At 54.4% G+C, this 115343-nt stretch carries 91 protein-coding genes, 1 tRNA gene and 1 pseudogene (1 of these 93 running past the window's edge); 57 read left to right on the forward strand and 36 right to left on the reverse strand.

Going from position 1 to position 115343, the window contains the following annotated elements; all coding sequences use genetic code 11:
- The coding region (locus KK078_RS04675; RefSeq protein ID WP_254089090.1) for an amidohydrolase family protein at window positions 1-335 on the forward strand (335 nt) is incomplete at its 5' end.
- A gap of 7 nt (window positions 336-342) precedes the next feature.
- Here KK078_RS04675 and corA read toward each other — a convergent pair.
- Together corA and KK078_RS04685 are read right to left on the reverse strand one after the other, a co-directional pair.
- Entirely contained in the window at window positions 343-1356 is a 1014-nt protein-coding gene (gene corA, locus KK078_RS04680; RefSeq protein WP_254089091.1) for a magnesium/cobalt transporter CorA, read from the reverse strand.
- Window positions 1353-2162, reverse strand: a complete 810-nt coding sequence (locus KK078_RS04685) for a mechanosensitive ion channel family protein (protein ID WP_254089092.1) — start codon at window positions 2160-2162, stop codon at window positions 1353-1355. Before KK078_RS04685 ends, corA begins: the two co-directional genes overlap by 4 nt.
- Window positions 2163-2319: 157 nt before the next feature.
- Between KK078_RS04685 and KK078_RS04690 the strand changes: the two genes are divergently transcribed.
- Window positions 2320-3294 carry a polyprenyl synthetase family protein gene (locus tag KK078_RS04690; protein ID WP_254089093.1) on the forward strand — a complete coding sequence of 325 codons (975 nt, stop codon included), beginning with the start codon at window positions 2320-2322 and terminating at the stop codon, window positions 3292-3294.
- 52 nt (window positions 3295-3346) lie between these two features.
- Here the strand turns inward: KK078_RS04690 and KK078_RS04695 are convergent, their stop codons facing one another.
- The 4 genes from KK078_RS04695 to KK078_RS04710 all read right to left on the reverse strand — a co-directional run bounded on the left by KK078_RS04695 (window position 3347) and on the right by KK078_RS04710 (window position 6206).
- Entirely contained in the window at window positions 3347-3502 is a 156-nt protein-coding gene (locus KK078_RS04695) for a hypothetical protein (protein WP_254089094.1), read from the reverse strand.
- A gap of 13 nt (window positions 3503-3515) precedes the next feature.
- Window positions 3516-3959, reverse strand: coding sequence for a DUF6934 family protein (locus tag KK078_RS04700; protein ID WP_254089095.1), 444 nt, complete (start codon window positions 3957-3959; stop codon window positions 3516-3518).
- 131 nt (window positions 3960-4090) lie between these two features.
- Window positions 4091-4558, reverse strand: a complete 468-nt coding sequence (locus tag KK078_RS04705) for a hypothetical protein (protein WP_254089096.1) — start codon at window positions 4556-4558, stop codon at window positions 4091-4093.
- 184 nt (window positions 4559-4742) lie between these two features.
- Window positions 4743-6206: a thioredoxin-like domain-containing protein gene (locus tag KK078_RS04710; RefSeq protein WP_254089097.1), complete on the reverse strand. Its 1464-nt coding sequence runs from the start codon at window positions 6204-6206 to the stop codon at window positions 4743-4745.
- Between the two features lie 285 nt (window positions 6207-6491).
- Here KK078_RS04710 and gldA point away from each other — a divergent pair, with 285 nt between their 5' ends.
- From gldA to KK078_RS04740, 6 genes are all read left to right on the forward strand, one after another.
- On the forward strand, window positions 6492-7427 hold the full coding sequence (gene gldA / locus KK078_RS04715; protein WP_254089098.1) for a gliding motility-associated ABC transporter ATP-binding subunit GldA: 936 nt from the start codon (window positions 6492-6494) through the stop codon (window positions 7425-7427).
- A gap of 25 nt (window positions 7428-7452) precedes the next feature.
- Entirely contained in the window at window positions 7453-8181 is a 729-nt protein-coding gene (gene gldF / locus KK078_RS04720; RefSeq protein WP_254089099.1) for a gliding motility-associated ABC transporter permease subunit GldF, read from the forward strand.
- Window positions 8175-9866 (forward strand): gliding motility-associated ABC transporter substrate-binding protein GldG, encoded by a 1692-nt coding sequence (gene gldG / locus KK078_RS04725; protein WP_254089100.1) that lies wholly within the window; start codon window positions 8175-8177, stop codon window positions 9864-9866. The genes gldF and gldG overlap by 7 nt, the downstream gene beginning before the upstream one ends.
- On the forward strand, window positions 9863-10831 hold the full coding sequence (locus tag KK078_RS04730) for a DUF4340 domain-containing protein (RefSeq protein ID WP_254089101.1): 969 nt from the start codon (window positions 9863-9865) through the stop codon (window positions 10829-10831). The genes gldG and KK078_RS04730 overlap by 4 nt, the downstream gene beginning before the upstream one ends.
- Before the next feature lie 107 nt (window positions 10832-10938).
- Entirely contained in the window at window positions 10939-12063 is a 1125-nt protein-coding gene (gene dnaN / locus KK078_RS04735) for a DNA polymerase III subunit beta (protein WP_254089102.1), read from the forward strand.
- Between the two features lie 46 nt (window positions 12064-12109).
- On the forward strand, window positions 12110-12625 hold the full coding sequence (locus tag KK078_RS04740) for a hypothetical protein (RefSeq protein ID WP_254089103.1): 516 nt from the start codon (window positions 12110-12112) through the stop codon (window positions 12623-12625).
- A 6-nt stretch (window positions 12626-12631) separates the two neighbouring features.
- On the opposite strand, the gene KK078_RS04745 is transcribed toward KK078_RS04740, so the two are convergent.
- Entirely contained in the window at window positions 12632-13147 is a 516-nt protein-coding gene (locus KK078_RS04745) for a metallophosphoesterase family protein (RefSeq protein ID WP_254089104.1), read from the reverse strand.
- 58 nt (window positions 13148-13205) lie between these two features.
- Between KK078_RS04745 and KK078_RS04750 the strand changes: the two genes are divergently transcribed.
- A complete protein-coding gene (locus KK078_RS04750; RefSeq protein WP_254089105.1) occupies window positions 13206-15182 on the forward strand; it encodes a DUF3857 domain-containing protein in 1977 nt (658 codons plus the stop codon).
- Window positions 15183-15191: 9 nt separating this feature from the next.
- On the opposite strand, the gene KK078_RS04755 is transcribed toward KK078_RS04750, so the two are convergent.
- A complete protein-coding gene (locus tag KK078_RS04755) occupies window positions 15192-15944 on the reverse strand; it encodes an ABC transporter ATP-binding protein (protein ID WP_254089106.1) in 753 nt (250 codons plus the stop codon).
- Complete coding sequence (locus KK078_RS04760) at window positions 15941-16675, reverse strand: MlaE family ABC transporter permease (protein ID WP_254089271.1); 735 nt, start codon at window positions 16673-16675, stop codon at window positions 15941-15943. Before KK078_RS04760 ends, KK078_RS04755 begins: the two co-directional genes overlap by 4 nt.
- 61 nt (window positions 16676-16736) lie before the next feature.
- Between KK078_RS04760 and KK078_RS04765 the strand changes: the two genes are divergently transcribed.
- The 5 genes from KK078_RS04765 to KK078_RS04785 all read left to right on the forward strand — a co-directional run bounded on the left by KK078_RS04765 (window position 16737) and on the right by KK078_RS04785 (window position 21152).
- Entirely contained in the window at window positions 16737-17444 is a 708-nt protein-coding gene (locus tag KK078_RS04765; protein ID WP_254089107.1) for an SDR family oxidoreductase, read from the forward strand.
- Between the two features lie 40 nt (window positions 17445-17484).
- A complete protein-coding gene (gene ispG, locus KK078_RS04770) occupies window positions 17485-19446 on the forward strand; it encodes a (E)-4-hydroxy-3-methylbut-2-enyl-diphosphate synthase (RefSeq protein WP_254089108.1) in 1962 nt (653 codons plus the stop codon).
- A 24-nt stretch (window positions 19447-19470) separates the two neighbouring features.
- On the forward strand, window positions 19471-19704 hold the full coding sequence (locus KK078_RS04775; protein ID WP_254089109.1) for a DUF6728 family protein: 234 nt from the start codon (window positions 19471-19473) through the stop codon (window positions 19702-19704).
- A gap of 1 nt (window position 19705) precedes the next feature.
- A complete protein-coding gene (locus KK078_RS04780) occupies window positions 19706-20059 on the forward strand; it encodes an MmcQ/YjbR family DNA-binding protein (RefSeq protein ID WP_254089110.1) in 354 nt (117 codons plus the stop codon).
- Between the two features lie 82 nt (window positions 20060-20141).
- Window positions 20142-21152, forward strand: a complete 1011-nt coding sequence (locus KK078_RS04785; RefSeq protein WP_254089111.1) for a hypothetical protein — start codon at window positions 20142-20144, stop codon at window positions 21150-21152.
- 376 nt (window positions 21153-21528) lie between these two features.
- On the opposite strand, the gene KK078_RS04790 is transcribed toward KK078_RS04785, so the two are convergent.
- The 5 genes from KK078_RS04790 to ald all read right to left on the reverse strand — a co-directional run bounded on the left by KK078_RS04790 (window position 21529) and on the right by ald (window position 25874).
- A complete protein-coding gene (locus KK078_RS04790) occupies window positions 21529-22227 on the reverse strand; it encodes an SOS response-associated peptidase (RefSeq protein WP_254089112.1) in 699 nt (232 codons plus the stop codon).
- A 27-nt stretch (window positions 22228-22254) separates the two neighbouring features.
- Entirely contained in the window at window positions 22255-23220 is a 966-nt protein-coding gene (locus KK078_RS04795; RefSeq protein ID WP_254089113.1) for a YheT family hydrolase, read from the reverse strand.
- A gap of 10 nt (window positions 23221-23230) precedes the next feature.
- Entirely contained in the window at window positions 23231-23758 is a 528-nt protein-coding gene (locus KK078_RS04800; RefSeq protein ID WP_254089114.1) for a YfiT family bacillithiol transferase, read from the reverse strand.
- On the reverse strand, window positions 23751-24503 hold the full coding sequence (locus KK078_RS04805) for a TerC family protein (RefSeq protein ID WP_254089115.1): 753 nt from the start codon (window positions 24501-24503) through the stop codon (window positions 23751-23753). The genes KK078_RS04800 and KK078_RS04805 overlap by 8 nt, the downstream gene beginning before the upstream one ends.
- Before the next feature lie 255 nt (window positions 24504-24758).
- The gene (ald, locus tag KK078_RS04810) at window positions 24759-25874 is read right to left on the reverse strand and encodes an alanine dehydrogenase (protein WP_254089116.1); all 1116 of its coding nucleotides are present in this window, start codon (window positions 25872-25874) and stop codon (window positions 24759-24761) included.
- A gap of 271 nt (window positions 25875-26145) precedes the next feature.
- On the opposite strand from ald, the gene KK078_RS04815 reads away from it, so the two are divergent.
- Complete coding sequence (locus KK078_RS04815; RefSeq protein ID WP_254089117.1) at window positions 26146-28560, forward strand: alpha-ketoacid dehydrogenase subunit alpha/beta; 2415 nt, start codon at window positions 26146-26148, stop codon at window positions 28558-28560.
- Between the two features lie 78 nt (window positions 28561-28638).
- On the opposite strand, the gene KK078_RS04820 is transcribed toward KK078_RS04815, so the two are convergent.
- Window positions 28639-29550: a hypothetical protein gene (locus KK078_RS04820; RefSeq protein ID WP_254089118.1), complete on the reverse strand. Its 912-nt coding sequence runs from the start codon at window positions 29548-29550 to the stop codon at window positions 28639-28641.
- Window positions 29551-29585: 35 nt separating this feature from the next.
- On the opposite strand from KK078_RS04820, the gene KK078_RS04825 reads away from it, so the two are divergent.
- On the forward strand, window positions 29586-30575 hold the full coding sequence (locus KK078_RS04825) for an acyl transferase (protein WP_254089119.1): 990 nt from the start codon (window positions 29586-29588) through the stop codon (window positions 30573-30575).
- 532 nt (window positions 30576-31107) lie between these two features.
- On the opposite strand, the pseudogene KK078_RS04830 reads toward KK078_RS04825, so the two are convergent.
- A pseudogene (locus KK078_RS04830) lies at window positions 31108-33756 on the reverse strand (valine--tRNA ligase).
- Between the two features lie 203 nt (window positions 33757-33959).
- Here KK078_RS04830 and KK078_RS04835 point away from each other — a divergent pair.
- Window positions 33960-35090, forward strand: a complete 1131-nt coding sequence (locus tag KK078_RS04835) for an MFS transporter (RefSeq protein ID WP_254089120.1) — start codon at window positions 33960-33962, stop codon at window positions 35088-35090.
- Window positions 35091-36706: 1616 nt separating this feature from the next.
- On the opposite strand, the gene KK078_RS04840 is transcribed toward KK078_RS04835, so the two are convergent.
- Together KK078_RS04840 and KK078_RS04845 are read right to left on the reverse strand one after the other, a co-directional pair.
- Window positions 36707-37057, reverse strand: coding sequence for a hypothetical protein (locus tag KK078_RS04840; protein WP_254089121.1), 351 nt, complete (start codon window positions 37055-37057; stop codon window positions 36707-36709).
- Between the two features lie 49 nt (window positions 37058-37106).
- The gene (locus KK078_RS04845) at window positions 37107-37976 is read right to left on the reverse strand and encodes a hypothetical protein (protein WP_254089122.1); all 870 of its coding nucleotides are present in this window, start codon (window positions 37974-37976) and stop codon (window positions 37107-37109) included.
- A gap of 227 nt (window positions 37977-38203) precedes the next feature.
- Between KK078_RS04845 and KK078_RS04850 the strand changes: the two genes are divergently transcribed.
- The 9 genes from KK078_RS04850 (at window position 38204) to KK078_RS04890 (ending at window position 57707) form a co-directional block, all read left to right on the forward strand.
- Window positions 38204-40021, forward strand: coding sequence for a class I mannose-6-phosphate isomerase (locus KK078_RS04850; protein ID WP_254089123.1), 1818 nt, complete (start codon window positions 38204-38206; stop codon window positions 40019-40021).
- A gap of 61 nt (window positions 40022-40082) precedes the next feature.
- Window positions 40083-41492 carry a sugar porter family MFS transporter gene (locus KK078_RS04855; RefSeq protein ID WP_254089124.1) on the forward strand — a complete coding sequence of 470 codons (1410 nt, stop codon included), beginning with the start codon at window positions 40083-40085 and terminating at the stop codon, window positions 41490-41492.
- A gap of 85 nt (window positions 41493-41577) precedes the next feature.
- Window positions 41578-44547 carry a SusC/RagA family TonB-linked outer membrane protein gene (locus KK078_RS04860; RefSeq protein WP_254089125.1) on the forward strand — a complete coding sequence of 990 codons (2970 nt, stop codon included), beginning with the start codon at window positions 41578-41580 and terminating at the stop codon, window positions 44545-44547.
- 12 nt (window positions 44548-44559) lie between these two features.
- Complete coding sequence (locus KK078_RS04865) at window positions 44560-46188, forward strand: RagB/SusD family nutrient uptake outer membrane protein (RefSeq protein ID WP_254089126.1); 1629 nt, start codon at window positions 44560-44562, stop codon at window positions 46186-46188.
- 29 nt (window positions 46189-46217) lie between these two features.
- The gene (locus KK078_RS04870) at window positions 46218-47147 is read left to right on the forward strand and encodes a LamG domain-containing protein (protein ID WP_254089127.1); all 930 of its coding nucleotides are present in this window, start codon (window positions 46218-46220) and stop codon (window positions 47145-47147) included.
- Between the two features lie 63 nt (window positions 47148-47210).
- On the forward strand, window positions 47211-50345 hold the full coding sequence (locus KK078_RS04875) for a GH92 family glycosyl hydrolase (protein WP_254089128.1): 3135 nt from the start codon (window positions 47211-47213) through the stop codon (window positions 50343-50345).
- Window positions 50346-50352: 7 nt separating this feature from the next.
- A complete protein-coding gene (locus tag KK078_RS04880) occupies window positions 50353-53820 on the forward strand; it encodes a glycoside hydrolase family 38 N-terminal domain-containing protein (protein WP_254089129.1) in 3468 nt (1155 codons plus the stop codon).
- Window positions 53805-55346 carry a sulfatase family protein gene (locus tag KK078_RS04885; RefSeq protein WP_254089130.1) on the forward strand — a complete coding sequence of 514 codons (1542 nt, stop codon included), beginning with the start codon at window positions 53805-53807 and terminating at the stop codon, window positions 55344-55346. The genes KK078_RS04880 and KK078_RS04885 overlap by 16 nt, the downstream gene beginning before the upstream one ends.
- A gap of 12 nt (window positions 55347-55358) precedes the next feature.
- The gene (locus tag KK078_RS04890; protein ID WP_254089131.1) at window positions 55359-57707 is read left to right on the forward strand and encodes a GH92 family glycosyl hydrolase; all 2349 of its coding nucleotides are present in this window, start codon (window positions 55359-55361) and stop codon (window positions 57705-57707) included.
- 324 nt (window positions 57708-58031) lie between these two features.
- Here the strand turns inward: KK078_RS04890 and KK078_RS04895 are convergent, their stop codons facing one another.
- Window positions 58032-58925 (reverse strand): NmrA family NAD(P)-binding protein, encoded by an 894-nt coding sequence (locus KK078_RS04895; protein ID WP_254089132.1) that lies wholly within the window; start codon window positions 58923-58925, stop codon window positions 58032-58034.
- Window positions 58926-59087: 162 nt separating this feature from the next.
- Here KK078_RS04895 and KK078_RS04900 point away from each other — a divergent pair, with 162 nt between their 5' ends.
- Window positions 59088-59438 carry a winged helix-turn-helix transcriptional regulator gene (locus tag KK078_RS04900; protein WP_254089133.1) on the forward strand — a complete coding sequence of 117 codons (351 nt, stop codon included), beginning with the start codon at window positions 59088-59090 and terminating at the stop codon, window positions 59436-59438.
- A 51-nt stretch (window positions 59439-59489) separates the two neighbouring features.
- The gene (locus KK078_RS04905; RefSeq protein WP_254089134.1) at window positions 59490-61529 is read left to right on the forward strand and encodes a HelD family protein; all 2040 of its coding nucleotides are present in this window, start codon (window positions 59490-59492) and stop codon (window positions 61527-61529) included.
- 102 nt (window positions 61530-61631) lie between these two features.
- On the opposite strand, the gene KK078_RS04910 is transcribed toward KK078_RS04905, so the two are convergent.
- Complete coding sequence (locus KK078_RS04910; RefSeq protein WP_254089135.1) at window positions 61632-62039, reverse strand: winged helix-turn-helix transcriptional regulator; 408 nt, start codon at window positions 62037-62039, stop codon at window positions 61632-61634.
- Between the two features lie 119 nt (window positions 62040-62158).
- Between KK078_RS04910 and KK078_RS04915 the strand changes: the two genes are divergently transcribed.
- From KK078_RS04915 to KK078_RS04935, 5 genes are all read left to right on the forward strand, one after another.
- Window positions 62159-62524: a DoxX family protein gene (locus KK078_RS04915; RefSeq protein ID WP_254089136.1), complete on the forward strand. Its 366-nt coding sequence runs from the start codon at window positions 62159-62161 to the stop codon at window positions 62522-62524.
- A 150-nt stretch (window positions 62525-62674) separates the two neighbouring features.
- Window positions 62675-63475 carry a hypothetical protein gene (locus KK078_RS04920; RefSeq protein WP_254089137.1) on the forward strand — a complete coding sequence of 267 codons (801 nt, stop codon included), beginning with the start codon at window positions 62675-62677 and terminating at the stop codon, window positions 63473-63475.
- A 204-nt stretch (window positions 63476-63679) separates the two neighbouring features.
- Entirely contained in the window at window positions 63680-66235 is a 2556-nt protein-coding gene (locus KK078_RS04925) for a discoidin domain-containing protein (RefSeq protein WP_254089138.1), read from the forward strand.
- Window positions 66236-66621: 386 nt separating this feature from the next.
- The gene (locus KK078_RS04930) at window positions 66622-69666 is read left to right on the forward strand and encodes a SusC/RagA family TonB-linked outer membrane protein (protein WP_254089139.1); all 3045 of its coding nucleotides are present in this window, start codon (window positions 66622-66624) and stop codon (window positions 69664-69666) included.
- 18 nt (window positions 69667-69684) lie between these two features.
- Entirely contained in the window at window positions 69685-71253 is a 1569-nt protein-coding gene (locus KK078_RS04935; protein WP_254089140.1) for a SusD/RagB family nutrient-binding outer membrane lipoprotein, read from the forward strand.
- A 66-nt stretch (window positions 71254-71319) separates the two neighbouring features.
- On the opposite strand, the gene KK078_RS04940 is transcribed toward KK078_RS04935, so the two are convergent.
- The 4 genes from KK078_RS04940 to KK078_RS04955 form a co-directional block, all read right to left on the reverse strand.
- Window positions 71320-72660 (reverse strand): DUF418 domain-containing protein, encoded by a 1341-nt coding sequence (locus KK078_RS04940; protein WP_254089141.1) that lies wholly within the window; start codon window positions 72658-72660, stop codon window positions 71320-71322.
- A 113-nt stretch (window positions 72661-72773) separates the two neighbouring features.
- Window positions 72774-76031 carry a VCBS repeat-containing protein gene (locus KK078_RS04945; RefSeq protein ID WP_254089142.1) on the reverse strand — a complete coding sequence of 1086 codons (3258 nt, stop codon included), beginning with the start codon at window positions 76029-76031 and terminating at the stop codon, window positions 72774-72776.
- Window positions 76032-76171: 140 nt separating this feature from the next.
- Entirely contained in the window at window positions 76172-77773 is a 1602-nt protein-coding gene (locus tag KK078_RS04950) for a SusD/RagB family nutrient-binding outer membrane lipoprotein (protein WP_254089143.1), read from the reverse strand.
- A gap of 19 nt (window positions 77774-77792) precedes the next feature.
- Window positions 77793-80945, reverse strand: coding sequence for a SusC/RagA family TonB-linked outer membrane protein (locus KK078_RS04955; protein ID WP_254089144.1), 3153 nt, complete (start codon window positions 80943-80945; stop codon window positions 77793-77795).
- A gap of 736 nt (window positions 80946-81681) precedes the next feature.
- On the opposite strand from KK078_RS04955, the gene KK078_RS04960 reads away from it, so the two are divergent.
- The 3 genes from KK078_RS04960 to KK078_RS04970 all read left to right on the forward strand — a co-directional run bounded on the left by KK078_RS04960 (window position 81682) and on the right by KK078_RS04970 (window position 85823).
- Window positions 81682-83166: a calcineurin-like phosphoesterase C-terminal domain-containing protein gene (locus tag KK078_RS04960; RefSeq protein WP_254089145.1), complete on the forward strand. Its 1485-nt coding sequence runs from the start codon at window positions 81682-81684 to the stop codon at window positions 83164-83166.
- 179 nt (window positions 83167-83345) lie between these two features.
- Window positions 83346-84575, forward strand: a complete 1230-nt coding sequence (locus KK078_RS04965; RefSeq protein ID WP_254089146.1) for an NlpC/P60 family protein — start codon at window positions 83346-83348, stop codon at window positions 84573-84575.
- A gap of 276 nt (window positions 84576-84851) precedes the next feature.
- Complete coding sequence (locus tag KK078_RS04970; RefSeq protein ID WP_254089147.1) at window positions 84852-85823, forward strand: alpha/beta hydrolase; 972 nt, start codon at window positions 84852-84854, stop codon at window positions 85821-85823.
- 7 nt (window positions 85824-85830) lie between these two features.
- On the opposite strand, the gene KK078_RS04975 is transcribed toward KK078_RS04970, so the two are convergent.
- The 3 genes from KK078_RS04975 to KK078_RS04985 are packed head-to-tail and all read right to left on the reverse strand — an operon-like array spanning window position 85831 to window position 87826.
- The gene (locus KK078_RS04975) at window positions 85831-86520 is read right to left on the reverse strand and encodes a hypothetical protein (RefSeq protein WP_254089148.1); all 690 of its coding nucleotides are present in this window, start codon (window positions 86518-86520) and stop codon (window positions 85831-85833) included.
- A gap of 24 nt (window positions 86521-86544) precedes the next feature.
- The gene (locus KK078_RS04980) at window positions 86545-87291 is read right to left on the reverse strand and encodes an LVIVD repeat-containing protein (RefSeq protein WP_254089149.1); all 747 of its coding nucleotides are present in this window, start codon (window positions 87289-87291) and stop codon (window positions 86545-86547) included.
- Window positions 87278-87826, reverse strand: a complete 549-nt coding sequence (locus tag KK078_RS04985) for a hypothetical protein (RefSeq protein WP_254089150.1) — start codon at window positions 87824-87826, stop codon at window positions 87278-87280. The genes KK078_RS04980 and KK078_RS04985 overlap by 14 nt, the downstream gene beginning before the upstream one ends.
- A gap of 155 nt (window positions 87827-87981) precedes the next feature.
- On the opposite strand from KK078_RS04985, the gene KK078_RS04990 reads away from it, so the two are divergent.
- The gene (locus KK078_RS04990; RefSeq protein ID WP_254089151.1) at window positions 87982-88821 is read left to right on the forward strand and encodes a universal stress protein; all 840 of its coding nucleotides are present in this window, start codon (window positions 87982-87984) and stop codon (window positions 88819-88821) included.
- Here the strand turns inward: KK078_RS04990 and KK078_RS04995 are convergent.
- A complete protein-coding gene (locus KK078_RS04995; RefSeq protein WP_254089152.1) occupies window positions 88818-89006 on the reverse strand; it encodes a hypothetical protein in 189 nt (62 codons plus the stop codon). The genes KK078_RS04990 and KK078_RS04995 overlap by 4 nt on opposite strands.
- A gap of 164 nt (window positions 89007-89170) precedes the next feature.
- Between KK078_RS04995 and KK078_RS05000 the strand changes: the two genes are divergently transcribed.
- Window positions 89171-89599: a putative quinol monooxygenase gene (locus tag KK078_RS05000; RefSeq protein WP_254089153.1), complete on the forward strand. Its 429-nt coding sequence runs from the start codon at window positions 89171-89173 to the stop codon at window positions 89597-89599.
- 9 nt (window positions 89600-89608) lie between these two features.
- On the opposite strand, the gene KK078_RS05005 is transcribed toward KK078_RS05000, so the two are convergent.
- Window positions 89609-90550 carry an NADP-dependent oxidoreductase gene (locus tag KK078_RS05005; protein WP_254089154.1) on the reverse strand — a complete coding sequence of 314 codons (942 nt, stop codon included), beginning with the start codon at window positions 90548-90550 and terminating at the stop codon, window positions 89609-89611.
- An 88-nt stretch (window positions 90551-90638) separates the two neighbouring features.
- Between KK078_RS05005 and KK078_RS05010 the strand changes: the two genes are divergently transcribed.
- The gene (locus tag KK078_RS05010; RefSeq protein WP_254089155.1) at window positions 90639-91484 is read left to right on the forward strand and encodes an AraC family transcriptional regulator; all 846 of its coding nucleotides are present in this window, start codon (window positions 90639-90641) and stop codon (window positions 91482-91484) included.
- A gap of 155 nt (window positions 91485-91639) precedes the next feature.
- Here the strand turns inward: KK078_RS05010 and KK078_RS05015 are convergent, their stop codons facing one another.
- On the reverse strand, window positions 91640-92182 hold the full coding sequence (locus KK078_RS05015) for an OmpA family protein (RefSeq protein ID WP_254089156.1): 543 nt from the start codon (window positions 92180-92182) through the stop codon (window positions 91640-91642).
- 116 nt (window positions 92183-92298) lie between these two features.
- Here KK078_RS05015 and KK078_RS05020 point away from each other — a divergent pair, with 116 nt between their 5' ends.
- The 7 genes from KK078_RS05020 to KK078_RS05050 all read left to right on the forward strand — a co-directional run bounded on the left by KK078_RS05020 (window position 92299) and on the right by KK078_RS05050 (window position 100632).
- Window positions 92299-94320: a caspase family protein gene (locus KK078_RS05020; protein WP_254089157.1), complete on the forward strand. Its 2022-nt coding sequence runs from the start codon at window positions 92299-92301 to the stop codon at window positions 94318-94320.
- Between the two features lie 522 nt (window positions 94321-94842).
- Entirely contained in the window at window positions 94843-95400 is a 558-nt protein-coding gene (locus tag KK078_RS05025) for an RNA polymerase sigma factor (RefSeq protein WP_254089158.1), read from the forward strand.
- Window positions 95393-97312 carry a PorT family protein gene (locus tag KK078_RS05030; protein WP_254089159.1) on the forward strand — a complete coding sequence of 640 codons (1920 nt, stop codon included), beginning with the start codon at window positions 95393-95395 and terminating at the stop codon, window positions 97310-97312. Before KK078_RS05025 ends, KK078_RS05030 begins: the two co-directional genes overlap by 8 nt.
- Window positions 97313-97331: 19 nt before the next feature.
- On the forward strand, window positions 97332-98147 hold the full coding sequence (locus KK078_RS05035) for a hypothetical protein (protein ID WP_254089160.1): 816 nt from the start codon (window positions 97332-97334) through the stop codon (window positions 98145-98147).
- A gap of 20 nt (window positions 98148-98167) precedes the next feature.
- Window positions 98168-98707, forward strand: a complete 540-nt coding sequence (locus tag KK078_RS05040; protein ID WP_254089161.1) for a YceI family protein — start codon at window positions 98168-98170, stop codon at window positions 98705-98707.
- A 9-nt stretch (window positions 98708-98716) separates the two neighbouring features.
- Window positions 98717-99619: a DUF5777 family beta-barrel protein gene (locus KK078_RS05045; RefSeq protein WP_254089162.1), complete on the forward strand. Its 903-nt coding sequence runs from the start codon at window positions 98717-98719 to the stop codon at window positions 99617-99619.
- A gap of 137 nt (window positions 99620-99756) precedes the next feature.
- Entirely contained in the window at window positions 99757-100632 is an 876-nt protein-coding gene (locus KK078_RS05050) for a hypothetical protein (RefSeq protein WP_254089163.1), read from the forward strand.
- Between the two features lie 105 nt (window positions 100633-100737).
- Here the strand turns inward: KK078_RS05050 and KK078_RS05055 are convergent, their stop codons facing one another.
- On the reverse strand, window positions 100738-101583 hold the full coding sequence (locus KK078_RS05055) for an aldo/keto reductase (protein WP_254089164.1): 846 nt from the start codon (window positions 101581-101583) through the stop codon (window positions 100738-100740).
- A 364-nt stretch (window positions 101584-101947) separates the two neighbouring features.
- On the opposite strand from KK078_RS05055, the gene KK078_RS05060 reads away from it, so the two are divergent.
- From KK078_RS05060 to KK078_RS05075, 4 genes are read left to right on the forward strand one after another with little or no spacing between them, the layout of a single operon-like run.
- The gene (locus KK078_RS05060; RefSeq protein WP_254089165.1) at window positions 101948-102490 is read left to right on the forward strand and encodes a nucleoid-structuring protein H-NS; all 543 of its coding nucleotides are present in this window, start codon (window positions 101948-101950) and stop codon (window positions 102488-102490) included.
- Between the two features lie 27 nt (window positions 102491-102517).
- Window positions 102518-103096, forward strand: coding sequence for a hypothetical protein (locus KK078_RS05065; RefSeq protein WP_254089166.1), 579 nt, complete (start codon window positions 102518-102520; stop codon window positions 103094-103096).
- On the forward strand, window positions 103093-103938 hold the full coding sequence (locus tag KK078_RS05070) for a hypothetical protein (RefSeq protein ID WP_254089167.1): 846 nt from the start codon (window positions 103093-103095) through the stop codon (window positions 103936-103938). The genes KK078_RS05065 and KK078_RS05070 overlap by 4 nt, the downstream gene beginning before the upstream one ends.
- The gene (locus KK078_RS05075; protein ID WP_254089168.1) at window positions 103925-106486 is read left to right on the forward strand and encodes a leucine-rich repeat domain-containing protein; all 2562 of its coding nucleotides are present in this window, start codon (window positions 103925-103927) and stop codon (window positions 106484-106486) included. The genes KK078_RS05070 and KK078_RS05075 overlap by 14 nt, the downstream gene beginning before the upstream one ends.
- A 13-nt stretch (window positions 106487-106499) precedes the next feature.
- Here the strand turns inward: KK078_RS05075 and KK078_RS05080 are convergent, their stop codons facing one another.
- Window positions 106500-106709 (reverse strand): hypothetical protein, encoded by a 210-nt coding sequence (locus KK078_RS05080; RefSeq protein ID WP_254089169.1) that lies wholly within the window; start codon window positions 106707-106709, stop codon window positions 106500-106502.
- A 116-nt stretch (window positions 106710-106825) separates the two neighbouring features.
- Here KK078_RS05080 and KK078_RS05085 point away from each other — a divergent pair, with 116 nt between their 5' ends.
- The 3 genes from KK078_RS05085 (at window position 106826) to KK078_RS05095 (ending at window position 108866) form a co-directional block, all read left to right on the forward strand.
- On the forward strand, window positions 106826-107767 hold the full coding sequence (locus tag KK078_RS05085; protein WP_254089170.1) for a glycoside hydrolase family 43 protein: 942 nt from the start codon (window positions 106826-106828) through the stop codon (window positions 107765-107767).
- 84 nt (window positions 107768-107851) lie between these two features.
- Window positions 107852-107924 (forward strand) — tRNA-Gly (locus KK078_RS05090).
- 102 nt (window positions 107925-108026) lie between these two features.
- Window positions 108027-108866 carry an RDD family protein gene (locus KK078_RS05095; RefSeq protein WP_254089171.1) on the forward strand — a complete coding sequence of 280 codons (840 nt, stop codon included), beginning with the start codon at window positions 108027-108029 and terminating at the stop codon, window positions 108864-108866.
- On the opposite strand, the gene KK078_RS05100 is transcribed toward KK078_RS05095, so the two are convergent.
- Window positions 108826-109119, reverse strand: coding sequence for a hypothetical protein (locus KK078_RS05100; protein ID WP_254089172.1), 294 nt, complete (start codon window positions 109117-109119; stop codon window positions 108826-108828). The two genes, KK078_RS05095 and KK078_RS05100, sit on opposite strands and share 41 nt — an antisense overlap.
- 3 nt (window positions 109120-109122) lie before the next feature.
- On the reverse strand, window positions 109123-110352 hold the full coding sequence (locus tag KK078_RS05105) for a porin (RefSeq protein ID WP_254089173.1): 1230 nt from the start codon (window positions 110350-110352) through the stop codon (window positions 109123-109125).
- A gap of 233 nt (window positions 110353-110585) precedes the next feature.
- On the opposite strand from KK078_RS05105, the gene KK078_RS05110 reads away from it, so the two are divergent.
- From KK078_RS05110 to KK078_RS05125, 4 genes are all read left to right on the forward strand, one after another.
- Window positions 110586-111617, forward strand: a complete 1032-nt coding sequence (locus KK078_RS05110; RefSeq protein WP_254089174.1) for an LLM class flavin-dependent oxidoreductase — start codon at window positions 110586-110588, stop codon at window positions 111615-111617.
- A 161-nt stretch (window positions 111618-111778) separates the two neighbouring features.
- Entirely contained in the window at window positions 111779-112282 is a 504-nt protein-coding gene (locus KK078_RS05115; protein WP_254089175.1) for a hypothetical protein, read from the forward strand.
- 9 nt (window positions 112283-112291) lie between these two features.
- Window positions 112292-113674, forward strand: a complete 1383-nt coding sequence (locus KK078_RS05120) for a hypothetical protein (RefSeq protein WP_254089176.1) — start codon at window positions 112292-112294, stop codon at window positions 113672-113674.
- Window positions 113671-114237: a hypothetical protein gene (locus tag KK078_RS05125; protein ID WP_254089177.1), complete on the forward strand. Its 567-nt coding sequence runs from the start codon at window positions 113671-113673 to the stop codon at window positions 114235-114237. Before KK078_RS05120 ends, KK078_RS05125 begins: the two co-directional genes overlap by 4 nt.
- Before the next feature lie 6 nt (window positions 114238-114243).
- Here KK078_RS05125 and KK078_RS05130 read toward each other — a convergent pair whose 3' ends face one another.
- Window positions 114244-115308 (reverse strand): FUSC family protein, encoded by a 1065-nt coding sequence (locus tag KK078_RS05130; protein WP_254089178.1) that lies wholly within the window; start codon window positions 115306-115308, stop codon window positions 114244-114246.
- A gap of 1 nt (window position 115309) precedes the next feature.
- A protein-coding gene (locus tag KK078_RS05135) for an arginase family protein (RefSeq protein WP_254089179.1) crosses the window boundary here: on the reverse strand, window positions 115310-115343 show its end. It continues 794 nt past the right edge of the window; only the last 34 of its 828 coding nucleotides appear in the window; its start codon lies beyond the right edge, outside the window; its stop codon occupies window positions 115310-115312.

A 115343-nucleotide genomic window follows, 5' to 3' on the forward strand; every position in this document is an offset into this window, starting at 1 on the left:
GTGTAAAAGTAGACCTCGGCACGACCGACGACCGCGGCAACGTGCGCAACCTGCCGAACAACGCCGGCTTTGCGGCAGCCTACGGCTTAGGACGCGAGCAAGCCCTGAAAGCGGTAACCATCGTGCCCGCCGAGATCTTTGGCGTAGCCGACAAACTGGGCTCGATCGAGGTAGGCAAGAACGCCACGCTGTTTATCAGCGACGGCGATCCGTTCGAGACCAAAACCACCATACACCAGGTATTTATCGACGGCTGGAAGATTCAGATGAAGAGCCGGCAGACTGAGCTGTACGACGAGTTTCTGCAGCGCAGCCCCGGCGTAACAAAGCAATAGGAGGGGGCTAGAACCACTTCTTATAGCGAAAGAAGCCGAGCATGCCGATCACCAGCATCGCCATGATGGCCCACACGCCGTAATATCCCCAGTGCCAGCTTAGCTCGGGCATATGATGGAAGTTCATGCCATACACGCCTACAATAAAGGTCAACGGCATGAAGATCGTAGAGATGACCGTCAACACACGCATGACTTCGTTCATGCGTGTGTTCATGGCGTTGATGTGAGCGTCCATCAGGCCGGCCGTCAGATCGCGGTATGTATCGACCGAATCGATCAGGTGTACCACGTGATCGTACACGTCTGAATAGAATCGCAGATTTTCCTCGTGCACAAATTCCCACTCGTCTTTAATGATCTTGCCGAGCGCATCCCGTAGCGGATACAAGGCTTTGCGCAGAAAGATCAGCTCCTTTTTTAATTTCTGAATGCGGTGAAAGGTCTGGTTGGTGGGACTTTCATAAACCGTTTCTTCAATGTCTTCTACCAGGTCGCCGACCCGGTCCAGTACATTGTAATAGTTCTCGACAATGATATCGATCAGCCGGTATAATAAGTAATCGGCCTGACGTTTGCGCACACGCCCCAGGTCCAGGCGAATGCGTTCGCGAAAGCCATCAAAAAGGTCGCCTTCCTTTTCCTGAAAGGATACCAGGTAGTTTTTGCCCAACACAAAGCTGATCTGTTCGTAATGTATACCCGTGCCGTCGATGCGGTGCAGCATTTTCATGGTAAAGAACAGGTAGTCGTCGAAATCTTCGGCTTTGGGGCGCTGGTCGCTCAGCACGTCGTCGATCAGCAGCGAATGCAGGCAGAAATGGGATTGGATCTTCTCGATAACGTCCTGGTTGTTGAGGCCGTCCACGTTGATCCAGTTGACACGGTCCGGCTTGAGCTGCTGCAAAAGCTCGTTCACTGCCATGCAATCGATCTTGTCATGGCTCTCCCGGTTATAGGAGATCAGCTCGAGGATTTCCCGGCCATCGGGATGGGTGGCGGCAACAGGCGTTACGGTCATGCGTCTGGGGTCTGTTGCTTAAGATAAACTGTTTGCTGCGGCCGTGCAAGCGATAATCCCGCTTCGTCAAACCGCAGCTTGATACTCCGCAGCAGGTCACACTTCATGGCAAACCCCGTAGCCGGGTCTTTGGCCCAGGCGCCGGCCCGCAGCTGCAGGGCCGTCTCCGAAATGTTCACCAGCCGCACCCGTACCTGTGGAATGCCGCTTTCGATCTCCTCCGGCGTACGGTTGTCCAGGCAGTCGGGATGTTTCATCGCCTCCTCCTGCATGATACGCAGGGCCTGGTCAACGTCGGAGTCAAACGACAACCCCACCTCGATAAACATACACAAGACCTCGTTCTCCAGCGTAGAGTTGATGATCGTCTCGTTGTTGATCACGCTGTTGGGAATGACAATACGCCGGTTCTCGAAGTCCTTGATCACGGTGTGGCGCAGGGTGATATCCTCCACGTCGCCCGAATAGAGCTGCCCCACCTTCACGCGGTCACCCACGCTAAAGGGCCGGAAAATGACGATGAACACGCCGCTCACGATATTGGAAAACGCCGACTGCGACGCAAAACCGACGATGGCTGCCAGCACACCGGCGCCCGCAAAAAGGGCCGTGCCATAGCTTTTAAGCGTGGGGATGGAGTTGAAAAGCACAATCAACGCGATGATATACACAATGAACTCGACCGCGTTTTTTAGGAAATTATACTTGGTGGGGTCCACTTTCAGCTTGGTGGAGGCGCCCCGGATCATACGACCCATGATAAAGCGCAGCAAGCGGGCCACGACCACTGCGATGGTCAAGACCATGACCGAAAAGAGTATATAGCCCCAAATTCCTGGTAAAAGATCCATGGCCCGAAATACGGCAGTACCCGCACAATAGTCAATAGCCGTCGACCCGGGCCTGTATTAAATCCGCGAGAGGGTATTAGAGATAGAGCCTTATTTCCGTATTATTGCGGCCATGTCTTTGAAATTAGACGATATCAAAGCCCCGATCGCACGGGAGATGGAGGAGTTCGAGCAGAAGTTCCGGGCCTCGATGAAGACCCGCGTCATGCTGCTGGACAAGATCATGAACTATATCGTCAAGCGCAAAGGCAAGCAGATGCGTCCCATGTTTGTCTTCCTGAGCGCGGGCACCTGCGGACGAATCGACGAGTCCACCCACCGCGGCGCGTCCCTCATCGAGCTGCTGCACACGGCCACGCTGGTGCACGACGACGTGGTGGACGAAGCCAACTACCGCCGGAGTTTCTTCTCCGTAAACGCACTGTGGAAAAACAAGATAGCGGTCCTCGTAGGCGACTTCCTCCTGTCGCGCGGGTTGCATCTATCCATTGAAAACCGCGACTTTGACATGCTCGGCATCGTCAACAACGCCGTACGCGACATGAGCGAGGGCGAGCTGATGCAGATGGAAAAGGCCCGCCGCCTGGACATCACCGAAGAAGTGTATTACGAAATCATCCGCCAAAAGACAGCATCGCTCATCGCGTCCTGTTGCTCGGTCGGCGCCAGCTCCTCCGGCGTCGGTGCCGAAACCGTGGCCATCATGCGCAACTTCGGCGAAAAGATCGGCATGGCCTTCCAGATCAAAGACGACCTCTTCGACTATGGCGAAGAAGAGATCGGCAAACCCGTTGGCATCGATATCAAAGAAAAGAAAATGACGCTGCCCCTGATCCATGCGTTGTCAAAAGCCGGCTGGCTCGAAAAGCGCCGGATCATCCGCATCGTCAAGAACGAAAGCAGCAAACCCGCCAAAGTGCGCGAGGTCATCGACTTTGTCAAGAAGTCCGGCGGCATCCAATATGCCACCGACGCCATGAACAAATTCCACCAGGACGCCCTTGCCCTCTTGGTGAATTTCCCCGAGTCGACCTATAAGCGTTCGCTGATTCAACTCGTGCAGTACACGATTGATCGAAATAACTAAAGAAGCATATATAGCATGCTCGAACGAGTGCTATAGCATAATAGATATTAACTTAACGTTTGGGCAGACCAGCAATTGCCAGCATCTTGGCACCCTTCTCCATCTTCTTCTTAAAGAAGGGGGCATCCTCCATACTATCAAGCCGCTTGGCGATCTTGATTTTGGCAGCTTGTTTTGCCAGCGCGGATAGATTCAATCCCTTTTTCATATTCACAAAGGTACTAATTTTTCTTTTCTATTAGAAATGCTTGATAATCAGTGTTTTGTTTGAATTCCTCCCAGGAATCGTTGACATATCCGTAGATTACAAAACTAGCCGAAATCTCCTCTATATTTTTGGCAATTCCCATGCGATACATTCGCGTGCGTGACTTCGTACTGCCTGTAACGTAAACAAAGTTTCCTGAATATTTCTCGTAAAACCTTAACACGGCTAACGCTACTGTCGTTAGTACTTTCTGACTATCTCGATTATCGGTTACCACCGTGTCGTTAATTTCATCGTTTTCATCAACGTCACCAAAACCCAGGTTGAATACAGTGGGGGCATCTTCAAATGCTCTGAAGACGATCTGTTTCCTTATTCTGCCTTTCGGACCTTCACTATGAAACTCGAATTTTAATAATGAGCTCGATGATTCTACTACGTATTGTTCATTTTTCACAACTAAGGATATAACGGGTTACACAAGGACTGATCTCAATACATTTCTAATGTACTAAATCCATTACCATCGAAAAAGAAAAAGCCACGCTCTCCAGCGCGGCCTTTCCATTACTTTAAACTATCTAAAAACTACTGTAGTACAATTCTCGAGCGGCCGGCTTCCAGTACCGCATAGTCTTTCCAACCCTGGAAGGTTTGGGCGTCCAGCGCATCCGAGGCAGGGCCGGACTGCTCCGGCACATACTGGCCGGCGTGCTCCCACCACTTGCGCGCATCCTCGCGGGCCGACTTTTTGTCGACGTTCTCAAACAAGTTGATGCACGAGTCGGAGATCATCCACGGCTTGTCGATGCTGCTGTATTTCTCGAAGATCATGTTGCGCATCTGCGTACCGCTCGCCACGTTCTTAAAATGAGATACCGTATACGACATCGTCTCCGGCTCGGTCATGATCATGTCCCAATACTTCTTCGAGGCAATGATCTGCGACGTTGTGAGCAGATACCCAAAGCCGTTTTCAATCGGCTCCCGGGTAATGGGGCAGCGGGCTTTCAGTTCCGGTTTCTTTTTGCCAAGGAGTTTATCAAAAAAGGCCATACAGGTATTGGTTTAAATTACATCCTACTTCACTAGATACCACGCATCGGGTGAATGGTTGCATATAAGACTCAAAAAAGGGGCAAAAAGTTACAAAACCCCGTTTCCAGCCTGCCAGGCCGTTTTTGCACCGTACGAACTTGAAAAACTGTTCACTTCCGTACGGAGCGGTGTCCGGTAGCGCTTAGGTTTTAGAGGGGGTTTTGGCCTTGGCCTGGCTGGCCGTGCGCGCCTTCAGAAACTTCTCGTAGTTGGTGAAAAACTCCTCCAGGCTTTCGATCGGCACCTTCTTGGCGATGATCTTCTTCTTTTCGTCGAGAACATACAGGGTGGGCGTGGTAGGCGCGTCATACAGGTCGCTGTAAGGACCGACATAAGTACGCGGGCCATTCACCGTAATCCACTTCATGTTCATCTTCTTTATGTAGTCGCGCATCTTGGCCATCGACGTGTCCGAGCTCACCGCATAGACCTCGATGTCGAACTTTGTCTTGTTCTTGGTATAAAACTCGGCCAGCTTGGGCGTCTCCACTTTGCAGTGGCCACAATCGGGGTCGAAGATGAATAAAATGGTATACTTGTTTTTAATGTCATACATCGCCCGCGGCTTGAAGTTGGCGTCCTGCATGATCAGGTTGGGGCCGACCTTGCCGATCATGCTTTTACGCAGGCGATCGGCATGCTCTTTCAGCGTCTTCTTCAGGCTGGTAGCCCAGTAGTCCATTTCGCCCGTGGCAAAGTATTTGTCATACAGGTGCACAAACACCGCGTCCAGACCCATGATCTCGGGCTGTTGATATTCCTGGATGAAAACGAAGACCGAATACTTATACGTCTCTTCGTTCTTCTTCGCCAGTGCAATGACTTTGTCGACAGCCCTGATGACCGAGTCTGCCTGTGGCACAAACAGCTTACTGGTATATTCCTTCAACTTCTCGCGGTACACCGGGCGAGGCATGCGTATAAGCGCATCGTTGCTCAGATCGAAGTTGTCGAAAAAATGTTCGCGGTACCAGCGAAGCTGGAAGGTCGAGTCGATGTTGCCATTGGCTTTCTTGGGCGGGTCGGGAACCTTCACGGCCTGGCTCGATTTGTAGATCGTAGCCGTCAGCGTCTTGGGGTGCTTGGCGATGATCTCCGCCTGGTAAGCCATGACCTTGTCGTTGATCTTGTTGAAATCCGCACGTGCGTCCTTCTTCTGATCTTCCGACAGCGTACTGTCTTGCAGCACCTTCAAAAAGGGCTCGGCTTCTTTGTGTCGCTCCATGTTGAAGAGCATGTTTTCAAAGAACAGCTTGTTGTCGGGGTCGCTGGTCTTCATGAACTTGATATAGTCCTCTTGCTTGGTCTCCATCGTGAACCGCTGGTTGTCGCTCACCAGGAATTCGAAGATCTTGTTCTTGTTCAGTACCAGGAAGTACACACCGTGGGGCAGGGCCTTTTTGTTGTCAAACACAAACTCGCCGGCGGCACTGACGTGCGCGGTGTCCTTGATGTACGTGCTTTCGCCATAATAGTGGCCCAGGTAGACGGTCGTGTCCTTCCAGCCCGTGACCTTGAACTTGAAGTTGTAGCCCGTTTGAGCCGAACAAAATGCGGAAGTAAGAAGAAAGCAGACAAAAGCGAGGTAGCGCATAATATGGTTCATTGAAGCGTAAATTTCCGGAATTCCCCTGTTCCGGTCAACACCTTAATAGCCACCTGCCGGCGTTTGTAACACTGGAGGATCTGAAAACGGTGTTAAAAATTTCTTAAAATGGACCGGAAGCGGGCCTTCCGGGAAACGCCCGCACAAGCACAGCCTCGGCCCGTGCGGATCCGTGGCAGAACGGCGCGGCCGTTGGCGGCCCGGGCGGGTGGTCTGGCGTAAACGATGGATCCTCACTACTTAACATGTTCAAAAAAGCGTTAAACTTGCCTTTTCTTTCCGAGCATGTCGCTGCAAATAAAGAACCTCACCAAACAGTACGGACAGCAAAAAGCCGTAGACGGTATTTCCTTTGCCGTGGGCGAAGGCGAGATCGTAGGCTTCCTCGGTCCGAACGGCGCCGGCAAATCCACGACCATGAAGATCGCCACCTGCTTTCTGCCGCCTACCACCGGGCATGTGCGGGTAGCTGGCCATGACGTAGTCGAAGCGCCGCTCCAGGTCAAGAAGATCACGGGCTATCTGCCCGAGCACAATCCCTTGTACCTCGATATGTTCGTGCATGAATATCTGCATTTCGTCGGCAAGCTTTACGGCATGCGCGGCAACACCCTGCGCCACGCCGTGGGAGCCATGATCGAACGCTGTGGCCTTACACGCGAGCAGAACAAAAAGATCGAAACACTCTCCAAAGGATACCGCCAACGGGTAGGCCTGGCGCAGGCACTCATACACAACCCCCGCGTGTTGATCCTCGACGAACCGACGTCGGGGCTCGATCCCAACCAGCTTGTGGAGATCCGGAAGCTTATCAAAGACGTGAGCCGCGACAAGACCGTATTGTTCTCCACGCACATCATGCAGGAAGTGGAGGCGCTGTGCGACCGCGTGATCGTCATCAACAAAGGTGTGATCGTGGCCGATGACCGCCTGGAGAATCTGCTGCGGCGTAGCGGCGGCCAGCGTGTCGTAATTGCCGAGTTCGCCGGCGGCGTAACCGCCGAACAACTGCGCACCCTGCCGGGCGTGACCGACGTCCGATCGCTCGAAGGCGGCCGCTTTGCCCTCACGTCGGCAGACGCAGACGTGCGCCCGGAGATCTTTCGGTTTGCCGCCGACCACAGCTTGTCGCTGATCGGTCTGCAGCAGGAAGAAAATTCGCTGGAAACTATTTTTCACGCGCTCACAGCCGCCGGCGCCACGCCAAATGCAGAAAAATAACCTTATTTTTGCAGCGTTCTAAAACATGCTCCAGGTCCTCTCCAAAGAATTCAGCAGCTTCCTGAACTCCCTGATCGCCTATCTGGTGATCGGCGCCTTCCTGACCGTGATCGGGTTGTTCATGTGGTTTTTCCCCGAGACCTCCGTGCTCGAATACGGCTATGCCGACATGGACACGCTGTTTTCCATGGGACCTTATGTTTTTATCTTCCTCATTCCCGCCATCACCATGCGCAGCTTTGCAGAAGAACGCAAAGCCGGCACGCTCGAGCTGCTCATGACCAAACCACTGCGCGATTGGGACATCATCCTCGGCAAATACCTGGCAGGCTTCGCCCTGGTGCTCGTATCCTTACTCCCCACCGTGCTGTACTACATATCGGTATATAAACTGGGCAACCCGCCGGGCAATCTCGATACCGCCGGCATCGCGGGGTCGTACATCGGCCTGGCCTTGCTGGGCGCCGTATTTTGCGCAGCCGGCATCCTGGCATCGTCCATTACGCCTAACCAGATCGTGGCGTTCATCCTGGCGGCGTTCCTTTGCTTTGTGCTGTTCTCGGGATTCGACTCGCTGGCCACGCTCGACGTCTGGTCGGCCAACACCCTGGTGATCCGCCAATTTGGCATCCTCTACCACTACGAGTCGCTCAGCAAGGGGCTGATCGACAGCCGCGACCTGGTATACTTCGGCAGCGTCATCTTTCTGTTGTTATCCATCACCAAACTCGTTATTGGAAGCAGACAATGGTAAACTGGAAAAGCAAAAAGACGGGCGACTTCCTGCTACTGGCCAATGCCGTGGTGTTGGTGCTGCTGGTCAACCTGGTGGCCACGCGCTATTTCTTTCGGGCGGACCTGACCGAAGAAAAACGCTACAGCATCAAGCCCCAGACCAAAGACATCCTGCGCACCCTGGAAGACGATGTATACATTGAAGTGTACCTGGAAGGAGAGCTGAATGCCGGCTTTCGCCGCTTTCAAAAGAACATTCGCGAAACACTCGACGAGTTCCGCGTGTATGCCCCCGGCAAGATCCACGTCACCTTTACCGACCCGCAGGCCGCTGGCAGTAAACAGGCCCAGTCGGAGTTTATGGCCGACCTCGCCCAACGCGGCATTCAACCGACGAACGTGGTGGATACACGCGACGGGCAGCGCGTCGAAAAGATCATCTTCCCCGGCGCCGTCATCGCATCCGGCGGCATGGAGACCGGCGTCATGTTGTTAAAAGGCAGCACGGCCCGCACCTCCGATGAACGCATCAACCAGTCCATCGAAACGATCGAGTATGAGCTGATCAACGCCCTGTATACCCTCACCAACACCGACCGCAAACGCATCGGTTTCCTGAGCGGCCACGGCGAAGCCGACAGCCTGCAGGTCGTCAGCCTGTACCGCGACCTGGGCCAGGTATACGAAGTAGAGCGCGGTGTAAACCTCGTCACAACGCCCTCGCTGGAAACCTACGACGCGCTGATCATGGTGCGACCCGTCACGGCTTATACCGAGCAGGAGAAATACCGCCTGGACCAGTATATCATGCAAGGCGGCAAAGTGATGTTCCTGATCGACCGGCTCAACGCCCGCATGGACAGCGCCAGCGCCGAGGGCTACCTGGCGTTGCCCTATCCCGAAAACCTCGACGACCAGCTGTTTAGATACGGCGTGCGTATCAATCCCGACCTCATACAAGATTTACAGTCTGCGCGTTATCCCATCGTCACCGGGCAGACCGGCGGCAAGCCGCAAATGCAGATGATGGAGTGGCCGTTCTTTCCCCTCATCAACCGCTATGCCGATCATCCCATCACGCGCAACCTCGATGCCATCGTTACGCGCTTCGTCAGCAGCATCGACACGGTCAAGGCACCGGGCGTAAAGAAGACACCGTTGCTGCTCACCTCCGCGCAGACACGCACCGTCGTGGCGCCGGTGAACATCAGCGCGAACGCGCTGCGCCAGGGCGTGCGGCCCGAAGACTTTTCAAAAGACGGCGTGCCCGTAGGCTACCTGTTGGAAGGCACCTTCCCATCGCTCTACAAGAACCGCTTCCTGCCCAACGGCGAGACAAAGGAAGCCTTCCGCGATCAAAGCGCCCCGACACGACTGGTGGTGCTGGCCGATGCCGACCTGGCCATGAACGAAGTGAACCCTCGCAGCCATCAACCCCAGCCGCTGGGCTTCTATCCGTTTACGAACTATATTTTTGCAAACCGCGACCTGTTGATGAATGCGGTAGCCTACCTGGTAGACGAGCAAGGACTGATCCAGGCACGCAGTAAACAGATCAAGATCCGGCCGCTGGACCGGGAGAAGGTGACGCAGGAACGCGTTACCTGGCAGATCCTCAACCTGGTGCTGCCCCTGGTATTGCTGACGATCTTTGGCGTCGTGCGGATGTATTGGCGGAAGAAAAAATTTGCGCGATTCGGATGATGCAGGAAAAGAAGAACAAACAACGGGCGATCATACTGGTAGCATTGCTACTGGCCACCGCCGGCATGCTCTGGCTCAACAGCCAGGGAGAATCGCCCGTTGTAAACAAAGACCTTTTTAAGACAGCCGATCTGACCACCATCAACGAAGTGGTACTTCGCACATCTACCGGCGCCACACAGCTGAAGTTCAGCGGATCGCAATGGCGTGTCAACGATCAGTTCGATGCCGACCGCAACATGGTCGACGTGCTGTTTGCCACCTTGCGGCAGGCAGAGCCGCGTCGCCCGGTGGCCGTCACCCAGCGCGACTCGGTGGCAAACAGATTGGAGAAGGAAGGTGTGGAAGTAACCCTTATCTCGGGTGGAGAAAAGATCGATGTGTTTTATGCCGGGGGCAATCGGCAAAAAACACAAGCATATTTTATGCGCCCCGGCGAGGAACCCTATATCGTGACCATTCCCGGCTACCGTGTCTATACGGCCGGCATATTCGAGCTGGCAGGGCAGGGGTGGCGCAGCCGCTACGTATTCGGATTTAACTGGCGCAACTTCAGCAGCCTGGAAACAAAGTATCCGGCCGCCGCAGCCGACGGGTTCCGCGTGGAGCTGAACGACCAGTATTTCGGCATCCGTGGCCTGACCCTCGAGCAGACCAACACCGCCCGGCTCAACAGCTACCTCGATGCCGTCTCCCTGCTGCAAGTAAAAGAATATCAAGACCCGTCACCCGCATTGGACAGCCTGGGCAAAACAACGCCCTTATTTTTGATCGAAGTCAACGACGTAGGCGGCACGACCTACACCCTGGAGGTCTTTCCGTATCCGCAGGGAAGCCAGCCGGCCGGCACTTCCCGGAAGGCGCTCCCCGTCATCGGCAGGATCGACCAGACCGCCTGGGCTTTTTTCCGCGAAAACGACTTGCTGTCGTTAAACCGGCCAAAAGCATTTTTTTCCAGGGAATAATCCAAATTATCCAGCTTTTTTTGCAAATTCCTGACCGTTTTATTATTCGGTTTTCTTTATAACTTTACCCCCGCTTTAGAAACTAACCACTTTTTACTTTTACTGGAATGAAGTTTATTGTTAACTCTGCTTACCTGCTTAAGCAACTCTCTAATATCAATGGTGTGATTACCACCAACCCGGTTGTACCCATTTTGGAGAACTTCCTGTTTGAACTGGAGAAAGGTGGATTAACGGTAACGGCGTCTGACCTGCAGACGTCCATGATCACTGAAATTCAGGTGGAATCTAAAGAGAAGGGTAGCATCGCCGTGCCGGCACGGATCCTGTTGGATACCCTCAAGAACCTGCCCGAGCAGCCCGTAACATTCTCGATCGACGAGTCTACCTACAGCGTCGAGATCATTTCCGACAACGGCCGTTACAAGCTGTCGGGTGAGAATGCAACAGATTTCCCGAAAGTGCCTGTGGTTTCAAATGACTTTAGCGCAGAGATCTCAACCGAAGTATTGGCACGTGCCGTAAACAATACCATTTTCGCCACCAGCAACGACGAGCTTCGCCCGGCCATGACCGGTGTGTACGTCAACCTGGGGGAAAAGAACACTACGTTCGTAGCGACCGACGGCCACCGCCTGGTGCGCTACCGCCGCGCCGACGTGAAGTCCGAGAACGGCAATTCCATCATCATCCCCCGCAAGGCCCTGAACTTGCTGAAAGCCACGCTGCCGTCGGAAAACACCGACGTAGCGCTGAACTTCAACATGTCAAACGCCTTCTTTAAGTTCGGCAACATCAAAATGATCTGCCGCCTGATCGACGAGCGCTTCCCGGACTACGACAACGTGATCCCGACAGCCAACAACATCACCATGACGATCGAGCGCAACGACCTGCTCGGCGCACTGAAACGTATTTCGATCTACGCCAATAAAACAACCCACCAGGTACGACTGAAGATCACCGGCAGCGAGCTGCAGATCTCGGCCGAAGACCTTGATTTCTCGAACGAAGCGAACGAACGTCTCTCCTGCGAGCACGACGGTGAAGACATCGAGATCGGGTTCAACGCGAAGTTCCTGATCGAAATGCTGACCAACCTCGACTCAGACAAGATCCGCCTGACCATGTCGGCCCCCAACAAGGCCGGTGTGATCCTGCCGGTAGAGAAAGACGAGAGCGAAGACATCCTCATGCTGGTGATGCCGGTTATGCTCAACCAGTACGTTTAGTAGGCACCAGCTTACCAACGTCCGCCGTTCCGTATTCAGTATCAGTATGAAATACACGTTAACCCTTGCGGTGGTGCTGACCCTCTGCGGTCTGCATGCTTCCGCACAAGCGGACTATGGTCTGTTGGCAAAAGCTTCTCCAGGCATTTCAATCACAACACCTACGTACGCGGTAAGTCCGATCGTACAAGACGTTCCAACCTACGAAGGCCTGGGCGAATACCATCCCGCCCGCCTGCCCGGTGAGCGCATGCGCAAGGCGGGCCGCATCCTCACCATACTCGGTGCAGGCATGCTGGCAGGCGGTATTATTGTCTATGGCAATGCAGACGAGACCTACTACAACACCTATACTTCTAACGGTACGACCTACGAAGAGGGTGATCCCAAGGCCGCACTCGGTATATTGATGATGGTAGGCGGCGCAGGCATGATCATACCCGGCACCATCTTGTGGGTAAAAGGAGCTGCGAAATATAACCGCGCCCTGAAACGCCAGGATGCCGAATCCGTCTCCATGAATCTGAAAGGCAGCGGCATAGCCCTGACCTATCATTTCTGATCGCGACTACTCCGCCGGTGTCAGGACGCCACGCTTGCCAAGCTCGATCACTTCCATGTTTCCGATCTGACCCGCGTCGATCGTAAAACGCACCAGGGTCTTCATGGCATGAAAGCCGTGATTGCCGGCCGCGCCCGGATTGAGATACAGCATATTGTTAAAGCCCGGGTCGCGCTTCACCCGCAGGATGTGCGAGTGGCCGCAGATGAACAGGGCGGGCGGTGTGCGGGCTTTCAGGATCTTTTTTACACGCGGGTTATACCCGGGCGGTACGCCGCCGATATGGGTCATCCAGACCTCCACGCCCTCGCACGTAAAGAACAGGTCTTCGGGCAACGATGTTTGCAGCATGCGGCTGTCGATGTTCCCGAACACGGCCCGGACCGGGCGGAAGGCCTGCAGCCGGTCCAGGATGCCTTCGCCAATGTCGCCGGCATGCCAGAGCTCGTCGCACGATTCAAAGTGCCGGAATACGGCCGGGTCCAGGTAGCCATGCGTGTCCGAAAGCAGTCCGATTTTCATGCGCGAAAGGTATTAAACTTTTATCTTGAAGAAATTTTACAAACAGTTTTTTAATCCCATGTACCCCCGATTACTGCTCGTACTGATGTTGGTGTATACCGGTGCCGTAGCCACCGCCCAGGACCACGGCTTTGACTATGGCAAAGCCACCTACCGCGAGCTGGACATGACCCAATACGACAAGGACACTACCGCCGAGGCCGTTGTGCTCCAGGAGTTTGGCGAGGCGTATATCGACAACAGCAACGACCACAACTTGTTGCTGGAGTATCACGTGCGCATCAAGATCCTGAAGAAAAGCGGTGTGCGTTACGCCAACATCGAGATACCGCGCTACCACAAAGAAAGCCGTTCGGAAACTGTACGCAAGATCCGCGCGTCGAGCTATAACTATGAGAACGGATCGATGAAAGAGACAAAATTCGATCCCAAGAACATCTATACCCAAAACGTTACGCAGAATTGGGACGTCACCAAATTCGCCATTCCCAATGTGCGGCAAGGATCGGTGATCGAATTTAGCTATATCCTGGAATCACCCTACATCTTTAATTTCCGCGACTGGGAGTTTCAGTCCGAAATGCCCAAGATCTACAGCGAGTATTGGGCGACCATCCCCGGAAACTATACGTTTAATATCACCCTGCGCGGTTTCCTGAAGCTGGATCTGGAAGACGGCGAAGTGATCAAAGACTGCTTTGCGCCGGGCGGCGGATACCGCGCGGACTGCGCCCGGTATAAATGGGGTATGAAGGATATACCCGCGTTTCGCGAAGAAGAATATATGACGGCCAAGTCGAACTTTCTGGCCGGCATCAATTTCGAGCTGTCGGAGATCCAGCATTTTGACGGCCGCAAAGACAAGTACACCAAAGAGTGGAAGGATGTCGAAGATGAGCTGCGACGCGACGACGACTTCGGCGGGCAGCTGAAAAGCGGACGCCATGTGCTGGACGATGCTGTCGCGGCTGCGATACTGGCCGAACAAGACCCGCTTGCCCGCGCCCGCCAGGTGTACGATTACACGAAGAGCTGGTATACCTGGAACGAGGACTACGGGTATCATAGCCAATCCGGCATTCGCAAAGCCTATGAAAAGAAGAAAGGCAACATCGGCGATATCAACCTGTCACTCATCGCGGCGTTGCGTTATGCAAAGCTGGACGTAGAACCACTCATACTGTCAACACGCAACCACGGCTTGCCGACAGACATACACCCCGTGATGAGCGATTTCAACTATGTCGTCGCCAAGCTCAATATCAATGGGAAATCATACCTGCTCGATGCGACCATACCGTATTTACCCTTTGGCATGTTGCCCGAACGTTGCCTGAACGGCAAGGGCCGGGTAATGACCGAAAAAGAATCATACTGGTTTGAACTCAAACCTGCCGATAAATCGAAAGAGGTACAGGTTATAGACGTGGCGTTGTCGCCCGAAGGCATACTCAAAGGCACGTTGCAAACGACCTATACCGGCTATGCAGCCCTGTATAAAAGACTGAAGCTGGGCGAGTTCACCAACCACGACGAATATCTCAAAGACTTTGCCGGCAAATACCCTGACGTGGAGGTTGTCACCTATACGGTAGAGGGAGAAGATGAATTTGAAAAGCCCCTGATCGAGAAAATGGTGCTGACCTTCCCCGTGTTCGATCAACCCGGGGCCAAGGGATTTCTGTTCAGCCCCTTTATTGCGCGCCAACGACGCGAAAACCCCTTCAAGTCCGTAGAGCGTTTGTACCCCGTCGACTTTGGCGTGCCCATAGAAAAGACACTGGTGTTCTCCATGAGCTACCCGGAGAGCTACGAGCTGGTCGAGCCGCCCGCCAAAGTGGGCTTGGCGTTACCCAACGATGGCGGCCGCTTCCTGTTTGATATACAGCAGACCGGCAATCGCCTCAGCCTGCACAACTCGTTGCAGCTCAAGCGGGCGGTATATTCGTCCGAAGAATACCACTACCTGAAAGAATTATACAGCCGCGTGGTCGCCATCGAGCAGACCGACCTGGTGTTCCGTAAGAAAGGGTAGGAGAGATCGTTATTCCTGCTGGCGCAGGCTGCGCATCACTTTGTTGGCAAAGATGAAGTCGTCCAGCTCTTGCACGCCCGAGTGTGTAATGTCGTTCTTAGTACCCACCCACAGGTTCTGGCCTTTGTAGATGAACAGGATCTTTTCGCCGATACCCATCACGGAGTTCATGTCGTGTGTCACGACAATGGTCGTGATGTCAAACTCCTCGGAGATATCCTGGATCAGCTCGTCGATCAGCACCGACGTCTGCGGGTCGAGTCCGGAGTTGGGCTCGTCGCAGAACAGGTAGTTGGGATTGTTCACGATCGCCCGCGCAATGCCCACGCGTTTTTTCATACCCCCGCTGATCTCCGACGGCATTTTTTTATTGGAGTTCTCCAGGCTTACACGCTTCAGACAAAAGTTGACACGATCCAGCTTTTCGTCCAGGGGCATTTTGGTCAGCACATCGAGCGGGAACATGACATTCTGCTCGACGGTCTTGGAGTCGAACAACGCGCCACCCTGAAAGAGCATGCCCATCTCCCGGCGGATATCCGTCTTCACATCGCGGTCGCTGGCATAGAACGGCCGGTTGTCATAGAACACTTCGCCTTTGTCGGGCGTTACCAGCCCCACGATACATTTCAGCAAAACGCTTTTGCCGGTACCCGAGGCGCCGATCAACAGGTTGGGCTTACCTTTTTCAAAAACACCGCTCACACCGTTCAGTACGACCTTCTCGCCGAACGACTTGGTTATATTGTCGATCTTGATCATTTCGAGAGTAAAAGTTGGGCCAGTAAATAGTCGGCCACCAGCACGGCAATCACGCTGCTGGTCACAGCCTGGGTGCTGGAAACACCCACCTCCAGGGCGCCGCCCTGGGTGTTATATCCCTTGTACGAAGAGATGGACGCCACCAGGAACGCAAACACAACGGATTTGATAAGCGCAAAGATGACGGTAAATTCATTGTAGCTCGAGCGTAAGCCCAGCACGTAATCGTTCGGCGAAATGATCCCGGTCAGCGTACCGGCCAGGTACCCGCCGAACATGCCGCACACCCCCGCGACGACTACCAGCAACGGATACATCATGAGCGAAGCAACGATCTTGGGCAGCACCAGGTATGACACCGAGTTGATCCCCATCACCTCCAGCGCATCGATCTGCTCGGTAATGCGCATCGTACCCAAACCGCTCGCCATGGACGAGCCCACCTTGCCCGCATAGATCACAGCCATGATGGTCGGCGCCAGCTCGAGCACCACCATTTCACGCACCACCTGCGAAATCACATAGTCGGGAATAAAGTCGCTCACCATGTTGAACGCCGTCTGCACCGTTGTAACCGCCCCGATAAACGTCGACACCAGGGCGACCAGGAACAGGGAGCCGATGCCGATGGAAACACATTCTTCCAGTACAAGCTTGTAATATGTTTTGAAAGACTCCCGGCGCACGAACATCGTACCGAGAAACATAAAGTACTTACCAATCTCCGTGATCATAGCTGCAATAAAACAAATGCAATCTTTATCTTGGGCTAAAGATAGACATAAAAATATCATGAACAGACTGATTGCCGTGACCGGCGGAACCAAGGGAATAGGACGGGCCGTCATCGAGAAATTTGCCGCCAACGGATTTGATATTGCCACGTGCGCCCGCCACGAGAATGATCTGCAGGAACTGAAGGCCGCGGTAGAGACGACATACCCCGGCACGACCGTACACGTCAGGTTGGGCGACATGTCGGACAAAGATCAGGTAAAGGCGTTTTGTACGTTTGTACAGCAGCTGGACCGCCCATTGGACGTGCTGGTGAACAATGCCGGGTACTTCATTCCCGGCGACATCGCCACCGAGCCCGAAGGCACCCTGGAAAGCATGATCCACGCCAACCTCTACAGCGCCTACCGCACCACCCGCGGGCTGATCCAGGATATGAAACGCAACCGCCAGGGCCATATTTTTAACATCTGCTCGGTAGCCAGCATCAAGGCTTACCCCAACGGCGGGTCATATGCCATCAGCAAATTCGCCCTCCTGGGCTTCACAAAATGCCTGCGGGAAGAAATGAAGCCCCACAACATCCGCGTAACAGCCATCATTCCCGGGGCCACACGTACCGCCAGCTGGGACGGCACCGATCTGCCCGACGAGCGTTTTATGAAAGTGGAAGATGTCGCTGAAACTGTCTATGGCGCCTATGCGTTGTCTCACCGGAGTGTAGTGGAGGAAATCGTTATCAGACCCGTGCTGGGCGACCTGTAACGACGTCTTTTTCCCTACCTTTGCCCTAAAATCAGCGTGTGTGAATCAGTCAATTGACGCTTTAAAGCAATATTGTAACAGCCTGGTGCGGTACAGCCGGCGCCAGACCCTGGAAGTGAACATCGGTGACGTGCCGATGGGCGGCAACAACCCCATCCGCATTCAGTCCATGACGACCGTCGATACGATGGATACGCAGGGCTCGATCGGGCAGGTCATCCGCATGGTCGATGCCGGGTGCGAATACGTACGCATCACCGCCCCCAGCATCAAAGAGGCCCAGAACCTGGCCGAGATCCGCAAAGGCTTGCATGTACGCGGCTACAAAGTGCCCCTCGTGGCCGACATTCACTTCACGCCCAACGCCGCCGAGCTGGCCGCCCGTATCGTTGAAAAAGTGCGGATCAACCCCGGCAACTACGCCGATAAGAAACGCTTCGAAACCATCGAATACACCGAGGCCAGCTACCAGGCCGAACTCCACCGCATCCGCGAAAAATTCCTGCCGCTGATCCGCATCTGCAAAGAGCACGGCACCGCCATGCGCATCGGCACCAACCACGGTTCACTGTCAGACCGCATCATGAGCCGCTACGGCGACAGCCCCATGGGCATGGTCGAGTCGGCGCTCGAGTTCCTCCGCATCTGCGAAGACGAACAGTACTACAACATCGTACTGTCCATGAAGTCCAGCAACCCGCAGGTCATGGTGCAAGCCTACCGCCTGCTGGTGCAGAAGCTCGACGAAGAAGGGCTGAAGCCTTACCCGCTGCACCTGGGTGTGACCGAAGCCGGCGACGGCGAAGACGGCCGCATCAAATCGTCGGTCGGCATCGGCACCTTGCTTGAAGACGGCCTGGGGGACACCATCCGCGTGTCGCTTACCGAAGAGCCCGAAGCCGAAGTGCCCGTGGCCCGCGAGCTGGCCGCCCGCTACGATCACCGCGCCGGCCATGCGCCGATCGCGCCCATCGTACATTACCCCATCACACCGTATGAATACAACCGCCGCATAACACGCGAAGTCGTCAACATCGGCGGTACACACGCCGTACCCCGCGTCATCGCCGACCTTTCGGGACGCGATAAGATCACCGCCGCGTCGCTGTTTGCCGTAGGCTATCAATACTCGGTGCCCCTTGATAAATGGAACATTACCGATACCGCCTGCGACTATATATTCCTCGGCGACCACGTCGTCGATTTTGATATACCCGGCACGTTGGGACTGGTCTACCACCACGCCACGTGGCTGACGCAGCGCGATAAGGATAGGACCTATCCCGTGCTGACCATCGCCGAATACCGGCGCGGCGTGGAACAATCGCCGGTGCTGAACTTCGTGCGCGTTACACCCGAAGACATCGATCAGTCGCTGCTCGCACGTTTGAAACAAGATCCTGCGGTGGTGCTGCTGGCGACGACCGCAAATGCCCACGCCATGGCGGCGCTGCGCCGGCTGTTCGTGGAGCTGATCAACCAGGGCTGCGACGTACCCGTCATTATCGGCCGCCACTACGAGGACCTGAACGGCGAGCAACTGCAGCTCTACGCGGCGACCGACGCCGGCGGCTTACTGGTCGATGGCCTCGGCGACGGCCTCTTCCTGGAGACTATACGCAGTGGCTCCGACAAAATGGTGAACGACACCGCGTTTAATATCTTACAGGCCACCCGCACACGCATCTCCAAGACCGAGTATATCTCGTGCCCGTCGTGTGGCCGTACGCTGTTCGACCTGCAGGAAACCACGGCCCGCATTCGCGTACGCACCAGCCACCTCAAGGGCATCAAGATTGGCATCATGGGCTGCATCGTAAACGGCCCCGGCGAAATGGCCGATGCAGACTATGGCTATGTGGGGTCGGGCCCCGGCCGGATCACGCTGTACAAAGGCAAAGAAGTCGTGCGCAAGAATGTGCCCACCGTCGAGGCCGTCGACGAGCTGATCAACCTGATCCGCGAGCACGGCGACTGGATTGAGCAGGGAGCGGTGAATTAATGTTTTGACCTAAAGAACACGAACATGGAAAATAAAGCAAAGGCAGGAGCGGAGCCGGCCGGGAAAAAGCAGGGCGGCATCAAAGAGTTCTTTAGCCTGGGAGAAGTAGGCAACTATTTCTTCCGCAAGAAAGACCCATCACGCCCCAGCAATATCAATATCAGGATGATGCACGGGGTCAATAAGCTGTCCATCGCCATCTTCCTCGTAGGGGTGTTGTACCTCGTCTACAAGCTCGTCATCAAGCCCCGGCTGTGATATGGACCTCGAGCAGTTCATGCGTTGGTGCAATGCCAAAAAAGGGGTGACCGAAGAATTTCCTTTCGGGGAGGAGATCCTCGTGTACAAGGTCATGGGCAAAATGTTCGCCCTGACCAACGTTGACCAGTTTGACAGCATCAACCTGAAAGTAGAACCCGAACAGGGTGTTTTATTACAGGAAGAGTACGCCGCCGTGCAGCCCGGCTACCACATGAACAAAAAGCACTGGATCACCGTCACCATGGACGGATCGGTTCCCAACCGCCTTTTGCAGCAGTGGATCGACAATTCTTACAATTTAGTAGTGTCGGGACTGACGAAAAAGCAGCAAACAGCGTTAAAAGAGGCATGAATAGACCGCAAAATGCCATAAATCCTACGCTAGCAGGAGAGTTGTGGGTAAAATCCTTATTTTTGTTTGAATTACCCTGTTCATGCTGAGGGCATTTTTTGTTTTATTCATCTGTAGCCTGTTCCTGACTGCTTGTACACAGCGCATGATCTGCCCTGCGTATCAAAGTGCGTTCATCTACGACAAGGACGCGCTGCGCAAGCAATTCAGCTATTTCCAGGACGACTCTACACCCAAAGTGCTGACGGCCAGCAAGAACAAATACCTTATTGCCGAACCCACCTCGTATCGCAAGAAGATCCGCAACATGCAGACCGTTCCTATGAAGAACGTCTACGTGCAGGTACCCGATTCGTTAAAAGAAGGCTATGACAGCCTCGGCCTGAACGGCGAGGACGGCGTCGTGCCCGGCGCCGAGCTGGACCTCGCCGCCCGCTCGGTTATCGACAGCATTTACATCGAAGACGTTCCGCAAGATACTACCACCGAAGAAGCCGAAGGCGACAGCATCTATGTCATTTCCAAAGACAAGGAGCTGCGCATGCTGCGCTACGAATACTCCGACACCGCCCGCATCGACCCGGCTACCGGCAAATTGATCAGATCGACGCCGAAATACGTCGTGGACGAAATTACCTTCAACGTAGAGCAGGACAACTACATGTGGTACCTGCGCAACTACCTGGTGCTGCCCGACGTACGCCTCGCCAAGATAGGCCAGGCCGAAGCCGCCAAAGAAGAGAAGAAGGCTAAGAAAAAAGGAGGCTTCTTTAAAAACCTGTTCAAGAAAAAAGAGAAGGAACAACCTGCCGACTCCGTCGCAACCCCCGAGCCGCGCGACGACGACTTCGACTACGTAGACGAAGAAGAGCAGCAACAACAAGCCCAGTCACAGCTCGCCCAACCCGAGCCCGAGAAGAAAGGCCTGTTCGGCCGCAAGAAAAAGAAAGAACCCAAGCCCGAAACCGACGAGCCCGAAAAGCCCGCCAAGAAGAAGAAAGAGAAAAAGGCTAAGAAAAAGAAAGACGAAGATCAGCCCGAAGAAGAAGCACCTGCCGAAGAAAAAGAAGAGGATAGCGACGACGGGTTTTAGTGGCCGAACGCCAAACGAATCTCTGTTTTGTTCCCGCTCCTGGCCCCGAAGGCGGAACACAATAGGCTGGAGCGCCAGCGTAGGTTGGGAGGCAATTATGTAAATGATGTATAAGCCCTGAAAGGGCGGAACACACCAGCCCAGGCTGGAGCGATAGCGAAGGCCTGGGAGCCAATCATGTAGAGAGTGTATAAGCCCTGTAAGGGCGTAACAACTCGAGGCACGTGCTCGAATAATTCACCTCACTTTATAGGCGTTGCGATCGCCGGATTCCTGATGACTGTGCAATTCGTTCTCCCCTTTCAGGGCTGGATCTCTGTTTGTACGATTAACCCAGGCCTATAATAGCCTGGGCTGATGTATAACGTCCTTTCGGTTAATCAAACAACGTCAAATTCCCGAACTGATCCGCCGGTGGAGCCGGTATAATAAGTGACGGCGCATCCGCCGCATTATCACTGATCCTCGGCGACACCGAGTAATGATTGAGATATTCCGCTTCCAAAGGCTTCAGCAAGCCGAGCAGATCCGCCTCCGTACTATCCTTCCCCAGCCATACCGCCTCACCCTTCGGATCCAAAATTACCGGCATCCGCTCTTGTACGGAAGCCACTAAAGGATTGGCCTGCACCGTAATGATCGAGAAGGTATGAAATTCATTACCGTCCGTATCGTCATACTCTTCCCACACACCGGCGAAGGAGAACACCCCGGCGTCGCGGCTCACAAAACGAAACGGACTAAAGCTCTTTTTACCCAACCGCTTCCAGGCATAAAAACCATCGGCGGGAACGATACAACGATTCTTGATGAGCGACTTTTGCTGTGCCGCTTTCTCCAGGATCGTTTCGGTACGCACGTTGACGATCTTTTCACCCAGCGTTTTATTCTTGGCCCAGGCCGGCGAGGTGCCCCAGTAAAAATTAGAGATGCCCTGCGGCGCCGTGTGCGTAATGACTGGTAGCAACTGCGTGGTCGTGGCGTTGTAGCGCGGCTTGTAAAACTCAGGCACGTCTACACCGAAACGGTCACTGAGCGTTGAGGCGGACGCAGTAATGCTATAGCGATCGATCATAGTGGCCAGGGGTGTTAGGTCTGCAATTTACGTCAAGATAAATTGCAACGCGCGCTCTTCACTCCAATATAACCCATTTTTATTGAATTGCGCGAAGCCCACATGCCCGCCCCGCGTGATGCACTCGAACGTTATTGACGGGTGGTCTGCGAGTCGCTCGATGGGGAAGGAATTTTTGCCGAGGAAGGGATCGTTCACAGCATTGGCGATCAACGTCGGCACGTAAATGCTGTCCAGGAAATGGATCGAGCTGTTGCGTTCATAATAATCCAGCGCGCTGGCGAAGCCATGCAGCGGCGCGGTATAATATTCGTCGAACTCGAGGATGGTACGGATATGCTCCAGGCGGCTCGTATCGAGGCCTTGCATCAAGGCGGCCTTACGCGTGATCTTCGACTTCAGGCTCTTGAGAAACCGGCGGGCATAGATCCAGTTTTCGCGCTTGGAGATCTCCAGGCAGGCGTCGTACAGATCGAGCGGTACCGAGAACACCACCGCGCGGCGAATGACCGACGACGACTTGCGCTCGCCCAGGTACTTCAGGGTAAGGTTTCCGCCCAGGCTGAAGCCCACCAGGTTGATTTGAGTATAGCCTTGCTGGACGGCGTGTTGCACGACCAGGTCCAGGTCTTCCGTCGCACCGCTGTGGTAAAAGCGCAGCAGGCGGTTCATGTCCAGCCCGCAGCCGCGGAAATTCCAGGCCAGCACGTCAAAGCCCTGCGTGAGGAAAGCTTTTGCCATGCCCTTGATATACGGGCGGTACGAGTCGCCCTCCAGGCCGTGTGAGAGAATCAACAAGGGGCGTCTGCCGGCATCGCCGGTCCCGGCGGGTTGGGATGATAACCAGTCGAGGTCGAGAAAATCACCGTCGGGTGTTTCGAGGCGTTCGCGCGCGTAGGGGGGAAGCTCCACCGAACGCATCAGCGCCGGGAAGATGGTTTCCAGGTGTCGGTTAAAGAGAAAGAACGGTGGGTTGTAAGACACGAACGGCATACCAAATATGCTACGGTAAAGCCGCCACGATCCTGAGGTGGCCGGCGTGGTGTTCGCCGTGCCAGGCGTAGCTGGCGATCAGCTGATCGAGGCGTATATGCTTCTTCGAGTCGGGGTGGTAGAACGAGCGTTGCAGCTCCGCCTCGCGCAGCGACCGCAGCAGGGGTACCCACTTGGCGTGCAGGCTCTTCAGCAGGGCCACCGCCAGGGCAGGGTCGGCTCCGATCTCGCCGGTCTGCGCCCAGGCCACCTCGTCATAGGCTTTGATGGTGGGCGTATCTTCCGTCAGCGTCCACTTGGTGCGGATGTAGGCGTTCACGTGGCTGTCGGGAATATGGTGTAACACCTGTCGGGCCGTCCACCCACCGGGGCGATACGGCGTTTCCAGCTGACGCGGCGACAGCCCTTTGAAAAGCTTTTCGATCTCCGCCGGCACCGCTTCGATACGGTCGATCAGGGTGGTGATCTCCGCCGCGGTATACGCGGACTGGCCCGCGTGGCGGCCGATGGGATACCGTAAAGCTTCGTCGTTACTCATGGAATTCTTCTTTGGCTTTCTTTCGCTTGCCGCGTACCCGGATATTGATCATCTCGATGCCCATCGAGAATACCACGGCGAAGTATATATATCCTTTCGGAATTTCCTTGCCCAGACCTTCCAGGAAGATCATAAAGCCGATCAGGATCAGGAAGCCGAGCGCCAGCACCTCCATCGACGGGTGACGGTTGATGAAGTCGCTGATCCTGCCCGAGAAGATCATCATGATACCGATCGACAACACGACGGCGATGATCATGATAATGATCTCGTTGGTCAGACCCACCGCGGTCAGGATGGAGTCGAACGAGAAGATTATATCCAGCAATACGATCTGTACGATCACACCCGATACGTTCACCTTCTTCGAGGTGCTCTCGCTGCTCAATTCGTCTTCGCCTTCCATCTCGTGGTTGATCTCACGCGTGCTCTTGGCGATGAGGAACATACCCCCGAAGATGAGGATCAGGTCGCGGCCGCTGATGGCACCGTCTTCGGCGATCCAGTGGGGCACGTCGAACAGGGGGCGGGTAAATTGCATCACCCATGTAATGGTCAGCAGCAGTAACACGCGTACGCCCATGGCCAGCAAGAGACCCAGGTTACGGGTACGGGCCCGGTACTCGACAGGTAAGCGGTTCGAGACGATGGAAATGAAAATGATGTTGTCAATCCCAAGAACAATCTCAAAGAACGTTAGCGTTAACAAGGCGAGCCAGGTTTCCGCGTGAAGGAAGATTTCCATGCCGAGGGTTATCCAGATTTATTTAAGCGTTAAAAATAGGATATGTAACGCGATCCACCAAAGCCGGGTTGCGCGTATTTATGATTGTAACAATCGTCAGAAAAGGCCTTCATGTAAAGAAAAAGGGCCTTCCTGTTGGCAGGAAGGCCCTTGTGGATAAAAGACCTATGTTTTAGGTGTAAGGTTTACCTGCCGAAGGCAGGTTTACCCGCCGGTGGGCGGTTTACCTTTACCGCCGCGACAGCGGTCGTACCATTACGCCAGGTATTTGCTTACCTCCGTATACGGCAGGTTGAATGCATCGGCAACAGCCTTATACACGACCTGGCCTTGAATAACGTTCAGCCCCAGGCGCAGCTCCTGGCTTTCCTGGCAGGCCTTCTTCCAACCCTGGTTGGCCAACCGGATGGCATAGGGCAGGGTGGCGTTGGTCAATGCCAGCGTAGAAGTATACGGCACGGCACCCGGCATGTTGGCCACGCAATAGTGTACAACATCGTCGATGATAAAGGTCGGGTCTTCGTGTGTCGTCGGACGGCAGGTTTCGATACAACCGCCCTGGTCTACCGCTACGTCTACCAGCACCGTGCCGGGACGCATCGTCTTCAGCATGTCACGGGTGATCAGCTTCGGTGCTTTGGCACCCGGCACCAATACACCTCCGATGATGAGGTCGGATTCTTTTACCTGCTCGCGGATAGTATATTCGTTTGACACCAGCGTATGTACATTCTTCGGCATCACGTCGTCGAGGTAACGCAGGCGGTTCAGGTTCAGGTCGACGATCGTTACATCGGCACCCATACCGGCGGCGATCTTCGCCGCGTTGGCACCGACTACACCGCCGCCCAACACCAGTACCTTGGCAGGCTTTACACCCGGCACGCCGCCGAGCAGAATGCCGCGGCCTTTCAGCGGCTTCTCGAGGTATTTGGCCCCTTCCTGGATAGACATTCTGCCGGCTACTTCCGACATCGGCACCAGCAGCGGCAGGCTGCCGTCGGCACGTTCTACAGTCTCATATGCGAGACATACCGCTCCGCTTTCGAGCATCGCTTTGGCCAGCGGCTCATACGATGCGAAGTGGAAGTACGTAAAGACCAGCTGATCTTTGCGGATCAATTTATACTCTTGCTCGACAGGCTCCTTTACCTTCATGATCATGTCGGCCTTTGCGAAGACGTCCGCCGCAGAGGGCAGCAACGTAGCACCGGCCTTTTGATACTCGTCATCCTGAAAACCGCTGCCGGCACCCGCTGTCGTTTGAACATATACGGTGTGTCCGCGTTTTACCAGTTCCTGTGTGCCGGCCGGGGTCAGCGCAACACGGTTCTCATTGTTCTTGATTTCTTTCGGTACGCCAATGATCATGCTTGGATATGGTTTAGAATTTCGTGCAAATATAGCAGCCACCTGTTCACAAATACGGAGTTGGGAAAAGATGATTTTTAATCGGAATAATTGCCTGTCAATGTTCCTTTCCTTCGAGAAAAATTTCGGGGAAGTACTATTCTCGAAATAAAATTTGTATGCCCGCCTTCGAAAATGAGCTGTTGCGAAGAACCCCGCCGGCCAAAGGCTTTTGAAACGTAAAACTATTGTCTATTTTTGATCTGAACACAGCACCTAAAATCCGGAAATCTTGAGCGCGATTAAAGAAGCAAAGACCCGATTCACACAGGCGAAAGTGAAAGAGATCCTTTCCGATTATCGCCTGGCGTTGGAAAGCCGCGAGGCCAGTATTCTCGGCCGCAAGGAAGTCTTTATGGGGAAGGCCAAGTTCGGTATCTTCGGCGACGGCAAGGAGCTCGCACAAATTGCGATGGCAAAAGTGTTTCGCACTGGCGACTTCCGTTCCGGCTACTACCGTGACCAAACATTCATGTTTGCCATCGGTGAGCTGACCATACAGCAGTTCTTTGCACAGTTATATGCCCATACCGACCTCGTGGCAGATCCTTCCACGGCAGGTCGTCTGATGACCGGTCACTTCGGCACCCGCACGCTCGACGAGCACGGGCACTTCCGCAGGCTGACCGATATAAAGAACAGCAGCGCCGATATATCGCCCACCGCCGGGCAGATGCCGCGCCTGCTGGGCCTGGCATATGCCTCTAAATTATACCGCAACAACCCCGGCCTGCACCATTATACGGACTTCTCCGTTAACGGCAACGAGATCGCGTTCGGCACGATTGGAAATGCATCGACATCCGAAGGCATGTTCTTCGAGGCCATCAACGCCGCCGGCGTATTGCAGGTGCCCATGCTCACGTCCATCTGGGACGACGGCTATGGCATCTCCGTACCACAAGAGTATCATACCACCAAGGGCAGCATCTCGAAGATGCTCGCCGGCCTGCAACGCACCGAAACCGAAAACGGTTTTGAGATCATGACCGTCAACGGCTGGGATTATCCCGCCCTGATGGAAGCCTACCAGCGTGCCGAGCAGATCTGCCGCGAGCAACATATACCCGTGCTGCTGCACGTCGAAGAGCTGACACAACCCCAGGGACACTCGACGTCTGGCTCGCACGAGCGCTATAAATCCAAAGAGCGCCTGGCGTGGGAAGCCGACCACGATTGTATCAAGAAGATGCGCGAGTGGCTCGTCCAGGAAGTCATGATCCTGCCCGAAGAGCTCGACGACATCGAGAAGGAAGCCAAACAAGCAGCGCGCCTGGCGAAAGAAAAAGCGTGGAAAGCCTTTACCGAAGATGTCAAGCGCGACCAGCTGCAGGTAACGACCATTCTCGAACAAGCCGAAGGCCAGAGTCGTCACGGCGAGGAGGTAGCCCTGCTGCGCAACGAGTTGACGACCACCATCAACGCCACACGCCTCGACACCATGCGTGCCGCGAAGAAAGCGCTGCGGTTGTTCCGGGAAGAAAGCCATGCCGCCAGGACCGCGCTGATCGCCTGGTTGACCGCGGCCGAAGACGACAACCACGGCCGCTACAGCTCGCATTTGTATAGCCAGTCCGATGAGTCGGCCATCAAACAAGAGATCATACCCGCACAATACAGCGAGCATTCGTCCATCGTAGACGGCCGCGAAGTGTTGCAGGCATGCTTCGACGCCGCGCTGTCGCGCGACCCGCGCGTGCTGGCCTTTGGCGAAGACGTGGGCAAGATCGGCGACGTAAACCAGGGCTTTGCCGGACTGCAAGCCAAACACGGCGAGCTGCGCGTGACCGACACCGGCATTCGCGAATGTACCATCATCGGCCAGGGTATCGGCGCCGCGCTGCGCGGCCTGCGCCCCATTGCCGAGATACAATACCTCGATTATTTTATCTATGCGTTGCCGACATTGTCAGACGACCTGGCGTGTTTGCAATACCGCACCAAGGGCGGCCAGAAAGCACCGCTGATCATCCGCACCCGGGGTCACCGCCTGGAAGGCGTATGGCACGCCGGCTCGCAGATCGGCATGCTGCTGCACAGTCTGCGCGGTATATATATCATTACGCCCCGCAACATGACGCAGGCAGCCGGTTTTTACAATACCATGCTGAAGTCGGACGACCCCGCGGTGATTATCGAATGCCTCAACGGCTATCGCCTCAAAGAACGGATTCCCGACAACATCGGCGAGTTTACGATCCCCCTGGGTGTACCCGAAGTATTGCGCGAAGGCACCGACGTGACCATCGTTACGTATGGGTCGATGTGCCGTGTAGTGATGGAAGCCGCCGAAGCCCTGGAGCAGGCAGGCATCTCGTGCGAGGTGATCGACGCGCAGACCCTGCTGCCGTTCGACGTAAGCCACCGCATTGCCGATTCGGTCAAGAAGACCAGCCGTGTCATCTTCGCCGACGAAGATGTACCGGGCGGCGCCAGCTCGTTCATGATGCAGCAGGTGCTCGAGGTACAGAACGCCTACCGTTACCTGGATGCCAAGCCGGTAACGATCACCGCGCGCGAACATCGCCCGGCCTATGCATCGGACGGCGATTATTTTACAAAGCCCAATCCGGAAATCGTGTTTGAGACCGTGTATGAAATGATGCACGAAGCAGACGCCGACAAGTTCCCGTCATTGTATCGATAAAAGAAATAAGCCGGTTTAGCCGGCTTATTTTTTATACTTCAAAATGCTATAGCGTGATCTGTCGCCCGGGTATGGCCATTAGCGGCGGATGGAAGCGAGCGTAAAGGGCGGCGTCGTGATGGTGTTGCTGTCATTCAGCTCGCGGTCGCGGATCTTGACGGTCAGCCGCAGCTGCGTACTCATCCCAAAGTTGCCGACAAAACCTTCGGACACCATGTGGTACCGTATCGTCCCATCCAGCGAGCCGTCGTCCCGGGTCAGGACGGGAAAGCGGCCGTCAAACGACGGTGCGCAGATCTTATCCTGGCTATCCTTCGTCCAGTCATACGCGATCCATTCCCCGTCCGGGTGGGTGGCATCGATCAGAAAATATTCGAAATCTACTTCAATGTTGAATGATGTAGGGTTCCGTGCGACCACAAAACGGCCTTCGATCTTCAGCAGGTTGTCGCCCTGCACGGCGATCCGTTTCTTGACCGTAAATGTCTCGTCGATGAGGTTGTCGCTCTCCAGCACATAGACCGAGTCGAAGTGATAGGTTGTACAGGTGTTGGGATAGGCATCGGCCGGCATGGTTGCGTAATAGGCCGGGTCGGCCAGGGCCTTGTCGGTCAGCAGCACCCCCTGGTTTTGCGCCGTGGGACGTATAAAGTCGATCCGGTCGAGGTCGAGCGCTTCCGTGTCGTCGTCGGAAATACGGAACGGCACGATGCCCGTGTCATAGCCACCGGGCTGATTGTTCTTGATGGCGTATGTGTACGAATTGAACGGGGCCGCCTGGTAGCGCGGGTCGTTTGCGTCCAACCCCAGGTTGCCGTCGCCGTCCTGGAACGAGAGGGCCAGCGTAAGCGTATCCGAACCATTCACCTCGCGGAAAGAGACACCTTCATAGGCTATTTTCGGCGTATTCGGATACTCAGGCGACTCAAAGCAGGCACTGATCATCCACGCCAAACCACCAAACAGGCACAAACTTTTTATAACTCTCATTTCCGTATTTTTGGACCCGGTCAAGTTAACGACGCTTGGATACTTTTAAAAATTTTGCATCGAAATTATACTCGGTAAACGACGATACCTTCAACGATATTGCCTTGGAGGTATTCCGTTTTCAAGCCATCAACAACCCGGTGTACGCCGCTTTCATCCGCCACCTGGGCGTCGCCCCGGCGGCTGTCGGCCACTGGCAGGACGTGCCGTTCCTGCCCATATCGTTTTTTAAGACCCATTTTTTGCAGACCGGCCAATGGACTCCTGAAGTCACCTTTACCAGCAGCGGCACCACCGGCGCCAGCACCAGCCGCCACGGCGTGGAGCAGCTGGCGTTTTATCACCAGCACGCGCAGCGGTGTTTTGAGTTCTTTTTCGGCCCCCTCACAGACTACCATTTCCTGGCCCTGCTGCCCTCGTACCTCGAGCGGCAAGGGTCGTCGCTCATCGCCATGATGGATTATTTCATCAAAAACAGCCAGTCCGATTACTCGGCATACTACCTGCATCAAACCGACAAGCTGCTGGCCGATGTAGCAAAGCTGCGGAACAGCCCGAAAAAGACCATTCTGTGGGGGGTATCATTTGCCTTGCTGGACCTGGCCGAAAAGCACGATGTTGACCTGAGCCACTGCCTGGTCTTCGAAACGGGCGGCATGAAGGGACGCCGCAAGGAAATAACCCGGGCCGCGCTGCACCAGACGCTCTACGAGCGATTGCACGCGCAGCCGGTATACTCGGAGTACGGCATGACCGAATTGCTGTCCCAGGCGTACACGACCGGGAAATATACTTTCGAATGCCCGCCCTGGATGCGGATCACAGGCCGCGAAGTAACAGATCCGTTGCGCAAGGGGTTACTTGAAGAAACGGCAGGGATTAATGTCGTCGACCTGGCAAACTACCAGACGATTTCGTTCCTGGAAACCGAAGACCTCGGAAAAGTGTACGGATCAGGTGTATTCGAGGTGCTGGGACGGATGGATAACAGCGACATTCGGGGATGCAATTTGATGGTGGAGTAAGAAAACGACGCTGATTGCATCTTTTGACGTTTGTTTTCTTATTAAAGAACCATATTTTTGTTAGTAACCAATTCTATAACATGAAAAAGATTGTTGCATTCGCACTCTTAGCAGCTTTCATCTCAGCGTGCAGCCAGTACACTTGCCCTACCTATACCAAAAAGGAGGCTCCCAAGCACACTGTAAAAACTGCCCAAAGAATCTAATCAGCATCCCTTCATCTCCTCAAGTGTTACTTCACCGCCCTTGAGGACCAGGCGACGATAACCGATAGGGCATCCGTGCTCCCGGCCCATCCCGCCCGTGAAACAAGCCACTAGATACTGAAAAGCACCCGTCCTCCCCGGCCGCCGCATTACACCTCGGCAGCCCGGCAGCGCATGTATGATTTTCCGGCATAGTTTCCTGGAATGGTAATGCTCTCTTTTCCACCAATCAGGAAAAGAAAAGGCTCTCTGATGATCTCAGAGAGCCTTTTTTATTAGCCCAAACACTGGCGCCGGTCTTCAGACCGGTGCCCGGTCACCAGTCATTACCTGCTCAATGCCTCTTCCAAAGCCTTGATCCTCGCCTCGGCATCCGCCTTCTTCTTATATTCATCATCCAGCACTTTCTGCGGCGCCTTGGCCACAAACTTCTCATTCGAAAGCTTCTGATTTACCTTTTCCAAAAAGCCTTGCTGGTAAACCAATTCCTTCTGCATTTCCTCACGTTCCTTGCGTTCCTTTTCAGGATCCACTTTACCTTCCAGCGGAACAAAGAATTCCGTCGACCGCACCAGGAACGGCGATGACTGCCCCGCGGGTGCTTCCGGCACAAACCGGATGTCATCCAGGTTCGCTAACTTTTTCACTACCGGCCAGAACGCCTTCACCGGTACCGTCTCACCGTTCTTTACAAGCAGTGTCAATGCCTCTTTCGGCGACATGCCTTTCGCATTGCGCATATTCCGAACCTCGGAAATGATCTCGAACGCCAGCCGTGCTTCCAGCATCAGGTCGTCTTCCCGCGGTGCCAACGATCTCACCACAGGCCATGCAGCCTTGATCACACAGTCGTCTTCGGTGCGCTCTTGCAGCTCGTGCCATAGCTCTTCGGTAATGAACGGCATAAACGGGTGCATCACCTTCAGCAACGTTTCGAAGAAACCAACGGATCGGTCATACGTCGCCCGGTCGATGGGCTTTTCAAACTCCGGTTTGATCGCTTCAATATACCACTAGCAGAAGTCGTCCCACGCCAGCTTGCGCACCGCATTCACGGCATCCGACATTCTGAACTTTCCGAAGTGGTCGTTCAGCTCTGTCAGCGAGGCTTGCAGCTGCGCGTCAAACCAGGCGACAGCGGTGGCATTTTCCTCCGGCGTCGGTATGTCGGCTACCGTCAGGCCCTTCAAAAACCGGAAGGCATTCCAGACCTTGTTGTTGAAGTTCCGCCCCATCTCGATCAGCTTCTCATCGTACAACAGGTCGTTGCCCGCAGGCGAGCTGAACAGCATGCCCGTACGCACCGCGTCGGCGCCGAAGTTGGCGATCAGGTCGAGCGGGTCGGGCGAGTTGCCCAGCGACTTCGACATCTTGCGGCCTTGCTTGTCGCGCACGATGCCCGTCAGGTATACATTCTTGAACGGCATGGTGCCGCGGTATTCGTAGCCCGCGATGATCATCCGTGCCACCCAGAAGAACAGGATCTCCGGGGCGGTCACCAGGTCGTTGGTAGGGTAGAAGTAATTCAGATCGGCGTTGCCCGCGTTGCCGTCTTTAAACACCGTCGTGTCGAACACCGCGATCGGCCACAGCCAGCTCGAGAACCACGTGTCCATCACGTCGGGGTCCTGGCGGATCTCGGCGGCGGTAATGTTCGGGTTCTTGGCCTGGAAGAGCGCCAGCGCTTCGGCTTCCGTCTTCGCCACCACGTGGTCGCCGGCCGCGTTATACCAGGCCGGGATGCGGTGGCCCCACCACAGCTGGCGCGAGATGCACCAGTCGCGCACGTTGCTCATCCAGTGGTTGTAGGTATTCTTGAACTTCGGCGGGATCAGCTGAATGTCGTCGTTCATGACGTGCTCCAATGCCGGCCGGGTGATGGTGTCCATCTTCAGGAACCACTGCAGCGACAGGCGCGGCTCGATCACGGCATCCGTTCTTTCCGAAAAGCCCACGTGGCTGGTATACTCGTCGGCCTTCACCAGGAAACCGGTAGCCTCCAGCTCCTTGGCGATCTTCTTCCGCGCGATGAACCGGTCCTCGCCGATGTATAGCTGTGCCCGGGCGTTCAGCGTGCCGTCTTCGTTCAAGATGTCGATCACTTCCAGGTTGTGCTTGCGGCCCAGCTCGTAGTCGTTCATGTCGTGCGCGGGCGTCACCTTCAAACAGCCCGTACCGAAGTCCATCGCCACATAGTCGTCTTCAATGATAGGGATGGCGCGGTTGATCAGCGGGATCAGCGCACGTTTACCCTTCAGGTGCTTGTAACGCTCGTCGGCGGGGTTCACGCAGATGGCGGAGTCGGCCATGATCGTCTCCGGGCGTACCGTGGCGATGGTGACATACTCGTTCGGGCTGCCTTCGATGGCGTAGCGGATGTGGTATAACTTCGAGGGCACGTCGCGGTGGATCACCTCGTCGTCCGATAGCGCGGTCTTGCCCGCAGGGTCCCAGTTGACCATGCGCATGCCGCGGTAGATATAGCCTTTGTTATACAGGTCGACGAAGACATCCAGTACCGCCTCGTAATAGTCGGGGTCCATGGTGAACCGGGTGCGGTCCCAGTCGCAGGAGGCGCCGAGCTTCTTCAGCTGCTCGAGAATGATGCCGCCGTATTTTTCTTTCCACTCCCAGGCGTATTTCAGGAACTCGTCGCGGGAGAGGTCGGACTTCTTAATGCCGCGTTCGCGCAGCATGGCCACAACCTTGGCTTCGGTAGCGATGGAAGCATGGTCGGTACCCGGCACCCAGCAGGCCTCTTTGCCCTCCATGCGTGCCTTGCGCACCAGCACGTCCTGGATGGTGTTATTCAGCATGTGGCCCATGTGCAGAACGCCCGTGACGTTCGGCGGCGGGATCACGATGGTGTACGGTTCTTTCCCGGAGGTCGGCTTGGCATGGAAAAAGCCCTTTTTCATCCAGTACTGGTACCACTTGTCTTCTACTTCTGCAGGATTATACGTTGTCGAAAGCATATCAATAGGGTATGGGGTCACACGAAGCACCGTTTTTGCTGCGTTTAAAGCCACTGCGGGCGCCCGTAAGGCCGCAAAAATAAAGAAAATGCGCATACGACCACGCGGAAAACAGGGGCAAAAAGGCGGCGCCTGGAATAATCCGCCCGTGCGGAAATCCACTGTCCCCCCGGGGTACGTAGATACAGCATCTAACACCCTGTATGGAAATATTTGCTGCTACCCAACCCGAGCCGGAGATCCGGTGGAAGCAGCTTTGGAGTTTGGCCGCCCTGTATGCCTCGGTGGTCATCGGCTGGATCGCGTACCAACGCTATCAACCAAAGCTGCTCGTTGAATTTCAATTCACGCAGTTCTCGCTTCTGCTGATCGTCGCCGAAGCCATCATCCTCACAGTCACACCACCCATCGCGGGCATGCTGGGCGACCGCTACCGCGTCGAGAAGGGCCATCGCATTCCCATCATCTCGGCGGGCATCAGCTTCGCCGCCATGATCTTCATGGCCGTCGCCTTCACCTTGCTGGCACACCCCGGCGAAACCTTCAAGTGGGTACTGCCCATCCTCATCGTTTGCTGGCTGATCGCCATGAGCATCTTTACCAGCCCGGCCCTGTCCACGCTGGAGCTCTTTACGCCCGTCGAGCAACTGCCGCGGGCCATGGCCTTCCTCACGATCATCGGCAACCTGGTATACGCCCTGGAGCCCGTTATCGTCGACATCATCGACTACGTCGGTGCGCCGGCCACGTTCATGGCGGGCGGCGCCGTGGTGGCACTCTCGGGCCTGGCCCTGAAAAAAAACTCCCTGCACCTGTTCAAAGCCCAGGCCGGCAGAGAAGAAGAGCAGGATGCGGACGCCACGCTGGGCACCGCCCGCTATAGTTATATCTTCTTTCTGGGTATAGCGTTGGGCACGGCCACCACAGTCTTGTTCAACCTGTTGCCCGATGTGCTGCAACCCCGCATAGGCGCCTGGTTATACGCCGCCAACGGCCGGGTGCTGCTGGTATACATCTTAGTGCTGTCAGCCATCGCGTCGTGGCCCGCCAGCAACGTCGTGACGCGCCTGGGCATGCGCAGGACCTTCTACGGCAGCCTGTTCCTGATCGTGCCGGTCATGGCGCTGCTCTTCGTGGTGCAACAGCCCGCCGTCGCGTTGCTGCTCACCGTGTTGTTTGCCCTGTTGTTCTCCGCCTTGTCGGTAAGCTCGCTGCCCCTGGCCATCCGCCGCGCGGCATCCGACCACAAGGTCTTTTGCGTGGGAATATTCTTTAGCGGCGTGGCGCTGCCCAACGGCATCGTAGAAGTATTGCAGGCGCTGCATATTCTATAGGATCTTTTATTTACGAGTGGAGCCTGTCTGGCCGGTTTGAGCGTCTCATCCGGCCATACTTTTTTTATACGCGTACCCACACGACGCGGCGCGCTGTTCGTCGCGCCGTCGCAGGCTGTGTCTGCATCTTTCGATATAGTTGCCGGCACGGTATAGTGATAAACCCTGGGCTCTTGTCTTTTTGTAACAGATTCTGTTGTCGCCGTGTATACATACCGTATTGCCGGAGGCGGAACGTCGTCGTGGCGGCTTTCCGGGGCCGGAGAAAGGGCATGTTCCGACGGCATCACAGCCTCTATGAGCGCCGTGTCCTCGCCCGGTTCCCCCGTTGCGTCGTTCTCGCCGGACGCCCCGTTCTTTCCCTGCAGGGCCATGATCTTCGCCGCGCCAAAGCGTCGTACTTCGGCGATCTCTCCATGCCGGTGAAACGCGCCATACTCGATTCCGATCGAGAGCATCAACGTCCAGGAATCGTCCGGCGGAAGCATGTTCATGGCGAGCTCCAGCGTGGTCGAATCCATACCTTCCAACGAAGGGTTCCAGGGCGTCGAAGCGCTGATGGAATGGCATGCCATGCTATACCACGCCGGCGGCAGGTATTCTTTAGACGGCACGTCAAAGGTCACGTCCGGCACAATGCCCAACGTGATGGTCAGGCGGAACATCGCGTGGTTGTTCCGCGGGAAATAATTAATATCGCGGAGCAGCTCGGGGAGATCCACACGCGCCGAACGTTTTTGCCGATCCAGGGTATAGTATATCGGCGCCCGCACGATGGAGTCGAAGCTGGGGGCTTTTCGCGTGGTGGAGAAACCTTCCAGCAACCGCGTGTGCTCGGAGAGCGTGATCCGGCGACGGCCCCACTCGCCGGTGCCGTCACGGAGTTGTACCTGGCGCATGACGCTGTTGATGTCGGAGCCAAAATTATAATCCGACAGATGCCGGATCTGAAGCAACGCCATCCGCACATAACTGCCGTGGCGGGAGCAGCCGCCGAACTCCGACATCGTCAGGCGTGTATTTTTAAAGCTGGGACTGGTTTTTACTTTTTCGCGGCTGGGACCGCCTTTGCGACGAACGACGATCTTGTCGACGCCGCGCATGCGGTAAGCGCTCAACATGTCAAGCTTGCCGGTAAAGGCAAATGGTCCTTCCAGAAAGGGCATAATCGATTGGTTTTACGGGTAACGAGAGGGTTTTAGACAACATCCAAAATGATAACGGTGTCTGAGCCGAATTTAGGAAAAGACAGACATCTGTCTATATACTAAATAATTTAAATTTTAAGGAAAAAAGTATTTCAAATAGATATTCAATATCTATTATACTATTGAATATCTATTGAAATAAACTTACTAAACTATTGGATATCTATTGAATATTAAATCTGTAAAGAGGTACTATACCGGATTTTTCAGGGTATACTCCTGGGAAAGACCATAAACTCTGTGGAGGGTATTGGTAGGACTGCGCGGTGCCGGGCGTGGCCGCCGGATAGATCGGCGACAGTAGCCGGTTTCGGGCCGGTTCTCTCGCCGTACAGTAATGTGAGCTTCAAGTCTCCAGGGAGAAGCCCACGGGTAGATCAGTCGCGGGGTCACCCACGAACGATCGCATCATTGACGCTGGAGGATCTTCTCAAGGTCATCCTCCGACTTGTAGGTCTCTCCCTTATACTTGAACTCGTGCCGGCTACAGAAAACCAAATGTACATTGCCCTCGCTGTCGGTTATCAAGATCCGCCATTTCGGAGAGAACTTGATCGATTCCAGCTCGCCGTTGTTGACGGCTTCCACAAACTGCTTTACCACCTCGCGATCACTGATGATCGTAGCATTGGATGTTTGTGCAGGAATATTCTCTTCCACCCGGATCTGCTCCATTTGACTGGTCTTCAATATCTCCTTTTTGTCGCACCCCATGAGCCAGAGCAGCATGGGAACATATAAGATCAGGTGTTTCGTCATTGTTGTTTTTCGTTATGCTTTTTTTTCGGGCGCTCAATCTAACAAATGCTTAGAGAAAGACAACTGGGGATAGAACCTTTTTGAAGTCTTTCAGACTCTTGGTAAAATTTTCTTCCCCGGCCCATTCAGCCCATCCAAATTCTCGGCTTTGCAGCCCGACAACATTTTCATCCAGAACGATTCCGGCCTCAAACACTATTTTTTGGTCGTGGACAATGATCATCGAGCTGGCAACGGTAGCCATATCGCCGCCCGTGGGTTTAAAGTTCCAGGTTGCCTGTATGTTCTTTAACGCCGCGACATCAATTACCTTCCATAATTTATACGGTGGCAGCGCAGAAGTAAGCTCGCTAAAATCACTTTTGTCGATGTTTAGATAAACCGCCCAGGTTCCGTCGCTCATATCATAACACTTCAGCGGGTTGAATACCGCGCTGTCGTAACCGGAACTGATCTTTTCGAGTTCACCCGACGTAAAAACGATCGGATAGCCCGTTGTAAAAAATACACCGGATAATGCCGTCGCCAGGAACAAGGCTGAAAAGACTGTTGCTTTTTTTCGGGTCATTGAGAAACATCCATTAGCGATTCCTTCGTCATCGTTATTCTCCGCATCCCGGTATCCCCGGCAATCCGGACCCTGGCGGTGCGGGATGCTGAATGTATTCAACAGTTCCCGGGCATCCCGCCGTAACTTTGCAAACAAAGGAATGTTTAAAGGTACGGAATTCTTTGCGCTACCCTGGTCGGGAGCATACAAACGCAGAGAAAATGTATTCCGGCCTGTGCCCGCAAACATTGCGTACACAGTGAGCCGAAGGCTGTCAGGAAAAGTAACAGGACGGCCCGTGCCGTGAACAAAATAGTCCCGCTGTTGCTCCGCTGGTATAAAAAGATCCGCCTTTTTTTGGCGGTTCAAACAATTGCGCTAGTTTTGGCATCGGTACAATGTTCATACATACACACATGTTATGACAAGATGAACATTGGATTAAGGAATGTGCGGAAACGGCGTCGGGAGCACCCCATGGAAAAAGGGTTTGACCTGCCGGCTGCGTTTTTTTGTAAATTCCGGCAGGGTGGATTGGGATGCCCTTTACCATGTTTGAATATATAGACAATTCTAAAAAGACAGACAAGAGCGACATGACGAACAGAAGCGAGCTGGCAGCAGCAACCGAGCGTACGGAAACAAAGGCAACGTCAAACTATGACAAATATCCGGCGATCCCGGTGGAGGCTACAGGCGAAAACTGTTGGGCGGGTTGGGAGCACGTATGCGCACAACTTCAAAAACATATTGCCGAAAAAAGAGAACGTCAGCCGAACGTCGTGCTGGTGGTCGACTGCTACCAGGGGGTATATTTGGAGTCGCTGGAAAAGATCTTGCGTGATGCCTTGACCTACGACGCCTTTGTCGTGACGCGCGAGGCTTTCAAGCAGGAGGATGACATTCGCAGGATGGTACAACCGGATCTGACAGACGATCGTGTTTTTGGCAAGCTGACGGCACGGGAGATCCAGGATTACTTTATTCCAAAGGCTGCCAGGACGCTCAACGATCAGGTCGCCTCCGGCCACGGCGTAACCGTGGTAGTGGGCGCGGGCGCCGCCGCGGTGGTCGGCCGGGGTGATATCCTGGTATATGCCGACATGGCGCGGTGGGAGATCCAATTGCGCATGCGCCGGCACGAGGTGAACAACCTCGGCGTGCATAACCAGCAGGCTACGTTCTCGCAGCAATATAAACAAGGGTTCTTTATCGACTGGCGTGTTCTGGATCGCCACAAACAAACCCTGATGGATTCCTGGAACTATGTGTTGGATACGAACAAACACGACGCGCCGAAGCTCGTGCGCGGCACCTCCGTTATGAGCGGGCTGAAGCTGGCATCGAACAGACCTTTCCGTGTGGTGCCGTTCTTCGACCCGGGCCCATGGGGCGGGCAGTGGATGAAAGAAGTATGCGACCTCGACAAATCGGCGGCGAATTTTGCCTGGTGTTTTGACTGTGTACCCGAGGAGAACAGCCTGTTGCTGCAATTCGGTCAGCATGTGGTGGAGATACCTTCCATCAACCTGGTGTTCGCCTACCCGCAGGCATTGCTGGGTCAGCATGTTTTCCAACGTTTTGGAAAGGAGTTCCCGATTCGTTTCGATTTTCTCGATACCATCGAGGGCGGCAACCTGAGCCTGCAGGTACACCCTACAAAAGAATATATCAAAGAGCACTTCGGACTGGACTACACGCAGGACGAAAGTTACTATATGCTGGATGCCCGCGAAGATGCGGTGGTCTATCTCGGACTGAAGAACGATATCGATCCTTCGGAGATGATCGGCAAGCTGCGCGAAGCACAGCAGACAAGCAAGTTCGACGCGGACAAATACGTCAATAAGTTTGCCGTCAGGAAACACGACCATGTGCTTATTCCCGCCGGTACGATACATTGCTCGGGGCGTAACAGTATGGTGCTGGAAATCAGTGCCACGCCGTACATCTTCACCTTTAAGCTGTGGGACTGGGATCGGTTAGGGCTTGACGGCAAGCCGCGCCCGATCCACATCGATCACGGCGAGAAAGTCATTCAATGGGACCGCCAGACGGAGTGGACGAAAAAGAACCTGGTCAATGCGGTAGAGAAGATTGCCGAAGGCGACGGCTGGACCGAAGAGCGGACGGGTCTGCACGCATCGCAGTTCATCGAAACGCGGCGGCATTGGTTTACCGGCACGGTGCCGCATCACACGGGCAATACGGTGAATGTGCTCAACCTGATCGAAGGACGCGAGGCGATCGTGGAAAGTCCGTCGCAGGCATTTGAACCGTTTGTGGTGCACTATGCGGAAACGTTTATCATACCGGCGGCCGTCGGTGACTATACCATCCGCCCGCACGGTGAGTCTGCCGGACAGCAGTGTGCCACGATCAAAGCATTTGTACGGAAGGAAACGACCGCGTAACAATGTGTGCAGGAAGTACGCGAACACGAGAATATCGGATGACGCCAAATTTTTAGGTCTTATGGAAGTAAATGCAAAAGCAGCGGAAATAGAAAAAGCAGGTCTGGTCAATGAAAGCCCCCAGGCCAACATGCGGTTTGTCGTAACGGTATCGCTCGTGGCGGCCTTTGGTGGTTTGCTGTTCGGATACGATACGGCGGTGATCGCAGGTGCGATCGGCTATCTGCAAACCAAATTTCAGCTTTCTGCGGCTATGACGGGCTGGGCCGCGTCGAGTGCGATCTGGGGTTGTATCTTCGGGGTGCTTTGTACGGGGTATATCAGCGACGCCATCGGTCGCAAGAAAGTGCTGATCCTGACGGCGATCATCTTTGCGCTGTCGGCCGTGGCTTCGGCCGTACCGGCAAACCTCACGCAATTTGTCATCGCCCGTTTCATCAACGGTGTGGCCGTGGGCGCGGCGTCTATGTTGTCGCCGCTGTATATTGCCGAGGTGGCGCCGGCGAAGCATCGCGGTATCTTGGTGACGTTGTATCAGCTGGCGATCGTGATCGGGATCAACCTGATCTACTTCATCAACATGAAGATCGCCAGTATGGGTGACGAGGCCTGGAATGTGGAGCTGGGCTGGCGGTATATGCTGGGCTCGGAGGTAGTGCCTGCCATCATCTTTTTCGGCCTGCTCTTCCTGGTGCCCGAAAGCCCGCGCTGGCTGGCCAGCAAAAACCGCCTCGACGAGGCCCTGAACATCCTTCGGCGGCTCAACGGCGATACCCAGGCGCGCATCGTGTTGCAGGATATCCGTAATACATTGCACGAAGAGAAAGGTACCGTGCGCGAGCTGTTTTCAAAAGGGCTGCGCGCAGCCCTGATCGTCGGTGTCGTGCTGGCGTTGTTCTCGCAGATCACCGGCATCAATGCGATCATCTATTATGCCCCGGAGATCCTGAAGAGCATCGGCATGGGCCAGGACGCCGCGCTGGTACAGACCGTGATCATCGGTACCACCAACACCATTTTTACTTTTGTGGCCATTGCGTTCATCGATCGGATCGGCCGGCGCTCGCTGTTGTTGTGGGGCGTGTCGGGCATGGTGATCTGCCTGGCGGCCATCGGTCTGTTGTTTTACCTGCAGGTTGGCAATAACACCTGGTTGATGATCTTTATCATCGGCTACATCGCTTCCTTCGCATCGTCTCTGGGACCTATTCCCTGGGTTATCATTTCCGAAATATTCCCCACTAAAACGCGCGGTGTGGCCATGTCGCTGGCGACCGTGGTGTTATGGATCGGTGTGGCGCTGATCACGCAGTGGACTCCCGTCATGATGGAGGACCTGGGCGGCGCCTATACATTCTGGATCTTTATGGTCAACGCTGTGATACTCCTGGTCTTCTCTTATAAGATGATACCTGAAACGAAGGGGAAGACCCTGGAAGAGATAGAGCGGATCTGGAAGAAAGAGAAGTAAGACCAGGGCAGGTAAAAAAATTCCCGCACGTGTACCTTATTAATTGTATGAACATATCAACAATTTTTTACCTAAACCTCCTTGTATGAAGAGATTAATTACCTGTTGGGCATGGTGTAGCATGCTCTTGTTTACTGTCGCGCCGGGTAGCGTGATCGGTGCCCCGCGGGCAGCGATCGCAGCCGACGTGCAGGATGGAATCGTGGTGCGAGGCAGGATCACGTCGCCCGATGGCGAAGTGCTGCCAGGCTCTAACGTCGTGATCAAAGGCACCTCGCAAGGCACCATGGCCGATGCCGAGGGTAACTATACGCTGACCGTGCCCGATAAGAATACGGTACTGGTGTTTTCGTTTGTGGGCTACCTGTCGGAAGAGGTTGTCGTGGGAGATCAGGAAGTGATCAACATCGCCCTGAACCCGTCCCTGGAAACACTGTCGGAGATCGTCGTCATGGGATATCAGACCGTAAAGAAGTCGGACGTGACCGGTGCGGTTTCATCGTTTGGCACCGACCGTTTGATGCGCATACCGGCAAACGATATCAGAGCCGCCTTGATCGGCGTGCCGGGTGTTCGCGTGAGCGGTAACGACATTCGTGTACGGGGTACGCGTTCGGTGCGGGCGGGCAACGATCCGCTCATCATCCTGGACGGCATGCCGTACTACGGCGGTCTCAATACCATCGACCCGACCGACATCGCGTCGGTAGACGTACTGAAAGACGCGTCGTCTACTTCGCTGTATGGTGCACAGGGTGCGAACGGTGTAATTGTTATTACGACCAAGCAAGGGAAAGAAGGTAAGACCGTCGTGAGCTATGATATGTTTACGGGCATCGGCAAGGCAAACTACCATACCTACGATCCGATGAACGCAGACCAGTACGTGGCCATGAAGCGCGAAGCTTACCGGGCCGCCGGCACATGGTCCAGCGTAGAAGACGATCCCAAGATATTCCTGGGTACGGAGCTTGCCAACCTGGGCAAGGTTGACGCCGACTGGGTGGGCGAGTATTTCGAGCGCCCGACACATTGGACGAGCCATACGGTCACGGTTTCCTCCGGAACCCCCACAACGCAATACAAGATCCAGCTCAACGCCCGGAACAACGATGCCCGCTTTGACGGCGCTTATTCAAATCAATATTATGTCAACATGAATCTCGATCACCAGGTCGCGAAGTTTATGAAGGTTGGATTGGCGGCCAGGTTGTATTACAGCCGTGAAAAAGCGAAGCCCGATCCGCTGCCCCTGCTGCTGCAGATGTCACCGCTGATCCCGATCTACAACGAAGACGGCTCTCTGAACAACGACATGGGCGATCCGATCGTCAAGAATCCCTTTGCGACGGAAAGCAACGACGTCTATGACGAGCGTCGCGAAAGCTGGAGAGCTTTCCTGAAAGGATATGCATTGTTTGACATTACCAAAGGGCTGACCTTCCGCACCAACTTCTCGTACAATCCCGGTTTTTATGCCATGGGGCAGTACTATGACCAGCGTTGGTGGGGATATAACGACGCCCGGAACTGGGTGAGCACGCAAAACAACCGCAATGCGGACTACATGTGGAACAACGTATTGAATTACAAGAAGACGTTCGGCAAACATGCTATCGATGTATTAGGGGTGTACGAGATCCAGAACGTTGAGGCTATTAACAATTCTGCCAGCGCCCGAGACCAGGTATTGGCTGGCTATAAGTGGTTTAATATGGGTGCGCTGAGCGACAGTAAAACCCTGGGCTCGGCGTTCACCCGCACGCAGATGATCTCGTATGTAGGCCGCGCTCACTACTCCTACAACGACCGGTATATGGCCACGGTAACGTTCCGCCAGGACGGCGCCTCGCAGCTTTCGAAAGATCAGCGGTGGGATTTCTTTCCGTCGTTTGCACTGGCATGGCGTGCGTCTGAAGAAACGTTCGTACAGGAGAATGTCCCGGTCATTTCCGACCTGAAGCTGCGCGCCAGCTATGGGGTAAGCGGCAACCGGTCGATCGGCGCCTACGCCACCCGTGGTGCGCTGAATGTGTCGTTTGTGACATTCAACACCGAAAGCGGCGAGGTACATTACCCCGGGCTCGAGCCGGGCATCCGTCCGACGCCCGACCTGACATGGGAAAAGACGAAGTCACTCGATTTCGGTATCGACTTTGGCCTTTTCGACAACCGCATCACCGGCACGATCGACTACTATAAATCGAAAACGTCTGACCTGCTGAACGAGCGGAAGCTGCCCTACACCAGCGGCTTTGACAAAGCCTGGGAGAACGTAGGCCGTACACAAAACACCGGTCTGGAAATCGCGCTGAACGCCGTGGCGGTCGACAAAGGTTCTTTCCGCTGGACAGTCGGCGCGACGTATTACCGCAACAAGGAAGAGATGATCGAGCTGTATGATCCGCGCCTGGACAAGGATATCAACAATGGTTGGTGGATTGGCCAGCCTGTGTCGGGCGTACGCTTCGACTACAAACAAGCCGGCATCTGGCAGACAGACGAAGCCGACGTAGCTGCTATCTACGGGCAGAAGCCAGGTGAAGTGAAAGTAGTGGACATGAACGGCGATGCAAAGATCGACGGCGACGATCGCGTGATCATCGGCAACGGTCGCCCGAAATGGATGGGCTCCATCCAGTCGACGATCAACTGGAAGAACTTCGATTTTACCTTCGATATGTATGCGGAGATCGGCGCGCTTACGTTCGACAGCTATAAAGCCACCACGTGGCCGGGCCAGGTGGGCCGTTGGAACACGGTGAACGTCGATTATTGGACGCCTGAGAACCCGACCAACCGATCGCCGCGTCCGGTGGCCGGCCAGACCATGCGGTATATGTCGGCAACCGCCTATCACAGCAATGATTATATAGACCTGCGGAACATTACCGTGGGCTATACCGTGAACAACGCCCTGCTCAAAAACGCGATCAGCAAGTTGCGTGTCTATGCTACGGTCAATGCTCCGTTCCGCTACTGGGATTACTGGCGCGAGGATGGCATCCAGTTCAACGAGACGCAATATATCATGGGCCTCAACTTTCAGTTATAAAATCGTAAAAGGATGAAAAAGTTACTTTATAGCGCATTGGTGATTGCTTTCACCTTCGGCACGATCCGGTGCTCCGAAAGCTACCTGGACGAGGAGTCGTACGGCCCCACGGTAGCGGTATTTGAAACCGAGGAGGGAAGTGAGTCACTCGTGCACCTGCTGTACAAAAAACTAAATGTCTATGGCGGTACCTTCAGCCTGGGCTTTATTACCGAGAATGGCGCCGACACCTGGCTCCGGGGCAAGAACTCTGCCGGCACCCCGGTAACGGATTACCTGGGGCTCGATGCCAACAGTGCGGACGTTGCCTGGTATTGGAACCATTTTTACAAAGCTTTGTGGAACTGCAACCTGTTCCTGGAAACCTACCCGGACATGTCCTATCGCGACCCGAAGGTAAAAGAAGGCCGCAAGGGCGAGGTGCTGACGTTACAGGCATTTTTTCTGTGGCACGTGACGGAACAATGGGGCGACACCTACCTGCCGACATCGACCGATGTAGAAGAAGGCCTTCGGGCAGAGCGATCTACGCGAGAGGATTTTTATACAAAAATTATCGCTAACCTGGAAGAGGCCATCACCATTCTGCCACCCAAAACAAACGAGCTTGGGCGTGTAGATCAGGGCGTGGCAAAGGCGCTGCTCACACGGATGTACCTGTACCATGGCGACTGGCAAAAGGCTGCGGACATGGCGGAGGACGTCATCAAAAATCATGGTTATGATCTTGAACCGTCCTGGACGGCACTGTGGGACGAGACCAGGAAGGTCAATAAGGAATTCATCTGGACGGCGGAGTTTAGCGACGACGATGCCTTTGGTGCCGGCGGCAGCTGGTACTGGCAAGCATACGCCATGCACATCGACCGCTTTGCCGGCGTGAAAACAGAGCTGGGCTATACCGGCTTCGGCGGTTGCCAGATCATGCCTTCCAAATACTATATCTCGTTATTCAACCAGGAGGCCGACTTGCGCTGGTCCCAGGGACATCAGTGGGTGTGGCTGTACAACGACCCGACCGACGATACCTCGGTGTTTCCGGAAATGAAGACGCTGTATTCCGATACGGCATTGTATTTGTACACCGGTGTATTGACGGCGGGTCAGCGCGCAGCCATGGCTCCGAAGTATACGGTCTTCGATATGAGCGATATGTACGACGCGGCCGGTGTTCCCAAAGACCGCGGTACGTTTGTCGGCCTCACCAAGTTTGACGACCAGACGCGTCCCAGCGATTTGTCCAACATCTCTGCCCGCAACTATCCGATCATACGATTGGGCGAAATATACCTAATCGCTGCCGAGGCGCACCTGCGCCTGGGTGCCGCCGGTACCGCTGCAGAGTATATCAACGACCTGCGTGCGCGCGTTATCGCCCCGGGCCATGAGGCCGAGATGACGGTTTCCGACGCCGACATGAGCATTGACTTCATCCTGGACGAGCGCGGCCGTGAGCTGGGCGGCGAGTTCCAGCGCTGGTATGACCTGAAACGCACAGGAAAACTGCTCGAGCGTGTGCGGGCGTATAATCCGGACGCAGCGCCGAACATTCAGGACCACCACCTGGTGCGCCCTATTCCGCAACTGCAGTTCGACGGTATGCCTGATCCTGAAACGTTGGGACAAAACCCGGAGTATTAATCCAGACAAGAACTTCAACTGAAATACCTATGTTAACCAGAAATATATTCCTGATCCTGGCGCTGTTCAGCATTGCCATAGTTTCCTGCAGCGATGACGACGCCGCCGACTCGGCCGCCCGTAGCGCGCTGGTGGGAAAGATCGACGAGGCCCAAGCGCTGCTGGCCAACACGGAAGAAGGCCTTGAGGAAGGCAACCTGGCGCCGGGCTCGAAAGCACAGCTGACGGCGCAGATCGAATGGGCCCGTTATATTCTCAACAATAGCCCGGACGATGCTTTTGAAAACGCGCTGGCAATTTTGCAGACAGCGATGGAAAACTATCAGGGCAACACTATCAAGCCCGGTTATCCGTCTTTTGGCGTAGGCAGCAATATGGACATCGGCACCATTGCCGAGTACGATATCCGCGATAAGTTTACCATCGAGTTCGACGTACGTTTTAAGGACATGACCGGCGGTAACCTGTTCACTGGTGAAGACGTGACCGGCGGGTTCATCACGCGTTACAACGCGCTGGGCACCTTGCAGGCCTATGTACACAACGGCGGCTGGGTAGGCGGCAACGTAGGTTTTGCGTTCCAGCCACAAGTATGGTATCACCTCAGCTTTACGTTTGATGGACAGAATGTCGTATTTTACGTAGACGGAGTGGCGCGGATGACCGTCAGCGGGGCCAAGAACCGCATGAACGTGAAGCCTGAAACACACATCAAGATCGGAACCCATCCTACGTACGAAGGGCGGTTCTTTGCCGGGGAGGTGCGTCAGGTGAGCCTGTGGAATATTGTGAAAACACCCGAGCAGATCACGGCCGATACGGGCAGGGACTTTGCCGCGGATGAGCAGGGCCTGCTGGCCTACTGGCCGCTGAACCTGAACCTGGGCACGTCGATCCTCGACAAGACCGGTAACCATACCATGAACGGCACCCTGGTGACCTGGGTCGGTATTGAATAATTTTTATTTATACCCTTCCCGGCCCGTAACGCAGGCCGGGGAGGGTTAAACCATTTAAGCGTAATGAATAGATTCATTGTTCTCGTACTTCTCTCATTGATCGGCATCGATCGTGCCGCAGCCACCGACATCTGGAGCATTGGCAAGAACGACAACGCTGCCGCCGACCTGGCGCTCGGGCCTGCAGATTATAAGAAATTTCTAAGCCGGGATTTCGGTTTCGAAGACCGCTTTTTCCTGGTCGGTCGTTCAAATGCCGCGAACGACTTTCCGTATGTGCTTCCCGGCCCCGACGACACCTGGGGGGGCACGTGGGGTACGTCGGGCTGGCGTACGCACGAGATCAACATTCTGTTTGGTATAAAGACACTGCCGGCGGGTGGCCCGTGGAAGCTGGTGATCGACCTGGTCGATGCGCATCCGCGCAAGTCGCTGCTGAAGGTGGGGATCAATGAGCAACAATTCGAGAAATTCCTACTGCAAGGTAAAGCCGATGCATCGCTGACGGGAGGTGCTCCCGCCCATGCGGAGCGTGTGCTGGAGATCCCGTTGCGGGAAGGCGTGATCCGCCGCGGTGGCAACGGGATCATGATCACGGTGCTGGAAGGATCGTGGGTGGTATTTGATCATATCCGCCTGGAAGGTCCCAACGGTGTTACGCTGACGATGAATGACGATGTGTTTTTGCGCAGCGTAAAGCCCGCTGCCTATGAATTGAAAGACGGCAAGAAGAACATGCAGCCGCTGCTGGTGGATGTCGAGCACCTGGCCGGCCATCCGCGCCTGGAGGTACAGCTCGATGGCAAGATCATCTTGCAAAGCATGCTGGACTCGGCCCGCTACCAGTTGGAAGCGCTTATGCCAGCCGTTGCGAAAGCCACCACGAGCCAGTATCGCATCCTGGTCAATGGCAAAGAAATCGAAGCGGGTGCTGTGCAACGCACGCCCGGTAAAGTACAAACTCCGGCCGACTATGTCGACACGCGCATCGGCACCGCGCACTCGCGCTGGATGATCGCGCCCGGACCGTGGATGCCCTTCAGCATGGTAAAGCTCAGCCCCGACAACCAGAACATGGGCTGGCAGGCAGGTTATCAGCCGACGTTCGAGACGATCGGCAGCTTTACCCACATCCACGAGTGGACCATGGCCGGTCTGGGTATGATGCCGACCAATGGTGCGCTGCAGACGAAAGTAGGGGGCGAGTTCGATCCCGACGGAGGTTACCGGTCGCGCATCGACAAGGCGACGGAAGAAGCGCCGCTGGGCTACTATAAAGTATACATGCCCGATACCCGCATCTGGGCTGAAGTAACGGCTACGGAGCGCGCGGGTTTTCAGCGCTATACCTTTCCAAAGGACCAGGATGGCCGTGTTATGATCGATCTGCATGTGCAGGCCGAATACGACTATAAATTGCTGGACGTTGAGATCAGGAAAGTAAACGATTACCGCATCGAGGGCCGCAGCCACCAGATCTCACCCCGTCCCACGGTGTGGAGCAACGATGCCGACCAAGAATATACTGTGAATTTTGTCATTGAATTCGACCAGCCCATCAAGAAGATCGGCGGGTGGCTCAACGACGAGCTGGTAGACATCAGCAAGCTGCAGGGAAAGGACCTGAAGGATGCGGGTGTATATGTCGAGTTCGACACGAAGAAGTCGGCGGTTGTACAGGCGCGGTCGGGTGTTTCGCTGGTGAGCATTGCAAACGCGGGCGAGAACCTGGAGAAGGAAATTGCCAGGCCTTTCGGCTGGAAGTACGACGCCGTGGTGGAAAACCAGAAGAAGGTGTGGAACGGCTACCTGTCGCGCATCACTGTTACGACCAGCAACCGGTTGGAGAAGGTGCGGTTTTATACCAACTTTTTCCGCTCGCTGTGCCGCAATACGTGGAGCGACGTAAACGGTGAGTGGATGGCGCCGGACGAGACCAAGCAGAAATTCAGTAACCCCAACCACCTGGCATTGGGTTGCGACGCCTTCTGGAATACATTCTGGAACCTGAATCAGCTGTGGAACCTGGCGACGCCGGAGTGGTCGTCGAAGTGGGTGAACTCGCAGCTCGCGATGTACGACGTCAGCGGCTGGCTGGCCAAAGGTCCGGCCGGAATGGAATATATACCGGTGATGGTGGCCGAGCACGAAATCCCGTTGATGGTGTCGGCGTACCAGATGGGCGTCCGTGACTTTGATGCCGAGAAGGCGTTTCAGGCCATGAAGAAAATGCAGACGACTCCGGCCGGTCCCGTGGCGGGTGGTTTTGCGGGCAACCGCGACCTGGTGTCGTATATGAAGTATAAATATGTACCGTCTGATCTCGGCAGGTTCTCCAACTCGCTGGAGTATTCGTACGACGATTGGACGGTGGCGCAGTTTGCCAAAGCGCTGGGCAAAGATGCCGACTATAAAGTCTTTGCCGAGCGTGGCGAATGGTGGCGCAATGCGTTCAATCCTAAAAACGGCTATGCTCAGCTACGCGACAGCAAAGGCGTGTTTACGGAGCCGTTCGATCCGTTCCAGTCGGGCCGCAATCACCACTATGTGGAAGGTAACTCCTGGCAGTTGAGTTTCTTCGTGCCGCAGGATGTGCCGGCGCTGGCCGGCGTGGTCGGGCAGAAGGCCTTTGTCGATCGTTTGAACTGGGGTTTTGTGGCCAGCGAGCCGTGGCGCTACAATGCGCCCAACGATCAGTACTGGGATTATCCGGTGGTACAGGGCAATCAGCAATCCATGCACTTTGCCTTCCTGTTCAATTGGGTAGGCCACCCGTGGCTGACGCAGAAGTGGAGCCGCTCGATCCTGGAAGAGTACTATGGCGGCGGCCTGGCCAATGCCTACCTGGGCGATGAAGACCAGGGCCAGATGAGCGCCTGGTTTGTGATGGCGTCCATCGGCCTTTTCCAGACGGACGGCGGCTGCCGAACGGAGCCGGTATACGAGATCGCCAGCCCGCTGTACGAGCAGGTCGTCATCGACCTGGGCGGACGTTACGGTCGTGGTAAACAGTTTGTGATCGAGGCGATGAACGCGTCGCGCAATAACAAATATGTGCAGTCGGCGACACTCAACGGCAAGCCGCTGACCTCCTTTAAATTCCCCGCGAAGGAATTGCTGCAAGGTGGTAAGCTGACGCTGGTCATGGGCGACAAGCCGAACAAACAATGGGGTCTTGAAGCGGCAAGCGTAAAGTAGGAGCGTAGTGATCAGGAAGATTTTATACAGCAGCTGCGTGCTGGTGGCGGTGTTTTGCCGGGTAGCGACGGCCCAGCAGATAGACGTGTACACGCCGGTGGCCCCCGGCGCTATAAAGGTTGAATCCAGCAGCGCGTTTCCGGGGTTCAATGACGAAGAGACCATCAATGGAAGTGGCATGAAAGGCCACTCCCACCTTTCGCAAAATCTGGGCAAGACGATGTGGATATCCAAACCTTCCGACATGCCCGTGCAGGCTCGTCCGCAGACGCGCGCGGGGGCGGTATGGTTGCTGTATGAATTCGATCGGGAGCGCACACCGGACTTTGTGGAGATCTGGAATCATAACCAGCACGACCACACCCGGCGTGGATTGCAGAAGGTATATTTACAGTATTCGCGCGACGGTAAACAGTGGGAGACGCTCAAGGACGGGGCGAACGACTATTTCATCCTGCCCGAGTCCATTGGCCGCCATGAAGAACCCGCAGACTTCCACCTGGATCTGCGCGGCGTGTCGTTTAAGTATTTCTGTATTACGGCCGACATGCAACGCGGAAATTATTATCACGACGGTACGGAACAGACGAAGCAGGATGCTGTCTGGAAAAACCAGAATATAAACTTCTATGGGTTAAGCGAGATTCGATTCTATGAAAAGAGCAAGCGCAGCCTTTCCGGTATGGCCCGGGTCAACGACGTCGTATTCTTGCCCACGCAAGGTTACCGGAAGACACCCGAGGGGCCGCGCCGCGAATACAAACTCAGGTTTGATGCGCCGTTGTATGACGGTGCCACGGTGGAGCTATCGTTCGGCGGTAAGAAGGTCCGTGAAAAAATTCCCGCCTCGAAGATGGGCCTCTATAATTTTACAGCCATGTTCCCGCCGGGCATGATGGAAGAGGCTGTAGAAGTAGCCGTTACGTTTCAAAGCCGCCAGGGCACGGTACAGAAAAGCCTGATGATGGAAGGTGCGCGGCGATGGGAAGTATACTTCCTGCCGCATTCGCACCTGGATATCGGCTACACGCACCGGCACGAAGATGTGATGACGTTGCAGCTGCGCAACATCGAACACGCGGTAACGCTGGCGACCCGGACGAAGGATTATCCCGAGGGCGCCCGTTTTAAATGGAATGTAGAGACGATGTGGCCGGTAAACGAATACCTGACACGCTACAAAGGCACGCCGCAGGTGCAAGCCTTTCAGGATGCGGTAAAGCGTGGACAGATCGCATTGAACGGCGCCGTGGGTAATATTCTGACGGGGCTTTGCAAGCAAGAAGAAATAACGCACCTGTTTGACGATGCACATCGTGTGGGGCAGGCGTTGGGTGTAGACGTGCGTACCGTCATGATGTCGGACGTGCCGGGGGTGTCGTGGGGAATGGTGACGGCCATGGCTGAAAATGGCATGAAATACTTTTCCATGGCCCCCAACTATGTACCCTACCTGGAAACCGGCGGCAGCCGTGTCGGCCTGGCGCACAAGGAGTGGGGCGACTATCCGTTTTACTGGCAGTCGCCGTCGGGGGACGAAAAGGTGTTGTGCTGGTCTGCCGGCAAGGGGTACTCTTTCTTTCACGACTGGCTTGCGGGCCGTCTTTCCTCGAGTGGCCTCGATCCCGTGTGGGAGTATCTGAATACGCTGGAGGCGAAGGAGTTTCCCTACCGGTACTCGTACCTGCGCTATACGGTGCATGGCGACAATGGTCCGCCCGACGCGGAGATGCCGGATATCATCCGTAAGTGGAATGAAGAATATGAATCGCCCCGGTTCCACATCGGCACGACGGAAGAGCTCTTCACCCGCTTCGAAGAAGAGTATGGTGATAAGCTGCCGACGTTCAAGGGCGATTTCACACCGTATTGGGAAGATGGCGCGGCGTCCACGGCGGCGGAGTTGTCCCTGAATCGTTATACGGCAGAGCGTCTTAACCAATTGGAGATCGTGTGGTCGATTGCCCACCCTGCGGGCTATCCGTCGGAAAGTTTTTACCAGGCATGGCGCAACGTGGCGTTGTTTTCCGAACATACCTGGGGTGCGTCGGCCAGCGGACCCGAGCCGGATTCTGAATTTACCCGCGCATTGTGGAAACAAAAGCAGGCCTTTGCGTTGCGTGCCGACTCGGTTGCGCAGCAGATCACCCGGGCATTGTATAAGTCGCTGGCAGTGGATGACCGCGGCCAGTATATCCAGGTGTTTAACACCAACCTTTGGCCGCGCACAGACGTGGTAACCTTTACGACGACGCAAGACCTGAAAGAAAAGAGGCTGGTAGACGATAAAAACAATGCCGTCGGGTTGCAACAGACAGGAATTAACACGTGGACGTTTATGGCTGCTGACGTGCCGCCGCTCGGTTCTGCTGTATACCGGCTGATACCCGCCAAACCATCACCCGGTGTTGCAAAGTCCCCCTTTACCCTGCAGGGCAACACGCTATCGAACGGCCTCGTTTCGGTCGTGGTGGATCAGCAGAACGGTGCGATCACTGCATTGCGGGCCGGTGGAATCAACTATGCTGCCGGCAAGGGCCTGAATGAGTATATCTACACCGGGCTCAATGCCGCGTCGCCACAGTATGTTGCGGCGGTGAAAAGCATCGAGCGCCTGAACGAAGGACCGGTGTCGGCAACGTTGCGCGTAACGTCGGATGCGCCGGGTTGCCACAGCCTGACGCGCGACATTACGGTCTACAAGGGCATCAGCCGTGTTGATATCACCAACGTTGTCGATAAGAAAGATATACGTGAGTTTGAAAGTGTGCGCTTTGCGTTCCCCTTCAACGTGCAGAATGCCGAGACGGTGATCGACGTGCCGTTTGGCGAGATTCGTCCTGAACGCGAGCAGCTGTCGGGTGCTAATAAGAACTTCCACTCGGTTAACAACGGGGTGTCGATCTCCGGTATACGGCAACACGTATTGCTCACTACGGTGGGTACGCCGATCCTGGAAGTAGGCGGGATGCAAGGCGAGGCCTGGATGTCTGATACCCGCGAGTTCCTGGCTTGGAGCCGTTACGCTACGTCGTCGCCGACGGTATATTCCTGGGTGATGAATAACTCGTGGACGACAAATTACAAGGCTTCTCAATCTGGTCCGGTAACATTCCGGTATTCTATTATTCCCCTGGCGCCGTATTCGCATGAAGCGAAGCAGCGCAGTGTCGAGATCGCCCAGCCTTTGGTGGCCGTGGTATCAACCAATGCTGTACCCTACAAGACCTTGTTTCGCGTGGGTGGTAACAACAAGATCGCGGTGTCGACGCTGCGGCCTGCGAAAGACGGTAAAGGTTACCTGCTGCGATTGGTGAACCTGTCGAACCAATCGGTACAATCGACATTCGATTGGGGCGCGATCCGTCCAGCCGGTGTGAAGGCCTGCGATAACGAAGAGCGTACTACCGGCATCGTCGTCGACCAAACATTCTGGATGAAACCTTACGGAACGGAAACATGGAAGGTACAATAAAGATTATAGGCCTGCTGGCTTTCCTGGCGGGCATTTGTGGGAAGGTGGACGCGCAATCCGATACGGGGGCACGCAAGCCCAACGTCATCTTTATCATGGCGGACGACCACGCGTACCAGGCCATCAGTGCGTATAGCGATGCGTTGATTCAAACGCCTAACATCGACCGCATCGGTCGCGAGGGTGCTGTGATGCGTAAGGCGTTTGTGACGAACTCCGTGTGTAGCCCCAGCCGCGCGGTGATCCTCACCGGCAAGTATTCACACCAGAACGGCCAGCGCGACAACGGCACGTACTTCGACGGCAAGCAGGTGACGCTGCCCAAAATATTCAAAGCGCACGGCTACCAAACGGCGTTGGTCGGCAAGTGGCATTTGTTCAGTCAGCCCACGGGTTTTGATTACTGGAATATTTTGCCCGACCAGGGCCACTATTACAACCCGGCCTTTATCAACATGGGGAAAGACACCGCGTATACCGGCTATGTGACCGATGTCACGACCGACCTGGCATTGGACTGGATCGAGCGCAACCGCGACACTCCGTTCTTTATCATGCTGCACCACAAGGCGCCGCACCGGAACTGGATGCCGCCGCTCAAATACCTAAAGGATTTCAACGATCGCCAGTTTGCGTTGCCCCACGACTTTTACGACGACTATACCGGGCGTGTAGCCCTGCAGCGGCAGTTGATCTCGATGAAAGAAGGGCTCGATGTTCGGTACGACAGCAAGGTGCCATGCGACACGTGCACCAGCAAGAAGGTAAACAGTTGGGCTCCCGCCGAATTTCAACGCGAGATGGAGCGCCTTACGCCGGCGGAACGCCGTACCTGGGACGACGCGTATCGCCATGAGTACAAAGCCTTCGAGGCGATCAAAGACAAAGACCAGTTGCTGCGGTGGCAATACCAGCGCTTTATGGAAGATTACCTCCGGTGCGTCCGCTCGGTGGACGACAACATCGGCCGCGTGCTGAAGTACCTCGATGATAAAGGTCTTGCGGATAACACCATCGTGGTGTATATGTCCGACCAGGGCGTATACCTGGGTGAGCACGGCCTGTACGACAAGCGGTTCATGTATGAAGAGTCGTTCCGTACGCCGATGTTGATTCGCTACCCCAGGGCTGTTCCGCAGCACCGGCAAATCGACGCTTATGCGCTTAACCTTGACGTGGCGCCGACGCTGCTGGACCTTGCCGGCATTGCGGTTCCCGGTGATATGCAGGGTGTGTCCATGAAAACATTGTTGCAAAAAGGGAAAGACAAAACCTGGCGTAAAGCCGTATATTACCACTATTATGAGAAGTCGTTTGGCGCCACGGCGCACTACGGCATTCGTACGGAACGCTACAAGCTTATGTACTTCTACGACCCCGTGCAGGCGTGGGAGCTATATGACCTGCAAAAGGACCCGCACGAAATGCACAACCTATATAACGATGCTGCCTATGCGGCGACCGTCAAAGAATTGAAACAGCAGCTCAAAGCGCTGCAAGCACAGTATAAAGATCCGGTACCCTAAACGAAAATCCGCATGAATATACCATCGATAAAGACAATCCTGACAGCATGCCTGCTGGCCGCCGTTTCGGCAACGGCCCGGGCACAGGAAGATTATACCACGTTCGTCGACCCGAACATCGGCACGGCTCACAGCCGTTGGTTCTTTTATACGCCGTCGGCCGTGCCGTTCGGCCTGGCCAAGCCCGCACCCGCCACCAATGCGCACTATGGCAATGTGCATGGCTGGGATGCCGTAGGCTACGACCATCGTCACGAGTCCATCGAAGGTTTTCCGAACCTGCACGAGTTCCAGGTTGGCGGTATCGTGTTTATGGCTTCGACCGGAACACTGAAAACCATCCCCGGCAAGCTGGAAAACCCGGATGAAGGATACCGCTCGCGGTTCGACCGCAAGGATGAGGTGGCCGCTCCCGGCTATTATTCGGTGCTGCTGAAAGATCACGGTATAAAGGCGGAGCTCACCGCCACCAAGCGGGTGGCGCTGCACCGCTATACATTTCCTGCCGGCAATCAGTCACACATTCTCTTTGATATCGGCAATAAACAAGGGGAGAGCGGCGACGTAAAGGACGCGCGTGTATACATAACGTCCGACGGCCGTATTGAGGGCTTCGTTACTACACTGCCGGTGTACGTGCAGAAGTATCAGCCCGGTGCGGAGGTGAGCATGTACTTCTCGGCCGTGGTCGACAAGAAACCGACGGCCTTTGGTGTATTCCAGGGCGCAACGGCCAAACCGGGCGCAATGGAGCAGGCCGGTAAAGGCGCCGGTGTATACCTGACCTTCGCTACGCAAAACCAGGAAAGCATTACCATCAAAGCCGGCTTTTCGTATACCTCCATCGAAAACGCGCGTTTGAATTTACAGGAAGAAGCACGGGACCTCACGTTCGACCAGGCCCGCGCCGGCGCGCACACCACCTGGAATGACTACCTCGGCCGGATCAAGGTCGAAGGCAAGGTGCGCGAAGACAAGGTAAAGTTCTATACCGGGTTGTTTCACGCGCTGCTGGGCCGCGGCCTCGCCAGCGATGTGAACGGTGCGTACCCGAAGAACGACGGCACGGTCGGGCAAATAGCGCGCGATGCCGCCGGTAAGCCGGTACACCATCATTACAACACCGATGCCATATGGGGTGGATTCTGGAATCTTACGCAGCTGTGGGCCATAGCATACCCCGAGTATTACTCGGACTTTGTGAAGAGCCAGCTCCTGGTATACAAAGACGCAGGGTGGCTGGGTGACGGTATTGCCAACAGCCGCTATGTGTCGGGCGTGGGCACTAACTTTGTAAGCCTGGCGATGGCCAGCGCGTATATGGCTGGTATCCGCGACTTCGATGTAGATCAGGCATACCAGGCATCGCTCAAAAACGAGATCGACGGCAAAGACCGGCCGCGTGGGGCAGGTAAGCTGGACGTTGACCGGTTCGTGCAATACGGCTACGTTCCGCACCTCGACGATGGCAGCGACTGGCAGGAGACATGGAAATTCTCCGCGTCTCATACGCTGGAGTATTCGTTCAGCTCGTATGCTGTAGCGCAGTGGGCAAAAGCCCTGGGCAAGAAAGCCGACTATGAAAAGCTCATGCGCCTGTCGCGCGGCTGGGAGCAGATCTTCGATCCGGCGCTAAAGCTCGTACGGCCCAAAACGGCGGACGGCAAATTCATCGACAACTTCAAGCCCAGCGAGCCCTGGCGCGGCTTCCAGGAAGGCAATGCGTGGCAATATACTTTCTATGTGCCGCACGATCCCGAAGGGCTTGTCAGGAAGCTGGGGCAGGATAAATTCAATGCGCGCCTCGACAGCATCTTTACCCTGTCGCAAAAGAATGCTTTTGGAGGCGGCACCACGCTCGACGCCTTCTCAGGCCTGGCGGGCCTATACAATCACGGCAACCAACCCAACCTCCATACGTCATGGCTCTTCAACTACTCGGGCAAGCCGGCGTTGACACAGAAGTGGGTGCGCGCGATCTGTCAGGAGTTCTATGGCACCACCGGTATCCATGGCTATGGCTATGGCCAGGACGAAGATCAGGGACAACTTGGGGCCTGGTATGTCATCGCCAGCATGGGCTTGTTCGACGTGAAAGGACTGACGGATCTCAAACCGACGCTTGGGATTGGCAGCCCGGTGTTTGACAGGATCACGGTTCAGCTGCGTGCACCGTATGCCACGGGCAAGGAGTTTGTGATTGAAACGCAGAATAACGGCGGTGAGAATATTTATGTGCAGTCGATCAGCCTCAATGGGAAGAAGGTGAAGAAGGCTTTTATTGCGCTGGATGATATTAAGAAGGGTGGGAAGCTGAGCTTGCAGATGGGCAGTCAGCCGAAGAATGATTATAGCCGCTAAGGTTAGCAATATTTAGGTTAGGAAAAGAGTGTGAGGCTGTCGATATGACGGCCTCTGCTTGCTCTTTGTAACATCATTTGCGTAGCAATAAGAGCCGCGCGTAGCGCGAAAAGAGCGGGGTTGTAGGGGCGAAGTCCCTACAAAACATCAGCAACTGACGCGAGTGTTGCCCTGAGGCAGGGCTGACACTCGCGCCAGTCATTTCTTTTTTTTGCGCTACGCGCGGCTTGCTTTTGCTGGCGCAAAATTATGCGCACAAATCTTAGCTTCTTTCGGGGCTAAGACTCGTATCGGCAATAGATCGCGCGCGGCGCTATTTACTTATTATTGAGCCGAAGTAAACGCGGCACGGAACTCAGCCGCGAAGTCTTCGAGCTTCGTTGGGCCAGGTGCAGGATTGGTCTTTTCGAGATCTTCCTGCATCCGGCCTGTGCGGAGCGCGATGCCCATTTCAACGAATGGTCCGGCATGCGACGCCGGTACGCCGGCATCCAACGCGCCTTTCAACGCTTGCTCGTCGGTAAATACAACCCAGGGTATATTCTTTCCGATGGCCTGGCCGAGGACGCGCGCTACGTCCTGCAAGGTGCGGTGGTCGCTCACGATGTAGCGGAACGATTTTCCTGTAAAGGATACCCCGAGCAATTCCTCCAGCGCTACGGCGGCGATGTCACGGGTATGCACCAGGGGAACCTTTTGGTTTTCGAGTCCGAAGTTATCGCCGAGGATGCCGGCGTTGTTGATCAGGCCGATCTGATGTGTGAAATTATAGAAGAAGTAACCGGGACGCAGATGTTTTACGTGTATGCCGGGTAAGCCGTTGAGCATCTTTTCAAAGTCGGCCAGGGCATTTACGGGACCTACGCCCTCGCCGAGGTGCGCGCCGATACTGCTGAGGTTAACGACATATTTCACGGTACTGCCTCGCAGGGCATCGGTGTAGGCACGGCCCACCTCGTTTTGCGCTGCGCGCCAGTCGGTTGTTTGCCAGATGGGCGGGATCATGGAGTAGACCGCGTCGGCCCCTTGAAATGCCCGCTTTACGAAGTCTCGGTCGGAGACAGAGCCCACCAGGGCCGTGGCGCCCAGGGCTTCGATCGCGGCTACCTTGCCGGTGTCGCTGGTGATCACGCTTACTTCTTTTCCGGCCTTCACCAGGCCTTCCACGACGGGCTTGCTAATGTGGCCGATCGATCCGGTAATGACATACTTTTTCATGGAATACATGGGTTTTTTTAACTGTGATAATGAAATCAGGCAGCCACTTGTCGCGAACAGAAATGGTGTTGCAATACTAACGTGAAGGTCTTACATTTGTTAGTAGGAATGTTTTACTGATATAGTCTTTTTTTATAGACCAATATTGAAAATCAAATAGTTATGACTGTTAAGACGAAAGAACTGGAGAATTGCCCGGTGACAGCGACGCTGGAGATCATCGGCGGGAAGTGGAAAATGCTGGTTATTTATCTCGTCAGTAACGGCATCAACCGTTTTGGTAAAATGAGCATGATGATGAAGGACATCAGCAAGCAAATGCTCACCACGCAGCTGCGTGAGCTGGAGCGCGACGGATTGCTGGAGCGCGTGATCTACCCGGAAATACCGCCCCGTGTGGAGTACTTTCTTACCCCGAAGGCAAAGGCGCTGCTGCCCGCGCTGGCCGTATTGCGCGACTGGGGTGTGGAATATGCCCTGGGAGAAAAACCGGCTGAAGCGGTAGCGGAATAGCTACGCCATCCCTACAGGCCCATTTTTTCAAAATCGTGCTACCTTTGCGCGATGATCAATCGTACAGAACAGGAAGAGCGTGAATACCTCGAAGTCATAAAGGAAAAGCTGTTGTATGCCATCCGACGCACGGAAGACACCGTGCGTAATTATTCCACGGAGCTACGGCAAAATAAAGAATACATGTATGAGCACCAGTCGGGCATGGACGAAGCCGACATGGTCGCTTCCGAGCAGTCGATCAACCGCATGGCTTTTACCGGCGAGTCGGCCGTGGCCCGCAAACGCAAGCTGCTCAAGCTGGGGCAGTCGCCGTACTTCGGCCGCATCGACTTCTTGCAGGAGGGCAAAGACCAGGAGAGCCCGGTATATATCGGCATCTATTCGTTTGCCGACGAGCGCGCCAACCTGATCTACGACTGGCGTGCGCCGGTGTCGTCCATGTTCTACGACTTCGAGCTGGGGCCGGGCTGGTATACGACACCCGGCGGCAAGGTCAGCGGCGAGATCACGCTCAAGCGCCAGTATAAGATCCGCGAGGGCCAGATGGAGTTTATGATCGAGAACGCTGTCAACATCCACGACGACGTGCTGCAACGTGAGCTGAGCAAGGCCTCGGATGAGAAGATGAAAAACATCGTGGCGACGATCCAGCGTGACCAGAACGCCGTGATCCGCAACGAGACGGCGCCGGTTATGATCATCCAGGGGGTGGCCGGCTCGGGCAAGACCTCCATTGCGCTGCACCGCATAGCCTTCCTGTTGTACCGCTTCCGCGATGAGATCGCGGCGAAAGATATCCTCATCATTTCTCCGAACAAGGTCTTTGCCGACTATATATCCAACGTACTGCCTGAGCTGGGAGAGGAACAGATCCCTGAAATGGGCATGGATGAGCTGGCCGACGTTCTGTTGGAGAACAAATATCGCTTCCAGACCTTCTTCGAGCAGGTATATGCGGTGCTGGAAAAGCCCGATGCCGCCTTTATCGAACGGATCAAGTTCAAGGCGTCGCCCGAGTTCCTCAGCCAGCTCAACCGGTTTATCATCCATCTCGAGAACCACTACTTCAACGAAACGGAGATCCGCGTAGCAGGTGTGGTCGTGCCCTGGCCGTTTATCCAGGAGCGGGTAAAGGCGTATCACCGCGTGCCGATCTTCAAGCGATTCCCCGAGGTGGTAAAAGATGTATTCCAACACATTCGCAGCCAGACGAACCGCAAGCTCAACGGCCAGGAAAAAGCAAAGGTATGGGAGGCCGTACCGCGCATCTTCAAGCTGACCAACGTAATGGAGGTATACCGCGAGTTCTACAAATTCATCGGCAAGCCCGAGATGTTCCGCATGATGCACGGTGAGATGTTGGAATATGCCGATGTTTTTCCGTTGATCTATTGCAGGATCCGCCTCGAGGGCATACCGGCATATGATCACGTCAAACACCTGCTGGTAGATGAGATGCAAGACTATACCGCGATACAGTATGCGGTGTTGTCGCGGTTGTTCAAATGCCGCAAGACGATCCTGGGCGACGCCAGCCAGCAGGTGAATCCTTACAGCGCATCTTCCGCGGAAGCGATCGAACGTGTATTTCCCCAGGGTGATGTAGTAAAGCTTTTCCGGAGCTATCGCTCGACGTTGGAGATCACGGCCTTTGCTCAGCGCCTGTTCGCCAACCCCGACCTGATCCCGATGGAGCGCCACGGCGACGTGCCGCAGGTGAACGGTTTTGAGAGCAACGCCGAAGAGGTCGAGGCCATCAAACAGCACATTGCTGCCTATAAGGAAGCCGGGTATCAATCGCTCGGTATCATTGCCAAGACGCGCGATCAGGCGGCGTATCTGTATAAAGAACTAAAATCACCACACGTGCACTTGCTGACGACCGACAGCACGGCATTTCACGAAGGCGTCGTCATTACCACGGCGCATTTGTCAAAAGGGCTGGAGTTTGATGAGGTGGTCGTGCCGTTTGTGTCGGCCCGGAATTATAACACGACGGTGGATAAGAGCATGCTCTATATTGCTTGCACGCGTGCGATGCATAAGCTTACGCTGCTGTATACACAAGAACGTTCTATTTTTATATAGATATTAGATCTGACGCAAGTCTGTGGCGGTGGGAAGTTTTCGCGTGGATGACGGCAGTTATAAACTGCCTACCGCCTCCCGGCACAAGTTTCCGCGTCTCCGCTAACGCTTGGCGCTCAAACTTGCGCCAGTTGTCGAGGCTTCGCGCATGATCTTTTCCTTGTGCGACGCGCCCCATTCGGCCAGTGCCTGGATCACTTGTTTCAGGCTCTCGCTATAGGGCATTAGCTCATACAGCACTACGGCGGGCGATTCGCTGGTGACGGTTCGTTTTACAAAGCCATTCAGCTCCATATCCTTCAGCTCATTCGAGAGTACGCGCGCCGAGATGCCGGTGATGAGGCGCTGTAATTCATTAAAGCGTTTGCCGCCGTCGCTCAGGGATATAATGATCCGCAGCTTCCATTTCCCACCGATGGCATACAGGGCATCACTCACCGCTTCCAGGTGATTCATACACTCCCGTGTCGGCGGAAATACACCATGTGTACGTTCTGGGACTTCATTCATACGATAAAGGGATTTAGCGCGGACCCGGTAACCTGAAGGTTAGTGCTAACCTCTTGGTTACCACCGGAGCTCCGGCTGCAAGATTACCTAATTTTGCGCACTACTAACAGCTAAATAAAATGAAAGTAAAACGTATTGTAACGATTGTAATGACGGTTCTGGCCGTGCTGATGACAGCCTTGAGTGGTACGATGAAATTAACGGGAAGTCCCGATGTCGTGCGTATGTTAAGCGCCATGGGAGTCACCAGGCTCATCCCGGTCCTGGGCATCCTGCAGTTGGTCTTTATCGGTCTGTTTGCTTATCCGCCGACGCTACGGATCGGCTTCATTCTGCTATCGTGCTACTACTCCGGCGCCCTCGCCACCGAGATCTTCCAGGGAACTACCTTTAATGCTCTCATACCGCTGGGGCTCATTTGGATCGCTGCATTCCTTCGTGATCGCGCGATCTTTCTGACGGAGAAGAAACAGATGCCTGCCTGACACCGGCGGCAGGCCGCATATGGCAGCCTCGACAAAGCTCTCATAGCTTCCCCAAAAGAAACTCCGTTTCGCGGAGTTTCTTTTGCATCCTCGTTACACCGGGTGGTGTCTATATAGCGTTAAACGAAACGCAATACAAAAATACCCCCGATGAAACACTCCCTGATCTATCTTTCTCTATCGTTGCTGCTATTGACCCGCTGCAGCTCGGACGACGACCATCAATCCGTCGAGGAAAAGCCCCGTCTTCTTTCCGTCGCCATGTCCATGGAACATAACGACGGTACCTTTCGTCCCAGTTACACCCGCAGATTTATCTACTCGTCGGCCGGCCGTCTCGAACGCGAAGAATATGCGGGGTATGAAAGTGCAGAAGATAAATTCTACGTCCTCTGGACCGATACTTTTACCTATGCCGGCGACGAGGTTGCCCGGATCGACCGTACCTACACCGAGGGCGAGCGGAGCGGCACCACCCGGTACACGTACGACGATGAAGGCCGCATCTCGGCTATCCACTTAGACGACGGTACGCGTACCGACGTCACGGTCACATACGAAGATGGGGACACCATCAACGCGCTCTATGAGCAGGGCAACGGCCGCTGGTTCAAGTTTCGCATGGCGATGTCGGGCGACAACATTGTCTACGGCAAAACCATCGACGACTCCGGGCGGTTAGCCAACGAGACGTATTATGCGTATGATGAGCATACCAATCCCTACAGCCTGCTGGGCTTTACCGATATGTTCTTCGAGAATGCATCCCACAACAACAGGATCCAGCAGAACACTACGTATTATACACCCCAGCAACCTACTTCGACACCCTACGCGCACGAGTATACGTACGACCAAGGTCTTCCGGTAAAACAGACTATCCGGTACAAATCGCCGATCACGGGTAACCCAAGCGGCGTGATCCAGTGGGAGTTCGGCTATGAAGAGTAACCAGGGTAAACGATAGATTCCGATACATTCCGACGGACTGTGTCAGGGTCTTTTGCAATTATTGAACGGTTATCGCCAGTTATTAAACGGAGCAGTGTACTCACACCTGCTCCTTTACTTTTACGCGCCGTTATACCCGTCGAGGGGTATGTGAAACGTGTAGCCGGAAAAGTTACAGTGCAGAAACGATAAACCGTACTATATATGCAAAAACTGAGACTACTATTGTTTTTACCACTGCTGTTGCTTGCCGGTAGCGCCTTTGCGCAGACCTGCTACAATATCGTGGGCTACTATCCTTCGTGGGTAGCCGGGGGAAGCGCGTACATCAATTCTCCGTCCAAGATCGATTACAGCAAGTATACGCACATCTGCTATGCGTTCGTGATTCCCGGTACCGACGGTAACATCGGTGGTGTGGGCAACGGCGCCGAACTGACGAACCTCGTGACCCGGGGGCATGCGGCCGGCGTAAAAGTGTTGCTGTCGGTAGGGGGGTGGCTGGATTCATCGCCCGGCAACACGCCCTTTGAAGCGATCTCTACCAACACGGCTTCCATCACCCGCCTGGCTGACGCCTGCGCGCGGTTGGTAACGCAATACAACCTCGACGGTATCGACCTCGACTGGGAGTATCCCACGACGAAAGCGCGTTGGAATGCACTGGCCCCGGTCGTTGCCAACCGCATGCACGGCATGGGCAAGCTGTTTACGGCTGCCGTGGCCGAAAGCGCTTATTATGGCGACAACTACGACAATGTCGGCATCGTGGACTTGCTCAACATCATGTGCTACGGTCCGTACTCCATGGCACGTGACGCCATGCAATACTGGACCAACCGCGGTGTGCCGCAGAGCAAGCGCATGCTGGGTGTACCGTTCTACGACGAGCACAACACCACGGCCGAGCACGTTCAGAAGTCCAACCTGGCCAAGACCACTGCCGCCGGCATTATGATCTGGGACATTGCCACCTTCTACGGCGACATCAATTCCATCTACAACACCCTCGGCAATGTGTGTAACAATGCCACACCCGTGCCGGCTAACCTGGCGCTGAACAAGCCGGTAACGGTATCGTCTACGGAAGATCCGCAGTACGCCGCATCGTATGCGGTAGACGCCAGCTATAGCACCCGCTGGTCATCGGCGTTCACGAACGATCAGTGGATCTATGTGGACCTTGGCGGTCCGTATAGCATCAACCGGGTAAAGATCACCTGGGAAGCGGCGTATGCCACGGCGTATGAAATACAGGTATCCGACAATCCCGCGGCCAACGATTGGAGAAGCATAAAAGCTGTCACCGGAAACAACGCGCTGGTCAATGATCACACCGGTTTGAGCGGCAACGGCCGTTACGTGCGTATTGCCTCTTCGGCCCGTGCCACGGCCTATGGCTATTCGATCTTTGCGCTGGAAGTATATGGGGCGCAAGCCGACAACCAGGCGCCGACGGCACCGGCGAACCTGCGCAGCACCGGGGTAGCCGCCGGCAGCGCGAGCCTGGCGTGGAACGCCTCGACCGACAACTTGGCGGTAACAGGTTACGACGTATACAAAGACGGTGTACTGGCTGCGACTGTTACCGGCATAACGTATACGGCCACCGGCCTGTCTGAAAACACGACATATACTTTTACCGTGAAAGCAAAAGACGCTGCCGGAAACAGCTCTGTTGCCAGCAACAGCGTGAGTGTTGTGACGCCGGTGAATATTGCCCGCAACAAACCGGTTACGGCTTCTTCCGAAGAGACCGCCGATTATGTGAAGGCGAATGCCGTCGACGGCAACCTGACCACCCGTTGGTCGACGTCGTTTGCCGATCCGCAGTGGATCTATATCGACCTCGGTGCCCGCTATGATCTGAACCGCGTCCGTACGGTGTGGGAGACGGCCTATGCCACTGCCTACGATGTGCAGGTATCTGACAACCCCGCGGCCAACGATTGGCAACAGCTTTACAGCACGACCACCGCTACCGGCGGCACCAACGATATTCCGGTAATGGGGACAGGCCGTTACGTGCGTATCTACGCGACAAAACGCAGCACGGTATATGGCTATTCCCTCTGGGAAGTGGAAGTATACGGCACACCGGCCAGCGAAGAGCCACTGGTGAACCTGGCGCTGGACAAACCAGCCGAAGCTTCATCGCTGGAAGACGCTACCTTCCCGGCCGGCCTGGCCGTAGACGGTAGTGTTACCACCCGGTGGGCCAGCGTCGAGGGCGTTGATCCACAGTCGATCACGGTGGACCTGGGTGCAGCCTATGACATTCGCCGGGTGAAGCTGGTGTGGGAAACCGCCTATGCGAAAAACTACACGCTCGAAGTCTCCACTGACGGCAATGTCTGGAACGAAGTATATAACACGACGACAGGCGACGGTGCTACGGACGATGTCGCGCTCACACCGATACCCGCCCGCTACGTACGGCTGAACGGTACGGCCCGTGGCACGACCTACGGTTACTCGCTGTACGAGTTAGAAGTGTACGGTGTGGCAACGGCTGCGCGCATGGCACTGTCGGTCTACCCGAACCCCGCACGAGAAACCATCGGTGTAACCGTACAAGGTGCTTCGGGAAAGGCCAACATCCGAATCGTAAACACGGCTACCGGACAGGTATCGCACACGTCTGCGGTAACGACTGAGGGAACGACACAGATCGGCGTTGCCGGCTGGCAAAAGGGTATATACCTGATCCAATTGCAGACGGAAAAGGAGACACTTCGTCAGCGGCTCGTCATCGAATAAAGATTCTATAGTATATATGTAACGCCAAAGCCCCACTGATTCAGTGGGGCTTTCTTATGTGCGCTACCCGTGCAAGAATACTCCCCCGGATTACGGTAAGTAGTGAGATTAAAAAATTAAGAATAATGTGGGCCGTGCAAATTTAATCTTACATGCATGGCGAGGCCGGATGCCCTAAACCGTGCGTTTAAACGCTCTTTTGTCGACCGGACAGTACATTGTGTACGCACACGTTGTAAGCGTTCGCGTCCACGATTGTTGTATGTCCTTGTTTTTCATTTTCGCACGGTCTACTTTGCGCCCGTTTTGCTAAATAGGTTTAGCTGACAGCTAAAAGCGTTTAGCATAACCGCAACTAACTTAACTAATTAAACGCTAACATGTTTATGAAAACAACGTTTCGCATCCCGCTGACAGTTTTCTTGTTGCTGGTGTGTGCCTACGCAGGTGCGCAGACGGTTACTGGAAAAGTCACATCCATTTCCGAAGGAAGTGGCATGCCCGGTGTTTCGGTTTTGCTGAAAGGCACGACGATCGGAACAACCACCGATGCTGATGGTAATTACACCCTCAGCAATTCGGGTCTCCCCACAGGTACGCTTGTCTTCTCATTTGTCGGCTACGGCACAGAAGAAGTCGAAGTGGCTAACAGAACACAGATCGACGTTCAGATGACGGAAGACATCTTTTCACTGGGCGAGGTGGTGGTCACCGCGTTTGGTGTGAAACGTTCGGAGAAGACGGTGACGTATGCTACGCAGCAAGTGAGCAGTGATGAGCTGACACGTGTAAAAACGGATAACATGGTGAACACCCTCAACGGTAAGATCGCCGGTGTGACGATTACACCCAGTGCTTCTGGTGTAGGTGGTTCGTCAAAAGTCATTCTACGTGGTAACCGCTCGTTCGTAGGCAATAACCAACCGCTCTACGTCATTGACGGTGTTCCTGTAACAAACGCGGGTAACTCCAACGGCCAGCCCAACTCACCATTTGGTGGTTCCACTAACGTGGACGGTGGCGATGCAATTTCTACTCTGAACCCCGATGACATCGAAAGCATCAGCGTATTGAAGGGTGCTTCTGCGTCTGCGTTGTATGGTAGCCAGGCGGCGAACGGTGTAATTCTCATTACTACCAAAAAAGGTAAAGAGGGACAAACACAGATCAACTTCAATTCATCGATCATTGCGAGCAAAGCGGCGTATACACCTGACTTCCAAAACAGCTATGGCAGAACAACCGAAACGGCCAGCGACAGCTGGGGTGCTGCGGCTGCCGGTACAGGTGATAAAAACACCGATGAGTTCTTCCGCACGGGTATCAACTGGACAAACTCGATCAGCCTTTCGGGCGGTAACGAGATTGCGCAAACATACTTCTCGTATGCGAACACAAAAGCTACCGGTATAATGCCAGGCAACGAGATGAAGCGTAACAACTTTATGTTCCGAGAATCGGCCAAGTTCTTCGATAAGAAACTGACCGTGGATGGTAGCATCAACTATACATCGCAAGAGATTGATAACTCACCGGCGATGGGCTTGTATTTCAATCCGCTCACGGGTCTGTACCTCTTCCCGCGCAACGAGGACATCATGCCGTATAAAAATCAGTATGAATACGCGCTTGAGAAAGGTTACGACCGTCAGAACTGGTATAACAACGAAGACATTCGTCAAAACCCTTGGTGGGTTGTAAACCGCAACTTAAACGAGTCCATTCGTAAACGTTACCTCATGACGGGAAGCGCTAAATGGGAATTCAACAAAAACCTGAGCCTCGCGCTTCGCGGTAACATCGACCACCTGGAAGACAGCTATGAGCAAGATCTTTTTTCCGGTACTGTAGCGGCATTGGTGAGATCAGGTTCGGGACAGTTCATCCTCAACACACAGACAACGGAACAGAAGTACGGCGACGCTTTGCTGACGTTCACGGTGCCCATGGAATCAGCCTTCAAGGTTGACGGTCTCGTAGGCACGAGCATCACCGACAGCTATGTGACAGGTACATCGCTGGGTGCGGGGAATGGTTTGAAAGTCCCCAACTTGTTTATTGCCCAGAATACCGTGCCCTCGGGGCAGGTAAGCAATGCTTCTACCATGAAGTTGAACCACACACAATTGCAATCAGTTTTCGGAAACGTGAACGTCGGCTACAATGAGTGGCTCTTTCTGAACGCTACGGCTCGTAACGACTGGTCGTCTAACCTGGCCTTTACCTCCAATGGTTCATTCTTCTACCCGGCAGTGGGTCTTTCCGGTGTGCTGACGGATGCCCTCGATTTGCCGAGCGTACTTACCTATGCCAAAGTTCGCGTGAACTATGCAGAAGTAGGTAACACCGTGCCGATCTATGCACCGAACCCCCGTAACTACCTCGATCCTAACACCGCTGCTATCGTGATAAGCAACGTGTTGCCGTTTGCAACGTTGAAGCCGGAACGCACGAAGACCTATGAAATCGGTACTGACCTCAAGTTCTTTGACAATCGCCTCAGCGTCATGTTCAACTACTACAAGTCGAACACGTTTAATCAGTTCGTGAGACTGACACCTTCTGCAGCGACACTGCATGAGGTCGGTTATATCAACGCGGGTGAAATCGAAAACAAAGGCTTTGAATTCCAGGTGGGCTACGACGTCGTCAGCAATGACAAGATCAAATGGAATACCGCGCTTAACGGTTCACGTAACGTAAACACGATTATTGACGTCGCCAGCGACAGAAATATCAATAGCTTCGTATTGACACCGTCGAATAACACCAACTACCAATCTGAAATGCATGTAGGAGGTTCGTATGGTGACATCTACGGTTACAAAGCAAACCGTGATGCACAAGGTCGTATCATCGTCAATAACGACGGTAGCCCAAGCAAAAACAACGCGTTCCAGTACATCGGTAACCCTACACCGAAGTTTGCAGCAGGCTGGACGAACACCGTATCCTACGGCAAGTTTACGCTGAACGTATTGGTGGACGGTAAATTCGGCGGCCACGTATTGTCACTGACGCAAGCATACCTGGATCAGTATGGCGTGTCTGAAGTTACGGAAGATGCTCGTGCACAAGGTGGCGTGAAAGTGAATGGTGTTGATGCCGACGGTCAGGCTGTTGAAGGCGCTGATCCGGAAGCATGGTACAAAGCTGCCGGTGGCCGCAATGGTATCTCCGAATTCTATATGTATGATGCCACGGTAGTGCGTCTGCGTGAAGCATCGCTGGGCTACACGCTGCCAATCAGCAACAATGTGATCAAGAGCATGCGTGTATCACTCACGGGCCGTAACCTGATGTACTTCTATAAGAAGGCGCCGTACGATCCTGAGCTCACCATGTCTACGGGTAACGGTTTGTCGGGTGTCGACATCTTCAATCAACCAGCTACCCGCAACATTGGTTTCATGGTAAATGTTACGCTATAACGAATAAAGACTACAACGATGAAAACAAAATATATCTTAGGAATCCTCGCGGCGGCCGTCCTGGTAAGCTGTACGGATAATTTCGAGGACTATAACACTGATACCACGGGGCTGGGCGATAACGAAATTGTTATCGAGCAGATGTTCAAACCCATGCAGCATGAACTTTTCCACGACTATCAGACGGCCCAAAACCTGGGCGCAGACGCGTATGCCGGCTACATGATGTCGCCTACGCCGTTTCAGGCCCAGTACAACCTGAACTACGCCTTCGTAGACGGATGGAATAACAATGCTTTCAAAGGCATGTATAACTATGTGCTGTTGCCGATCGACAAGGCAGGTAAGTCGGGCGCGCGTGAAAAGGCTCCTGATCTGTGGGCGATCGCGCTGATTCTGAAGGTGGAGGCTATGCACCGTGTAACGGATAAGTTCGGTGCTATTCCTTATAGCAAAGCCGGTGCAACTCCGACCCTTGTACCCTACGATGACCAGAAGGACATCTATAACCAGTTTTTTGCAGAATTGGATACGGCTGTCAGCAACCTGGAAACGTTCTTGGCCAATGACGGCGGCACGCCGTTTCAATCGGAAGATTTGTTCTTCAACGGTGATTATGCGAAATGGATCAAGTTTGCCAACTCACTGCGTCTGCGTCTGGCCATGCACATCGTAAAAGCTGATGCGGCTACGGCGAAGCGAGAAGGTGAGAAAGCGATGGCCCAGCCTCGTGGCCTCATGGCGACACCTGCGGATGACGCCGCACGTGCGGTGACCAACGGCACGAGCGATCTGTACATGATCTCTCATGATTGGGATGACAATCGTATCAACGCTTCTATCCTCAGCTACCTAATTGGTTTCAACGATCCTCGCTTGAGCATTTACGCACAACCGGCTACAAAACCCGGCATGGCAGGTGAATACATCGGTATCCGCATCGGTACCGCTATCCCCGCGAAGGACGATTACAAAACGTATGCAAGCATAAACACCACCACTACCTTTACACAGACCAAGGCACAACAGCTGATGTGTGCTGCTGAGTCCTGGTTTCTGAGGGCTGAAGCTTCCCTGCGTGGCTGGCAAGGCGCTGGTGATGCGAAAACCAACTACGAAACCGGCGTGCGCGTGTCCATGCAGCAGTGGGGGGTAGTAGACGGTGCTACGGTTGATGCATACCTCGCAGACGACGAAAGCACACAAGTTGGATATGTCGACAAAGGCGCGAAGACTGATGTAAACGACTCGGCTCCTATTTCAACCATCACGATTGCATGGGACGAAACGTCTTCCAACGAGGTGAAGCTGGAACGTATCATGACGCAGAAGTGGATTGCGATGTTCCCGGAAGGTATGGAGGCGTGGACGGAGTTCCGTCGCACCGGCTATCCTAAACTGTTCCCGGTCGTGAACAACCTTAGCAACGGTACGATCGACACCGACATCCAGGTAAGACGTCTGGCCTACCCCACCGCGGAGTACAGCACCAACGGTCCGTCTGTACAAGACGCTGTTTCGAGAATGGGTGGTGCCGACAACGGTGGCACGCGGCTCTGGTGGGACGTAGATAAAGCGAATTTCTAATCACCTCCAATACGAGAAAAGGGCGTCTACACCAGGCGCCCTTTTTTTTTATATCGGTAAGGGATATCAGGCTGCGGGTACCACCGTTGTGGAAACGCCCCGTACCAGCGGCGGCCGCTTCCAATACGTCAGACTCCGCCATACCCACTCCAGCGGACCATACAGAAAATACCGTAGCCATACCGCACTGAAGATGATCTGGAACACCCATACGCCCACCACCACATACCACAGCTCGCTGCGGGTAAGCTTGCCGTAGAAGCCCAGCCCATAGCCGTGAAAGAACAGCGTGCAAAGCACCGACTGCATCAGGTAGTTGGTAAAGGCCATCTGGCCTACGTTGGCAAAGGGTTTCAGGAACCAGTCCATCCAGCCGCTCTTCCAGGCCAGGATGATTAGGCCGATGTGGCCGCACGTAACCAGCAGACGGTGGAGCTGGTATATTTCGATCTTGACGGGGCGGACCTCCAGGTAGCGGTAGTAATCAAAGTTCACGGCGCGGTATGCGTTGCCCTCCAGGATACCCCAGCCAAAGCCTACTATATACCCTGCGACTACAAACACACCGTACAACCATAAAGGCTTGTCGCCGGTCAGGATGCCGGTCTTATAGAAGACCATTCCCAGGAAGACGAACAACATCACGTCAAAGAAAAAACCGTCGTACATCTTGGTGCTTTCAAACGAACGGATCAACGGTGCCAGGTGCTGCCAGATGTCGGAATAGGATTTTTGCATGTCGCTGATCTTTTTTCTGGCACCCTCCCGCAGCTTGGTCACGCTGCTTTTTTCTTCGATCATCTTCCAGGCCTTTAAGTCCTCCTGCTGTTTGTCTGTTAAGGGTTTCTTTTGTTTTTCCAGTTGCATGGCGGCGTGCGCCCGGTTGCGTACCGCCAGCCGCTCGTCGGTGCGTGACCAACCTTTATAGACCGTTACGGCGAAGCAGAACACGGCGAGGGCGACGAGCAGCTTCACCGAGCTGTTGCGAAAAGGGAACAGGAACAGGCCGCACAGGGCGTACGCATAGAGGATGTCGCCAAACCACAGCAGCACGTAGGCATTGAACAACCCGAAGAGTAACAGCCAGATCAGGCGCCGGTAATAAATGTCAGCAGCGGCCAGTCCCGGGTGTTGTTTGGCAAGGCGGTGTACAAGCAGGAGCATGCCCGCACCGAACAGCATGGAGAACAGCCCGCGGTACGAGCCTTCCACCAGGAAGTTGGTGACGTACCACGAGGCCAGGTCGGCGTGGGAGGTTTCGTTGTAGACCAGCAGGTGACGCGATGCCTGAAAGGGCCGTCCGAAGCCGCCGATGTTGAGGATGAGGATGCCGCACAAGGCGATGCCCCGTATGGCGTCCAGAATGAAAAGTCGTTCTTTTTGTTGAAGAGGTTGTATTGTTTCCATAACGAGTATATAGCTAACGTGAAATAATATACGGTGTACGCCGTGAGCATACACCGATATTTACACGAGCGGTATCGAATTGTTGGAATGAGCCGCGGTATCGGTATATATTTCTACGGGCGTGCTAACGGCGCTAATTGATAGCACGCTAAAGACTGGCCCGCGGCTCCGCACACGAGTAATGTTTTGCCTCCGGCAGCAATCATCGCAAGCGCGCGCGTATCATGCCGCAACTGCAGTCCGCTGCGGTGTTGCGGTACGTATGAAAAATCTCCTTTGCCGTCGTTTAATAATACGGCGCCGCTGAGTGCATCAGACCGGCCTATGCGTACGCGCACATTTGTTTCATTGCCCGCCAGGATCAGATCGGTGTCACCGTCGTGATCTACATCGCTCGTGGCGATGGCATAAACCGGCGCGAACTGTGCTTGCACCGGCAGAGCCCGGGGTACAAATCGGCCACCTTGATTTTCAAAATAGGCCGTCTGCAAGAAAGGCGCGGAAAGCGTCACCCCGCCTTCCAGCTCTTCCGGTTTAAACATGGTGTTAAGCGTTGCATTGGCATACGACGTATAGTCGGTGAACCGGGGTTTGAGTGATGTGACTTGCCCCAGCGCTTCGTCGCGGCTGGCGTAGGGATAAGATTGGTCGCCGATGTAATAGCAGAAGAATGGATCGACCTGATCGTCTTTATTGAAGTCTTTATATACCAGCGTGGCCGGGTGCTCTGCTGTGACATTGTACTGATTGTTAGTACCATAGTTGCCCGCTACGATGTCGACGTCGCCGTCGCCATCCAGATCTTCTGCCTTCAGGCAGTTCCACCAGCCGGAAGTGTTTTCGGTAAAAAAAGTGGCGGTAGCATCTGTGAACGTCGCACCGCCCTGGTTGACCAGGATACGTACGGGCGTCCATTCACCGGCCACGACCAGGTCTTGTTTACCATCGCCATTAATATCGGCGGCTTTTGCGTCGCGTACCATGCCCAGTCCCGTGAGCAACGGCTCCGTGCTGACGGTGAAGGTGCCCGTGCCGTTGTTGATCAGCAGCAAGCTGGCGGATGCCAGGGGATATTGCCCCGGTGTTATGCCGGTGCCGACAAACAGGTCCATATCTTTATCACCGTCGGCGTCCAGTACTGCTATGCAAGATCCCGCCAGCGTTTCGGTCGGTAACGAAGCGCGTGTGAACTGACCGTGACCGTTGTTCAGGTATAAACGATCTTGTAACAACACGTCGTTCGGTTGAAATTGATATCCGCCGCTGACAACGTACAGGTCCGCGTCGCCATCACTGTCGGCATCGAAGAATGCGGCGTCTTCATCCTGGTATGCTTTGTCCTGCCCGAAGACCGGTACGCTAGCCTCGGTAAATGTGCCGTCCTTTCGTTGCAACAACAATGTGCCTTGCTGGCCCTGCGGTGCGCAGAGGTAAAGATCTTCCAGACCGTCGTGATTGACATCCGCTTGTGCCATGCGCGGTCCGGAGCGTGAGTACATTCGTGGCAGGAGGAACTGCCGTTTAAAATCGTTCACTTTGGGTGGTATATGTTGCCAGACGGGAGCCTTCGTAGCGGTAAACAGAGGTTTGGCAGTAGTAGCAGATGAGAAAGTATATACGGAAGTGGCCTCCGTGTAGTCGGGCGCTAACACCGTGGATACTTTTGAGAAGTGCTGCGTTTTATGATCCGGCCAGACAATGCGAACCGAATCCACGCTATCGGCGCCGAGTCCGATCTGCATGGATGTATAGCTGCACGACTGAAATCCCCGCACCGGCTCGAACTCGTATTGCTGCATACGTCCCGGCTGGTATACCGTTACTTGTGTACCCGCCAGATTGCGCGCGGCATTATGCTTGCGCAGATCGACGGTCAGAAACCGGGCTTTATGATCTTCTACGCTACGGTTGCGGTAGAGTACTGCCGGCTCGTTCAATGTATTGACGACCAGGTCGGCATCGCCGTCGTTGTCCAGGTCGGCATACGCGGCACCGTTCGATTTATAGGGGCGGGTTATACCCCATGCCGTATTGGCCTTTGTAAAGGTCAGGTTGCCATTGTTCCTGAATACGCAATTGCCAACCTGGATGGATGGCATCTGGTCCAGGATCAACTGCAGGTTTGGCGCAGTACCTGTGGTGCGCGCTTTTACTTGCTCATCCACCGTAAACTTCAGGAACTGCATGTTGGTGTAGTCTTTCTCATAACCATTGGTAATGTAAAGGTCCTTCCAGCCGTCGCCGTCAAAGTCGTTAAACAATGCTGCCCAGCTCCAGTCGGTGTTCGATACGCCGGCCAATTGACCCACTTCCGAGAAAGTGCCGTCGCCGTTGTTGAGCTGCAGCATGTTGCGCATGGTCTGGTCGTGAAAGCCTGCTTCCAGCAACAGGTTGTATTTGTCGTAGTTGTCGTCGCCCGACGAAAGTTTGATACGCTCGTTGCTTTCGGGCAGCATGTCGAGGGTGATGAGGTCGGTCAGGCCGTCATTGTTTATGTCGGCCGCGTCCGAGCCCATGGAGAACAGCGATACGTGCCCCGTGGCGGTGGTAATGGTATTTTTAAACGTGCCGTTGCGCTGGTTGATGTACAGATAGTCTTCTTCGTTAAAATCGTTGGAGATGTACAGATCGGACCAGCCGTCGTTGTTAAAGTCGGTGATGGCTACGCCGAGGCCAAAGCTCAGGACGTTATTGATAAGCCCGGCGCTTTCGCTCACGTCGGTGAATTTTCCGCCGTCGTTCCGGTACAGGCGACTGCCGAATTTGTCGGCCTTCTGATGCTTGAGGCTGCCCAGCAGTTTGCTGAAGCCTCCATATTTGGGGATCGAGTGGTTGAGTACGAACAGATCGGGGTCGCCGTCTTTGTCATAATCGAAGAAGGCGGCTTGCGTGGAGTAAGAGTCGTCGGCAATGCCGTATTGCGCGGCCTGCTCGGTAAAGGTCAGATCGTGGTTGTTGATAAAGAGCAGATTTTTGCGTTGTGTGGACTCTGTTCGTGCGGAACGGCATACGTATATATCGAGCCAACCATCCTGGTTGATATCGGCGAGTGTTACACCGGTCTTCCAACCCTGCGGCACCGCGACGCCGGCCTTGGCCGTAATATCTTCAAACTTCCAATGGCCCTTGTTGAGGTATAATGTGTTTGCTACCTGGTTGCCGGAGAAGTACAGATCGGGCAAGCCGTCGTTGTTGAGGTCGCCTACCGCCACGCCACCGCCGTTAAAGAAATACGGATAATTCAATACGTGATTGTCGCCTTGCTGGCGCACGGTGTTGGTGAACGTTACGCCCGATTGCTGCGGGGTTATTTCTTCGAAGAGGGTAGGAGTGGGTGTCGTTGTCGTGTCGGGTTCACAGCGTGTGAGCAAGAAGACCGATAACACGGTGACAGAAAATAAAAGGCAGCTGTATCTCATGCCGGGAAAGGTTCAGGTTTACCTAAAGATAAAAATGAAAAAGGTCAGGCAGTGTATACCGCCTGACCTTTTTTATAGAGGATTTTTGAGCACTAATTACGAGGAATGACGTCCCACCACAAGGGTGTCTGTGTGTCGTCCGGGCCATTGAGCAAAGCTTCGCCACTGGCAACGCCGTCGGGGTTGATCCCGCGCTCCGATTCGAGGAATGGAATGCGACGCAGCCATTGCGAAGAAGGGTTTCCAATGAGCGGGTTGTCGGAGTTTACCACCGGGTACAGTTTCAGCTTATGACTGCGGCGGTAGTCGGCCCAGGCTTCCACTCCGTCGGGGAAGAGCGCGATCCATTTCTGGGTGGCTATCTGCTCTTCCTGGACTTCCAGGGTACTGCCGAATGCAACGGGAATATCCGTCATCGCCGGCGAGTCGAAGAAATCGTCGGGCTCGACGGGTGTGTTGGTACTGGCGGCGTATGCCGCGGCTTGATCGGCCGTGAAGCCCCATTGCAGGAACGATTGGGTGATGCCCGCCTCATAATATTCCTGGGATGTGCCGCCGCCCATATTCCAGTTTTTCAGAGCGCCTTCCGCGCGGAGGAACCAGGCCTCTGCAGAACACATAACGTTCTGAGGCGTGGAGTTGTAGGTTGCTATACCACCGACCGATACAGGCGACCAGCGGGGCCCCTGCTGGGAAAGCGAATCCGTATGGTTAACAGCCGCTGCCATCTGACCGGGAGTCATACCGTTACGTGCACCGTCATATTCGCGGCGAACTTCTGTGCCGTCGATCACCACAGGATGCGGTAGATAATATTCCGTTATACGCGGGTCTTCGTATCCTTTCAGCACCGATTCCATCGATGCGCTCATGCGAAATTCGTTCCACTGCATGATGGCCAGTCCGTTGCCATCGCCGCCGTTCAGCGAACGCTGTACCAGCGCGTCGTCGGTAGGGCTTTCTTCCATCACACCACCGGCAACGGCGGCTTCCGCCTCGGTTTGCGCACGCTCCGGGTTTACGTTTGAAATGCGCATGGCTAGCCGAAGCCGTAGTGTATTGGCGAATTTTATCCAGCGGTCTACATCACCGCCATACAGAATGTCATAGTTTCCGAACGGAGTCTCTGCACGTTTCCCCTCCAGTACAGTAACGGCAGCGGATAGTCGTTCAAAGAAGTTATTGTAGATTGCGTCTTGTGCATCGTACGGTACGACATCACTGTCTTGTAAAATCTGCGTGTAGGGGATTGGGCCCCAATAGTCCGTCACCCGGTGGAATGCATATACCCACCAGATGCTGGCCAACTGGTATTCTGCCGTGGAAGGATCCGTCAGTTGAAATATAGCATCAAGTTGTGGTGCAACCTGCGTGTAGATCGGATTGAATGCGGCACCCACCCAGTTCTGGTTGATGACCAGACGGTCAGACCCGAAGGAGCTCGCGGTACAGGCAAAATATTGCGCATACTGGTCGGCAAAAAGGTTCTGTGCGATCTGGTAATTGTTCTGGTTGTTCGGGGCCACCGACAAGGCCTTGCTGAACAGGAACGGAATTTCCGCTGCCGTCATCACGGTCACATTTCGTTTGTCGGTATTGATGCTCTCGTAACTCTCCGTACACGCCAGCAACAACATGCAACTGCCCAGCAACATACAGGTGGCGCGGAGTATATAGCGTTTTGTTTTTTTCATAAGTATTGTCATTGAATGCTTAGAACGTAAGTGTCAGATTACAACCCAGGCTGCGCGTAGAAGGAAGCGTTGCAATCTGAATTCCTTGGTAGTTACCATTGCCCATGCTCATATCGGGATCTATTTGCATCTTGCGTTTGCCGAGTCCGGGTATATCCAGAAGCGACTCGCCGCGGTACAGCCAAGCCAGGTTTCTGGCGACGATCGAAAATTTAGCTGAACGGATCAAAAAGTTGGCAGGAACCGGTATGTTGTAACCGATGCTCAACTCGCGGATGCGGAAGTTGGTGGCATCATAGGCAAATACCTCGCCTACACCATAACGTTTTCCGGCAACGATGTTGTCACCGGCCGACCAGAATTGTTGGGCTGTAACGTTAGTTGCTACAGGGGTGCCGTTGGAATCAACACCACCGAGGTTCCAGCCTTCCTCGCGGTTGCTGGCCGTTACTTCGGCGATGCCACTGTTAGCCAGGTTCATCTCGGTGGCGTCAACCACGATGCCTCCGATACGACCGTCTATCAGCACGCGTGCTGAGAAGTTCTTATAGGTGAAGGAGTTTGTAATACCCATGGTAGCCTTCGGGTTGAAATTCCCGAGGTAAGTTTGCGAGCCGTCGGTCGTCGGAAGCCCAGCAGTCTGAGTGCCTTCAGGGGAAACGACAAGCTGGCCTGCGGCATTGCGGACCCAGTGTTTACCGTACAGATCACCATAGCTCCCGCCTTGTATAGCGATGGGAGTCGCCAGGCGGCCATAGCCGGTGCCGCCTCCCAGGAAAAACTCGCCATCCGGAAGAGAAGGGTCTATTTCAATTACCTTGTTTCGGTTTAAACCAAAGTTATAGGTAATATCCCAGCTGAAATCTCCGCTCCTGACAGGAGTACCGCTCAGCACGACTTCGATGCCTTGGTTCTGAATGTTACCCGCGTTGAAGTACTTGGATTCATAGCCTGTGCCAACAGGTTGACGTGCCTGAAGAAGTTGGTTGCGGGAGTTACTCTTATAGTAGGAAAATGTGAGGCCGAGACGCCCTTCCAGGAAACGTGCATCAAACCCGAACTCGATATTGGTTACCTCTTCGGGCTTTAAGTCTGCAAGAGCCTGTGTGTATTGACGATGCAGAAAGCCATTGCCTGCACCCGCTTCATATGGATACGATGGATTGATAATGAATGGCTGCCCTCCGTTACCCACCACGGCGAAGTTTGCATTTAGTTTAAGAAACGATATTGCCTGCGGCATTGTCACCAGATCGGAGATCACGCCTGAAAGGCCGACCGATGGGTAGAACACATTATACGGATCAGGAAGCGACGAGAACCAGTCATTCCGGCCTGTTACTTCTAAGAAAATGGCTTCCTTATACGCAAAGCTGAGCTGTCCGAAAACTGCCTGCACCTGTTGGTGAAAGAGATTTGATGCGTCGTAAGGAAAATTAAAAGACTTTCCGTTCGACATGAGAAACAGGTTGGGAACGTTCAGTCCGTTCGCCTGCGCAACGTTGCGCTCATGTTGTTTGTCCTGGTAGATGGCACCGGCACGGTAGTCCAGCTTTAAATCTTTATTCAGATCAAACGCGCCGTAAAAATTCAGATCATACCACTGTTGCGTGGCGACCATGTCCATGCGCTCGTAGAGACCACCGGCAGTCGTGGCCCATAACAACGTGCCGTCCGAGTATTTTGAATTCCCCATGTCGATTTGTTTGTCCAGATTGGCGCGGCCCGAAATCCCGAACTTCTTGCTGAATTCATATTTCGCCGAAATAAAACCCATGATGCGGTTTCGTGTCTCATTGATGCTCGTCATCTCCGTCATCCAGTAAGGATTTTGATAAATGGAAGAGAGCGTCGCAGGCCACGGGGCCGGGGCCGGGGTGCCTACTTCGATAGGAGCCAGGTATTGTTTAACATCGCCAAGACTCATGCTCCGGGGCACCTGGTAGAGGTCGCTTACCGGCGCGTTTTCTTCACCCGTACGAGGGCGGCTATCGATGTCCTGGTAGATATAGGTCAATTTCGCATCCGTAGAAAACTTGCTGCTGAGCTGGTTGGTCAGGCGCACTGTTGTCGTGTGCCGTTTCATGTCGTTGTTGGGTATAATCCCCTTCACATTGTTATTGGTGTACGACAGATATGTCTGCATTTTTTCCGAACCACCTTGTACGCTAATGGAGTTGTTCAAGGTTACGCCTGTCTCGAAGAAATCCTTGATATTGTCTTTTTGAGGACTGTAGGTACGCTCTTCGCCCATGAGATTCGTATAGGTCTGCCCCTCCATACGTGCACCCCAGCTGTGACCGGATGCCATTGTTAGCGCTCCGTCTATACCCTGTCCATATGTATTTTGTACGGCTGGAAGAGCAAACGGCCTTTCGGCGGTTATCCCAGAGTTTATATTAACGGTGAATCTATCCTTCGTACCCTTCTTCGTCGTAATAACCACAACGCCGTTCCCTGCTTCGCTGCCGTAGAGAGCAGCGGCAGAGGCACCGCGAAGAACGGTGACCGACTCGATATCGTCCGGATTGATGTTGGAAGCCCCGTCGGAGTTTTGTACCGCGCCGAAGTCGTTGCTCGCAGGAGACAGCGATACGTTGTTGATAGGAATACCGTCGACCACGATCAACGCATTGTTGCTTCCCTGCAGCGAGCGGTTACCACGCATGACAAAACGTGCCCCGCTACCCGGGCCACCCGAGCCCTGCGTGATCTGCACGTTAGCAATCTTTCCCTGCAGCGAGTTTACAAAGTTGTTTGCATCGCGAACTTCGGTCAATTGCTGCGCCTTAACCGTCTGGGTAGAGTACACCAGCGTCTTGGCCTCACGCTGCACGCCAAGGGCCGTAACGACCACTTCGCCGAGCTGCGATACGTCTTCTGACAGCACGACGTCAACGGACGTTCTACCTGCCAGTGCCACGTCCTGTGTGGCATACCCGATAAAAGAAATGGTGAGTGTGGCGGCCGTGGCATCCGGAACGGCCAATGTGAAACGCCCCTCGGTGTCAGTAGCCGTACCGGTAGTCGTGCCCTTCAGCATGACAGAAACACCCGGCATGGGAGCGCCGTCGCTGGCAGACGTGACCTTGCCAGTCACGGTCTGCCCATACGCCACTGCCGTTGTCAGCCATAGCAACAACAAAGACGTAAGTCGTAGACTTCTTCTCATAATGTAGTTTGGGTTTTGGGTTAGTAAATATTTTGAACCAGCAGGTGAAAGCAGAATTTTACACCTGTTGATCGCTTGGTAAAGATATAATGTTTTGAAACTAAATCAAGCAAAATTGCGTGTGTGTGTACGCACACATGAATGTGTGCACATGGAAGCACAAGGTTTCGAAAGCCCGGAAAGGTGTTTTCGATCGTATGCAGACGCAATTGGGGAAATTACCCAGGCAGGAATAAAAAGTTTAAGATTTTTCTAAAGTGACTTCTAAAAACAATCAAAAAAGCCAACATCTATGCAATTTTGTTGGTTATCTGGGTCTTTTTTGATGATTTTCTGGGCTAATCTTAAAATTTAGCTGAAGCAGACTCAAACTCCAGTGCTGTCGTGAAGTATGAAGGAAAGGGCTGTAGCGCCCAGGAAGGGCCTTTTCCATCAAATCCGTCATCGCAAATTGCGGTAACGCATGGCCAATGGGCTATCCGTTTCCGCAACTGTTGCACCAGTTTCACGGGGTCGCCATTCGCCAAACTGAAAGTTAACCCGCCGACAGACGTTCGGGCCCCAGGTCCGGTAACCATATAACAGACAGCGATTGGACTCCACGCCGCAGTGATCGGCCTACGTCTAATTAATGGAAATTTAACCCTGGCATATTCGTTCGGTTGGCAATCTTCCCAATCTTTGTATGTTTCCTGTGCATGTACACGTGAGAGCGTAACCTATTTTTTGACCTTATATGATACGAAGAGACTTTATTAAAGGATTGGGAATGTTGGGCGCGGTGGTTATCGCGCCCGTTGTGACCCACGCGCAACGCCTCTCGGGCATCTCCCGCGATCTTACCACCACACAGCTGAAGGGTCGTGTGTTGGCCAATGGCAAAGGCCTGGCCGGCGTTGCCATGACCGATGGCATCAACGCTGTGCAAACCAATGCCAGGGGTGAATATACCCTGCTAAGCAATAAAACTACTTCGTACATATATATGTCGCTGCCGGCGGGCTATGCGTTCCCGCACGAACAGAGTGTTACCCGGTTTTACCGCGCCATCGATCACCGGCAGAAGACCTTCACGGCCGATTTTGTGCTGCAAGCGCTACCGGGCAGCGATGACAAACACGCCTTTGTGCTGTGGGCCGACCCGCAAATACAGTCCAGGGAAGATGCGCAGAAGCTGCTGACGGAGTCCGCGCCCGACCTGAAAGCCCTGGTCAGCTCATACACTGCCGGCACACTCTTTCACGGCATCGGCTGCGGTGACCTGGTCTGGGACAAGTTCGAGTTGTTTGCAGACTACAAGCAAGCCATTGCGCAAAGCGGCATACCATTCTTCCAGGTGATCGGTAACCACGATATGGACCTCGAGGCTCGTACCGATGAAGGCTCGTCTAAAACCTTTGAGAGCCACTTCGGCCCCTCGTATTACTCCTACAACCGCGGCAAGATCCACTATGTGGTGCTGGACGACGTATTCTTTGTCGGCGTAGACAAACGTTACATCGGCTACCTCGACGAGCGGCAGCTGGCGTGGCTCGAGCAAGACCTGCAGTACGTCAAGCCGGGCGCCACGGTGGTGGTAAGCCTGCACATACCTTCCAACACGGGCAAGCGTCGCCGCTACCAGGAAGACAGCGACGACATGGGCGGCGTGGTGCTGAACCGCGAGCGCCTGTATGCCTTATTAAAACCGTACAACGTTCACATATTGTCCGGTCACACGCACGTGAGTGAAACCTGGGAAGAGAAGAATATCATGGAGCATAACCACGGCGCCGTCTGCGGCGCCTGGTGGACAGGCCCCATCTGCGGCGACGGCACACCCAACGGTTACGGGGTGTACGAAGTCGACGGCAACGACCTGACGTGGTACTACAAGGCCACCGGCCGCCCGAAAGAGCACCAGCTACGCGCCTATGTGCCGGGCCGCCACCGCGAGTTTCACGACGAGGTCTGCATCAACGTATGGAACTGGGACAAGGCCTGGAAGATCGAGTGTTTTGCCGATGGCAAATCCATTGGCAGCCCCGAACAGCGCACAGCGCTCGATCCCTGGTCGGTCGAGCTACACGAGGGCGCCACGAAACCCGTGCCGCGCCGCTGGGTAGAGCCGTCGCTCACCGATCACCTGTTCTTTATCAAGCCGCCCGCGGACACCAAAAAATTCGAAGTCGTTTGCACCGATCGCTTTAACAATCGCTACACCGAGACATTGTCACTGTAAGCGTAAGCGTTGCGGAGATGTATGGCGGACAGAAAAATTATGGCCATGCACCATGATCCGCCGGAGCTTTTTTTGTTACTTTACACCGCGAGAGCCCATCTCATGTACCGGCAACGGTATAGAGATGGGCTCTTAGCGTTTATATCTTTGGTGTAAAACATACAATAAACCCCCTCTCCATGAAACGAATTTACTATGCCGCAGCCATCGTACTGCTCACAGCCCTGATGCACGGCTGTAGCGATTCCGGTGATGATGAAACATCCATTGAATCTTCCGAAGGCCTGGACTCACAGGAAATTGAAATCCTCGACAACACACCCGACGCCGTAGGCTTCGACCCGGAAGACGTCGTGCTGCCCAACGGCAGGAACATGATGGAATACCTGGAGGAAGTAAACCCTGACTTTCTTGACGAGCAAGGCCGTAAAGCCAGCCCCAAAGAACTCGGACCTCAAGCTGCCCGTAACGAGCTTATTGCCAAGCTGACGTACACAGCCACCAGGCTGATCGACAGGAGCCGCTACCCCGGCAATGGCCAGAACGGCCTCGGTTATTCATGGGGTTCGAAAGACCCGTCCAAGTTGCAACCGCCACCGGGAGCAGGTACGAAATGCAAAGAGCCAATATACGGTCTCGACTGCTCGGGATATCTGTACCAGGTATTCAAATCTGCTGGTATCATCTTACCCGAGGGGCCCGCAGATCTGCAACGTGACGCTACGGTGCTGGAAAATGCCATCAAAAAAGCCTACCCTGAATTTAAAAAGCTGAAGGTCGACGACCTTGGTGAAATTCCTGCGGCGAAATTCGAGACAGGCGATATTATCTATTGGCTCAACAGCAAGGGGCAGGCAAAGCACATCGGCGTTATACTCAAAGATGCCAATGGCCGCCTGGCAGTATTTCAATCGAACGGGAGCCCGGGCACCGATTCAGGAGATTGTGATAAAAATATGAGCGCTGGCCGTGGGCCGCGCAAGCTGGAGCTAAATGATCCATACTGGTTTGCGACCAACAAAATATATGGTGTCGTACGCTTCAATGCCGCGATTTCGGGTAAATGGGACTTGGTGCTGCGCTGCCAGGGATATACCACTGACGCCCTGAAATTCAACCTCGACTTTCCGACGAGTCAGGAGGCAGACTTATCCATCACCGGCTCGGGCGTCGACTACGACGGCGAACCGATTAATTGCGAGGGCACCTTGCATTACGACAATACTACCAACGTGCTGTCGGGCAATTTCCTTACAACAAAGTCCAGCGCACCCGAGTTTTTTCGCAATGACTCCTTTGAGGTAAAGCTCGCTACGGACGACACGGGTTACTTTCCCATGTTACTCGGCGAAGAGAACGAGGCAGGCTGCCCCGTGGAAGGAAAATTGGTCAACAAAGATACTGAATAATGGTGATAAGGTTGTCCCGCCCCGGCGGGCAGCCTTTCCGCTAACAGGTAACAGCGCTTCGCCCCGCCGTCGATTTTTTGCGGTATGCCATGGGGCTGATGCCCGCGTGTTTTTTAAAGGTACGGTTGAGGTGGCTTTCGTGGTTGTGATGATGGAAGATAAACCTTCCTGACCAGCAATAGCTGGGCGCTCGACAACCTGCTGGGCAAGCCGTAACCCGTGCGCCGTTCTGGTCCTTCGTGGCGGGAAACCGCGCAGCTATCTGTATATTGTAACATGGTACAGTATACACTCTGGCTCGCGATGCTATTGCTGCCGCTCATCGGCTATGCGCAGCGCATGGAAGGGTTGACCCACCGCGCCGACACGTCGTTCAATAATGCCAGTGCATATCGTCAGGCGCGCAAACAATATCCGTCCATCGTGCTTGTCACCGACAGCTTGCCGCCCGGGGTAGAACAAGTGCGCAACGTTCCGTATACCACTATCGACGGCCACACACTGCCATTGGATGTATTTTACCCGGCGCGCAGCGCTAAGCCCTTGCCGGCCGTGATGATCATACACGGCGGCGGTTGGCGTTCGGGTAACCGGCAACAACACATACCCCTGGCGGAACGATTGGCCGCGCGGGGGTTTGTGTGCTTTACGGTGTCGTACCGCTTGTCCACCGATGCACTCTACCCCGCCGCGGTACACGATCTGAAAGCCGCCATCCGCTGGATCCGCGCCCATGCGGTGACCTATCACGCCGACACCGCACGCGTAGCTGTGCTCGGCTTTTCTGCCGGCGCGCAGCTGGCCGCGTTGCTGGGCAGTGCCACCAACGTGCCCGCGCTTGACGACAGCTCGCGCAATACACCGTATAGCAGTGCTGTACAAGCCGTAGTGAACATAGACGGTATCCTGGCTTTTATACACCCTGAGTCGGGCGAAGGAAATGATACCAAATCCATTTCAGCAGCAACGAATTGGTTTGGCTATACGCGTACGGAAAACCCGGACCTTTGGCGGCAGGCGTCGGCGTTGACGTACGCTGGTAAACATTCGCCCCCGACGTTGTTCCTCAACAGCAGCGTAGTCCGTATGCACGCCGGCCGCGAAGACTATATCGCCATTTTACAGCGGTACGGCATTTATACGGAAGTGCATACTTTTTCCGAAACGCCGCATACTTTCTGTCTTTTTGAACCATGGTTCACACCGGTGTTGAATTATACCACTGCTTTTCTGCAGAAGGTATTATAGCGGGGCGTCAGTCTGTGCGTCGCCAGGGAAAACGGTAGCCTACGCGTACCCCTAATGCCAGGCCGGGTTCGTCACGCGATGTTTCGTCGGGCGTGAATTCCAGGAAATCATCTTTGTCTTCGTCGAAGATGGGTAATAGTTTACTATAGTGGATGAAACGGGCGCCCAGGCCGGCATTGACGTCCACTAAAACAGGTCCCATGTTCCAGAGAAAACCAAACTTGCCGTTGATGCCTTTTTCTTCGTGGTATATACGTTGGCGGTGGGTCTTCTCGTAGATTGCATCCCTGGTCTCGTCGTAATACTCGTGCGTTACCATCTGTTTTTGATAATTGATCTTATTGTAATAAAGCTCCCCGGCCGCATACCAGGTGAAGCGGCCGCTTCGGGTCGCATACACGTAATACCGGGCCTCGAGTTTGGTCTTATAGCCTTTGCGGTCGCTATCCCACGCATCCTGGATCCGGTCTTCCGGTTGCGAATTGGGGATGTTTACGATCTTGCCGTATTCCCCCTGGAGGGTCCAGCGACGGGCGATGCGGTGCTCGTAGGAGAATTCGGTCGTGGGATGATAATTGACCAACAGGTGGCCCGGGCTGAATTTGACAGCGTGACGCGGTACTGCCAGGTCGAAACGGTCTACGTCCTGTGCGACGGCCGCGGTACTAATGAGGATCAACGCAAAGAAAAGTCTCATAGCAGATAGATACAGTCGTGTAGGTTAGGGTTTTTCCACAGCAATGGTGCTGACCAGCGTAAGTCCCTGGCCGTTGCCATAGCGATATTGTAGAATGCCTTGTGCGCTGGTAACTGTAGCCATACCGTTACTGGCAATGACGTCGTAGGGCGCATCCACCGCGGTTTCGGCCAGGAGCCGGGCGCGGGTGTCGCTACTCACATCAAATACTTTCAGGGACTCGTCGCAGACAAAAAGCAGGTTGCCGTCGATCGACAAACCGCGCGGTGCTGTAAGGGGATAAGCTTTCAGGAGCTTGGGCCAGTGGGGATCTTCGATGTCGATCACCTCCAGGGTGTTGCGGTCGCCGCCGCCACAGGCACTGTTGCTGCGCAAGGTCACGTACGCCCGGTTGCCACGCACGACCACGGGGTCGCATGAGCGGATGTGCTCATAGGTAAAAATGAATACCGGCTCTGCCGGGTTTTCGAGTGAGTAGATGTGCATGCCGGTTTGCGCCCCCAGATAGAGATAGTCGCCCTGCGCATGGATGGTTTCAATATCGGAAGGGATGGATAGCGCATATACTGCGTCGAGCGTATCACGACGCGCAATGTCGATGACCGTAAGCTCATCATCCACGGCAGTATATAGGTAGTGACCGTGCACGGTAAAACGCGCCATCGAGCCTCCTTCGCCGGTGGGTGTGGCGCCGCCGGCTTCATCACCGCAGGCTGCCAGGAACAACGTATAGGCCAAAAGCAAAAAGATCGTGTAGTTATTTAGGCGCATAGCAAGAGGGATTGTGAAGCGTGGTGGCCTCCCAGCCGATGACATATCCCTGCATGGGGTCGATGCATTCGAAGTGATAGCCTCGGGGTGGCGGGGGTATGTCTGAGGTCAGGCCGCTATAATACGGTGATCCGAGGGGCCTCGAACTGACTTGTACAACGGTGTTAAAGTCGTCGATGCGAAGGGCCGTGAGGTTATCGAGATGGTTGACATACAGGATATCCTGCGCCACGGCCAGCTCACGGTTGCCGGGAATTAGGATAAATCCAATGGGGGCAGGAGCCTCCGGTTTGTTATTGTCGAATACGTGGATGCCCGCATTATATTCATTGATCAGGAGATAGTCGCCGTAGCGATAGATCTTGCCGGGACGTTGCAAGGCGCGTGGTTCCTGCATCACGATATGGCCGACAGCCTCCTGGCTGTAACGCGGGCGATAGCCCCGCACGTTTTCCAGGTTGTTATCGTCGTCATGCCGGCAGCCGTTCAGCGCCAGGAGCAGCGCGAAGAGCCCACACATCGATAGGGTTTTCATAGGTAGGAGTTTCCATGGATCAGACACGCTGCCCTGGCAAAAGGTTGGAATGTCTCTGGAAGTCTGATATAAATCAGCGGCCGGGCTGACAGCCTTCATCTGCAGCGCGTCGCGGGGCGGCTACTTTTGAAGTACGATTTGAAACCACAACAGTCATGAAACGAATCATAGTACCCTGCGATTTTTCCAAACCTGCCGTACACGCTTTCCGGTTTGCCGTAGACGTGGCCGCGCAGTCGGTGGGTGAAGTACACTTGCTGCATGTTATTGAGGTTCCTGTCTTACAGGATTCTGCGGTGTTATCGTTTGAGGAGGGACTATTCAAAGAGCTGCGCGCCGAGGCCGAACTGGAAATGCGCACACTCGCGGCCGGCGTGCCAGATACTGTACGGATCATACAGGCTATACGCTTCGGCCCCGTACACAAGATCATACCGATCTACGTCTCGGCCGCTGCGGCCGATCTGATCATCATGGGTACCCATGGCGCCACCGGCTTGCGCGAGGTGCTGGTAGGCTCCAACGCCGAGAAAGTGGTGCGAACATCGGCCGTGCCCGTCATTACGGTGAAAGATGAGTATAGTCGTCCTGTTAAACACATTGTATTTCCCTGCACCCTCGAAAACGAGCAGCAGGAAGAATTGGCGCAGAAGGTCAAAGCCCTGCAGCAGTTCTTTCAGACACGCCTGCACATCGTCTGGATCAACTCGCCGCTATACCCTGAACGCGATGCCGCCGTACAGGATCGTCTCAGGGCGTTTGCAGATCGGTTTGGATTTGAAAATTATACCGTCAATGTATACCATGACATGGACACCGAAGCCGGCATTCTAAACTTTGCCCGCCGGGTGGAAGCCGATATGATCGCGCTGGGTACACACGGCCGCCGCGGCGTGGCCCGCGCCCTGTACGGAAGCACGGCCGAAGACATCGTCAACCACGCGCAATCACTGACCTGGACGTCGGTGATGCCACCGGCGGTGAGTGAATATTAGGGAATGCGGTCAAGCCGCCACATACCCAGCGGGTTTTCGAACAGCTCATGGCCGGCGTTGGGTTGGTTGGTTTCTTCGTGGATGCGGTAGACGGGGGCGTCGTGATCGGCGGCGAAGGTCTGACCGGCACGGATGGTGGGCTTGTCGACGATCTGATAATAACCAAAGGTGCTTAAAGTGTTCATGATGTCCGTGCGGTACGGCGGCAGGATGCCTGTTCCTGCGGATGGGCGGGCTGTGTAAAGGGTGGGTGTAAATTTTTTGGAAGGATTGCGCCAGGTGGTGCTGCTGCTGACATACGGCTGTCAATCAGACCGCCTACTTTTGATCCATCAAAACACCCACGGATATGAAACTTGCCATCTTTCTGATCGCCGTGTGCGCATCGTCTGTGATGTGCACGGGCTTGTTTTTTAAAACCTACACGAAGAACCCAAAGAAAAATACAATGGAAAAGACGACCATTTCTGCCACCAAGTATGGCATGACCGGCAAGTTTCGCGCGAAGCCGGGTGAGGCCGAAAAGCTCGCGGCTATCCTGCTGGAAGCCTCTCGCCAGGTATCGGTGGTGAAGGGCATACGCCTGTACGCCGTCGGCCGGGACCCAAAGGACGAGAACGTTATTCATGTCATGGAGATCTGGGACAGTAAGGAAGATCACGACCAGTCGCTCACGCTACCGGAGACCCGTGCGCTGATCAGCCAGGCCATGCCGCTCATCGACGGCAAGCCCGAGGGCGTTGCATTGGAGATGGTCGGCGGCCTGGGCGTTGACTGAGGGGATACATTATACTCGTACCACCACTTTGCCTACCGTGCGCCCCGTTTCTACCTGCAGGTGCGCGGCGCCCATGTCGTTGAATGCGAACACGTGTGATACGTGGGCTTTGACTGTGCCTGCGGCGAGTAACGCGGCGATGGCTTCCATGTCGGGACCATTGGATTGTACGAGCATAAAGCTGCCGTCGACGCCTTTGTCTTTTGCTTTTTGGACCACAGCTTCGCTTAGTCCGGATGGAATGCTGATAATGGCGCCGCCCCGCCTGACGATGGTCAGCGAGCGGTCGATGTTGTCGCCGCCGAGGGTGTCCAGCACGAAGTCTACCGGACCGGCTACTTGCTCGAACGGCTGCGCGCGGTAGTCGATGTGCTCGTCGGCGCCGAGGCTTGATACAAAGTCTTTGTTCGCGGCCGACGATGTACCGATCACATAGGCGCTGCGGTGTTTGGCGAGCTGCACGGCGAAGTGACCTACGCCGCCGGCGGCGGCGTGAATGAGTACACGTTTGCCAGGACCTGCTTGCGGATGGTGGGCCATGGCCTGCCAGGCTGTGAGCATTGCTAATGTCGCCGCGGCGGCTTCTTCAAACGATATATTGGCGGGTTTATGGGCGAGGTGGTGCGCCGGCGCGACCACGTATTCGGCATACGCCTGGCCGTGGCCGGGGAAGTTGATCATGCCAAAGACCGCGTCGCCTGGGCGGAGGGTGGTGACCTTGCTGCCGACGGCCGTAACAACACCGGCAATGTCCCAGCCGAGGATGATGGGGCTAAGCTCTTTCAGGCGGCTATATACGCCTTTGCCCGCACGGGTTTTGACGTCCACCGGGTTGAGGCTGATGGCTTTTACTTGTACCAGGACGTCGCTTTCGCCCACCGCCGGTTCGGGAAGCTCGGTGTATTGCAGTTGTTCTATGCCACCGGGAGCTTTTAAAATGATTGCTTTCATGTCGATTGTGATGTTTAACAATGCAAATTTCTACCGATTTTGGTGCGTAATCCGGTACTATTCCTACCTTTTTCGGTAGTTTGGCGTCATGAAGCGTGAGACTTTGTACGAACCGTTTGAAGTAGCCTTTAGCAAGCTGGACGAAGGGCCCAGCGCCGGCCACCGCCACTTGTTCTTTGAGCTGGTCTATGTCATGTCGGGTACGGGCAAGCAGTGCATCAATAAAAGTACCTTCAACTACCGGCCAGGGCACATGTTCCTGATCACCCCGCAGGACTGTCATTCGTTTGACGTCGAGACGACCACGGAATTTTTCTTTCTTCGTTTCAACGATAACTATATACGTTCCAAGTCCTTCCATACCGACGATATCATGCGGTTGGAGTATATTCTGCAGAATGCCAATCATCAACCCGGCTGTATCTTAAAAAACCTGTCGGATAAGCCGCTGGTGCGGAGCCTGGCCGATGCGGTCATTGCCGAATTTGTAAACCGCGACCTCTACAACCGCGAGCTCGTGGAGAAGCTGGTGAATACGCTGATCGTGATCGTAGCCCGGAACATCGCCAAGTATCTGCCCGCCTCGGTACACGAAGATACCGACGCACGCGCCGTCGACATTCTCAACTATGTGCAAGCCAATTTATTTCATCCCGAAAAACTCAAGGCCGAGCACCTGAGTGCGCAGTTTGGCGTATCGGAATCCTACCTGGGCCGGTATTTTAAGAACAAGACGCACGAAACGTTACAGCAATATATTTCCCATCTGCGTCTGCGGCACGTCGAATCGCGTCTGCGCTTCAGCGACCTGCGTGTGCACGAGATCGCCGCCGAGTTGGGTTTCGCCGACGAGAGCCACCTCAACAAGTTCCTGCGTAAGGCTACCGGTAAGAGCGCTTCGCAGTTCCGGAAGGAACTGTTGCATGTAGCCTAGCCAGTGGCCTGGATAGGATTCTCATGGACAGGGGTTGTAAAAACGAACAGTATTCTTTTGTACAGAAGCAAAGCGAGTGAGCGATTCCGAGGGACGGTATCAGCTCACTGCTTCACCTACTTCACCAACTTTACTATTTTTTTTGCGCGCAAGTATTACTCGGCTGTAGTTTTCTTTTTATTGACATTGCCAACAATGAAGCCTACACCTACCTGAAACTGGAAGATCATGCCAAGATCCATTTCAGAAGGGTTGCTGGCCAGGTTGAACGAGAAGTTCATACCAGCGTCGACATTGAGGCTTTCGGTAATAAAGTATTTGCTGCCGCCGTAGAGGCCCATGTTTGCTTGTTTCATTTTGCCCGATCCTTCGCCACCGGATTTGAGACTGGAGTGATTGATTTCGGCGCCTGCGTACGGCACCAGCTTGGCGTCTTTGGTCAGGAAGTTATATGTGCCATAAAGGCCAACACCTGTACCCGAAAAGCCGTCGCCAAAGAGGAACTGTGGCTTGATACCTGCCTCGACGTTTTTTGTAACGAAATAACCACCCTTGATAAAGACCTGCCCGAAGCTATATAATTTGTTGCTGGTATAGGTGCCAGAGAAGGTGACGTTGACGTCGCCTTTATCCTGCTGGCTATACGCGGTGGTTCCTGCTGTTAAGATTAAAAGCACAACTACTAAAGACTTTTTCATGTGGTTTGTTTAAGTGATTGAATGGGTTCAGTATAAATTTGTTTTTGTAACGTGAATCCAAACAATTGGTTGCCATCGCACGTTGATATGAGCTCTACATCTTAAACGAATTATATATGTTTCGAATTTTCCTCTCGCTATTTCTTACGGTTAGTTTCGCTGCGTCGCTCGCTGCGCAGGATATTTTTCTGACGCCATACCAGGCGTTGACGCACGATGCCCCCATAAAGATGGTGGCGATGGCGTTTTCTGCCGGCGGTAAATATTTATCGGTGGTGGATGGAAAAGGGACTATATCCATTTGGGATGTGGCAGACAGGAGTATGGTCAAACAGTGGTCTGTCGATGAGAAAGTACTATATACGTCGTTTACCGAACAGGATAACAAGTTTGTAGCCGTTACGACGGGTGGCGCCATATACCAGTATGCCGTGGGTAACTTTGATCGGGTTCGTACGGCAAAGGTGCTGGCCAGGCTTGTGCTGGCCAACCTCGATCCCTCCCGGCAAACACTGGTGCTCTACACGCGGGACAACAACCTCGAACTTTTCGATCTGAAGGCAAATCTTACCCATGCAAATATACGTGTGCCGGCTACCGTGAAAAACCCCATGTTTGTGGGGTACGACCGTTTCGGACAGCAATTGTTTATGATCACCGAGCAAGGTAGCGTGCTGAGCTGGAATCCGATCACACAAAGATTCCTGCGTGAGCTGACATTGCAAAGTGGCGAATATACCGGCTCGCGCTCGGTGTTGCATGCTGCCGCTATGAACTCGCCGGGCGATCGGTTTGTGGTGGGATTACAAGAGGTGTTTATCCCCAAAGGGGGTATGCAAGGCCGCAACCAGCCGGAGCGTCGTAACATGATCCTGTCATATGACTGGCTGACCGGCAATGAAAACAAACGCGTGCCGATGCGGTACCGGGTGGATGAAATGTCGTTCGCGCCGGGCGCGGGCCACGTGGCCTGTATCTCCAAAGACGCCATGTCGGTGTGGACGGTGAACCTGGAGAAGGCCGAGATCACCAGCACGGTGTCGCTGCCCGGTACGCCGTCAGTACTGGCAATATCGGAGAACGGTGAATATTTGGCCGTAGGATTGCACAAAGGTGCTGTGCAGCTGTATTACATAGAACGCAACACGCCGGCCGAGATCAGGATCAATACACCCGGATTGGATCGCAGTTATGCCAGTCAGGTTGTATATACCGACAAGGCGGCGGTGGAAGGAATGATCGAAGGCAATGAGCGGATCACCAAAGTATATATCAACGACAAAGAGGCAACGCTGGATGGCAATCGTCATTTCTCGGGGGAGGCCGAGCTGCTGCCCGGCAAGAACAAAGTGCGGATTACGGCCGAGAATACGGAGGCCAGGACCACGGCCAGGGATTTTTACATCACGTACGAGCCCAGGACGGCCACGGCGGGCAAGACCCATGTTTCGGGCAATGTGAAAGTCTCGCAGAAGAAGGTTGCGCTGGTCATGGGTAACGCATCGTATCAGTATACCAACAAACTCAACAATACCGTGAATGATGCCGATGGCATGGCCGCCACATTGAGCGAATTGGGCTTTGACGTGATAAAGATTACCGACGGTACATACGAGCAGATGAAGAACGCCATCTATGCATTCGGCGATCGTGTGCAGGATGTGGACGTATCGGTGTTTTATTACGCAGGCCACGGCCTGGAAGTGGACGGCGCCAATTACCTGGTGCCGGTGGATGCCGATATCCAGTCGGCGTTGGATGTGCGCCAGAAGACCATTCCGTTGACGGGGGTGCTGCGCACCATGGAGGTAACGAACCACGAGGGACTGAACATGATCATCCTAGATGCCTGTAGGAACAACCCGTTCCCGACGGGTAAGCGGGGTGGGGCGGGGCTTGCCAAGGTCAATGCCCCCTCGGGTACGATCATCGCGTATGCAACAGACCCCGGCTCGGTTGCCTCCGACGGTGCCGGCGCGCACGGTTTGTATACCGGCGAGCTGATCAAGCAAATGAAATTGTCGCAACGTATCGAGGATGTATTTATGAACACACGCAACCGCGTGGAAGAGCTGTCGAAAGGCTCACAGCGGCCATGGGAAGAGGCCCGCCTGAAAGGGGTGTTCTACCTGAAGTAGCATTTGCCCGTCATCATTTTTCGAACCCGGCTTCAGCGCGAAGCACACCGTAAAAGGCTCTGTTACGACGTAGAGTAACTATGAGCTGTAGTATGAGAATAGGCGGCTGTGCTACCTCGCGTGGCGTTAGGACGGAACTGGGGAGGTGACGTTGTCGCGGCCGTTGACCTATAACTATTTCTTTGGTGTGGGCGGACAACGATCCTCCGTCGGCAGATTATTGGCACCAGGGCTATGGCGCAGGCTTTTACGTAGTGCCATTTGTGAATCAACTTTCGTTGACTGTGAATTTCGGGGCTTCGGAAGAGGAGTCGTTTCTGATTATGGTTGGCGTAGGTGCTTCTTTTTTAAGGTTTTTAAGTGTCGCAAAATACGTGACATCGATTATGGAAGTGCCTGAATGATGACTATCTTCGGGGTGTTTCCCCCATACATCCCGGAATTAGGTTGAATTTTTTTCAGATGCAGGCAACCTGCTCCGGAAAAGGCCCGTCTTGGGGGAGATTTGAAAATTAAGAATGCTTGGAAGACCCGCAGCAGCTTAACGCAATCATTCAACGTTGCCTGAAGGGCGACCGCGAATCCCAGAAAGTGCTTTATGAGCATTTTTATGGGTATGCTATGAGCATCTGCTTGCGGTACACGCGCTCTCGGGAAGAAGCCCGGGAGATCCTGAATGATGGGTTTATGAAAGTGTTTACACGATTGCACCAGCACGAGGACCAGTCTTCGTTCAAAGCATGGTTGCGGCGGATCATGATCAACACGGCCATTGATCAATACCGCAAGTCGGGTAAACACGAGCTACATCAGGATCTGGATGCCGTCGCTGCACAAGTGGCATCGGTGCACGGAGATGCGCTTGACACGCTGTCCTACGGAGAATTGGTCATGATGGTTCAGCAATTGACACCGGCGTACCGAACTGTCTTTAACCTGTACGTAATAGACGGTTATACGCACGAAGAGATTGCCGCCCAGATGGGGATCTCAGTGGGGACTTCCAAATCTAACCTATTTAAGGCGCGTGAGCAGTTGCGGACGCTGCTGAAAAGGATTAACGTGAAAAAGTATGCCTGAGATGTCAGACAAAGAGTTGGATAAGCTGTTCCAGGAGGCAGCGAGCGGCCTCGAGCCTGCGTACGATCCGCAGGACTGGGAGATGCTGCGCGCACGTCTGGACGGCGACGACAAGGCTGCTTTTGTCCGGCGTGTAACATTGCGCATACTGGTAGGAGCGATGCTGCTCTCATCGGTATGGTCAACATGGCAGGGTGATACGAAGACTTCTTTCCAGGAAGCGGCGGTCGTGGAAACTACGACATTGCTTTCGGCGGATACCGACACTGCACTTGCCCGGACCGTGCCCGCACATCGTGAGGATGCCGGCGCACAGGCACAGGATCTATCGGAAACGACAATGGAGGGGCTGCCAAATACCGCTGCCGACACCCGTGAGGGTACGGTACGGTCGAGTGCGACGGACACCACGCCAGAGGAGACAGCGGCGCAAGCCCTGACAGCAAATACAACCGCGAGGAGCAGGGTTGCAGCCGATCATACGACCACGACACCAAATGCTACTGGCCCTGACAGGGTCAGCCCAGGTGATAAAAATAAGGCCGAAGAAGCCGGTCTTGAAGTAACGAACCAACATCGCCGGGTGCAGCGTCAAACCGCTGTTGCCACAAGCGAAGAGAATAATACAATAGACCACACTGACCGGACGGGACAGGTGAATGCAAAACAAGGTAAGTCCGCGACTTCTGTATCGAATCAGCGGGATAGTCTGAGCGCGGTACGGCGAGTCGCGGGCCGTCCGGTAGACGCCGCGGTAAATAAGGGCACTGTAGATTCGGAGCAATCGAAGATCACCACGGGCACCACGCGCATAGCGGATGCTAAAGACCACGCTGTCGGTGGTGTAAAGGAAGAAGATAATGATGGAGCCCATCGGGAAGCGGCCGGCCGTGAAGTGAGTAAAGAAGGGCAGGCAACTGCACCTGTAAAAGATCAGGAGAACGAACAAAAGCCTGCCGCAAACGCCGTAACGAACAACAATAAGCTTGTCGTCGGTGTGCAGGCGGATGAAAAGGATAAAGGCCTTTACCCGGAAACCCAGGAAACGGTACGATACCGTCAGAACGAGACGGATACCGCGCAGGCGCTGAACCGCGACAGGCAAGCGGGTGAGGCAGAGGTCGACGTATACGTACGAGAAAAAGACAATGTGATCGGTGTGAACGGCCCCCCGATGCGGAAGCGCAATAAGGGCGAAACGATCTCGGGTAAAGAATCACTGGTGGCAGCGGTACAGCAAGACAGCACACACGTGAAGGAAGGCGAGAAAAAAGATACTGCCCCGGTGGCCGAAGTGCAGGAAGAAGTCGCAAAGCAAGACGAGGTGAAACTGTCGCGCTGGTATATCAAGCTGCCGGTGTCACCGGACTTCAGTACGGTTGGCTATACACGTCCGGGTAAACCAGGTATCAATCTGGGCTTGTTGGTAGAGTTTATGCCGGTAACGCGCATCGGTATTAGCACCGGGGCCATCTGGTCACGCAAGATCTATACCAGCAAGAACCCCGAGAAGACCTATGGCTCGGGACCGTACCAGGTAAAGGCGGACTGGCTGGACGGTGAGTGCCGGGTACTGGACCTGCCGTTGAACGTAACGTACTATATACGGCCGGCGGCGCGCACCAATTTCTCGATCACAGCGGGTGTATCGTCGTACATCATGCTGAGTGAAGATTATACGTATGGAGTTAAAGGTCCTGCAAAGGACTATATATATAACGAAAGATTTACGCGTAAAAACAATGACTGGGCGAGTATGCTAAACCTGTCTATCGGCATACAGCATCGGCTGAGCAGGCGGTTCCTCGTACAGGCGGAACCCTTTCTCAAAGCCCCTCTTTCCGGCGTCGGCGAAGGTAAGGTCGACCTGGTAAGCTCGGGGGTTTTCTTCTCACTCAAGTATCAACTTTAACTAAAAACGAAGAATTTTTATGATTCGCAGGGCGAAGTATGTCCATTTTTTTCTAATAGGCCTGTTGGCCAGTGCCTGTGCAAACCATTCTGAAGAAGAACTGGTGGATTGTGCCACGAGCGGTTTGACCCTTGCGGTCGATAACCAGGCCAACCCGTCGGGATGTGGCGTCGAAGACGGTACCATCACCGTGTCGGGTACAGGCGGCCGCACGCCGTATCAGTTCAGCCTCGATGGCACGACGTTCCAGGCAAACGGTGCGTTCAGTAAATTATTGGGCGGTAGCTATACTGTTACGCTGAAAGACGCCAACGGCTGCGCGACGACGACCGACGTGACGCTACAGGTTCCTTCGAGCGACCTGACGGCGTCGGCAGAGACTACGATGACCACCGGCTGTGATACAAACAACGGTAGCATTACAGTAACTGCGGAGGGTTCAAAAACTCCATTCCAGTATAAATTGGGTACCGGCGCCTTTGGTGACAACCCCGTGTTTGAGAACCTGGCCAGCGGTCAATATTCGGTCACTGTGCGCGATGCAGATAATTGTGCGCAGGTGATCAGCACTACTGTTGCGCGTGGCGAAAGCGGCGTGACCTTCAGCGGTGACATCAAGGCCATTATCCAGGCAAATTGTGCTGTCAGCGGTTGCCACGTGGCGGGTGGACAAAGCCCCAACTTTACGCTGTTCTCGAATGTAAAAGCCAACGCGGCTGCGATCAAGACCCGCACGGGAGCCAGAATCATGCCGCCGGCCGGCCAGCCGGCCCTGTCACAATCGGCTATCAATGAGATTGCCTGCTGGGTAGACGACGGAGCGAAAGATAACTAGGCCTAACCCGTATCAGGTATATGGAACGACGTGTGATACTCGTAGTCCTCGTGCTGGCAACGGTGTTGCCGGCACTGGGGCAAAAATATAAAGCCGAGAAAGGATATGCATCCTTTTTCTCGAAGGCAACGGTAGAAGATATCAAGGCGGAGAACACGCAAATTTCCAGCTTGTTCAATGCGGCCAGCGGAGACATCGCCTTTTCAATTCCCATCAAGGGCTTCCAATTCGACAAGGCGTTGATGCAGGAGCACTTCAATGAGAAGTATATGGAAACGGAGAAGTACCCCACGGCGACGTTTGCCGGAAAACTGCAGGGCTACTCGTCCGGGGGTGCGGCGACACAGTCCGTGACGGCAAAGGGCAAGCTGAACATACACGGTGTGGTGCGGCCTGTCGAGATCGCGGGACAAGTCGAAAAGCAGGGCGACAAGCTGTTGATGAAATCAAGTTTTGTCGTCAAGCTGGCGGACTACAACGTGCAGATCCCCAAACTCCTGTGGCAGAATATAGCCGAGCAGGTGGACGTAACCATTCAAGTAACCTACAAGCCTCAATAATCACGAACTATGCGGTTTATTATCAGAACACTTTTCACAGCGCTGGCCTTTACGACATGTTATACGTTTTCGGCACGTGCACAAGACGAACTGTTGCAAGAGCTTTCCACGGGCCAGGAAGATCAGGGTGCCTATATCGGCCAGGCCTTTAAGGGCTCGCGGCTGGTGAACGGCCACTCGGCAGAGACGACCCGCGCCGGTACCCTGGAGTTTATTTTTTCGCACCGCTTCGGACGCGTGAACGGCGGTTTGTATGAGATGTTTGGTTTGGACGACGCCTTTGTGCGCATCGGCCTGGAATATGGTCTGACCGATAACCTGAGCGTTGCCATTGGTCGTAACTCGGTGGATAAGACGGTGGACGGCTACCTGAAGTATAAACTGCTGCGCCAGACCAAAGATGGCATGCCCTTTACCGTCACGGCATTTGGCAGCGGCGCGTATAAGACATCGCCCAAGGACGATGCAGTACCGGCGGGTTTTGAAACGATCGACCGCCTGGCGTATACCGGCCAGCTGTTGATCGCCCGCCGCTTCACCTCGAAGCTGTCGCTGCAGCTGATGCCGACGGTGGTGCACAAGAATTACATCGCCCTGAGCGAAGGCGATTCTGAAAACACACAGGCGGCGATCGGGATCGGCGGCCGTATCAAGCTGACGCGTAGCGTATCCGTGAATGCTGAATATTACCACCGCCTGAATGCGGCCGACAACTCGCCATACAAGGACGCGATCGGCCTGGCGATCGACATCGAGACGGGCGGCCACGTATTCCAGATCGTGATGACGAACACACGTGGCATGATCGAGCGGACGTTCATTACCGAGACGGACGGCGACTTTTTCGACGGCGACATCCACCTGGGCTTTAACGTGACACGTGCCTTCCAGCTGAAGTCGCACAAACGCTGACGATATATGGCCTTTTGAGGCCCACTACCTGAGTACAGTATGCTGATCATTCCCCGAAACGGTCTGCCATAGGCCGCTTCCCGGGGTGCCTTTTTCTAAAACTTTTTTCTTTTAAACCCTAAATAATTTTAATCTGTATGAAACTTCTGTTTAACACGCGTATGCTCTTTTTGCGGGGCATGTTCTTTACGGCAGCTCTGTCGGCTGTTGTGCTTGGTTGTAGCGACGACGACGATAACACACCGGCTGAACCCGAAGTAGCGATCAAGCTCAGCAGCTCGGCTGATCTTGGCTCGTTCCTGACGGATGCCGACGGCAATACCCTGTATTATTTCGCTACCGACGTGGCCGGGACCAACACCTGTACGGGTGGATGCACGGCCAACTGGCCGGTATACAACGAGGCCGGACTGACCGAAGACCTGGTGGGCGAAGGTCTGGACTTTGACGACTTCGCGACCATTACCACAAACGGTGTAGCGCAAACGACCTACAAAGGATGGCCCCTCTATTATTATGCACCCGGCGGCGTGCGTGAAGCTGCCGGTCAAACAACAGGCGAAGGTGTCGGTGGCGTATGGTTTGTTGCCAAGCCCGACTACACCGTTCAACTGGCGAAAGGTCAGCTGATCGGTGCCGATAGCAAACACTACAAAGGTGACTATACGGAAGGCGATGGTCCCGTGACATACTTTACCGATACCCACGGCCGTACACTGTATATCTTCGTGATCGATAAGAAGAACACGAACAACTTTACCACCGGAGATGCCGCCCATGATGCCGCCTGGCCGATCTTTGAAGCTACACCGGAGCAGGTTCCTTCGACCCTGGACAAGACCTTGTTCGGCACGATCGATGTCTTCGGTAAAAAGCAGCTTACCTACAAAGGCTGGCCGATATACTACTTTGGCTCAGACACGCAGCGGGGGCAAACAAAAGGCGTAAGCGTGCCGCAACCCGGTGTTTGGCCTGTGGTGGTGAAAGATCTCGAGACTGCTCCAGAGGAATAGCCCGAACGATCTTCAGTACTCATATCGTACGGGGCGCTCTGGTTGGGCGCCCCTTTCTATTACCTGGCAAGGCGTCTTCCAGATGGGAAGCCTTGCCAGGAATGGCTACTTGGAAAGTTCGTCAAACTCTTCATCGGTCAGCGTGATGTTGGCAGCTTGCATGTTTTCGTGCAAGTGTTCGACCGAGCTGGTGCCGGGAATGAGCAGGATGTTGGGCGAGCGTTTGAGCAGCCACGCCAGGGCTACTTGCGCCGTGGTAGCACGATGGTGTTTGGCAATGCTGCTGATCTTGCCGGCCATGGACTCCGGGCCGGAAGCTAGCGGGTACCATGGTATAAAGGCCAGGCCTTGCCGTGTCGTGTAATCTACAACCTTCTCCCACTTGCGGTTGCCTAAATTATAGAGATTTTGTACCGACACGATCGGTACGACCTTTTCGGCGCGTTCGATCTGCGGCACGTCTACTTCGGATAATCCTACATGCCGTATTTTACCCGCCTTGATGGCGTCGACCACGGGGCCGAGTGTTTCTTCCACGGGTACGTTCGGATCGAACCGGTGTAGCTGCCAGAGATCGATGGTGTCTACTTTCAGGCGTTTCAGACTGCCGTCGATGTTCTCGCGAATAAAGGCCGGCGTACCGTTGGGGATCCATTGGCCTGGGCCGGGCCGGTTAAAGCCACCTTTGGTTGCAATGATGAGACCTTTTTTATAGGGATGCAAGGCTTCGGCAATCAGCGACTCGTTGGTGTGCGGACCGTAGGCATCGGCCGTATCGATAAAGTTTACCCCCGCGGCGACGGCTTCTTGCAATACCTTTTTGGCTTTGCCGCGGTCGGGGGCGTCGCCGAATACACCGGGGCCGGTCAGCTGCATGGCGCCGTATCCCAGGCGATTGATCTCGTGCTGGCCCAGGCGGAAGGTGTGGGTTTGTTTTGTGACGGTTGTCATATATGTTGTATATTATGATGTATAAAAAGTATGTTCGTGATATGGATCATGGTTGCATGATAAGGCGTGCCAGCAAAGATGCGGCAAATAACCTGTGGATTGTTAGGACAAATCCGCGAAATCTTTATGAATTTAACGGCGGTAGTATACTTATGCATGTTCCGGACCATGCGCCCCTTATCGGAAAGAGCGGTGAATGGTCTGGCCAGAGCTGCTTTTAATCTGAATTTAATACCATTGAACACAACTAAAGACCGCTTAGTGCGTTTAGTCTGTAAGTTTTTTCGTCCGTGCGGGTCATTTTTATAAAATAGGCACGATAATTTAAGAGAGAAAAAATATCATCAAACAGAAAACAAGAGACATGACACTTCTTATTCAACGATCTTCCAGATTTATAATGTTGGCCGTGATGGTCGTAGTGCTGGCGATGGGCGCCGGTTGTAAGGGTAAAAAGAAAGCGATGGAGGCACAAGCGGCGGCCGAGAAGGCGCGTATGGAGCAGGAAGCTGCCGCCCGCAAGCAACGTGAAGAAGAGGAGGCTCGCCGTCGCCGTGAGGCTGAAGAGCAGGCCCGCCGCGATGCAGAAGCGCGTACCCGTGCCGAGCGAGAAGTTGGTCCGCAGAAAAAACTCGAACAATATTTTAGCGCTATAGCCAACGCTTCCAGCCCGGGAGCCGCCAACAACAGCATCAACGAAGCACTTGCATTATTCGCTTCGCCGTCAACACCCGTATTGATCGTGATTCACGAAGAGGGCGGTGAGAAAGATTACGATCGTCCTACCAATATCAAGGACTATCTGAATTATCTCAAGGATCAGCGAAAGCCGGCCGACCGCATTGGCAACCTTCAGTTTGACGGTTCCGGCAAGATCAAAGAGGTCGAGCTGGTGAAGCAGAAATAATGTTCCATTTTCAAAACGTATAACGACATGCATTCTATTAAATATGTATATGCCCTTTTGCTGAGCTTGTGTATCCTGGGGCAGGCGTCCGCGCAAAAAGGTGAGATCAGCCCGTCCCGGAAGCAAGCCATCGATTCACTGGCATTGGAAAAGGTGCGCGATCTGAGCAAGTATATCAGTATCATTGGCAACAAAAAAACGCCATTCTCGGAAGCCCAGCGTGTAATGGATCGCGCCGAGGAGCTTTTTGCCCCGGATAGCGAAATGGGTGTTTCTTCGCTGAACCGCAAAGAGGTGAACTACTACAAAGTGCGCAAATACTTTGAGCGTCTCATGGCCCTGAACTATGACCGCGTTTCGATCGAGTGGTACGATATCCATTATATCAGCGACCTGGAGCGTCAGCCCGACGGAAGGTATGTAGGGGTCGTTACCATCTATCAACGTTTTGAAGGCGAGTCTGACGACGGCCTGAAGTATAAAGACACAACGAAGAAAGACATTACTATTTATGTAGAGCGGAAGAAAACTCAGATCCAGGGCCGTACCATCGAGTTCTGGGACGTAATGCTGGGTGATATCCGGGTGACTGAAACGAGTGCATGATCTACGTAAGAGCAGCAATCTTTTTTACATGGGTACTGGGCCTGGCCACGACGATGTCGGTACAGGCCCAGCTCGTCTCCGACATGGACGATGAGAGCCGGCTGTATGCCGAGACCAAACAAGTGAACCAGTTCTTCCGGAGATTTAACGGTGAGGAAGACGATAAGGGCGATCGGTACGATCCGAAAGACCGGCAGTATCAGAGCGTGAAGCTTCGCAAGAAGTATCTCGGTATGTTGTTCGACGCGGGCAATGCCGGTATAAAATCCGACCTGAAGGCACAGTTCGGCAAGGACGTGCTGGAGGGGGCGAACCCTGTCATCCTGGACTTTCACGGCGGCAACTGGTTTGCCGAAGTGCATACCACGTTCCTGTATAACAACAAGGCGCAGACCATGATCTTGTTCCTGAAATTGGAGAAAGATCACCTGGGTACCAAGTGGGTAATAGACCGGGTACATGCGGATATGTTCGATCCGTACTTTAAGCGCGATACTACCAAAGTGGGCAAGTTCCTGCATCCCCTCAGCCACGAGCTGGATTTCATGAACCTGCGCAAGGCGTTTCAGAATAGTGACAGCGTCAGCCAGTTTGCCGGCAAACGCTTTGTGGCCGATCATCTTTCTGTGTTCTTGTATGAGATCAAGAAGGGAAATCTTAAATTTAAGACCGTAGACGAAGTGAAGTTCCACTTCTTTCAGATTCCCGGCTGGTACTTTGAGCTTTCTGAGTTTAACCGCCCCGGCAACAACAACGGCTGGTTGATCTCCAACCTGGTGAGTCTGAAGAGCGAGTCGGAACGCAATATTCTCAGAAAGTACTTGTATTATGAAACGAAATAAACTGTGGCTGATCACAGTTTTCCTGCTCCTGGTGTATGTTGCCCCTGTAGAAGCCCAGCAAAAAAAGCAACCGGCAAAAAAGCAACAGTCCACTAAGAAAGGTCAACAGCCTGCCAAGAAGACTACTACGTCCACCAGCCCTAAGAAGCAAGAAGCCAAGCCGGCTGCTCCGCCACCCGATGTCACGGCAAAGCCCGTCGACGCGTCGGGCCACGAGGCGAAGGTGCGCGACATGGTAGCGTTCCTGGAGTATGTGCTGAACACCCTGGGCAGCAGCGCGACGCTGGCGCGCGATAAAGACGTACTGGTGACACAGAGCTATACCAAGATCTTTCGCGATGGCAAAGTCCAGATCGAAGACGATCTCGACGAGAACCGGAAGGTCATCACCAATAAAGATGTGCAAGCGTATCTGAAAGATGTCGACTTTTTCTTTGATGACGTAAAGTTTGAATTTGCCATCGACGAAATACAACAGAAGACGCTGGCCGGTGATAAGCTCTTTTATAAAGTGACACTGCGGCGAAACATGAAAGGCACCACGGTCGCAGGCAAGGCGGTGAACAGCACGTTGAAGCGGTTTATCGAGATCAACTACAATCCCGACGACCAGGATCTGAAGATCGTCAGCATTTACACGAATGAGTTTAACGAGAAGGGCGCATTGAAAGAGTGGTGGAACCAGCTCTCGTATGAATGGCAGGCGATTTTCAGCCGCAAGCTGGGACTGGCCGACAGTGTGTCGCTGACAGACATCAAAAACGTAACCGCCATCGAGTCGCTGGACCTGAGCCGCAACAGCTATATTCAGAGTCTCGAGCCGCTGTCGGCATTGGTGGGCCTGCGCACGCTGGATATCTCAAATACCTTTATTACCGACATTAGTCCTATCCGCAACCTGACCGATCTGGTGGACCTCAACCTGTCGCATACCGGCGTGGCCGACCTCACACCGTTAAAGTACGCGGAGAATTTGCAACGTCTGAACTTTGGCTATACAAAGGTGCGTGACCTCGCGCCCCTGGAGCGCATGCTCAAGCTGGAGTTCCTGGAGATGGAGAACCTCGAACCCAACGACTTTTCCATGTTAAGCAGGCTTACCGCGCTAAAGCATCTGGATGCGAGCGGATCCACGCTGACGCAGGCGACAGTGCTGGAACCGTTGGTGAACCTGCAGGAGCTGGGGTTGTCGCAGACACCGGTTACCGACCTGAATGCCCTCAAGGGCATGAAGAAACTGATGATCCTGCGCCTCGACAGCACGCGCTTGACAGACCTCACGCCGCTGGGCAGCGTGGAAGGGTTAAAGGCGTTGTATGTGAACTATACCCCGGTGGCAACACTGGCGCCCCTGGACCCATTGGCACACCTCGAGAGAGTATACTGCGACCATACGGCCATTAATCGCGCGGCTGCCGATGCCTTTATGGCGTCTAACCCGGGCGTGTTGGTGATCTTCGACTCCGAGGATTTGAAGGGCTGGTGGGACACGTTGCCCGCCGTGTGGCAGAAGATCTTCCGCGATGCCGCCCGTACCGCGGCTGAGCCCGGCAAGGAAGAGCTGGCGCGTATCACGACACTCGACTCGATCAACCTTGGCGGTAATGCCCAGATCCGAAGCCTTGACCCGCTCGAAAAGCTGACGAAGTTGAAAGTGGTGATCGCCGCGAAAACATCCATCCGCGACCTGATGCCGCTGCAAGATCACCAGGAGATCCGAACGCTCGACATCCGCGATACGCCGGTAGACGACCTGGCCGTGGTGGGGCGCTTTAAGAAGTTAAATACATTGCAAGCCGACCGCAGCAAGATCCAGACGCTGGAGCCACTCGCATCGGCCGGCAGCCTGCGCAAAGTATATGCCGACCAGACGGCTATCAACGACGAGCAGGCACGCCAGTTGTTGCGCCAACACACCGAATGCCTCGTGGTATACAAAACCGACTCGTTGCAAGCGTGGTGGAACAGCGTGACCGACGACTGGAAAGAGATCTTCAACACGCAGCTGCGCATGCAACCGCAGCCGACGCGGGAGGACCTACACCGACTGGTGGAGTTGAAGACTGTGCACGCCGGCGAAACGCGGGTTCAGGACCTGACACCGCTGGGTGTGTTTATCCGTCTTTCGGAGCTGCGTTTTTCGGGCACGGCCGTTACCGACATCACGCCGCTTACGAAAGTGAAGACGCTCACATCGCTGTACCTTACGCATAGCCCGCTGCGTGAGCTCGATCCACTCGCGCAACTGTCAAACCTGGAAGACCTTGATATTTCCAATACACCGACAGAAGACCTGAGACCCCTCAGCAGTCTGCAAAACCTCAAGAAGATAAACTGCGCCGGCACGCAGATCAAAACCCTGACGGCGTTGGAAACATTACGGTCATTGGAGTTCCTCGACTGCTCGAACACCGAAGTCAAAAAGATCGACCCGTTGCAAGAGCTGCCCTTAAAGACACTGAAGTGTTACAATACCAAGATATCGGCCAGGCAGGTGGAAAGTTTTCAAAAGATCCATCCCGACTGTCAGGTGATGTACTACCGATAAGTAGAAAAGCGGTCTAATGGCCGCTTTTCACTTCTTCCAGATAATGTTCTTTTTGTTTTTCACGCATCAGGTCGGCAAAGGCCTCTTCCGGTGTGTTGCCAAATCCCGTGGGACTTTCGTGCCGTGATGTGAAGTCGTTGAAGGCGGCAGCCCAGCCATGGCCTTCTTTAAAGAATCCTACCTCGAACTCTTTCTTTTTTTGATCATATCCTTTTGCATCCATGATGATTGACGTTTTGGAAAGGGAAGGGCAAAAAATGATGCCCGTGGTCGATGGCAGGGCATCAATTTTTAGCCGGATATCACCAGCCGCGGCCAGGCGGCTTTTATGTGTACGATATGATCCGAGCAACCGAACAACCGCAAGCGGCCGTGCAAGGCACTGTCCGGGCAGAAGGAAACCCTGTTATTCAGCATGTATACACGGCAGACCCATCGGCGGTGGTGTATGACGGCCGGGTGTATTTGTTTACGGGCCGCGATGAGGCAGAAGCCGACCAGCAGACCTACATCATGCGTGAGTGGCTGTGCTTTTCATCACCGGATATGCGCACCTGGCAACCCCATGGCTCGCCATTGCGGGCACAGGATTTTGCGTGGGCACAAGGCGACGCATTTGGGTCGCAGGTAATTACCCGCCACGGAAAATTCTACTGGTATACAGCTGTTACGCACGCTACCATTGCCGGTAAGGCAATTGGCGTAGCCGTGGCCGATGTGCCGTGGAGCCCGTTTCGCGACGCCCGCGGTACGGCATTGATCACGAACGATATGGTCGCCGCGCCACCCGGTAGTATGAATAACCTGGATCCGGCCGTGATCGTTGACGACCGTGGACAAGCCTATATTTTCTGGGGTAACGGGCAGGCCTACTACGCACGGCTGAAAGAGAACATGATCGAGCTGGACGGCCCGATCAGGAAGCTGGACTTGCCGGGCTTTCAGGAGGGCTCACGGTTATATAAACGTCGCGGCTGGTATTACCTTTCTTACGGATCGGGCATGCCTGAGAAGATCGTCTATGTCCGCAGCCGTGACCTCGACGGCCCGTGGGAATACTGTGGCATTCTCAACGAAATCGCCGGTAACTGCCAAACCAACTCGGGCTTTATCCTCGACTACCAGGGGCGGTCGTATTTCATTTACCACAATGGTGCGTTAGCAGGTGGCGGCAGCCACCATCGTTCAGTGTGTATAGATCATATTTACTTTAATGCCGACGATACGATTCGCCGGGTCGTTATGACCTCCGAAGGAGTATATGGAGCCCCCGAACCATAGCCGGCGATAGAAACCCCGGGGGGTGTATTGCACTTGTGCCGACAGTTGCTATCTTTAAACAATGATTTCACGGAATGGAATCACGCGGGAGTAGCTCAGTTGGTAGAGCGGCAGCTTCCCAAGCTGCAGGTCGCGGGTTCGAGACCCGTTTCCCGCTCTTTCTTTTGTTTAGCGGCAGCGGCCTCCCTACTTCCAAAAAAACTTTGTATGTAAAGCAGGCCGTCCGGCAATCCTATATCTTTACAAGAAGCTTTGGACTATGAAATTAAGAACCTGGGTGGGGCTGAGTGTGCTGGCCTTATTTGTTTTAAATATCGCGCCGGATCTCAACGAGGTATTATATGCGGTTGGCGTGAAACGAGCGCCGATGATCATTACAGATCGCTTCAATGTCGGCGCGTGGGGTAATCCCATAGTCTTTAACTACTATGATCTGTCGGAAGCCCTCACGCTCGTGGCGACGGGTCTGCTATATGTCAGCGCGTTGATCTTTATCATTACCGGCCGTGCGTTGAAGATGCTGACATTTTTGTGTTCGCTCATGGTGGCACACCAGGGGGCCCGGCTGCTGTCCGGGACTTTTTATTTCATATTGTCGCCCGACAAATCGTTAGACAATCTGCAGATGATCGTTCCACCACTCGTAATGACGGCTATCGGTTGTGGTGTTTTGCGGATCTTTCAACGGACCTGGGATGAGCGATCGGCCTCAGGAGGATACTTTGTAGCAGCGCCTATCGTTCGTTTTTATGGCTATATAGTGGATCTGACGATAATTCAAACGTTGCTGGAGACAAGGCCCTATAGCCTGGATATGTCGGGGTATGAGTGGCTCGTTGCGTTGATGGCATATGTGTTGTATTATGTCCTTTTCGAAGGGCTGTTCCATTTTACGCCGGGCAAGCTATTGCTGAATACACGCGTGTGTATGCAAAACGGCACCGAGCCGCTGTGGGGTACTGTTGTCTTGCGGACGTTGGTGCGGATGATTCCGTTCGAGCCCTTGTCCTGCTTATACAACCAGGGTTGGCATGATGAGTTCTCCAGGACCAAGGTTATCAGATACCCGTGGGCGGGTGGTCCTGTAACGACCGGCTGACATCGCGCGAGCTGCGCATTTCTTTTAAGAACTCGTATTCGATCTCTTCGAGAATGGTGACCAGGAGAGACTGCTGCGGCAGATCCTCCCCCAGGTATTCCACGGGATTTTCCCCCACGCGCGTGAGCGTAATTTTTACTTCTTCTTCCCACGACGTAGCGGAAATGCGATCACGTTTGGCCACCAGCACGGCAAAGATGGGTTGCAAGTTGCGACGAAAGATCCGTTTATAACGCTTGAAGACGATGCTCATACGCTACAAATTTACCTGAAATTGTAAACGCACCAGGCTTCCTTCTTGCAAATTGTCGGGTCGCACCGCATCGACATACCGCCGGCTGGAAATAGTATACATTGCCACTACCTCAAAGGCTTTGAAAGGCTGCCATTCGGCGCCGATCTCCCATTCGTTCACGCGGTAGCTACGCGCATCGAGCTCATGTTTTTTACCACCGTTGTAATAATGATGGCGTACAAACGGAATGAGCACCTGATCCTGAAAACGGGCCATATACGAGGCCATGACGTAACCGCCCTTCAGGTCCTTTGACTGGATCGAGTTGGTCGCGGGATCGTACTCGGGGCCAGTGCCTACGTTGTATTCGGCCATCAAGCCAAAGGGTTGCGGGTATACCACCAGCGAAGCCGCTATACGCCGGTCGCGGTATTCAAACTCGGGGTTTGCGCCGGTCACGCCTTCGCTGACAGAGCCCACGATGGCCTTGCCCGAGTAGGCCTGCAAGCCCGGCTCGATATACTGCTCACCAAATTGGAACGGATAGGATACACGGGCGACCACATGCGGTTGATCGTTGCCTTCGTTGCGGTTGGCGCTTTGGCCGTTAAAGAGCCCGAAGCCTACCACACCATAGTCGCCAGAACCTTTCAGACCGGAATTTACGAGGTAAGAAAAACGCTCGCGGATCTTTGTCGGCGCCCAATAGGCGAATACGCCAATATCCCGCTCGTTGCTGATGGCACTGTTGATGCCGTCGTTCCGGTCCAGGGGAATTCGGTTTTGGCTCGACTGAAGATTCTCAAAACCATACGGTACTTTGCTTTGGCCGAAACGCAACCGCCACCGGTTCTCTTTGTCCAGGCCCACGTCGAAATAGGCGTCGCGTAGCTGGGCGAAGTTCATGGCGCTGGAAGAAGCCGGCGAAGCAAAGTCGGGTTGGATATAGACATATACCCGCTCGTGTACCTGGCCAAACACGATCAGGCGAATGCGCCGGAAGAAGAAACCATTGTCGCCACCCCACGATTTGTCACACTGCTCACAGCCCAGGTCGGGGTTTGTTTCCGCGAGTTTGTTATATCGTATTTGGGCGTAGCCCCGCAGGCTGATCTTCCTGAACCACTCGATGGGCTTCGCCTTGCGGTTTTTGACCGAGTCGACATCCTGCGCTTCTACACCGTCAACCGGCGCTATCCAAGCAAAGAAAAGGAAGGGGAGGATGTGGCGGACAGACGAGGTTCGCGGCATGGTGGTGTATTTTGGATGCAAAAGAACCACTCTGCTGGTAACAATGCGATAACATATAGATAACTTAACCAAATGATAAATAACATAACATTGGGGTAACATAGGAACTAAGTAAAGATGGCCGCCGTTGTATTCTTTTCCATCCGATAACCCCCAATTTTGGTATAATGAGCGGTCCATATCCCCATAAAACGCTGTTTTTCAGGCTAATAATATTGATTGTGAAGTAAGCTATGGCAGAACGATCTATACGCCTGAGCATATTAGACCAGTCGATCGTGCGTCGGGGTGGAACGGCGACGCAGGCTATTGCCGAGACGATCGAAACCGTTAAGCTGGCGGAGCAACTGGGCTACCATCGGTTCTGGGTCTCGGAACATCATAATTCGACGATGATTGCCGGCTCGACGCCGGAGGTACTGATTGTCAAGCTGGCCGACGAAACCCGTATGATCCGCATCGGCTCCGGCGGCATTATGTTGCCAAATCACAGCGCCCTGAAGGTGGCGGAAAACTTTCGCATGCTGGAGACGCTTTTCCCGGGGCGCATCGACCTGGGCACCGGGCGTGCACCCGGTGGCGACCGCATTACCTCATCGCTCTTAAATCCTTCCAACCGCTTTCGCGAGGAAGACTACCGCGAGCAGCTCGAGCACCTGCACGCCTATTTCCGCGACGAAGCCGGTACCGAGTACGGCAGGCTGCTGGCCGTGCCGCAGAGCCCCGGTATACCGCAGCAGTGGATCCTGAGCAGCAGCGCCGGTGGCAGTAGTACGCTCGCCGCAAATTTGGGGTTGGGATTGGTGATCGCGCGGTTTATCAATGGCCACGCGGGGCCGGAGTTGACGGCGCAATACCGCCAGCAGTTCCGCCCGTCAGATCAGTTTCCCGAGCCGCAAGCCATGCTGGGCATCACCGTATTTTGCGCCGACACCGAAGAGAAGGCAAACCAGCTGCGCAAATTGAGCAACTATACACTGCTGATGTTCGAGCGCGGACGCTTTGAGCCCATCGGTCCGTACGAAGCTATTGCCAACTATCAGTTTTCCGCCGAAGAGCAGCTGCGTATCGAGCACAACCGCGGGCGCATTGTCTCGGGCACCCCCGAGCAGGTAAAGACACAGCTCACTGCGCTGGCCGATGCCTATGGTGTAGACGAGATCATCGTCTCGACGATGACCTATGCGCAACAAGACCGGCTGCGTTCGTTTACATTGCTGGCCGAGGTCTTTGGGTTAACCCCGGTGCCGGCAAGGCAATTATAACGGATGGGCTGAACGGCACGGTTCTCGCCGATACGTACAACGGCCTTCTTTATCGCGGTGCCGTCGACAGCACCAGGCAGGTGTGAGTAATACATACGGCCGGGGCGGGAATGACGACAGGTTTGCCTATCTTGCACGCGCCAGGCATGGCAAACTCCGTTATGAAAAAAATGAAGCTTACACCGTCAGTGCGTTACATCGTTAAAAACCTCGTAGTATTGGCAGGGGTGTCGTCGGTCATCGTGTTCCTTGTCAATGTCAATACCGGGTATAATTTGCTCGTTAGCAAGCTTGCGCAAGAACGATTGGCCGAACGGCAATATGAAGACCTGAGCTACGACCAACGCCGGACAGTAAAGCTGGGCTATAACGTTACTTACCTGCAATTACTACGGTCGCGTACGCCTGAAACAGCGGTTATTCTCATGCCCCCCGACAGCGTCTTTCGAAAGACCGACGAAGCCCACGCGTTTATCGATTACTGGATCACCAATCGCGGCTGGGCCAGCTATTTTGTTTATCCCCGCCGGTTAGTGTATAGCGACGATCTCCAGGCGGAACCAGTGGTGCGCCCGACCCATGTCGCGATCGTCAACGACTGGGGCTATGATAAGCTCGACTATCCCGTCGACAAAAGATACGCGTATGATGTTATGCCATTTTAACCTGCTGGTATGGAAATAGCAGGGTTGTTAATCACGCTGGTGTTCGGCCTCGCCCTGGTGAATGCCGTGGCGTACCGACTTCCCGTATGGGAGAAGATCGGCTATGCCTGGCCCATGGGCCTGGGCGCTAACGCGTTGCTGATGTTTATGCTGGACCTGATGCACATCTCCCTCCGGCACGTTACGGGGGTGTTGGCGGTCGAGCTTGCGCTGACGATCGTGTTGGGGGTATATATCCAACGGAAGTACCGGCCGCGGCTGCCGGAAAAGAGTTTGCTGACAATAGCGGCACCACGCAACCTGGCGTGGCTGTTGCTGATGGCCACGGTGGTGTTCCTGGTATATGTCGTCACCACGCGGGCGTTGTTCTGGCCCGTATACATCTATGACAGCATCTACGGCTTTGACTTTGTTGCGAAGGCCGTGGCCCAGGAAGGTACCTTGAACAACGCGGTCTTCGACCCGCACCATCCGCTCTATAGCCTTCGAAGCCTGTATCCACCACTCGTAGCGCTCAACTTTGCCTTTGCCTATCTCTTGGGCTTTGAGACCTCGCATATCATCGTGGTGATATTTTATGCGTCGCTGGCCGTTTCTCTGTACGCCTTCCTGGCACAGGTCACCACCCCCCTGGGCGCCGCCTTTTATACCTTGCTGCTGGTGACGATCCCCGAGCTGTTCAACTTTGCCTCGCTGTCGTCGTCCAATCCTATCTGCGCCTACTATTGCGCCATGGGCCTGCTGGCCCTGTGGCGTGCCGTAGATACCACGTGCGGCCTGGACCTGCGAATGGGCGCCGTGCTCATAGCACTGGCGCTGTGGACCCGGCCGGAAGCGATCATATTTGCCACAGTAGCCGGAGCATTGGTACTGTGGTGGAGTATAAAGCAAAAGCGTATCGGGGCCGTGGTGGTCGTGGGCGTGACCTTCCTGGCCGTCTGGGGAAGCTGGCAGCTATATTTACAGGATGTTTTGCATGTCACGGGCGATCAGCCCATGGACTTCGACCTTACGTGGGATGCCGGCAAGCTCTCCCGCATGCTGAGCCGGGTCATGGAAGTGACCTTTCACGGATCGTACTATGGCATCGTGATGTTTTTGTTCGTGGCCGTGGTATTCCTGAATATCCCGTTCCTGTGGAAACAGCGGCATACGTCGCTACTGCTGGTCGTCATTGTCGCCGCATGGGGCCTGTACCTGCTCGTGTTTTATCAGCTGGATACCGACTTTATGCCGAACTCGACGGACTGGATCGGCGATGCATACCGCCGAGGCATGTTTAACTTTATCCCACTGATGTTGTTATATTGTGCGGCCAGCCCGTGGAGCCGTACGGCGTTCACCGGCATAGAGCGGTGGTTAGACGCAGACAAATCTTCCGTAACAGAATGAAAAGTGCCTTGTGCGTAACGTTGTTGCTCGTGGCGTGTGCCGGTCCACGCCGGTTGCCGCTTTCGTCGGCAGCCGTTGGCGGATTTACCACGTGGCAAACGGGGCACGACCGGCAGACCGTGCAACTACTTCCGGCCACGGGCACGAACGCATTGGTTCAGCGCGGCGATTCTGCCTGGATGCAAGTGAAATTCAACGTGCGCGAATATGGAGAAGTATCCTTCCCGTTGGCGAATACGGCGCCGGGTGTGGAGGCACCGCGTGCAGACCTTTCAGGCTGCAAGTCCGTGCGCATCACGTATAAGGCAAATCAGGCGTTTATCGTGCAGCTGCGCCAGACCGGCGTACACGGCGGCATTCAGAATCACATCGAATTGCCGACATCTGTCCAGAGCACCACCGTAACAGTACCCTTTACACAGTTTACCGGTGGCCTGAAGCCCCTTGCGCTAAACGATGTCGCCAAATTCAATTTTGCATTCTTATCCAACAATACAGCAGAGGGGTATGCGGAGCTTATAGTCTACGACGTGGTCGTTGACGGCTACACCGCGCCACGATAACAGATGCTATTCTTTTAGCTTGGACAGGATCACTTTGGTTTTGCGCAGTTGTTTGGTCGCGGCGAACTGCAATTTTTCGTTGTAGAGGATCCAGCCGCCCAGCGAGCCCATGGCACTGCCGATAAAGATGTCGATAAAACGGGTGGTGAGTAACCTGTTGGGATCACTTGTCAGCGCGGGTCCCGATTCCGCCAGGAAGATCGTGAGTACTGTAATGAGGATAACGGCCAGTCCATAATTGCGTACGACTAATATCTCCACCACGATCTGCAATACGACGATACTCAGGCATAACACCGGCACGGGTGGATGTAGCAAGAGTATGATCCATGTTAAGATCAGTCCCACGAAGGTACCCATGATCCGTTGCACGCTGCGCTGCCAGATGTGTTTGGTGCTGATGCCTTGCATGACGGCGGCGCAGGAAGTCGGAATCCAATAGGGGTTGTCAAGTTTTAAGAGACGGCCGGCGAGCAGGGCTGCGCCGACAAAAAATCCAAACGTGACCGATTCGATCAGATTTACGTACCGGCTCTTCGCAACGGTAATGGTCTCCGTGGTCGCCGGCATGCGTTTGTGCATTAACAGGAAAAATACGAAGGCCAGGAGGCAGGAAGTCATCGTGCCGATGCCTACCAGTCCAATGCGATGCGGCACAACGGCCAGGTCGTGCGGCAGGCATACCGCAACCGAGGCGATCATGATAAAGAAAAAGTTGCCGGGTGGTCTGTTCATCTTCAGGTAGAAGATCGCCAGGTGCACAGTAAAGGCATATATCCCCAGGATAAGACACGACCACAATGGATGAAAGCTGGCCACGCTTCCGACCGTAAACGACACCATCAGTCCAAAGGAGCAGGCCATGAGCTTTACCAGCTGATTGGCCATTTGTTGCTGTACCTGCATGTATAGGATCACCAGGCCGGCCATGGATGCCAATTTGCCGTCGACGATGTGGCCGGTAAAGTATCCGGTCAGCACGGGTATACCGACACACAGGCCGGCCAGCACGGGCAGGTGCCACGTGCGATCGGTCTTCTTAAACTCCAGCAGCTCCCGGAATACGGCCATGTCACGCAAGGATTCGTCTGATCGCCTCTACGGCA

It is taken from the genome of Dawidia soli, from assembly GCF_018598185.1.
Classification (GTDB): Bacteria; Bacteroidota; Bacteroidia; order Cytophagales; family Cyclobacteriaceae; genus Ohtaekwangia; species Ohtaekwangia soli.

Excerpts from the sequence above, each read along its gene's own strand:
- KK078_RS04695 (WP_254089094.1), bottom strand. The coding sequence starts at position 3,502 with ATGAAAAAGGGATTGAATCTATCCGCGCTGGCAAAACAAGCTGCCAAA.
- KK078_RS04885 (WP_254089130.1), top strand. The coding sequence starts at position 53,805 with ATGGAAGGTACAATAAAGATTATAGGCCTGCTGGCTTTCCTGGCGGGC.
- KK078_RS04765 (WP_254089107.1), top strand. The coding sequence starts at position 16,737 with ATGAACAGACTGATTGCCGTGACCGGCGGAACCAAGGGAATAGGACGG.
- KK078_RS05130 (WP_254089178.1), bottom strand. The coding sequence starts at position 115,308 with ATGGCCGTATTCCGGGAGCTGCTGGAGTTTAAGAAGACCGATCGCACG.
- KK078_RS04820 (WP_254089118.1), bottom strand. The coding sequence starts at position 29,550 with ATGAGAGTTATAAAAAGTTTGTGCCTGTTTGGTGGTTTGGCGTGGATG.
- KK078_RS04860 (WP_254089125.1), top strand. The coding sequence starts at position 41,578 with ATGAAGAGATTAATTACCTGTTGGGCATGGTGTAGCATGCTCTTGTTT.
- KK078_RS04920 (WP_254089137.1), top strand. The coding sequence starts at position 62,675 with ATGAAACACTCCCTGATCTATCTTTCTCTATCGTTGCTGCTATTGACC.
- gldA (WP_254089098.1), top strand. The coding sequence starts at position 6,492 with ATGTCGCTGCAAATAAAGAACCTCACCAAACAGTACGGACAGCAAAAA.
- KK078_RS04800 (WP_254089114.1), bottom strand. The coding sequence starts at position 23,758 with ATGAGTAACGACGAAGCTTTACGGTATCCCATCGGCCGCCACGCGGGC.
- KK078_RS04965 (WP_254089146.1), top strand. The coding sequence starts at position 83,346 with ATGAAACGAATTTACTATGCCGCAGCCATCGTACTGCTCACAGCCCTG.
- KK078_RS05070 (WP_254089167.1), top strand. The coding sequence starts at position 103,093 with ATGATCTACGTAAGAGCAGCAATCTTTTTTACATGGGTACTGGGCCTG.
- KK078_RS05010 (WP_254089155.1), top strand. The coding sequence starts at position 90,639 with ATGAAGCGTGAGACTTTGTACGAACCGTTTGAAGTAGCCTTTAGCAAG.
- KK078_RS05005 (WP_254089154.1), bottom strand. The coding sequence starts at position 90,550 with ATGAAAGCAATCATTTTAAAAGCTCCCGGTGGCATAGAACAACTGCAA.
- KK078_RS05000 (WP_254089153.1), top strand. The coding sequence starts at position 89,171 with ATGAAACTTGCCATCTTTCTGATCGCCGTGTGCGCATCGTCTGTGATG.
- KK078_RS05065 (WP_254089166.1), top strand. The coding sequence starts at position 102,518 with ATGCATTCTATTAAATATGTATATGCCCTTTTGCTGAGCTTGTGTATC.
- KK078_RS04940 (WP_254089141.1), bottom strand. The coding sequence starts at position 72,660 with ATGGAAACAATACAACCTCTTCAACAAAAAGAACGACTTTTCATTCTG.
- corA (WP_254089091.1), bottom strand. The coding sequence starts at position 1,356 with ATGACCGTAACGCCTGTTGCCGCCACCCATCCCGATGGCCGGGAAATC.
- KK078_RS04890 (WP_254089131.1), top strand. The coding sequence starts at position 55,359 with ATGAATATACCATCGATAAAGACAATCCTGACAGCATGCCTGCTGGCC.
- gldG (WP_254089100.1), top strand. The coding sequence starts at position 8,175 with ATGGTAAACTGGAAAAGCAAAAAGACGGGCGACTTCCTGCTACTGGCC.
- KK078_RS04990 (WP_254089151.1), top strand. The coding sequence starts at position 87,982 with ATGAAACGAATCATAGTACCCTGCGATTTTTCCAAACCTGCCGTACAC.
- KK078_RS04950 (WP_254089143.1), bottom strand. The coding sequence starts at position 77,773 with ATGAAAAAAACAAAACGCTATATACTCCGCGCCACCTGTATGTTGCTG.
- KK078_RS04980 (WP_254089149.1), bottom strand. The coding sequence starts at position 87,291 with ATGCGCCTAAATAACTACACGATCTTTTTGCTTTTGGCCTATACGTTG.
- KK078_RS05125 (WP_254089177.1), top strand. The coding sequence starts at position 113,671 with ATGAAAAGTGCCTTGTGCGTAACGTTGTTGCTCGTGGCGTGTGCCGGT.
- KK078_RS04905 (WP_254089134.1), top strand. The coding sequence starts at position 59,490 with ATGATCAATCGTACAGAACAGGAAGAGCGTGAATACCTCGAAGTCATA.
- KK078_RS04775 (WP_254089109.1), top strand. The coding sequence starts at position 19,471 with ATGGAAAATAAAGCAAAGGCAGGAGCGGAGCCGGCCGGGAAAAAGCAG.
- KK078_RS05050 (WP_254089163.1), top strand. The coding sequence starts at position 99,757 with ATGAAACTTCTGTTTAACACGCGTATGCTCTTTTTGCGGGGCATGTTC.
- KK078_RS04785 (WP_254089111.1), top strand. The coding sequence starts at position 20,142 with ATGCTGAGGGCATTTTTTGTTTTATTCATCTGTAGCCTGTTCCTGACT.
- KK078_RS04975 (WP_254089148.1), bottom strand. The coding sequence starts at position 86,520 with ATGAGACTTTTCTTTGCGTTGATCCTCATTAGTACCGCGGCCGTCGCA.
- KK078_RS05100 (WP_254089172.1), bottom strand. The coding sequence starts at position 109,119 with ATGAGCATCGTCTTCAAGCGTTATAAACGGATCTTTCGTCGCAACTTG.
- KK078_RS05120 (WP_254089176.1), top strand. The coding sequence starts at position 112,292 with ATGGAAATAGCAGGGTTGTTAATCACGCTGGTGTTCGGCCTCGCCCTG.
- KK078_RS04745 (WP_254089104.1), bottom strand. The coding sequence starts at position 13,147 with ATGAAAATCGGACTGCTTTCGGACACGCATGGCTACCTGGACCCGGCC.
- KK078_RS04985 (WP_254089150.1), bottom strand. The coding sequence starts at position 87,826 with ATGAAAACCCTATCGATGTGTGGGCTCTTCGCGCTGCTCCTGGCGCTG.
- KK078_RS04710 (WP_254089097.1), bottom strand. The coding sequence starts at position 6,206 with ATGAACCATATTATGCGCTACCTCGCTTTTGTCTGCTTTCTTCTTACT.
- KK078_RS04835 (WP_254089120.1), top strand. The coding sequence starts at position 33,960 with ATGGAAATATTTGCTGCTACCCAACCCGAGCCGGAGATCCGGTGGAAG.
- KK078_RS04935 (WP_254089140.1), top strand. The coding sequence starts at position 69,685 with ATGAAAACAAAATATATCTTAGGAATCCTCGCGGCGGCCGTCCTGGTA.
- KK078_RS05035 (WP_254089160.1), top strand. The coding sequence starts at position 97,332 with ATGATTCGCAGGGCGAAGTATGTCCATTTTTTTCTAATAGGCCTGTTG.
- KK078_RS04790 (WP_254089112.1), bottom strand. The coding sequence starts at position 22,227 with ATGATCGATCGCTATAGCATTACTGCGTCCGCCTCAACGCTCAGTGAC.
- KK078_RS04915 (WP_254089136.1), top strand. The coding sequence starts at position 62,159 with ATGAAAGTAAAACGTATTGTAACGATTGTAATGACGGTTCTGGCCGTG.
- gldF (WP_254089099.1), top strand. The coding sequence starts at position 7,453 with ATGCTCCAGGTCCTCTCCAAAGAATTCAGCAGCTTCCTGAACTCCCTG.
- KK078_RS04870 (WP_254089127.1), top strand. The coding sequence starts at position 46,218 with ATGTTAACCAGAAATATATTCCTGATCCTGGCGCTGTTCAGCATTGCC.
- KK078_RS04970 (WP_254089147.1), top strand. The coding sequence starts at position 84,852 with ATGGTACAGTATACACTCTGGCTCGCGATGCTATTGCTGCCGCTCATC.
- KK078_RS05075 (WP_254089168.1), top strand. The coding sequence starts at position 103,925 with ATGAAACGAAATAAACTGTGGCTGATCACAGTTTTCCTGCTCCTGGTG.
- KK078_RS05095 (WP_254089171.1), top strand. The coding sequence starts at position 108,027 with ATGAAATTAAGAACCTGGGTGGGGCTGAGTGTGCTGGCCTTATTTGTT.
- KK078_RS05015 (WP_254089156.1), bottom strand. The coding sequence starts at position 92,182 with ATGAAAAAGTCTTTAGTAGTTGTGCTTTTAATCTTAACAGCAGGAACC.
- dnaN (WP_254089102.1), top strand. The coding sequence starts at position 10,939 with ATGAAGTTTATTGTTAACTCTGCTTACCTGCTTAAGCAACTCTCTAAT.
- KK078_RS04850 (WP_254089123.1), top strand. The coding sequence starts at position 38,204 with ATGACGAACAGAAGCGAGCTGGCAGCAGCAACCGAGCGTACGGAAACA.
- KK078_RS04900 (WP_254089133.1), top strand. The coding sequence starts at position 59,088 with ATGACTGTTAAGACGAAAGAACTGGAGAATTGCCCGGTGACAGCGACG.
- KK078_RS04805 (WP_254089115.1), bottom strand. The coding sequence starts at position 24,503 with ATGGAAATCTTCCTTCACGCGGAAACCTGGCTCGCCTTGTTAACGCTA.
- KK078_RS05060 (WP_254089165.1), top strand. The coding sequence starts at position 101,948 with ATGACACTTCTTATTCAACGATCTTCCAGATTTATAATGTTGGCCGTG.
- KK078_RS04895 (WP_254089132.1), bottom strand. The coding sequence starts at position 58,925 with ATGAAAAAGTATGTCATTACCGGATCGATCGGCCACATTAGCAAGCCC.
- KK078_RS05020 (WP_254089157.1), top strand. The coding sequence starts at position 92,299 with ATGTTTCGAATTTTCCTCTCGCTATTTCTTACGGTTAGTTTCGCTGCG.
- KK078_RS04780 (WP_254089110.1), top strand. The coding sequence starts at position 19,706 with ATGGACCTCGAGCAGTTCATGCGTTGGTGCAATGCCAAAAAAGGGGTG.
- KK078_RS04865 (WP_254089126.1), top strand. The coding sequence starts at position 44,560 with ATGAAAAAGTTACTTTATAGCGCATTGGTGATTGCTTTCACCTTCGGC.
- KK078_RS05045 (WP_254089162.1), top strand. The coding sequence starts at position 98,717 with ATGCGGTTTATTATCAGAACACTTTTCACAGCGCTGGCCTTTACGACA.
- KK078_RS05040 (WP_254089161.1), top strand. The coding sequence starts at position 98,168 with ATGGAACGACGTGTGATACTCGTAGTCCTCGTGCTGGCAACGGTGTTG.
- KK078_RS04740 (WP_254089103.1), top strand. The coding sequence starts at position 12,110 with ATGAAATACACGTTAACCCTTGCGGTGGTGCTGACCCTCTGCGGTCTG.
- KK078_RS04840 (WP_254089121.1), bottom strand. The coding sequence starts at position 37,057 with ATGACGAAACACCTGATCTTATATGTTCCCATGCTGCTCTGGCTCATG.
- KK078_RS04855 (WP_254089124.1), top strand. The coding sequence starts at position 40,083 with ATGGAAGTAAATGCAAAAGCAGCGGAAATAGAAAAAGCAGGTCTGGTC.
- KK078_RS04930 (WP_254089139.1), top strand. The coding sequence starts at position 66,622 with ATGAAAACAACGTTTCGCATCCCGCTGACAGTTTTCTTGTTGCTGGTG.
- KK078_RS04910 (WP_254089135.1), bottom strand. The coding sequence starts at position 62,039 with ATGAATGAAGTCCCAGAACGTACACATGGTGTATTTCCGCCGACACGG.
- KK078_RS05030 (WP_254089159.1), top strand. The coding sequence starts at position 95,393 with ATGCCTGAGATGTCAGACAAAGAGTTGGATAAGCTGTTCCAGGAGGCA.
- KK078_RS04960 (WP_254089145.1), top strand. The coding sequence starts at position 81,682 with ATGATACGAAGAGACTTTATTAAAGGATTGGGAATGTTGGGCGCGGTG.
- KK078_RS04685 (WP_254089092.1), bottom strand. The coding sequence starts at position 2,162 with ATGGTCTTGACCATCGCAGTGGTCGTGGCCCGCTTGCTGCGCTTTATC.
- KK078_RS04995 (WP_254089152.1), bottom strand. The coding sequence starts at position 89,006 with ATGAACACTTTAAGCACCTTTGGTTATTATCAGATCGTCGACAAGCCC.
- KK078_RS04705 (WP_254089096.1), bottom strand. The coding sequence starts at position 4,558 with ATGGCCTTTTTTGATAAACTCCTTGGCAAAAAGAAACCGGAACTGAAA.
- KK078_RS05110 (WP_254089174.1), top strand. The coding sequence starts at position 110,586 with ATGGCAGAACGATCTATACGCCTGAGCATATTAGACCAGTCGATCGTG.
- KK078_RS04690 (WP_254089093.1), top strand. The coding sequence starts at position 2,320 with ATGTCTTTGAAATTAGACGATATCAAAGCCCCGATCGCACGGGAGATG.
- KK078_RS05080 (WP_254089169.1), bottom strand. The coding sequence starts at position 106,709 with ATGGATGCAAAAGGATATGATCAAAAAAAGAAAGAGTTCGAGGTAGGA.
- KK078_RS05105 (WP_254089173.1), bottom strand. The coding sequence starts at position 110,352 with ATGCCGCGAACCTCGTCTGTCCGCCACATCCTCCCCTTCCTTTTCTTT.
- KK078_RS04875 (WP_254089128.1), top strand. The coding sequence starts at position 47,211 with ATGAATAGATTCATTGTTCTCGTACTTCTCTCATTGATCGGCATCGAT.
- KK078_RS05055 (WP_254089164.1), bottom strand. The coding sequence starts at position 101,583 with ATGACAACCGTCACAAAACAAACCCACACCTTCCGCCTGGGCCAGCAC.
- KK078_RS04955 (WP_254089144.1), bottom strand. The coding sequence starts at position 80,945 with ATGAGAAGAAGTCTACGACTTACGTCTTTGTTGTTGCTATGGCTGACA.
- KK078_RS04755 (WP_254089106.1), bottom strand. The coding sequence starts at position 15,944 with ATGATCAAGATCGACAATATAACCAAGTCGTTCGGCGAGAAGGTCGTA.
- KK078_RS04730 (WP_254089101.1), top strand. The coding sequence starts at position 9,863 with ATGATGCAGGAAAAGAAGAACAAACAACGGGCGATCATACTGGTAGCA.
- KK078_RS04795 (WP_254089113.1), bottom strand. The coding sequence starts at position 23,220 with ATGCCGTTCGTGTCTTACAACCCACCGTTCTTTCTCTTTAACCGACAC.
- KK078_RS05085 (WP_254089170.1), top strand. The coding sequence starts at position 106,826 with ATGATCCGAGCAACCGAACAACCGCAAGCGGCCGTGCAAGGCACTGTC.
- KK078_RS04925 (WP_254089138.1), top strand. The coding sequence starts at position 63,680 with ATGCAAAAACTGAGACTACTATTGTTTTTACCACTGCTGTTGCTTGCC.
- ald (WP_254089116.1), bottom strand. The coding sequence starts at position 25,874 with ATGATCATTGGCGTACCGAAAGAAATCAAGAACAATGAGAACCGTGTT.
- KK078_RS05115 (WP_254089175.1), top strand. The coding sequence starts at position 111,779 with ATGAAAAAAATGAAGCTTACACCGTCAGTGCGTTACATCGTTAAAAAC.
- KK078_RS04750 (WP_254089105.1), top strand. The coding sequence starts at position 13,206 with ATGTACCCCCGATTACTGCTCGTACTGATGTTGGTGTATACCGGTGCC.